Here is a 114,023-nt window from a genome sequence, read left to right on the forward strand (position 1 = left end):
AGTCGGCGCAGGGTCGCTCGAGGACCCAGGTCCAGTCCTTGGTGTCGGGGGTGATGCCCATGCCGGCCATCCAACCAGCGGCGCCGACGGGGACAATGCGGGGAATGGACATCCGCCGTGCACTTCCCGCCGACCTCGACACGGTGGCGGACATCTACGGCCGAGAGGCCCGCGAGGGGCACGCCACCTTCGACGTCGAGCCCCGCCCGGCGACGTGGTGGGAGGAGAAGCTGGCCGCGACGGACGACCACTTCCTCGTCGCCGAGCACCAGGGCCGCGTCGTCGGCTACGCCACCTCCGGCGCCTTCCGGCCCAAGCCCGCCTACCGCCACACCCGCGAGAGCACGGTGTACGTCGCCCCCGGGCACCAGGGCCTCGGCACCGGGCGGGCGCTGTACGACGCGCTGCTGGCGGGGCTCGCCGACGACGGCGTGCACCTCGTCGTCGCTGCCGTGGCGCTGCCCAACCCCGCGAGCCTCGCGCTGCACCGCGCCTGCGGCTTCGAGGAGGTGGGCGTCATGCGGGAGGTGGGCCGCAAGCTCGGCCGGTGGGTCGACCTGGCCTGGCTCCAGAAGGTCCTGGGATGACGCCGTCCGCATAGGGTGCGCCCATGACCACGGCCCGCACCGTCCCGGTGACTACCGAGATGGACGGTGACGAGCTCGACGTCGAGGACGCCTGGCACCTCGCGCGCCGCCACGGCCTGCGGCGGATCATGGTGGAGTCGGCCGTGCGCTTCCGCTACGGCGACGGGTTCACCAACAGCCGCGCGCTCGCCCTCCAGACTTGCCTGGCGGTCGTGCCGTTCCTGCTGGCGGTGATGGGGCTGGCCGCGGACATCGACGACGAGCGCCCCGCGCGGGTGGTCGCAGCCACGGTGAACGCCGTCTCTCCCGCCAGCGGCGGCGACGACGCGGTGGCCCAGGCGCTGGCCTCCGGCTCCGAGGAGGCCGGGGAGCTCGCCCTCGCTCTCGGCCTGTTGCTGGCGGTCGCCTCGATGACGACCGCCATGGCCCAGGTCGAGCGCGGCAGCAACCGCATCTACGGCATCCGGCGCGACCGTCCCGCCCTGCACAAGTACGGTCGCGCGGCCGTCTTCACCGCCCTCCTCGCAGGTCCGGTGGGGCTGGGCTTCCTGTCGATGGTGGCCGGCGGCGCCTTCGGGGACGCCATGGTCGCGGAGTACGGCTGGTCCGACGGGACACGCCTGGCCTGGGAGGTCGGTCGGTGGCCGCTGGGGCTCGTGGCGCTCGTCGTGGCCATCGCGGCGCTCTTCGACCACGCCCCCCGACGCCGCCAGCCGGCGCTGTCGTGGCTCGCCCTGGGCTCGGCGATCACCGTCGTCGGCAGCATGGCGGCGGCGGCCGGGCTCGCGGCGTACGTCAACGTCAGCGGCTCCTTCAGCAGCACGTACGGCCCGCTGGCGGGCGTGTTCGCCCTGCTGGTGTGGAGCCTGCTCTCCTCGATCTCGCTTTTCTTCGGCGTGGCGGTGTGCGCGCAGCTCGAGGCGCTGCGGGCCGGTGAGCCCGAGCCGGCGTACGACGACCCGGGCCGACCGCACAGCCGCGTCGTCGACGACTGACCCGGTGCCGCGTCCGGGGCCCGGTCGTCAGGTGAGGAGCAGCGCGTCCAGCCGGCGGCGTACGACGGCCAGGCCGGCGATGCCCATCGCCACGAGGTAGACCACCGAGATCGCCGACTCCCAGGTCACCACGCCGGTGGTGAGCTCGCGGCACAGCACGACGCCGCGGTAGAGCGGGGTGGCCTCGACGATCCAGCGCAGCGCGCCGTCGCCGAACGCCTCGATCGGGAAGAAGGTGGCCGAGAAGAGGAACAGCGGCATCTGCGCGAGCTGGATCTTGTCGAAGTCCTGCCAGCTCTTCATCCAGGTCGTCACCGCCATGCAGACGGCGGAGAAGGCGAACGCGATGAGCACCGTGGCCGGCAGCGCCAGGACCGCCCACCACGAGTGCGTCAGCCCCATCAGCGCCATCACCACGAGGAACGCCGCGGAGTAGACCGACCCCCGCATCAGGCCCCACGCGATCTCGCCCCGGGCGATGTCACCGGTGGACAGGGGCGTGGCGAGCATCTGGTCGTAGAGCTTCTCGTACTTGAGCTTGAAGAAGACGTTGTAGGTCGAGTCGAGCAGCGCGCCGTTGAATGCCGAGGTCGCCAGCATGGCGGGCGCGACGAACTCCGCGTAGGGGATCGCCTCGCCGTGGAACTCGAAGGTGTCGATGAGCCGGCCGACCCCGATGCCGATGGAGAACAGGTAGAACACGGGCTCGAGGAAGCCGGTGACGAACAGCTTCCACGCGCCCCGGTAGACGACGTAGTTGCGCAGCACCAGCATCCTGGTGGCCGCGGCCGGCGTCAGCGGGGCCGGGATCCTCTGCACGAGCGCCACCTCAGACCTCCAGCCGCTTGTCGAGGTTGCGCACGGCGAGCACCCAGCCGACGACGGTCAGCCCCGCGAGCACGGCGACGTGCAGCAGCGCCAGCGACCAGTCGACCCGGTCCACGCACAGCATCCGCGACAGCGAGACGCCGTGCCACAACGGGGTGAGCCGCGCCAGCCACTCGAGCACCGGGCCGAGGTTCGCGACGGGGAAGAACGCCCCGGAGAAGAGGGTCAGCGGGATGACGCCGAGCCGGAACAGCAGGCCGAAGCCCTCCTCGGACCGCAGGCGGGCGCTGTAGGCGAAGGTGAGGGAGGCGAACGCGGAGCCCACCAGCACCTGGCCGACCCACGCGAGCACCGGTCCCCACCACGTCTCGAAGACGCCGAACGGCGCGAGCACGAGCATGAAGACCGCACACGCCACCGCCACGCGGAACACCACGAACGCCACGAACGCGTTCACCAGGTCGCGCACGGCGAGCGGCGTGGCGAGCTGGGCGTAGAACGTCTTGTGCCACTTGATGGCGCCCATCACGGGGTACGTCGACTCGCTGACCGCGATGGTCATCGCGTGGGAGGCGACGAGGCCGGGCACCACGAAGGCGAGGTAGGAGGTGGCGCCCTCCAGCGTGTCGGGGTCGCCCTCGATGAAGCCGCCGAGCAGCACGCCCATCGCGACGACGTAGAGCAGCGGGGTGAGGAAGCTGCTGACCACTCCCCCGCGCCAGGTGCGCTTCAGGACGGTGAGCCAGTAGTCGTACTGCCGGGCCATGCCCTCCCGCGCCGACAGCGTGCCGGTGGGTCGGGTCGTCCGGGCAGGGCGCGTCGTGGTGGCCATCAGTCCGCCAGGCTCCGGCCGGTGAGGCGCAGGAACACGTCCTCGAGGGTGGAGCGGCGCACGAGCGTGGCCAGCGGGTGCAGCCCACGCTCGAGCACGGCGGTGACGACGTCCTCGCCGTGGTCGCTGTAGACGAGCAGCCGGTCGGGCAGCACCTCGACCCGCTCCCCGAGGTCCTCGACCTTTCCGGCCAGCGCCTCGTGCTCACCGACGCCGAAGCGGAGCTCGGCGACCTCGCGCGTGGAGTGGGCGTCGATGAGCTCGCGCGGTGAGCCCTCGGCGGCGATCAGGCCCTTGTCCATGACGACCAGCCGGTCGCAGAGCTGCTCTGCCTCGTCCATGTAGTGGGTGGTGATGACGAGCGTGACCCCGGCCTGCTTGAGCCGGAAGAGCTGGTCCCACAGCACGTGGCGCGCCTGCGGGTCGAGCCCGGTCGTGGGCTCGTCGAGGAGCAGCACCTCGGGTCGGTTGATGAGGCTGCGGGCGATGGTGAGTCGCCGCTTCATGCCGCCGGAGAGGTCCTCGACCTTGGCCTTGGCCTTGTCGGTGATCTGCGCGAACTCGAGCAGCTCCTGGGCGCGCTCGCGGCAGGTGGCACGGTCGATGCCGAAGTAGCGGCCGTAGATGTAGAGGTTGTCGAAGACGTTGAGCTCGTTGTCGAGGGTGTCCTCCTGGGGGCAGACGCCGAGACGACCGCGGATGGCCGGCCCGTCGGTGGCCGGGTCCATCCCGAGGATCCGCAGCTGGCCGCCGCTGACCGGGCTCACCGAGGCGATCATGCGCATCGTGCTGGACTTCCCCGCGCCGTTGGGTCCGAGGAAGCCGAACGCCTCGCCCCGGCGCACCTCGACGTCGATGCCCTTCACGGCCTCGAAGTCACCGAACGACTTGCGCAGCCCCCGCGCCGAGATCATGGCTTCGCTCACGAGCGCCGACACTAGATCAGTGCGACGGCCTCGGGGAACCGAGTTGGGCGGCCGACAACAATGGAGCTCCCGACTGCGTCCCAGCCTCGAACGCCCCGGTCGGGGTGCTCGTCCACACCCCGACGGATCAGGTCACCCATGTCAGCTCGACGCTCCGCGATCGCCACCGCCCTGGCGCTGCTCGTCCCGGCGGCGGCCCTCGCCGTTCCCCCATCCGGCTCCGCCACCGAGCCGTCCGACCCCGTCGGGGACGTCGCCGTGCTCGTCACGCCGCACCAGCGCATCCGGCTGGAGGCGCTGCCGCAGATCGTCCAGCAGGGGCGGCTGGTCGCCGGTGCGGACGCCGCCCGGTCGGCGGTCGTCGCGACCCTGCGACCCGCGACGCCCGGACGACGGGTGCAGCTCCAGGTCCGCCGAGGCGACTCGTGGCAGGTCGTGGCGACCGGGCGCCAGGACGGCCGCGGCCGCGTGCAGTTCGCCGCCGCCGCGACCACGGACGAGCACCCGTCGACGTACCGCGTGCGCGCCATGGCCTCCGGCAGCCTCCGCCCGCTCAGCAGCCACGCCGTGAGCACGGCGCGCTGGCAGGACCCCACCTGGACCGAGGAGTTCCCCGGCGAGCACCTCGACCCGGTCTGGAACCACCGCGGCCACGACTACGTGCCGACGGCGCGGCGCTCCTGCTCCCGCGGGCACCCCAGCGCCGTCAGCGTGGACGGTGGCGCCGCCCGGCTCAGCGTCGTGATCGACCCCGACGCCACGCGCCGGTGCCGCATCCGCGGCCGCGACCGCGCGCCGGGCACGTACGCCTACCGCCTCAACGGCCACATCGGCACGCAGGGCGCCTTCGCGTTCCGCTACGGGGTCGCCGCGGCGCGCGTGAAGTTCCACGCCCGGCGCGGGCAGCACGGCGCGTTCTGGCTCCAGCCCGTCGAGGGCATGTACCCCGGCGGCGCCGGCAGCGAGATCGACGTCGTCGAGTACTTCGGCGACCACCACCCGCAGGGCGGGCTGGCGACCTTCATGCACCGGTACGACGGACGTCGCCGGGTCTCGTCGGGCGGCTGGATCCCCCGCTCGGCGTCGTACCTCAAGAACCGCCGGGACGGCTGGTCGAAGAACTACCACGTCTTCTCCGTGGAATGGTCGCCGAGGCTGCTGGTCTTCCGCATCGACGGCGTGGAGACCGGGCGCATGCGCGGCGGCGTCTCCGCCGTCCGGCAGTTCCCGATCCTCAGCCTGCTCGCGGCGGACTACGAGGTGCCGAAGATCCGCGAGCGCCACCTGCCGCAGCACATGTACGTCGACTGGGTGCGCGTGTGGGAGACCGGCGGCTGACGCCGACGACCCCGGCGTCTGCGAGCATCACGGCATGGACGTCGAGGTGCTGGGAGCCAGTCGGCTGAGGTTCAACGACGGCACGCCCGTACGGGCGGCGTCGGCGGTCGTCGCCCTTGGAGACGGCCACCTGGTGGTGTCGGACGACGCCACCCACGCGGCATGGTGCCGCGACGGGTCCGTGACCGCCGTACTGCTCCTGCCGCCGGTCGAGGGGCACGAGGTCTTCGACGAGGCGTCGGGGACCAAGGCCCTCAAGCCCGACCTCGAGACCGCGTGCCGCGTCGAGGTCGACGGCGAGCCGGCGGTCCTGGTCATGGGGTCGGGCTCGTCGCCGGCCCGGATGCGGTGGTGCCTGCTCCGCCTCGACGGTGGCCGTCCGACCACCGTGGTGGCCGACGCGAGCGCGCTCTACACCCGCGTGGCGGACGTCCTCGGCGTCGACCTCGACGTGCTCAACCTCGAGGGCGCCTGCGTCGTCGACGGCGCGCTGCGGTGGTTCCACCGCGGCCTGCCGTCCGCGGGACTGCCGTCGGGCAGCGTCGACGTCGACCTCGCCGACGCCGTGGCGCTGGCCGTCGGGCGGGGCGCAGCGGCCGGGGTGCGGGTCGCGCGGCCGAGGCACTACGACCTCGGCTCCGTGCACGGGGTCGGCCTCGCGATCACCGACGTCGTCGCGCTGCCGGACGGCCGGCTGCTCGCCAGCGCCGCCGCCGAGGACAGTCCCGACCCGCGCGACGACGGACCGGTCGTGGCGTCGGCCCTCGCGCGCATCCGCGGCGACCGGGTGCTCGAGGTCGCCGCCATCCCCGAGCTCGACGGCGCCGTGGTGAAGGTCGAGGGCCTGATGCTCCTCGGCGCCGACGACGCGGGCGCCACCCTGCTCGCGGTCACCGACGTGGACGACCCCGACGCCGCCTCGTGGGAGGTGCGGATCCGCGTCTCCCGCTGACCCGGGTGCCCCAGGGGCTGCACCGTGCGCCGCCCCCGGTGGGTGGCGGCCCGGGCGCGCGGTACCGTCGCAGCGTGGTCGAGAAGGGTCCGGTGCTGGTCGACCACCGCGAGCGCAGCAGCGGCATCCCGGACGCGCTCGTCGCCGCAGGTCTCGACGTGCAGCTCACGGACCTGCCGGTGGGCGACTACGTGCTGGGGCACGGGCTGGCGGTGGAGCGCAAGGGCCCCGGCGACCTGAGCGCCTCCATCCGTGACGGCCGCCTGTTCGACCAGGCGGTGCGCCTGCAGTCGACGTTCCCCCAGGCCGTGCTGCTGGTCGAGGGCGAGCCGCGGATGGCCGAGGACGCGTGGCGGGGCGCGGTGTGCCGCCTGCTGGAGGACGGCTTCACCGTGCTGCACAGCCTGGACGTGGAGGACAGCGCGGCCTGGATCGCCCGGCTCGCCAAGCGCGCCCGGCGCGCCGCGCCGACGTCGCGGACGGACGGACCGCGCCGGTCCCCGCGCCACCCCTCCGCACAGGCCGAGGTCATGCTCTCCGCCGTCCCGGGCATCAGCGCGACGATGGCCCGCAGCCTGCTCGCCGCCCACGGCAGCGTCGCCGCCGTCGCCGCGGCCGCTCCCGACGGGCTGCGCAGCCACCCCGGCATCGGGCGGGTGCGGGCGGCGCGCCTCGCCGAGGCACTGCACGGCGCCTACGTGGCGCCCGCCGACCGCGAGCCGGAGCCCGAGCGTCCCGCTCCTGGGACGCGACCGGCGCGCCGCTGGATCCTCAGCAGCCGCGACCGGGACGAGGAGACCCGGTCGTTCGACCGGCGCGCGATCGCGCTGCGCGCCCTGCGGTCCTCCGCCGAGGGGACCCAGCTGGTCGACGGGCTCACCGGCGAGGTGCTCGACGCCGAGGGCGCCGCCGAGCACCTCGCGGAGTGAGGGGGCCGGCGAGCCGCTGCTGCGGTGCCGGCCCGAGGACCGGCGTGCCTCCCTCGGGGCGGGGTCGTTGTCGGACCCCGGTGTCAGACTGCGGAGCATGACTGCCCTCGACCGCTTCAGCGCGCCGACCCGCGCGTGGTTCGAGGCGTCCTTCGCCAGCCCCACTCCGGCGCAGGAGGGGGCGTGGGACGCCATCGCGGCCGGCAGGAACGCGCTCGTCGTCGCGCCCACCGGCAGCGGCAAGACACTGAGCGCCTTCCTCCACGCCATCGACCGGCTGCTCACCACCGAGCGACCCGACGACAGGTCCCGGCGCACCCGTGTCCTCTACATCTCCCCGCTCAAGGCACTCGGCGTCGACGTCGAGCGCAACCTCCGCGCGCCGCTGACCGGCATCCGCAACACCGCGGAGCGGCTCGAGACCTCCGTCCCCGACGTCACGGTCGGCCTGCGGTCGGGCGACACCAGCCCGGCCGACCGTCGCAGGCTCGGCACGGCGCCGCCCGACATCCTCATCACCACTCCCGAGTCGCTCTTCCTGATGCTCACCAGCCAGGCCCGCGAGACCCTGCGCGGCGTCGACACGGTCATCGTCGACGAGGTGCACGCCGTGGCGGGCACCAAGCGCGGCGCCCACCTCGGCCTCAGCCTCGAGCGCCTCGACCACCTGCTCGAGCGGCCCGCGCAGCGCATCGGCCTCAGCGCGACCGTCCGCCCCCTGGAGGAGGTGGCACGATTCCTCGGCGGCACCCAGCCGGTCGAGATCGTCTCGCCGCCCAGCACGAAGGAGTGGGACCTGCGGGTGGTCGTGCCCGTCGAGGACATGACGATGCCCGAGGAGTACGACGAGGGCTCCGGCGACCCGGGCCGTTCCAGCAGCATCTGGCCGCACGTCGAGGAGCACGTCGTCGACCTCGTCGAGCAGCACCGCTCCACGATCGTGTTCGCCAACTCCCGCCGGCTGGCCGAGCGGCTCACCGCCCGCCTCAACGAGATCGCGGCCGAGCGCGCCGAGCGGGCGGCGTCCGAGCCGCCCGTCGGCGACGCGCAGGTCGGGGAGCGTGCCGGCACTCCGCCCGCCCAGGTCATGGCCCAGTCCGGACAGAGCTCGGGCGCCGAGGCGGTCATCGCCAAGGCGCACCACGGCTCGGTCTCCAAGGAGCAGCGGGCGGTCATCGAGGACGACCTCAAGCGGGGTCGGCTGCCGTGCGTGGTGGCCACGAGCAGCCTCGAGCTCGGCATCGACATGGGCTCGGTCGACCTCGTCGTCCAGATCGAGTCGCCGCCCAGCGTCGCGAGTGCCCTGCAGCGGGTCGGCCGCGCCGGGCACCAGGTCGGCGAGACGAGCCGAGGGGTGCTCTTCCCCAAGCACCGCGGCGACCTCGCCCAGACCGCCGTGGCCGTGGACCGCATGCGGTCCGGGGCGATCGAGAAGATGGCCGTCCCGGCCAACCCGCTCGACGTCCTGGCCCAGCAGGTCGTCGCCGCGCTCGCGATGGACGAGTGGCACGTCGACGAGCTGTTCGCGCTGGTCACCCGCGCCGCGTCGTACACCCAGCTCCCCCGCTCCGCCTTCGACGCCACCCTCGACCTGCTGAGCGGGCGCTATCCCAGCGAGGAGTTCGCCGAGCTGCGCCCGCGCATCGTGTGGGACCGGGTGACCGGCCGGCTCACGGGCCGGCCGGGGGCCCAGCGGCTCGCCGTGACCAGCGGCGGCACGATCCCCGACCGCGGTCTCTTCGGCGTCTTCCTCGTCGGCGAGAAGGCCAGCCGGGTCGGCGAGCTCGACGAGGAGATGGTCTACGAGTCGCGCGTCGGCGACGTCTTCGCCCTCGGCGCCACCAGCTGGCGCATCGAGGACATCACGCACGACCGGGTCCTCGTCACGCCCGCGCCCGGCATCCCCGGCCGGCTCCCCTTCTGGAAGGGCGACGCCCTCGGCCGCCCGGCCGAGCTCGGCGCCGCCGTCGGCGCCTTCACCCGCGAGCTGGCCGGCAAGCCGGCAGCGAAGGCGATCGACAGCGTCCGCGAGCAGGGCCTCGACGTCAACGCCGCCACCAACCTGGTGACCTACCTCGGCGAGCAGCGCGAGGCCACGCAGGTCGTCCCCAACGACACGCAGATCGTCGTTGAGCGGTTCCGCGACGAGCTCGGCGACTGGCGCCTGGTCGTCCACTCGCCCTACGGCACGCCCGTGCACGCCCCGTGGGCCCTGGCGATCAACGCCCGGCTGCGCGAGCGCTTCGACGTCGACGGGCAGGCGGTCGCCTCCGACGACGGCATCGTCATCCGGATCCCCGACACCGACGCCGAGCCGCCCACCGGCGAGGTCATCGTCTTCGAGCCGGAGGAGATCGAGCAGCTCGTCACCCAGGAGGTCGGCGGCTCGGCCCTGTTCGCCAGCCGCTTCCGCGAGTGCGCGGCCCGCGCCCTGCTGCTCCCTCGCCGCGACCCCGGCCGGCGCAGCCCGTTGTGGCAGCAGCGCCAGCGCAGCGCGCAGCTGCTCGAGGTCGCGGCGCAGTACCCCGCCTTCCCCATCGTGCTCGAGGCGGTTCGCGAGTGCCTCCAGGACGTCTACGACCTCCCGGCCCTCGTCGCCCTGCTCGGCCGGGTCCAGCGCCGCGAGGTGAGCGTCCTCGACGTCGCGACGACCCAGCCCAGCCCCTTCGCGCGGAGCCTGCTCTTCGGCTACGTCGCCCAGTTCGTCTACGAGGGCGACTCCCCCATCGCCGAGCGCCGCGCCGCCGCGCTGTCGCTCGACCAGGGCCTGCTCGCCGAGCTGCTCGGCCGCGCGGAGCTGCGCGAGCTGCTCGACCCCGAGGTGCTCGCCGAGGTCGAGGCCGAGCTGCAGTGGCTCGCCGACGACCGGCGCGCCCGCGACGCCGAGGCGGTCGCCGACCTGCTGCGGCTGGTGGGTCCGCTGTCGACCGACGAGGTCCGCGCCCGCGCGGTCGCCGGCGCCGACGTGGAGGCGTGGCTGGCCTCCCTGTCCGACGTACGCCGCGTCCTGCAGGTGCGCATGGCCGGCGAGGACCGCTGGACCGCCATCGAGGACATCGGGCGCCTGCGCGACGGGCTCGGCGTCCCCGTCCCGGTCGGCACCCCCGACGCCTTCCTCGAGCTGCCGGAGGACCCGCTCGGGGACCTGGTCTCCCGCTACGCGCGCAGCCACGGACCCTTCACCACTGCGGAGGTCGCGGCGCGGCTCGGGCTCGGCGAGGCCGTCGCCCGCCAGACCCTGCAGCGCCTCGCCCACCGCGGCCGGGTGCTCGACGGCGAGTTCCGGCCGTCCGGCTCGGGCACGGAGTGGTGCGACGCCGAGGTCCTGCGCAAGCTGCGCCGGCGTTCCCTCGCCCGGCTGCGCCAGGAGATCGAGCCCGTCGGCCAGGACGCGGTGGCCCGGTTCCTGCCCGCCTGGCAGCGGGTCGGCGGCTCGCTGCGGGGGCTCGACGGCGTCGTCGCGGCGATCGACCAGCTCGCGGGCTGCCCGGTGCCCGCCAGCGCGCTGGAGCCCCTGGTCCTCGCCGCCCGCGTGCGCGACTACGAGCCCTCGATGCTCGACGAGCTCACCGCCTCCGGGGAGGTGATCTGGGCCGGCCACGCGCCCCTCCCGGGAAGCGACGGCTGGGTGAGCCTCCACCTCGCCGACCAGGCCCACCTGACGCTCCCGGAGGTCGAGGCGGCGGAGCCGACCGGCCTCCAGCGAGCCGTCCTCGACGCCCTCGACCCCGGCGGGGCCTGGTTCTTCCGCCAGCTCGCCGACCGGGTCGGGTCGTCCAGCGACGCCGAGCTCACCACGGCGCTCTGGGAGCTGGTCTGGGCCGGCCACGTCACCAACGACACCCTCAGCCCCCTCCGCGCGCTGGTCCGCAGCGGCACGCCCTCCCACCGCAGCCGTCGTACGCCGCCGCGGATGGGCCGCACCACCCGGGGCCGGATGCCCGCGCGCTCGGGGCCGCCCGAGACCGCGGGGCGCTGGGCACTGCTGCCCGAGCGCGACGGCGACCCGACGAGACGCGCCCACGCGCGGGCCGAGCACCTCCTCGAGCGTCACGGCGTGGTCACCCGCGGCGCCGTCGTGAGCGAGCGCGTGGCCGGCGGCTTCGCCGGGGTCTACAAGGTGCTGAGCGCGTTCGAGGACACCGGGCGCTGCCGCCGCGGCTACTTCATCGAGGGGCTCGGCGCCGCCCAGTTCGGCAGCGCGGGCGCGATCGACCGGCTCCGCACGTTCGCCGAGCCCGAGAGCGCGCGGGGCGGTGCCAAGCCGTCCGTCCTGGCCCTCGCCGCGACCGACCCGGCCAACGTCTTCGGCGCCGCCCTCCCGTGGCCCGACGCCGGCGACGACGAGCGCAGCGGGCACCGGCCCGGACGCAAGGCCGGCGCCCTCGTCGTCCTCGTCGACGGTGCCCTCACGGTCTACGTCGAGCGCGGCGGCCGCACCCTGCTCACGTGGAGCGACGACCAGGAGGTCCTGACCCCCGCCATGGCGGCGCTGGCCGACGCGGCCCGCCGCGGCGCCCTCGGGCGGCTCACCGTCGAGAAGGCGGACGGCCAGGCGCTGATCGGCAGCGGCGGCGAGACCCCCATCCGGCTGGCGCTGACGGCGGCCGGGTTCGTGGCGACGCCCAAGGGACTGAGGCTGCGTGCCTGAGGGCGACACCGTGTACCGCGCGGCGGTCAGGCTCGACCGTGCCCTCAGCGGCCGGGAGCTGACGACCACCGACTTCCGGGTGCCGGCGTTCGCCACCCACGACCTCACCGGCGGCACCGTCGTCGGCACCGTCTCGCGCGGCAAGCACCTGCTCACCCGGATCGACCACGAGCGGCCGTGGAGCCTGCACACCCACCTGAAGATGGAGGGGTCCTGGCACGTCTATCCCGCCGGAGGGCGGTGGCGCCGGCCCGAGGTGCAGGTGCGGGTGGTCCTCGGCGTCGAGGGCGTGACGGCCGTCGGCTTCCAGCTCGGCATCGTCGAGGTGGTCCCGCGCGAGGCCGAGCACGACCTCGTCGGCCACCTCGGCCCGGACCTCCTCGGACCGGACTGGGACGAGGAGCGGGCGCTGGCCAACCTGCGGGCGGAGCCCGCGCGGCCCATCGGCCAGGCCCTGCTCGACCAGCGCAACCTCGCCGGCATCGGCAACATGTACATGGCCGAGCTCTGCTTCACGATGGGCGTCCACCCGGCCACACCGGTCTCCGAGGTCGGCGACCTGACGCGCCTCGTCAGGCGGGGACGCCAGATGCTCGAGGTCAACAAGGAGCGCGCGGTCCAGTCGACGACGGGCAGCCTGCGCGAGCGGGAGCGCATGTGGGTCTACCGCCGCGACCGGTCCCCGTGCCGCCGGTGCGGCACCCCGGTCGCGGTGACGATGCTCGGCGAGCCCGGGCGCGAGCGCGCGGCGTACTGGTGCCCGAGCTGCCAACCCGGGCGCTGACCCGCGTCGGCGAGCGGTCCGCCTCGAGCGGACGACCGCAGCGGTCAGGCGGCCGAGGCGACCACGTCGCCGGCGCGGCGCGCGGCTGCAAGCGGCGTGCGGGCCACGGCCACCTGCTCCAGCGCCGTCTCCTCGAGGGCGACGGCGTCGGCGACGTCACGCAGGACGTCGGACAGCGGCAGGTCCATCGCCTGGCACAGCGACGCCAGCAGCTCCGACGACGCCTCCTTCTGGCCCCGCTCGATCTCGGAGATGTAGCCCAGGCTGACCCGGGCCTCCGCGGAGAGCTCGCGCAGTGTCATCCCGCGCTGCATCCGCGCACCGCGCAGCACGTCGCCGAGCAGTCGCCGGAAGAGCACCATGCGCGAGGTCCTGTCTCTCGAGAAGCGGTTCGAGGAGGTCGTCTGCCCCAACGCTACCGGAGTGCCCCTTCTTCCCGGTCGGATACCTCCACTTCACCCGAGGAGGTGGTGGAGCGCCGCGAGCACCGACCCGCACGTGGCCTGCCGGACGGCGAGGCGGTCCCCGTCGAGGGCGAGCAGCTCGGCGTCGACGCGGGTGGGGCCCGCGACCGCGATCCACACGGTGCCCGGCGGTCGGCCCTCCTGCTCGTCCGGACCGGCGACGCCCGTCGTCGCCAGGCCCCACGTGGCCTCGAGGCGGGTGCGCACGCCCTGTGCCATCGCGACCGCGCACTCGCGCGAGATCACGCCGTGCTCCGCCACGAGCTGCTCCGGGACGTCGAGCACGGACACCTTGACGCGGGTCGCGTAGGACACGACGCCGCCGACGAAGCTGCGCGAGGCACCCGGCACGTCGGTCAGCCGGGACGCCAGGAGCCCGCCGGTCAGCGACTCCGCCGTGGCGAGCGTCTCGCCGCGGCGTGCGAGCGCGTCGAGCACGCGCGCCTCGAGATCCTCCGACCACACGTCGGCGAGACTAGCCGCATGGCACTCCCCATCGAGGACTACGCCCTGATCGGCGACAGCGGGACGGCGGCGCTGGTCGGCCGCGACGGATCCATCGACTGGCTCTGCCTGCCGAGGTTCGACTCGCCGGCGTGCTTCGCCGCCCTCCTCGGCACGGAGGAGCACGGCCGCTGGCTGCTCGCACCCGCCGACGAGGTGGTGGCCACCAGCCGCCGCTATGTCGACGGCACCGCGCTGCTGGAGACGACGTTCACCACCCGGGACGGCGAGGTCGTGCTGCTGGACCTGATGCCGACCGGCGACGGCCGGGCCGACGTCGTGCGCCGCCTCACCTGCACGCGGGGGACGGTGCGGATCCGTCACGACTGGGTGGTGCGCACCGACTACGGCAAGGTGCGGCCGTGGGTCAGCCGCGAGCGCGTCCACGGCAACGACGTCGTGGTCGCCGTCGCTGGACCAGACAAGCTCATCCTGCGCGGGCCGCGCCTGCCGCGCGGGCACCGCGGGCACCACAGCGACGAGTTCGAGCTCGCCGCCGGCGACGAGGTGACGTTCTCCACCACGTGGGTGCGGTCGTGGCGGGAGGTGCCCGAGCCGCTGAGCTTCGACGAGCGGATCGAGGCCACGGCGGCGGAGCAGCAGGGCTGGACCTCCCGCGCGCCGAGCACCCTGCCCTACGCCGACATGGTGCGGCGCAGCTTGATGACCCTGCTCCTGATGACCCACGCCGAGACGGGCGGGATCGTGGCGGCGCCGACGACGTCGCTGCCCGAGGACTTCGGCGGTGCCCGCAACTGGGACTACCGGTTCTGCTGGCTGCGCGACGCGGCCCTCACCCTCGAGTCGCTGCTCGGTGCGGGATACGTCGACGAGGCGCAGCGGTGGCGCGAGTGGCTGCTGCGGGCCGTGGCCGGTGACCCGGCCGACCTGCAGATCATGTACACCGTCGACGGCGGTCGGCACCTCCCCGAGCACGAGCTGGCGCACCTCCCGGGCTACGCGGGGAGCACGCCGGTGCGCATCGGCAACGGTGCGGTCTCGCAGCGCCAGAACGACGTCCTCGGCGAGGTGATGCTGGCGCTCGAGCTGGCCCGGCGCGCGGGACTCGAGGAGACCCGCAACTCGTGGGCCCTGCAGCGGGCGCTCGTGGACGAGCTCGGCGACCACTGGGACGAGCCGGACAACGGCCTGTGGGAGATCCGCGGCCCCCAGCGCCACTTCACCCACTCGCGCGTGATGGTGTGGGTGGCCTTCGACCGCGCGGTCCGCGCGATCGAGGAGCACGGCCTGGACGGCCCGCTCGAGCGCTGGCGCGACCTGCGCGACCGGGTGCGCGAGGAGGTCCTCGACAAGGGCTTCGACGACGAGCGCGGCACCTTCACGCAGCACTACGACACCCGCGAGGTGGACGCGTCGCTGCTGACCATCCCGCTGGTCGGCTTCCTGCCGGGCGACGACCCGCGGGTGCTGGGCACGATCGACGCCGTCGTCGCGGACCTCATGCGCGACGGCCTGCTGCTGCGCTACCGCACGCAGAGCGGGGTCGACGGGCTCCCCGGCGACGAGCACCCGTTCCTGGCGTGCTCCTTCTGGCTCGTCTCGGCGCTGGCCGCGGCCGGGCGACGCGACGAGGCGGCCACACTCATGGACCGGCTGTGCGGCCTTGCGAACGACGTCGGGCTGCTCTCGGAGGAGTACGACGCCGCGCACGGGCGGATGGCCGGGAACTTCCCCCAGGCCTTCAGCCACCTCACGCTCGTGCAGGCGGCCCTCGCCCTGCGGTGAGCAGGTGGAGGGCCGCCGCTGGCTCGCTGGCGTGCGACACGGCGGAGGCCCGGCCATCGCGGACGATGACCGGGCCTCCGGGTGCTGCTGGCCGAGCAGGTTGTGTGGCCGGGGTGGTGCCTGGGGTGGTGCTGCCGAGCTCAGGTCACCTGCGGCGGCGCACCTTGATCTCGACGACCTTGCGCACCCGCTCGAGCGCGTTGGTGCCGTTGAAGGTGACCTTGGCGTTGTAGGTGCGGGCCTTCTTGAACGCCCGCAGCTTCACCTTGGCGACGCCGTCCTCGACCTTCGTGCGGTAGGTCTTGCCCGCCACGCGGACCTTGACCCATCCGTCCACGTCGGCCACGTGGGCAGCCTTGACCTTGATGCGCAGCCGCACCTGGGTCTTGCCGACCTTGGCCTTGCCGGCCCTCGGGAACGCACGCACGCTCATCCGCGGCTGGCCCTTGACCACGGCCCGGGCGATGGTGGTGCCGCTCGGCTGGGCGATGATCCGCAGCTCCTTGCCCGCACGGACGGTGAACGACACGGTGCTCTTGCCGCCCACCACGGCGGTGGTGCCGAAGACCTTGCTCGACCCGTCCCGACGCACCTTGACCAGCTCGAGCTTGGTGTTGGCCGGGATCCCGAGGGAGGTGATGTCGAGCTTCTCGAAGCTGATCTTGGCCTTCTCGCCGGCCACGTAGCTGTTCTTCAGGCCGCTGGCGTAGATCTGGCGCTTCACGGGCGAGGGCGACTTGACCTGGCCGTTGCGGAAGAACGAGTCGATCCAGAGGTCGCGGTCCACGGCGCCGGTGTCGATGGCCTTGCCCTCCTTGAAGGCGCCGAAGTTGTCGCCGCCCTGGGCGAGGAAGCTGAACGTCGACACGGTGTAGGTCTTGGCCGGGTCGACCAGCTGTCCGTCGACGGTGATCGACACGACCCTGTCGCCGACCGGGCGGGAGGCGTCGAGGATCGTCTGCACGTTCCTGGACACGCCGAGGTGCAGGAACGGGTTGCTCGCGGTCGAGGGCTGCCACTGCTGCTCGAAGATCTTCTTGAGCGTCGCGCCGGTCACGTCGACGTAGCTGACGTTGTTGACGAACGGGAGGACCGCGTTGGCCTCCTCGAACGTCACCACGCCGTCGGTGTTCTCGGGGCTGGTGGAGAGGTCGCCCTTGTAGAGCAGGTCCGCCCGCAGCCCACCGGGGTTGGTGATGCCGATGGTGGGCGTCTTCGCCACCGCGGGGATCTTGACGTCACGAAGCGCGTCGGCCACGAGGTTGCCGATGGTCGACTCCGCCTTGCGGTCCTCCTGCACGCCGGGTGCCACCGGGTCGGAGTCGGCCCGGGTGATGTCCGCCGAGATCCTGCCCACGGCGCGGTCGCCCACGACGTTGGCGGCGGCGAGGGCGGCCTTGACGATCGCGTCGACGGCAGCGACGCGCGGCCGCGCGAGGTCGGCCGCGGTGGCCCTCGGGACCAGTGTCGCGGTCACCGCGCTCACGGTGTTGGTGTCGGTGTCGATGGTCATCGACACCTTGCCGAGGCTGGCGCCGTACGCCTCGGTCTGCACGACCGGGCGCGAGCCGTTGTAGGCGTAGGGCTGGTGGCTGTGACCGTTGTAGATCACGTCGACGGCGGCGACGGTGTCCTGCGTCAGGTGGCGGAACACCGCGGACGCCGCCTCCTGCTGCGCCTGGGTCGCAGCCGCCTGCGACTGCGGTCCGCCCTCGTGGTAGTTGGCGACGGTGGCGTCGCAGTCGACGCCGGCCGACTGCAGGCGCGCGACCTCCTGGTTGACGGCGGCGACCGGGTCGGTGAACCGCAGTCCGGCGATGCCTCCGGGCGACACCAGCGACGGCGTCTCCTGGGTCACGGCGCCGATGACGCACACGTTGGCACCGCCGAGGGTGATCTGCGTCGAGGCGGGCAGGACCGGGTTGCCGGCAGCGTCCAGCACGTTGGCGCCGAGGTAGGGGAAGGACGCCTGCGGGTACGCCGTCCCGTCGGGGGCCGTGCCCCCACCGTCGACGACGTGCGACTTGAACCAGGGCCAGCCCTTGTCGAACTCGTGGTTGCCCACCACGCTCACGTCGAGGTCGAGCGCGTTGAGGACGTCGATGGTCGGCTTGTCGTCGTTGAACGCCGACGCGAAGAGCGAGGCTCCGATGTTGTCACCGGCCGAGAGCACCATCGTGCTGGCGTCCCGGTTCTGCTCGATGGTCGTCGCCCACCTGGTGGTGTTGTTGTCGATGCGACCGTGGAAGTCGTTGAAGTTGAGGATCGTGACGGGGACGGCGGCGGCGGTCGCCGGAGCGGCGGTCGCCACGACCGCGAGGGGTGCTGCGAGCAGCCCCGTCAGCGTGGTCGCGAGAGCGAGCTTGCGACCGGTTCGTGATGCTGGCACGAGTGGGCCTTTCTTGGATGGCGGGGTGAATCGGGTCACCTTAACCCGACCCGGAGGGGTCGTTCGGGGCCTCGTCCCGGTACGTCGGGGAGGCGGGAGACGGCCCGGCCAGCCGGTCGGAGGGCCGGGCCGTCTCGTTCGATCCAGGGGATGCGAGGGCGCTCGTTCAGCGCCGCCGCACCGTGATGGTCACGCGGGCCTTGTCGCCCGCCGTCCTTCGGCTCCCGGCGTAGGAGACCGTCGCCTTGTAGGTGCCCGGCTTCGTGAACGCCTTCACCCTGACCGCGGCCTTGCCCGCGCGGAGCGCGGCCCGGTAGGTCTTCTGGCCGATCGTCACGGTGACCTTGCCGCGCGGGGTCACGCCCCTCGCGGACACGGCCACCTTGACCGTGGCTCGCATGCCCGCCACGACCGGCGTGCGCTTCAGCTTCGCCCGGACCTTCGACACCGCCTTCTTGACCTTGACGCGGACCGTGCCGGTCGCCGCCTTGTGGGTGGTGTCGCCCGAGTAGGTGAGCGTCAGCGAGTGGGTGCCGACGGGCAGCGACTTCGGGGGCAGGGTCACGGTGCCCCGACCCGACGCGAGGGTGGCCGTGCCCAGGACGGTCGAGCCCCGCGACACCTTGACGGTGCCGGACGCCGTCGCCGGGGCCACCTCGACCGAGACGGAACCCTTGGAGCCGTACGCGATCCTGCGCGCCGTGCCCGTCACAGAGGTGGCGACCTGCGCGACCGGGGCCGTGAGCCGCAGCCCGAGGATCACCGGGTCGTGGTCGGAGGACCGGTACGGACCGTCGGCGTGGAAGTCGGTCGCGTGGTAGTTCCAGCGGCTGTACTCCAGCGCCAGCGACTCACCGGCGTTGATGTTCCAGATGTCCGTGCCGGTGGACCGCTTGAGCGCGGGACCGTTCACCAGGATGTGGTCGAGGGAGCCGGACAGCCCGGAGAACGAGTACGAGAACTCGCCGTTGTCGAAGTGGCGCTCGACGTTGGTGAACCCGGCGCCGTAGAGGACCCGCAGCGGGTCCTCCATGGTGTAGGAGTTGAAGTCGCCGCCGAGGACGACGGACTGCACCCCGGTCTCCGCCTGCAGGCCGGCGACCCAGTCGCGCAGGGCGGTCGCCTGCAGCACGCGCGAGCCGTTGGACGCGCTCTGGCCGTCACCGGTGTCGGCGTCGCCCGGGTTCGGCCCGGCCGAGCCCTTGGACTTGAAGTGGTTGACGACGAACAGGAACGGCTCGCCGCCGGCGTCGGCCTTGAAGACCTGGCCGAGGGGCTCGCGGGCGTTGTCGAAGGCCTCGCCGGCGTCGCTCAGGGTGCCGAGCGCGCGGGACTGGCCCACGCGGTCGACGCTGGCGGGCTTGTAGATGATGGCGTTGGTGATGACGTCCATCCCGCCGTCGGGCAGCTCGGTCGAGGACGGGTTGGCCGCCCAGGTGCCGGCACCCGCGTCGGCGTTGAGCGCCGCCACGAGGCTGTTGGTGGCCTCGTCGGGCGTCTCCCCGAGCGTCCGGGAGTTCTCGATCTCCATGAGGCCCACGACGTCCGCGTCGAGCTTGTTGATCGCGGACACGATCTTGGACTGCTGGCGCTCGAAGTCCTCGGGGTCCCACGCGCCGCGCTGCTCGCAGCCGCCGTTCACCGTGGCGCCGTCACCGGCCCGGTCCCGGAACGGGGTGCAGCCGCCGTCGCCCACGTTGTCGTCGTCCGCGTCACCCAGGGTCGTGAAGTAGTTGAGCACGTTGAACGAGGCGATCTTGAGGTCGGCGGTGCCGGTCTCGTTGATGAGGGCCTCGTCGGGAGCAGCGGTCCGGGTGTCCTCGAAGGTGGCCGGGCTCTCGGCGTTGTCGGGGCCCGTCACCGTGACCAGCGGCTGGAACCGGTAGGTCGGCGCGCTCGGCGAACCGCCCTGGGTGAAGATCACGTCGTCGACGAACGTCGCCCGGGCGCCGACGCGCACGGGCTCGGTGGTCGAGACGTAGGGCGGCGTCAGGTGGCCGTTCAGCAGGCAGCCGGAAGGCCGCGGGCTGCACTCGGTTGCGTTGCCGGTGAGAAGGAAGTTGGTCGACGCGCCGTCGTCCAGCACGATCGAGCGGGCGGCGTTGTCCGCCTCCACGGCGCTCGCCGCGGCCGGACCGGGCAGCTCGACCTCGGTGCGCTGGATCAGCGGCCTGTCGCCGGCCGCGAGGCCGACCTCACCGAAGTTGTTGGTCGAGAACGTGTTGGTGACGGTGAAGGCGCCCGTGGGGCGGTAGCGCATCCCCTCGAGGGACTCCTTCTCCGCGGCGGAGCGCGGCCACGTCGCGGTGGTCGTCGTGACGACGGGCGGGACGTCCTGGTCCACGACGGTGATGTCGCCGGGCTGCACCTGTACCTGCGTGGCGCCGGCGAACTCGGTCACCCGCCCGCGCACCTCGACGTACGAGCCGGGGGTCGCGGTGACGGTGCCGCTGGCCTGGCGGACGAACAGGCCGTCGGAGGCGGTGTGCGCCGTGAGGTCGATGCCGGCCGCACCGGAGCCGGGGGTCTGGATGTTGAACCCGAAGAACCCGCCCGCGGGGTAGACGGACGTGACGATGCCGCGGGTGGTCACCGTGGTGCCCAGGAGCGGCGAGGTGGCGCCCGTGCCCTGGACCTGGTCGATGGCGACGACGCCGGCCGGGTTCACCGTGATGTCGAAGGTGGTGCTGCCCTGCGCGGCGTCCGCGTCGGTGGCGGTCACCGTCACCTCGAAGACGCCCGGGGTGGTCGGCGTACCGCTGACCTGCCCGGCCTCCGTGCCGCTGCTCGTGATTGAGAGCCCGGCGGGAAGGCCCGTGGCCGTCCACGTGTACGGGGCCTTGCCGCCCGTGGCGGTCACGGTGAAGGGCGTGATCGGCTCGTAGACGGTGACGGACTTGTCCGACACGGTCGCGACGGTGGGGCCGGCGGTGCCGGCCGCGGACTTCGTCGGGGTCGGAGTCGCCGGTGCGGCGAAGTCGGTCCGGTTGTTGTCACCATCGACCGACGTGGTGCGCGAGGTCGACGTGGTCGTCGACAGCGCGGTGCCGGTGTTGTCGGTCTCGGAGGAGGTGGCGGTGCCGTAGCCGACGAAGTCCACCACGTTGGTGACGGTGTGCATGCTCGTCCCGAGCGCCGTCACGGCCGTCGTGCCGTCGGCCAGGATCACCTGGCCGCTGCTGCCCGACATGTTGAGGAACGTCGTGGTGGCCTCGAAGTCGGGCGTCGGCAGCTCGGATCCGCCACACACGGCGCCGCCGGTGCAGCTGGTGCGGCTCGAGGTCTGCACGAGGAAGGTGCTCTTTGCGGGCACGGAGGCGTCGGGAAGCGCGAGGACGCTGACGCTTCCGCCGGCCGCGAAGGAAGCGCTCCGGTACTGAAGGCTCAGCCCGTTGGTCGGCAGCGCCGACGACGTGGGGTTGTAGAGCTCGACGAAGTCGACCTTGTAGGAGGCCGACGTCGAGGTCGACCCACCGCCGCCGTAGACCTCGTTGATGATCAAGCCGCTGCTGGCGGCGTCTGCAGGAGCGATCGCTCCGAGGATGGCCAGGGGCGCCGCAAGAACCCCGGCAGCGGTCGCCGCAGCCGTGAAGCGACGCCCGAATCGTGAAGCTGACACAGGAAGACCTTTCGAAGGGCGGGTGAGCCGGGTCACTGTAACCCCGAGACCGCCCTTCAGGACCCTTCGCAGGGAGGCATTGCCTGAACGCTGCGTGACGACTTCGCGTCAGTGCTGCGTGGACCGCTGGCGGCGCACCTCGCGGACGAACTCCCATCCCGACCACAGCGTCATCGCGACGGCGCCCGCGAGCAGCAGCTGGCTGGCGTAGAAGAGGACCTCGCCGAGCGGTCCGGGCCAGAAGTCGAAGGCGCCCCCGTGAGCGTCGCCGTGGGGCAGCGGCCAGGTCAGGCCCGACAGCGCGATGGCCTGCAGGACGGTCTTGATCTTGCCGCTCCGGGCCGCCGGGATCACGATCTGCTTGAGCACCGACAAGCGCAGCAGCGTGACGCTCCACTCGCGCAGCAGCACCACGACCGTCACCCACCACCAGATGTCGCCCACGACCGACAGGCCGATGAAGGCCATGCCGGTGATCGCCTTGTCGGCGATGGGGTCGGCGATCTTGCCGAAGTCGGTGACCAGCCCGTGCTTGCGGGCGAGGTCGCCGTCGATCTTGTCGGTGATCATCGCGACGGCGAAGAGCGCGAACGCCACCCAGCGCCAGAGCGGGTCGTTGCCGCCGTCGTGCAGCAGGGCCCAGCCGAAGAAGGGCACCATCACGATGCGGAGGGTGGTGAGCAGGTTGGGCACGTTGAAGTTCGACACCGTGCGCGGCTCGGTGCCGGCCTGGTCGTGGGTCATGCGCGCGCTCCGTCCGCTCGGGCGATCAGGTCCACCCCGTCTGTACCCGTGACCACGGCGGTCAACAGGTCGCCCACCCGGGCGTCCTCGGCGCCGGTCACCAGCGTCGTCCCGTCGACCTCCGGACCCTGGTGGGCGGCGCGGCCCTCGACGGCGCCGTCCTCGACGGACTCGACGAGGACGACGACCGCCTCGCCGATGCGCTCCTCGGCCCGCTGGGCATTCAGCTCCTCGACGAGGCCGGTGACGTGCTCGGTGCGGGCGCGGATCTCGTCGTCGTCGAGCTTGAGGTCCTCGGCGAAGCCGGCCGCCTCGGTGCCGTCCTCGTCGGAGTAGCCGAACACGCCGGTCACGTCCATGCGCGCCGCCTCGAGGAAGTCGCACAGCACCTCGAGGTCGTCCTCGGTCTCGCCGGGGAAGCCGACGATCACGTTGGACCGCACGCCGGCCAGCGGCGCGAGCGACCGGATCCGCTCGAGCAGGTCGAGGAAGCTGTCGGGGTCGCCGAAGCGGCGCATCCGGCGCAGCACCGGGGCGCTGGCGTGCTGGAAGGACAGGTCGAAGTAGGGCACCACGCCGGGCGTGGCTGCGATCGCCTCGATGAGGCCGGGCCGGGTCTCGGCCGGCTGCAGGTAGGAGACGCGGACGCGCTCGATGCCGTCGATGCCGGCGAGCTCGGGCAGCATCGTCTCGAGCAGCCGGAGGTCGCCGAGGTCCTTGCCGTAGGACGTGGAGTTCTCGCTGACGAGGAACAGCTCGCGCACGCCCTGCGTGGCCAGCCACTGCGCCTCCTGGAGCACGTCGCTGGGACGGCGGCTCACGAAGGAGCCGCGGAAGCTCGGGATGGCGCAGAACGAGCAGCGGCGGTCGCAGCCGCTGGCCAGCTTGAGCGGCGCCATCGGTCCGGCGTCGAGGCGGCGGCGCACGGCGCGGGGCCCGGTGGCCGGTGCGCCCGCACCGATGTCGCTCACGTCGACGGCGACCGCCTGGTGACCCGGCACCGAGATCGCGGCGGCGCTGCGCTCGACCGGCGAGATCGGCAGCAGGCGGCGCCGGTCGGAGGGCGTGTGCGGGTGGTGGACCTCCCCCGCCACGATCGCGCGCAGCCGGGACGCGATGTCGGGGTAGTCGTCGAAGCCGAGCACCGCGTCGGCCTCGGGCAGCGACTCCGCGAGGTCCTTGCCGTACCGCTCGGCGAGGCACCCGACGGCCACCACGGCCTGCGCCCGGCCACCGTGGCCCGCGGACCTCTTGAGGTCGGCAGCCTCGAGCAGGGTGTCGACCGAGTCCTTCTTGGCGGCCTCGACGAAGCCGCACGTGTTCACCACGACCGTGTCGGCGTCCTCCGGGTCTTCGACGAGGACGAAGCCGCCCGCCTCGAGGCGTCCGGCGAGCTCCTCGGAGTCCACCTCGTTGCGCGCGCAGCCGAGGGTCACGACCGCCACCTGCAGCGGTTCGGCGGGTGCGGCGGGCGGGGTCTCGAGGTCGGTCGTGGTCATCGCACCGTGAGTATGCCGCGTCCGGGCGACGCGACGCGCACCGCCGAGGCGGTGAGGCGGCTCACGTGCACGCCGCGGCGTCCCCGGTCGACGGGTCCATGGAGCTCCTGACGGCCCGCCAGACGTCGTCGCCGCGGTCGTGCCCGCCCAGGCCACGCGTGACGAACGCCGCCCCGTACCCGGCAGCGGGCTCGGTCCAGGCCGAGCACCCGCCCGCGCCGCCCATGCCGATCTCGAGCCGACCGTCCTCCTCGTCGCGCTGGAAGCCGAGCGTCCACACGACGTCGCGGTCGAGGACCAGGTCGTGGCCGGTCGCCGCGGGGCCGAGGTACGCCCGCCACAGCTCGGGCCCCAGGCGCTGCGCCACGAGCCCGTCGGGGCGGGCGACGTCGTCGTAGCAGCGGGCCAGGCCCAGGGCCGAGGCGGCAGGGCGATCGCGGGGAACGACGTGCGCCGGAAGCGGGACGAGTTCAGGACCTGCGGGTCGAGCAGCCCGCGCGGGCGCCCCAGGGCCGGCCCCCAGCGCGGGTCGCGCACGTAGTCGGAGCGCCAGGTCGGCGACACCTCCTCGACCGTGGCGACGCGGTCGAGGTCGTCGTCGGCCACCCGCAGGTGGAGGTCCCAGTCGGCGGCCGCGGCGATGCGGCCGAAGCGCTCGGCCAGCTCCTCACCCGTCGCGCGTCGCAGCACCTCGTCGAGGAGGTGGCCGTAGGTGAGCGCGTGCTCAGCGACACCCGTGCCGGGCTCGTGGACCGGCGTGGCGCGGGCGAGGAGGCCGACCAGCGCCTCGCGGTCGTCGTACGCGACCTCGTCCGCCTCCGGGCCGAAGGCCGGCAGCCCCGCCTGGTGCGACAGCAGGTGCCGGATCGTCGTGCCGGCCTTCCCGGCCGCGCCGTACTCCGGCCACCAGGCCACGACCGGGTCGTCGAGCGCGAACGCCCCCTCCGACACGGCGTCGAGCACCGTGAGGGCGGCGAACGGCTTCGCCACCGAGTAGGTCATCACCAGGGTGTCGGACGACCACGCGCGGCTGCCGTCGGAGGTGCCCGCCGCGTGGTCCACCTCCACGATCCCGTCACGTACGACCGCCACGGCGCAGCCGGGGTCGCGACCCGACGCCACGAGCGCGTCGAGCGCCGCTGCGGGATCGAGGTCCATGGGCGCAACGATGCCACGCGCTCCCGGACCACGGCGGCGGGGAGTCGCGTGCGCACCTGTGCAGCGGACAGGGCGCGGAGGGCCCGCGTCCGCGTCTGTCAGTCGGCGACGAAGGTGCCCTGGCCGGGCACACCCCGCTCCCCCACCGGGCGTGCCTCGCCGCCGGCGAGCGAGACCGTGACGGCGCCGTCGGTGGACTGCACGCGCACCGGTGGCGACGCCTCGAGCTCGCGGGTCTGCCCGGCGGCCAGGTTGCCCTTGAAGACGATCTCCCCCGCCCCGTCGCGCACGACCACCTGCGCGCCGCCGGAGGCCGCGTCGACGACGACCGGCACCGGCTCGGCGGGCGGGGCGTTCCCGCCGCCCTGAGGGCCGCCGGAGCCGTTGAGGACCGGGGTGGCCCCGCGCAGCTCGGGCGGGGTGTCCATCACGAGGCGCGCGATCGACCAGGCCAGCACCAGGGCCATCACGACCGCCACGAGCACCGACCAGTTCGGTCCGCCCCGGGTGCCGCGGATGGAGCCGTGCGCGCCGGTGGCCAGCTCGGCCTCGAAGACCCGACGCGGATTGATCGGGGCGTGGGCGTAGCGCTCGTCGTAGGAGGCCAGCAGCGGCGCCACGTCGATGCCCAGCACGCGGGCCAGCGTCCGCAGGTGGCCACGCGCGTAGAAGTCGCCGCCACAGGGCTCGAAGTCGTCGACCTCGACGGCCTCGATGACGTGCGGGCGGATCCGGGTGCGCTCGGCGAGCTGGTCGACGCTGAGGCCGAGACGGGTGCGGGCGGCAGCGAGCTCGGGGCCGACGACCGGGTCCTCGGCGGGCTCGACCTCGAAGTCGTCGAGCACCAGCGGCTCGACGGGCTCACCGGGCCGGGCGATGGCGCGGACGCGGTCGCCCCACGACTGGGTCTCCTCGACCAGGCTCACCCGGCCGGGACGGCGCAGCTCGCGACCCTCGAGCTCGTCCTGCTCGGCCTCGACCTCGCGGCGGACCTCCGAGCGTCGCGCGGCGCCGGCCTCCCGGAGCGCGGCCGGAGTCGGGCTCGCGACGACCGGCGGGTCGACGTGGGTGACCGCTGCGGAGCCAGCGACCTTCCCGGCAGCCGTGGCGTCCTCGGCCGTCGCGGCCTCCTGGACCACGGCGACCTCCGCTGCTGCGCCGGACTCCTCCTCGCTCGACCGCTCGAGCACCACGATCCGGGTGGCGTCGCGCGCGACCCGGCCGAGCGCGTCGGTGAGGTCGCCGTCGGCACCGGTGACGCGGGTGGTCAGGCCGAGCGGGACGGCGAACGGGGCGCCGTGCAGCAGGCGGGAGACACGCGCGTGCCGCCTCCCGGCGCCCGTCAGCTCCGACTCCACCAGCTCGGGGTTGTGCGGCACGACGGCGAGCCTGCCGTCGCGCAGCAGGCCCTGCCGGGGCGTGTGCTCGACGTGGTGGACGGCCGTCCACGGCAGGCCGCGCCACGTCCGGCCCAGGCGGATCCTGACGCCCTGGGCGTCGGCGACGAGTAAGGGCGTCCGGGCGTCGACGAGGCCGGCAAGCCAGTAGGCGCCGAGCACCCCCATCGCGGCCACGAACGCCCAGTCGAGCGCGGAGCCGGACTGGGCGGCTCGGCCGAGGTACGCGATGGCGACGGCCGAGGCGGTCAGGCCGACTCCCGCCGCGACGCCGGCGTGACGGCGTACCTCCACCGCGTCGGGGGTGAGGGCCAGGCCCTCGTGCCCGTCGGTCCCGGACCGTCCGTTCGGCTCGACCTGCTCGTGCTCGGCGTGCTGGTCGGACTCGTGCACTGCTGCGGCGCCCATCAGGCTCCCCCCTCCAACGTGGCGATCACGGAATCGAGCTCGTCCGGCTTGACCAGGACGTCGCGGGCCTTGGAGCCCTCGCTGGGCCCGACGACCCCGCGGCTCTCCAGGATGTCCATCAGCCGGCCGGCCTTCGCGAAGCCGACACGCAGCTTGCGCTGCAGCATCGACGTCGAGCCGAACTGCGTGGAGACGACGAGCTCGATGGCCTGCACCACGAGCTCCATGTCGTCGCCGATGTCGTCGTCGAGCTCGCGCTTGGACTGCTGCGGCGCGGTGACGTCCTCGACGTAGGTCGGCTCGAGCTGGTCCTTGCAGTGCTTGACGACCCTGGCGATCTCCGCCTCGCTGACCCACGACCCCTGGATGCGGGCGGGCTTCGACGAGCCCATCGGGAGGAACAGGCCGTCACCTTGGCCGACGAGCTTCTCGGCGCCGGGCTGGTCGAGGATGACGCGGCTGTCGGCGAGCGAGGAGGTCGCGAAGGCGAGGCGCGACGGCACGTTGGCCTTGATGAGGCCCGTCACGACGTCGACCGACGGGCGCTGGGTCGCGAGCACCAGGTGGATGCCGGCGGCACGGGCGAGCTGGGTGATGCGCACCACGGCGTCCTCGACGTCGCGCGGCGCGACCATCATCAGGTCGGCGAGCTCGTCGACGATGACCAGGAGGTAGGGGTACGGCGACAGCACGCGCTCGCTGCCGGCCGGCACCTCCACCTTCCCGGCGCGCACCGCCTTGTTGAAGTCGTCGACGTGGCGGAAGCCGAAGTTCGCGAGGTCGTCGTAGCGCATGTCCATCTCGCGCACGACCCACGCGAGCGCCTCGGCCGCCTTCTTGGGGTTGGTGATGATCGGCGTGATCAGGTGCGGGACGCCCTCGTAGGCGTTCAGCTCCACGCGCTTGGGGTCGACCATGATCATCCGCACCTCGTCGGGCGTGGCCCGCATGAGGATCGAGGTGATCATCGAGTTGATGAAGCTCGACTTTCCGGAGCCGGTGGCGCCCGCGACGAGCAGGTGCGGCATCTTCGCGAGGTTGGCGACGACGAAGCCGCCCTCGACGTCCTTGCCGAGCCCCGCCACCATCGGGTGGTGGTCGGACCGGGCGGTGCTCGAGCGGAGCACGTCGCCGAGGGAGACGATCTCCTTGTCGATGTTGGGGATCTCGATGCCGATCGCGGACTTGCCGGGGATCGGGCTGAGGATGCGGACGTCGGCCGAGGCCACGGCGTAGGCGATGTTCTTCGACAGCGCGGTGACCTTCTCGACCTTCACCGCCGGGCCGAGCTCGACCTCGTAGCGGGTGACAGTCGGGCCGCGGGTGTAGCCGGTGACGGCGGCGTCGATCCCGAACTCCTCCATGACCTGCATCAGCCGCTCGACGACCGCGTCGCTGGCCTTGGACCGCGCCTTGTGCGGTGAGCCCGGCTTGAGCGAGGAGTTGTCGGGCAGGGAGTAAGTGATGTCCCCGGACAGCGCGAGCTGCTCCACCCGGGCGGGCAGCGGCGTGTGCGGCGGCGGCTCGAGCGGGCCGGTGTCGTCCTTGCCGGCGCCGGCGGCACCACCCGCAACGGCGCCCGCGGCGACCGCGGGCGTGACCTCGGTCGGTGCCTCGTCGGGGTCGGCGAAGAGGTCGATGCCGTAGTCCTCCGGCTCGCCGTCGACCTCGGCGACGGCCTTCCTCCTCCGTCGCTTCGTGAGCTCGCGGTCCGCGAGGACGGGGCTGTCGTAGGCGGGGTCGCCCATGTCGGGGTCCAGGCCGTCGGGGTCCTGGTCAAGCATGGAGCGACGGCGGGTGCGGACCGGCTTGGTCGCCTCGTCCTCCGGTGCCGTCCCGGCCGGCGTGCGACCCAGGGCCCTGTCGCGCAGCGCCGCGAGGCGTGCGGGGACCTGGTAGACGGGCGTGGCGGTGATGATGAGGATCCCGAAGACCGCCAGCAGGGCCAGCAGCGGCACGACGACGTACGGCGTCTGCATGAGGTCGAGCAGCAAGCTCGCGGTCACGTAGCCGACGGCGCCGCCGGCGCCCTGGAGGTTCGTGGCGTCGCCGAGCACCGGCTGCGGGTTGCCGTTGGCGATGTGGACGATGCCGAGCAGGCCGAGGGCGAAGGCGCTCCAGCCGATGACCTGGCGCCCGGCAGGGCCGTTGCGCTCGGGGTCGCGCAGCGTGCGCCAGCCGGCCCAGACGAGGAACAGCGGGACGAACCAGCCCACCTTGCCGACGGCGCCGGCCGTCACCGAGCGCGCGAAGTCCATGGTGCCGCCGGGCAGCTGCCACCACACGGCTGCCGCGACGACCGTGGCGAGCCCGAAGAGGAACAGGCCCACCCCGTCACGGCGGTGCTCGGGGTCGAGGTCGCGGGCCGACTGGCCGATCGACCGGGCGACCGCGCCCAGCGCGTGCGCGATGCCGAGCCACACGGCGGCCACCCCGCGGCCCAGCGTGCCGAAGCCGCGCGAGACCGGACCGGGGCCGTTGCGCACGGCCCGCGGCGCGGGGCGGCGGGCGGGCGCGCCGGAGCGGCTCCGGCCCTTCGCTGCACCGGAACGTGGGGCGGGGCGCTTGCTGGTACTCCGTGATCGGGTGCTCGAACCCTTGGTCCTGCTGGTGGATCCTGACGTGCTCGAGCTCCGCGACCCCGGCGGGGAAGACGTACGGGTCGCCATGCTGCGACCCTACGGCCACGCCCCACCAGTCACACGGATCACAGGACTGCGTGTCGCCGGAAGAGGCGCAGACGGCCCCGCCCACCCTTGGGGGGTCGATTGGGACGATCCGCCGCTTTCCCCTTCCCAACGCTAGGACGTCCTCCTTATTGTGACCCGGGTCACCCGGGCGTCTCTGGTCCCGGGTGCGTCTCGGATTCGGAGGAAAGAGCGTGAAGCTCCTCAACAGGGGACTTGCACTCGCGGTCGTGGGAGCGGGCCTTGCCGCGCTGCCCACGGTCGGCGTGCAGGCAGCACCGGCCGCACGGGCCGACACGAACGGCGTCGCAGCCATGGCCGACCGGGCCAAGGGTCAGGTCGCCGTCACGCGCGAAGAGTCGAACAAGAAGGTCGGCTTCATCCGCGTCAAGGGCGAGGGCGACCTCTTGCCGAGCGTCGAGGGCGACTCCCTCGGCGCGGCGAGGGACAAGGCCGACGCCTACCTCGACCAGTACGCCGCCAACTTCGGCGCGCGTCCCGGTGAGCTCGTCCGCAGCGGTGTCGCGAAGACCGCGGCCGGCTGGACCATCACCTACACCCAGTCCTACAAGGGCGTCGGCGTGTTCGGCTCGATGCTTCGCGTGCAGGTTGACCACGAGGGCGACCTCACCGCCGTCAACGGGTACGCCGCACCCGACCTGTCGCTGTCGGTCGACCCCCGGATCTCCGCGGCCGACGCTGGCAAGCGAGCCGTCGGCCTGGTCCGCGAGGACCCGCCGGCTCACGACGGGGAGACCGCCGACCTCACCGGCATCGCGCCCAAGACGACCGAGCTGGTCGTCTACCGCATGGGTGCCACCCGCGGCGAGACCGGCGAGGCCGTGCTCGCCTACCAGGTCGAGGTCACGAACGAGAACAACATCCGCGACGCCGTCTTCATCGACGCCCAGACCGGCAAGGCGCTGAACCGCTGGTCCATGGCCGCGCACGCGCTCGACCGTGAGCTCTACGAGGCCACCGGCACCGCGCAGAACCCGGTGCTGACCCGCGTGTGGAAGGAGGGCGACCCGGTCGACGGGCTCAACGTCGACCAGCGGAACCTGGTCTACTCCGCCGGCGAGTCCTACTGGCTCTACCGCAACGCCTTCGGTCGCGACTCCTACGACGGCAACGGCGCGGTCATGCGCACGGTCAACAACGACCCACGCATCAGCTGCCCCAACGCCAACTGGAACGGCGTGACGACCAACTACTGCGACGGCGTCACGTCCGACGACATCGTCTCCCACGAGTGGGGCCACGCCTACACCGAGTACACCTCCGGCCTGATCTACCAGTACCAGTCGGGCGCGCTCAACGAGTCGTACTCCGACGTGTGGGGCGAGACGCTCGACCTGGTCAACGGTCGCGAGGACGAGGACGAGGAGTTCACCACCCGGCGCACGGTCGGTGACTGCGACGCGACGGCCCCGCCGGGCCTCGAGATGGCGATCACCGCCCCGGCCAACCTCGCCGGACCGTGCGTCGCCGTGGCGGCCACGGGCGCCAAGCCCTTCACCACCACCGCGATGACGGCGCAGGTCGTCGTGGCGACCGACGCCGCGAACACGACCGGCCCCACGACCACCGACGGCTGCACCGCGTTCACCAACGCCGCCGCGGTCGCCGGCCGGTGGGCCTACGTCGACCGCGGCACGTGCACGTTCGCGACGAAGGTCGCCAACGCGGAGACCGCCGGCGCGACCGGCATCGTGATCGGCAACAACAACGTCGACCCGCCGGCCGGCTTCACCGGCGACCCCGACCTGTACGGCGTGATGGTCTCGCAGGCCGACGGTGCCCGCTTCAAGAGCACCACCAGCCCGGTGACCGTCTCGGTCCGCGCCGAGGACGTCTCCAGTCGTCCCGACACCACCCGGTGGCTCATGGGCGAGAAGTCCGAGGCCTTCGGCGGCGCGATCCGCGACATGTGGAACCCCACGTGCTACGGCGACCCCGGCAAGGTGACGGACGCCGAGTACAAGTGCGACCCCAACGGCTCTGACGCCGGCGGCGTGCACAGCAACTCGGGTGTGCCCAACCACGCCTACGCCCTGGTCGTCGACGGCGGCACCTACAACGGGCAGGCCGTGACCGGCCTCGGCCTCGACAGGGCCGCCGCCATCTGGTGGCGCGCGCAGACGGCGTACCTCACGCCGCAGTCCAACTTCATCGATGCGGCGAACGCCTTCGAGCAGTCGTGCGTCGACCTGGTCGGACAGCCGATCAACAGGCTCACCACGCAGCCCAACGCCATCCCGGTGGCGGCGACGCCCATCACGGCGGACGACTGCGCCTCGGTCCGGGCCGCGACGGCCGCGACGGAGATGCGGACCGAGCCCGTGAAGTGCAACTTCAAGCCGCTGCTCGGCAAGGACGCCCCCGCCACCTGTGGTGCAGGCTTCACCGAGGACGTGCTGTGGAGCGAAGACTTCGAGGACGGCCTGGCCGGCTGGACCCCGAGCCACGAGGTGGTCTTCACCGGCGGGTTCCACGAGCCGTGGCAGGCCCGCGCGTCGGCCCCGGCCGGCACGGGAGCGTCCCACCCGAGCAAGGTGGCGTACGGACCGGCTCCCGACGCGGGCCAGTGCGTCAACGGCCCGGGTGACTTCTCCAGCCGTGACTCGATCACGGGTCCGGTCGTGGAGCTGCCCGACAGCCTCCGCTCGGCGAAGCTCACCTTCGAGCACTACGTCGCCACGGAGATCGGCTACGACGGTGGCAACGTGAAGATGAGCCTCAACGGCGGCCCGTTCACGGTGGTCCCAGCGTCGGCGTTCATCTACAACGCGCCGAAGACGATCACCGGCCCGTCCACCAACACCAACCCGCTCGCCGGCCAGCCCGGCTTCACGGGCACCGACGGTGGGCAGACCAAGGGCAGCTGGGGCGAGTCGCAGGTCGACCTCGCCGCGGCCGGCGCCGACCCGGGTGACACCGTCCAGCTCCGCTTCGACATCGGTCGCGACGGCTGTGGCGGCAACGAGGGCTGGTACGTCGACAACGTGCGAATCGTCGACTGCAAGCTGGTCACCAGGACGACTGCGGTGCACCGGCCCGAGCCCTCCACGTACGGCACCGCCTCGACCGCCGAGGTCACGGTCGAGCGCGACGGCTCCGCCGGCGACGTGCCCGAGGGCACGGTGACCGTCACCGACGCCAGCGGCACGAAGCTGGGCTCTGCCACCCTCGCGGCCGGCAAGGCCTCGGTCACGCTCCCGGCGAACCTCCCTGTGGGCGCGAACAAGCTGACGGCGACGTACTCCGGCAGCGACAGCCTCGCGACCTCTACGGGGACGTTCACCGCCACCGTGGTCGGGAAGGCCGTGAACCGCTCCCGGACCATCGCGAAGGTCTCACCCGTGCGCCCGCGCTTCGGGAACGACTTCACGGTGATCGGCAAGGTCCGGGCCAAGGGCCTGACCCCGCGCAGCAAGGTCGTCTTCCGCATCGACGGCAAGCGGGTCGGCACGCGGAAGCTCGACGACGGCCGGGCCGTCATGACGGTCCGTCGCAACTACGCGGTCGGCAAGCACACCCTGGTCGTCATCTACCGCGGCTCCGCCACGGTGACGGCGAGCAAGGACAAGTTGACGTTCCGCATCCGTCGGCGCTGACCGGCAGCGACCAGCACCACCACGAGGGCCCCGGCGGAGCGATCCGCCGGGGCCCTCTGGCGTCCCGGGGGCGCTCGCTGTGCCGGGCCGAGGAGCGAGTCGGCGTCAGCCGACCTGATCGCGCACCGAGCGCAGCGGCAGGGTGAACGCGAACGTGCTCCCCCGGCCCAGCTCCGACGTCACCGACAGGGTGCCGCCGTGCGATTCCGCGATCCGCTGCGCGATCGGCAGGCCGAGGCCGGTGCCGGGCACGGAGAGCGCGTTGGGGTTGGTGGAGCGGTGGAACGCCGAGAACACGTGCTGCTGGTCCGCCGCGGAGATCCCCAGCCCGGTGTCGGCGACCTGGACGCAGACCTCGTCGTCCGTCGCCGTCATGGTCACCGACACGCTGCCGTCCTCGGGGGTGTACTTCACCGCGTTGTCGACCATGTTGTCGATGACGCGCGCCAGCTCCTCGGGGTCACCGAACACCACGACGGGGCTCCGTCCGGGCGGGTCGAAGTGCAGGCGCACGCCCGCCTGCTTGGCCCGGATGCTCAGCAGGTCCACGCTCGCCTCGCACAGCTCGGCGAGGTCCACGGCGCGGCGTACGGTCTCGCGCCGGCCCTGGACGCGGGAGTAGTGCAGCAGGTTGGCGACCAGGTTGCTGAGCCGCTGCGCGTTGCGGATGATCGCGTCGATCGAGGTCAGGTCGGGGTGCCGGTCCGCGATGAGCTCGGCATGGCCCAGGATCGCGGTGAGGGGCGTCTTCAGCTCGTGGGAGATCGTGGCGATCAGCTCGCTGCGGTAGCGGGCCAGCTCGCGCAGCTCCTGCACGAGTCGCTGCTCGGTCTCCAGCACCCGCGAGGCCCGCACGGTCTGCGCGAGCAGGCGACCGACCTCCAGGATCGCGTCCGCCTCGGCCGGGGTGACCGGGCGGACGTGGCGGGCGAAGCCCAGCACCAGGTAGCCGACGAGGTCCTCCTGCGAGACGAGCGGGCACACGACGGCGCGGTCGACGCGCATCGCGCGCATGAGCTCCTGCATGCGCGCCGCGCTGCGCGGCAGGTGCGCGGAGTCGCCGTCGTCCACGCCGAGCTCGACGAGGGTGGGGCGCCCCTCCATCTCGAGGAGGTCGTCGCGGATCGCCGGGACGTCGTAGTCCGGGGAGTACGGCCGCGGCGTCGCGATCCCGATCTGGCTGCCCTGCGCGTCGGTGGGGAACGTGCGCACGACCGTCTGGACCGTGCCCATCGCCTCCCTCACCGCGGCCACCGCGGTCTCGAGCGCGTCGGTCAGCGCGTGCCCGGTGGCGGCCCCCGCCACGGTCGTCAGCATCCGGTCCAGCCGCAGCCGGTCGGTCAGCCGCTCGCGCTCGCGGGCGTTCGACAGCGCGACGCCCGCCTGCACCGCGAACATCTCCAGCAGCTCGCGGTCGGCCTCGTCGGGCACCCGGCCGTCGGCGGGCAGGTCGACGGCCATGTTGCCCAGCAGCTCGCCCGACGCGGAGTAGAGCGGTGCGTAGAGCGCGTGCTCGGGGTGCCAGGCGTCGGGGTCCGCGCTCGCCTCCACGTCGGGGATCCAGGCGGCGCGCAGCCGCTCCTCCGACATCCGCCCGGCCGGCACGAAGCGGAGGATGCCCCACTTGTCGGCCTCACGGAACTCGTCGAGGATCTGATCGGCCGGCGTGCGGCGGTGCAGGATCTCCGCGACGACCTCCGGCGGCCCGGCGACGTTGGTCATCACCAGCACGTCGCCGTCGAGGCGCGCGATCGCCGCGACGCCGTAGCCCAGCACGTCGACGACGCCGTGGGCGATCTCCTCCAGGATGTCCTGGGTGTCGGTCGAGGAGTTGACGCGTCGCATCAGCTCGGCCAGGCGGCTCAGCGCGCCGTGGTTCCGCGGCATGCCGACCTCCCCACCGAGCTCTCGGGACCCTGGACTGACCACGGGCGACTGTAGGGCGCTCAGGCCTCGATCACCACGGGGATGATCATCGGGCGGCGCCGGTGCGCACGGTTGACCCAGCGGCCCACCACGCGGCGCACCGTCTGCTGCAGCTGGTGGGAGTCGGTGACTCCGTCCTGCACCGCGGCCGTGATCGCGTCGACGATCGGCTGGCGGATCTCGGCGAACGTCGTCTCGTCCTCGGCGAACCCGCGGGCGTGGATCTCCGGACCCGACACGACCTTCCCGGTCACCGAGTCGACCACCACGATCACCGAGAGGAAGCCCTCCTCGCCGAGGATGCGCCGGTCCTTCATCGAGGACTCGGAGATGTCGCCGATGGTCGAGCCGTCGACGAAGACGTACCCGACCTCCACCTTGCCGGCCACCCTCGCCACGCCGTCGACGAGGTCGACGACCACGCCGTCCTCGGCGAGCACGACGTTCTGCACCCCGGTGGCGCGCGCGAGGTCGGCGTTGGCGCGCATGTGCCGGTACTCGCCGTGGACCGGCATCACGTTGCGCGGCTTGACGATGTTGTAGCAGTAGAGCAGCTCGCCGGCGCTGGCGTGGCCGGAGACGTGGACGAGCGCGTTGCCCTTGTGCACGACGTTCGCGCCCAGGCGCGACAGCCCGTTGATGACCCGGTAGACGGCGTTCTCGTTGCCGGGGATCAGCGAGCTCGCGAGCACGACGGTGTCGCCCTCCTCGAGGTGGACGAAGCTGTGGCTGCGCTGGGCGATGCGGCTCAGCGCCGAGAGCGGCTCGCCCTGCGACCCGGTGGAGATCAGCACCTGCTTCTCGGGGGGCAGGTCGGCGAGGTCCTTGGCGTCGACCATCACGCCCGGCGGCACGGTGAGGTAGCCCAGCTCCTGCGCGATCGCCATGTTGCGGACCATCGAGCGACCGACGTAGCCGACCCTGCGCCCGTGCGCGACCGCGGCGTCGAGCACCTGCTGGACGCGGTGCACGTGGGAGGCGAAGCACGCGACGATGATGCGCTGGTCGCTCTTGGCGAAGACCCGCTCGAGCACCGGGGAGATGTCCTTCTCCGAGGTGGTGAAGCCGGGGACCTCCGCGTTGGTGGAGTCGGTGAGGAACAGGTCCACGCCCTCGTCGCCGAGGCGGGCGAACTCGTTGAGGTCGGTGATGCGCCCGTCGAGCGGGAGCTGGTCCATCTTGAAGTCGCCGGTGTGCAGCACCACCCCGGCACCGGTGCGGATCACGACCGCGAGCGCGTCGGGGATCGAGTGGTTCACCGCGACGAACTCGAGGACGAACGGGCCGAAGGTGATCGTCTGCCCCTCCGCGACCTCGAAGTGCACGGTCTCCTTGAGCCGGTGCTCGCGCAGCTTGGAGCCGAGCAGCGCCAGGGTGAGCTTGGAGCCGACCAGCGGGATGTCGCCGCGCTCGCGCAGCAGGTACGGCGTCGCGCCGATGTGGTCCTCGTGGCCGTGGGTGAGCACCAGCGCCTCGACGGCGTCGAGGCGGTCGCGGATCGGCTCGAAGTCGGGGAGGATCAGGTCCACGCCGGGGTGGTGGTCCTCGGGGAACAGCACGCCGCAGTCGACGAGGAGCAACCGGCCGTCGTACTCGAAGGCGGTCATGTTGCGACCGACCTCGCCGAGCCCGCCGAGCGGGATGACCCGGAGGCCTCCGGCCGGGAGGGGGGCGGGCGCGCTCAGGTCGAGGTGCGGGTGGCTCAAGGGAATCCTCTTCGGGTCGTCGTTCAGATCAGGCCGGCGGCAGCCAGGCCGGTGCGCAGCGCTGCCACCTCGTCGTCGTCGAGCGCGACGAGGGGTCCGCGGACGCGGCGGTTGTCGAGCACCCCGAGCAGCTCGAGGGCTGCCTTGGCGGTGGTCGCTCCGTAGTTGGGGACGCCCATCACGGCGTCGAAGGCCGGCAGCAGCGCGGTGTGGAGCCGCAGCGCCTCGGCGTGGTCGCCGCGCACCCAGGCGTCGATCATCGACGCCAGCTGGTTGCCGGCCGCGTGGGCCACGACGGACACCAGGCCGACGCCGCCGTAGGCGAGGTAGCCCAGCGTGGCGACGTCGTCGCCGGAGTACACGGCGTAGCCGAGGTCGACGAGCTGCGCCGTGCGCGGCAGCAGGCCGCTGGCCTCCTTCACCGACACGACGTGGTCGTAGCGGCGCATCGCCTCGTAGGTCTCGAGCTCGATGAGGGTCGCGGTGCGCCCCGGCACGTCGTAGAGCATCACCGGCAGGTCGGTCGCCTCGACCACCGCGGAGAAGTGGTGGCGGAGGCCGACCTGGCCCGGCTTGTTGTAGTACGGGCTCACCAGCAGGATCCCGTCGACGCCGACCTTCTCGGCCTGGCGGGCCAGCTCGACGGAGTGCGCGGTCGCGTTGGTCCCCACGCCGGCGATGACGGTGGCGCGATCGCCGATCGCGTCGTGCACCGCGCGGAGCAGCTCGCCGTCCTCCGCCACCGACGTGGTGGGGCTCTCCCCCGTCGTGCCGCTGACCACGACGCCGTCGTTGCCGTTGTCGACGAGGTGAGCGGCGATGCGCGCGGTGCCGTCGAGGTCGACGCTGCCGTCCTCGTGGAACGCGGTGGCCATCGCCGTGAGGAGACGACCGAACGGGACGCTGGAGCTCATGCCGGAAGGTTATCGCTCCCTCCGGCGCGAGGTGTCGTCGGCGAGCCTGGCGTCGGCGCGCCTACTGTGGAGCATGGCGTACGACGAGGCGCTCGCGCAGCGCATCCACCACCTGCTCGAGGGCGAGCCGGGGCTCACCTCGCGGAAGATGTTCGGCGGCCTCGGCTTCATGCTGGACGGCCGCATGGCGGTCGCGGCCGGCGGCTCCGGCTCGCTCATGGTCCGCGTGGACCCCTCCGACGGCGCGACGTGGGTCGACGGCGCGGCCGTCGCCCCGATGGAGATGCGCGGCCGGGCCCTCGACGGGTGGCTCCTCGTGTCGCGCGACGCCCTGGCGTCCGACGAGCAGCTGCGCCTGTGGGTCGACCGGGGCGTGGCGTTCGTCCGGGCGCTTCCGCCTCGCTGACCCGGGCTGTCGGACCGTCAGGCGGAGCTGCCGGCGCACCGCTTCGTCACCCGTCGGCGAGGGTGGCGCGGATCACCGGCAGCACGTGGTGCTCCAGCATCGGCGCGAGGTCGTCGGGGTGGTCGCGCAGCGGCGTCCACCGGACCTCGGCGATCTCGGCGGAGGCCACCGGGTCGGCGTCGGACTCCACCCAGAAGACCGTCGAGTGCAGGCTGTGGCCCGGCTCGTTGGCCGCCTCGGAGAGGAACTCCCCGAGCAGCGTCGCGGAGCCGATGTCGAGACCGACCTCCTCGCGGGTCTCCCGCAGGGCGGCGTCCAGCGCGGACTCGCCCGGCTCGAGCTTGCCGCCGACGAGCATGAAGCGTGCCGTGCCCTGCTTGCGCACGGTCAGCACGTGCTGGTCGCGGACGAGCGCCACCGCGGCGACGACGATGTGCTTGTCGGCGGCAGCGTCCACGGACCCGAGCATCTCAGGCCGGCCCCGGACAGCACGCAGCCACCCTGACCGGGGCTTACCCGGCGGGTGGCTGCGTGATGCTGCTCGCTGGCCCGTCAGCCGCCTCTCGGCGAACGGCCGCTCGTAGCGGCTAGGGGTGAGGCCCGGGGGCATGATGCGGACCAGCTGACGGGGTCAACGGGAGGGACCGGCGGTTCATTCCCCGGTGGGCCGCATGATCCGAATCACGTCGTGGGGCCTCCCCGGCGGGCCACCGCTGCGTCATGCGGAGCCGCACCCATACGTACGCGTTCGCATGACGCAGGCGGCGGACGTCATGCGGAGCCGCACCTATACGTACGCGTTCGCATGACGCAGGCGGCGGACGTCATGCGGAGCCGCACCTATACGTACGCGTTCGCATGACGCAGGCGGCAGACGGCGTTCCTCGCGCGCGTCGCGCCGGACGTCCCCTAGCCGAGGAGCGCTACGACCCGAGCGCGCGTCGTACGGCCGCGAGCGCCTCGTCGTCTGGCACCCCGAGGGCGCGCACGGCGGTGACGTACGACGCCGCGGCCTCCCGCAGCGACCGGCCGACCCCGCGCCCGGCGACGAACGTGCCGGCTCGTCCGCGGGTCTCGACGACGCCGGTCGCCTCGAGCTCCTTGTAGGCGCGCGCGACGGTGTTGGCGGCCAGGCCCAGCGAGGAGGCGAGCGCCCGCACGGGCGGCAGCCGGTGGCCGGGGGCGAGGGCACCGGTGTCGACCTGCGCGCGGATCCCGTCCCGCACCTGCTCGAAGGGCGGCACGTCCGAGCCGGGGTCGACGGTGAGGTTCACGCCGCGGGGTCCCTGCGCTGCCACCACACCCGGTCGTACCCGTCGTGGTGCTCGCGCCGCGACTCCTCCCACTCGGCGTGGTCGAACACCGGGTAGAAGGCGTCGCCGTCGGGACGCAGCGGCACCTCGGTGATCACCTGCTCGTCGGCGAACGGCAGGGCGGCGGCGTACACCTCGCCCCCACCGGCGACGGCGACGTCCCCGTCGAGCAGGTCGGCCTGCGCCAGGGCCGCCTCGATGCCGTGCGCGACCAGCACGCCGTCGGCCGACCAGTCGGCGTCGCGGGTCAGCACGACCGTGGTCCGCCCGGGCAGCGGCCGGCCGATCGACTCGTAGGTCGTGCGGCCCATCAGCAGGACGCGGCCCATCGTCAGCGCCTTGAACCCCGCCTGCTCGCCCGGGATCGACCAGGGGATGTCGGGACCGCTGCCGATGACCCCGTTCTCGGCCACCGCCGCGACCATCACGACACGCTTGCCACCGGGTGTCATACGGCGATCGGCGCCTTGATGCCCGGGTGCGGGTCGTAGCCCTCGACCGAGATGTCCTCGAGGTCGAAGGCGTCGATCTCGGTGACGTCCGGGTTGAGCACGAGTCGGGGCAGCGGACGCGGCTCGCGGGCGAGCTGGAGCCGCGCCTGCTCGACATGGTTCAGGTAGAGGTGCGCGTCGCCGATCGAGTGCACGAAGTCGCCGACCTCGAGCCCGGTCACCTGGGCGACCATGTGGGTGAGCAGGGCGTAGGAGGCGATGTTGAACGGCACGCCGAGGAAGGTGTCGGCCGAGCGCTGGTAGAGCTGGCAGGACAGGCGGCCGCGACCGGTGTCCGAGGGGGCGACGTAGAACTGGAACAGCGTGTGGCACGGCGGCAGCGCCATGTCGTCGACGTCGGCGACGTTCCACGCCGAGACGATGTGCCGGCGCGAGTCGGGATTGGTGCGGATGCCCTCGACCAGCCGCGCGACCTGGTCGACGTGCCGGCCGTCCGGCGTCGGCCAGGAGCGCCACTGGTGGCCGTAGACGGGGCCGAGGTCGCCGTTGTCGTCCGCCCACTCGTCCCAGATCGTGATGCCGCGGTCCTGCAGCCACTTTACGTTGGTGTCGCCGCGCAGGAACCACAGCAGCTCGCCGAACACCGACCGGGTGTGCACCTTCTTCGTCGTCACGAGCGGGAAGCCCGCGGACAGGTCGAAGCGCATCTGGTGGCCGAACACGCTCAGGGTCCCGGTGCCGGTGCGGTCGGTCTTCTCCACTCCCTCGTCGAGGATCCGCTGGAGCAGGTCGAGGTAAGCGCGCACAGGGCGACTCTACGACCTCGGGACCCGGGCCAGCGCGACGACGCACGAGACGTCGAAGGCGAAGTCCGGGCCGTCGCGCCAGCGTCCGTCCAGGGCGTCGTACGCCTCCCGCACGCGGCCCTGCACGGACGCCGACTGCGCCCGCCAGACGACGCCGAAGCTGCCGACCGCCGTCAGCCCCGCCCACAGGTCGGCAGGGGCGACGCGCCAGCGCCAGGACGCGGTCGCCGCGTCGGTCACCGCCAGGCCCGCCTCGCTGAGGAGCCCTGCCAGCCCGGCGGCGGAGCGCGCGAAGTCGCGGTCCGCCGGGAGGCGCGGCACCGGCGTGGGCACGGCACCGGCGGCGTCGAGGAGCTCGTTCCACAGCACCGCCTGCGGCGGCGGCGCGCTCCCCCAGATCGTCGCCCGCACGTGGCCGCCGGGCGCGGCCACCCGGGCGAGCTCGCGGGCACCGGCCCGCGGGTCGTCGACGTGGTTGAGCACGAAGCCGGCGGTGACCGCGTCGAAGCCGTCGTCGGCGTACGGCAGGTCGGGCAGCGCTCCGACGGCGACCTCGGAGCCGGGGCCGGTCCGGGCCCGGGCCATGGCCGCCATCTCGGGGTCGGGCTCCACGCCGAGGGCGTCGTGGCCCGCCGCGCGCGCCGACTGCACGAGCGTGCCCGTGCCGCAGCCCACGTCGAGCAGGCGGCTCCCGGGCGGGAGATCGTCGAGCAGCGTCGGGACCGCGCCGGCGCACAGGCCGGCGAAGCTCCGCGCGTAGGCCTGCGCCACGCCTGTCCACACTGCTTCCGCCACGGCTCGCGACCCTACGGCCTCCCCGCGATCCCCATACGACCTCGCGACGGCCCCGCGCGTCGTGTCACCGCAACCGGATCGAGCCGTCGACCTGCGTGATGGTCACCGGCTCCCCACAGGTGAGCTCGGCCGTGCACAGCACCAGTGCGCGGCGTCCCGACTCCGACTGACGCACGGCGTCCTCGGCGGCGGGGCGTCGCGAGGAGTCGAGCAGGTGCGCCCACCCGCCGCCCGGCACCGGCACGCTCTGCACGAGCAGGTCGTCCCGCCCGAGCTCCAGCAGTTCCGGCGGCGCGACCGGGTCGTCCAGCGCCTCGGGGACGGCGTCGACGGCGTGCACGTCGCCGTCGGCGTCGACCCGGACCACCTCCCCCGACCCGAGCCGCACCGCCGCTCCGGTGCCCCACGGTACGAACGCGTCGACGTCCGGCAGCCGCACGACCACCTCCGCGAGGTGCAGCTCGCCCTCGGCGTACCAGGTCACGGGCAGCGGGTTGGCCTCCCGTCGCACCTCGGGCGGGGCGGGCCGTGCGGCCCACCAGGCCCACCCGACGGCGAGCACCGACGCGGCCACCAGGCAGGCCAGCGCGCGGCCGGCGGCGCGCCGACGCCGCGCCGAGCGCAGCCGCGAGGCCCGGTCCAGCCAGTCCTCCGGTCCGTCGCCCGGGCGGCGTGGACGTACGCCGTGCGGCACCGGCTCGCCGGGCCGGGCGTCGAGGCCGGCACGCCCCCGCGCCTCGGCCCAGAGGGTGACGTCCACCTGCTCCTCGCGCACGCGCCGCTCCCACGAGCGGTGGCTGGCCAGCAGCGTCTCCGCGACCGCGAGCCGGGCGTCCTCGGCCGGGACGCCCTCGTCCTCCAGCCCGCCGACGAGGTCGGCCCAGCGCGCGTCGACGTACCGGGTGAAGTCCGAGTCCTCCGCCGCGACCACCTCCCGGGGATGCTTCGGAGCCGGGCGGGTGCCGGATGGTCAGGCGGACAGCGACATCGGCCCGTAGACCTGACGGTCGTGCTCGAAGAGCGTCACCGCTGCGACGCCCTGCTCGGCGAGCTCGGCCCACGTCTCGCCGACCCACGACTCGGCGTCGCCCTGGGTGCCGAAGCGCTGGTCGGAGTGACCCGCGACCTCGACCGGCTGGCCGGCCGCGTCCTCGAGGCGCCACCACCACGGCCGATCGGCGGCCGACGGCTGGCGGAAGGTGGGGGGCTGGCCCGGAAGCACGTCAGGACTCCTTCACCGACGTCTCGACGAACGGCGGCTTGACCAGCTGGAAGATCTCGCGCCGGCCGCGGATGTCGACGCCGACCTGCGCGTCCTCGGCGATCGTCGCCGGGATGAGCGCCAGTCCGATGCCCTTCCGCAGCGTCGGGGAGAAGGTGCCCGAGGTGATGTCGGCCAAAGGCACGTCCTGGGTGAGGGTCACGCTCATGCCGGGACGCGGGATGCCGCGCCCGAGGGCGAGCAGTCCCCGCAGGCGTCGCCTCGGCCCCTCCTCCTTGACCCGCAGCACCGCGTCGCGGCCGAAGAAGGCGTCCTTGCGCCACCCGACGGCCCACGACAGCCCCGCCTCGACCGGGTTGGTGTCGAGGCTGATGTCCTGTCCGTGCAGCGGGTAGCCCATCTCGGTGCGGAGGGTGTCGCGGGCGCCGAGGCCGCAGGGGACGATCCCCCACTCCTCGCCGGCCGCCAGCAGGTCGTCCCAGAGCCGACCCGCTGCCTCGTTGGCGACGACCAGCTCGTAGCCGCGCTCGCCGGTGTAGCCCGTGCGGCACACGACGACGCCGGGGCCGTCGCCGCCTCCCGCCGACGCGAGCGGGGCCTCGACGAACGACATGTACTCGTGCCCGGTCGGCAGGCCCACCCTCGCCAGCACCTCGTCGGACCGAGGGCCCTGCACGGCGAGGACCGCGTAGTCGTCGTGGTGGTCGACGACCTCGACGCCCGCCGGCGCGGCCGCCCCGAGGCGGCGCACGACCTCGCCGGCGTTGGCGGCGTTGGGGACCAGCAGCACGTGCTCGTCGTCGTGCCAGTAGGCGATGAGGTCGTCGACGATGCCGCCCGACTCGTCGAGGCACAGGGTGTACTGCGCCTTGCCCGGGCGGATCTTGGCGAGGTCGTTGGACAGCGTGGCGTTGACGAAGTCGGCCGCGCCGGGACCCGACACCATCGCCTTCCCGAGGTGGCTGACGTCGAAGACCCCGACGCCCTCACGGACCGCGGTGTGCTCCTTGACCACGCCGGTCCGGTACTCCAGCGGCATCGACCAGCCGCCGAACTCCGCGAGCTTCGCCCCGAGGGCCTCGTGTCGGTCGTGGAGGGGCGACTGCTTGAGCGATCCGGCCATGCCGCGAAACCTACCTCAGCGTGCGGCGCGTCAGGGCTCGCCTAACATGCCCGGGTGACCTCGTACTCCCTCCGCAGCGCCAGCCCCGCCAAGACCCGAGCCGACGCCGTCGTCGTCGGGGTCGTCGCCGGCCAGGAGGGGCCGCGGCTGTGCGACGCGGCCGCGGACGTCACGGCCGCCTACGGCCGCAGGCTGCGGCCGTTCCTCTCCACGATGGGCGTGACCGGCAAGGCCGGCGAGGCCGTCAAGGCGCCGACCCGCGACGAGGTCAACGCCCCGCTGCTCGTCTTCGTCGGGCTCGGCGAGGACCCGTCCGACCCGGTCGCCGTACGCCGGGCCGCGGGCGTGGCCGCGCGCGGCGTCGCCAACGCCGCCTCGGTCGCCCTCGCGCTCCCGAGCGACACCCCCGAGCTGGTCGCCGCGGTCGTCGAGGGCCACCGCCTCGGTGGCTACACCTTCACCGCCTACAAGTCGACCAAGCCCGAGGCCGGTGAGCCCAACGACGTCGTCGTGCTGACGCCCCTCGCCCGCCGCGCCGAGGCCGCCGAGGCGCTCGAGCGGGCCCAGGTCCTCGCCGACGCGGTCACCCTCGCTCGCGACTGGGTCAACACCCCTCCCCGGGACTGCACTCCCCCGCTGCTGGCCGAGCTCGTGAGCGCCGCGCACAAGGAGGTGACCAAGGGACGCGGGGCACCCAAGGTCCAGCTCGAGGTCTTCGACCACGAGCAGCTAGCCGACATGGGGTGCGGCGGCATCCTCAGCGTCGGCAACTCCTCCGCTTCGCCGTCGCGGCTCGTCAAGCTGACCTGGGCGCCGAAGGATGCGGTGACACACCTCGCGCTGGTCGGCAAGGGCGTCACCTTCGACTCCGGCGGGCTCACCATCAAGCCGTCCTCGAGCATGCTGAACATGAAGGGCGACATGGCCGGGGCCGCGAACGTCGTCGCGGCGACCCTGGCGATCGCCCGCCTCGGGCTGCCGGTGAAGGTCACGGCGTACGCGCCGATGGCCGAGAACATGGTCTCGGGCACGGCGACGCGTCCCGGCGACGTCATCACGATGCGCAACGGCACCACCGTGGAGATCGCCAACACCGACGCCGAAGGGCGGATGCTGCTCGGCGACGCGCTCGCGCTGGCGGTCGAGGAGGGACCCGACGTCGTCGTCGACATCGCCACCCTCACCGGTCACATGCAGCTCGCGCTGGGCGACAAGGTGGGTGCCGTGATGGGCACCGACGACCAGGTCCCGGCCGTCCTGGCGGCGGGCGTCGCCGCCGGTGAGCAGCACTGGCACATGCCGATCCCGGAGGAGATGGCGGAGCGGATCAGCAGCTCCAAGGTCGCCGACCTGCTCCAGCACGACTGGGTGCGGTGGGGCGGCGGACTGTACGCCTCGGCGTTCCTGCGCGAGTTCACCGGCGGGCTGCCGTGGGCGCACCTCGACATCGCCGGCAAGGAGATCAACACCGGCAGCCCCTACGGCCACGTCCCCGCGGGCGCGACCGGGTTCGGGGTCACCACGCTCGTCGAGTACGCGCGCTCGCTCGCCACCTCAGCCGGCTGATCACCTGCGCAGCACCCAGGCGACCACCTCGGCGCGGCTGGTGAGCCCGAGCTTGGCCAGCACGTGCCGCACGTGGGTCTCCACCGTGCGCTCGGAGAGGTAGAGCCGCTGCGCGATGGCGCGGTTGCTCAGGCCCTCGGCCACCAGACCGGCCACCTCGCGCTCGCGCGGGGTCAGCGGGCCCGCCGTGGGGGGCAGCGCGCCGAGCAGCCGCTCGGCGGTCGCGAGCGGGCCGGGCATGTCGAGCCGCCGGAGCTCGCCCACCGCGGCGGCCAGCAGCTGCCGCACCTCCTCCCGGCTGTCGTCCCCCGGCGAGCCGTCGGGCTCCAGCAGCGCCTGCGCCAGCCCGAGACGGCTCAGCGCCGTGAACGGCCGCGCCCCGATGCGGGCGTTGAGCGCCACGGCGTCGCGGTAGTGCCGCACGGCGAGGTCGGGCCGCCCGGCGACCCGCGCGTAGTCGCCGAGCGACCGCGCGACGGCGCCGTCGCTGAAGACCCCGCCCGAGCCGTCGCCGCTGTACTCGTGGGCGAACGGCAGGAACAGGTCGTAGGCCTCGGCGCACACCTCGGCGTCCTTGAGGATCACCGCGACCGCAGCCACCTGGCCGATGGTGCCGGCCCAGCGGACCCCCACCGGGTACGTCGACGGCAGGTGGCGGAACCGCTCGAACTCGGCGCGCGCGGTGTCGAGGTCCCCCGCGAGCGCGTGGAGCATCGGCCTGGCCACCTGCACCACCGGGAACGGCGGCGCGTGCGCGAGCATCCACTCCCACGCCTGCGGCTCGTCGTCGTACACGCCGCGCACCCGCATCAGCTCGATGCGGAAGGCGTGGTCCATCCCGGCCATGCCGAGGTCGCCGATCTGCTCGGCGACGACGCGGGCGGCGTCGTTCGTCGCCCGGGCGGTCGCGAAGTCCCCGACCAGCGCCTCCCGCACCGCGCGGTAGCGGAGGTGGTGCCAGCGGGCGAGGACGGACCCGTGCCGACGTGCGACCGCCTCGACCTGGGCCAGCTCCTCGTCGACCGCCGCCATGTTGCCCAGCTGGAAGGCGGCGTCCAGTCGCCACAGGTGGCCCCACAGCGCCGCCACCGGCCGCCGGGCGGCAGCGCCGAGCTCCACGGCCCGACGGCCCAGGTCGAGCCGTTCGCGCACCGTGTGCGGGACGCTGATGGTGAGGTGACGGGCCGCGATGCTGTCCAGGATCGCGTCCTGGTCACCGGACCGCTCCGCCTCGGCGAGCGCCTCTTCCGCCAGCGCGCCTGCGCGGGCTCCCTGGTCGGTCTCGGCCGCGCCCACGGCCAGCTGCGCCAGCAGGCGCGCCCGCACGGCGCGGTCGCCGGCGTCCACGCACGCCAGCGCGCGGGTGCCGAGCTCGGTCACCACGCGGTTGGCGCCGGGATCGCCCAGGCCCTGCACCACCAGCGCCGCGCTGGCGAGCAGGTCCGAGCGACCCGCCGCCTCAGCCAGCGCGGCCGCCTCCTGGCAGGTCCGCAGGGCCTCCGGCACACGGTCACCGAGGAACTGCGCCTCGGCGAGGCGCACCAGCACGCCGGCGAGGGCCTCGCCGGACGCGCCCGAGCGCCGTGCCGCCTCGACGGCGAGCGCGGCGAAGCCCACCGCGTCGTCGAAGGCCAGGCACGCGCGTGCCTCGTCGTCGGCCACCTCGGCCCAGCGCGCGCACCGCCGGGCGTCCTCCTGACCGCCGGCCCGGTGCCAGTGGTGGGCGATCGAGCCGGCCGCGGTGCGCGGCGCGGTGATCCCGGTCGTGCTGCCGGAGCCGGGCCCCGTCCCTGTCGTCGCCTCCAGGGCCGCCGCGGCAGCGCGGTGCAGCGTGCGCCGACGCTCCGTCGGCACGCCGGCGTACACCGCGTCGCGCACCAGGGCGTGCTGGAAGCGCAGCTCCCCGGGCGCCGAGTCCTGCAGCAACCCCACGGCGACCAGCTCGTCGAGCAGCGCCCGCACCCGGTCGTCCCGCTCCCCCACCACCTCGGCGAGCACGTCGGGAGCCACCCGCTCCCCCAGGACCGCAGCGGCCTCGGCCACCTCGCGGGCCTCCACGTCGAGCGGGTCGAGCCGGGCGGCGACCACCCGCCGCAGGCGCGGGCGCTGCCCCACCAGCCGGCCGACCTCGTCGTCCTCCACCGGCAGGTCCCGGCGCCCGAGCTCCTCGGCGAGCAGCCGCACCAGGAGCGGGTTCCCCGAGGTGGCCCGCCACAGCGTCGCAGCGCGACGGACCCGCTCGAGGTGGCCGCCGGGCAGGTGCGGCACCCAGGCCGCCACGTCGGCAGCGGTGAGCCCGGCCAGCGCCACCGACACCGCGGCGTCGCTGCGCAGGAGGTCGGGCTCGGCGTCGGCCAGCGGGCCGTGCGCGCCCTCGCGGCTGGTGAGCAACATCGCGACGCGACTGTGGCGCAGCTCGGCGACCAGGTGACGCACCAGGAGGACCGACGTGTGGTCCGCCCAGTGCATGTCCTCGAGCACCAGCAGCAGGCCGTCTGGGCCGGACCTGTCGCGGATGACGTCGGCGACGGCGACGAACAGCTCGAACCGGGCGGCGGGATTCTGGTCGGCGCTGCGCGCCGGCAACAGGCGCGTCGCCTCGGGCCAGTCCCGCATGGCGCGCAGCCACGGCCACAGCGGCGGCGCGCCCGGGTCGTCGACCGCGTACCCGAGCGCGACGCCCATGCGCTCGCCCCGGGCCGCGGCACAGGCCGCCTCGGCCACGACCGTCTTGCCGATGCCCGCCGGTCCGGTCACCAGCAGGAGCCGCCCCTGCCCCGCCCGGGCTTCGGTCAGCGCGCGCCGGACCTGCGCGAGCTCCTCCGACCGCCCGACCACGACGCCCATCAGCCCAGTATCGCGCTGAGACACGGTCCCGGTCAGTCCCGCGGCCGCGCCGGATCAGTGGGGGGATGCGTGCTGGCACTGACGCGACCTGCGGCGCACGGCACGAGGCTTTGGCGAAGGAGTTCCCACACCAGCCCCGACCCACAGGAGGAGTCATGCACGCCGAGATCGTCTACTTCGACGGGCCACGCAGCCCGGAGATCGTGGCCGCCAGCACCCGCGCCGGTCGCGACCGCATCGAGCCGGCACTGGCGGCCGACGAGCGCTTCCGCGAGGAGCACGTCGCCACCCTCGTGCTGCGCCAGCCCCACGGCGCCGAGGCGGTCGTCGTGTGCACCCGCACCGAGGCGGGCCTCGACCTCGTGCGCGAGATCGTGATGAACACCGAGCTGATGCCCGGCGAGGACCCCGCCCTGCTCACCGACCCCGACCGGGTCGAGCGCTACGTCGTGGAGCACATGACCACGACGTCGGCGCCGTTCGAGGCGGTGTCGTCATGATCGCCACCGCCGACACGCTCGCCCTCGCGACCGGGCGGTGGGCCTGCCTGCTGCCGCTGACCGAGGCGCGCTTCGCGGTGCACAACTTCGGGGTCGGCACCGTGCGCGGCCGGATCCCGGTCCGCGAGGCGTCGTTCGAGGTGGACACCGCTGGCGAGCCGGTGCGGCTGCACGCGGCGCTCGACCTGACCGGCATCGACACCGGCAACAGCCGGCGCGACCGCGACCTCCGTTCGCCCCGCCTGCTGGACACGGAGCGGTACCCCGCTCTCGCCTTCGACGGGGGACCGGCGCGCCGCTCCGGTGCGCACACGTGGCAGGTGCCGGGCCGGCTCACCGGCCACGGGGCCCTGGTCGAGCTGGTCCTGGAGGTGACCGCGACCGAGCAGACGCGGGACCGGTGCACCTTCCGCGCCGGCGCCGAGCTCGACCGGCGCCGGCTCGGGGTGACCGCTCCCGCGTTCCTCATCGGGCACCGGGTCCGGGTGGAGATCGACGCCGCGTTCGCCCCACCCGCGCGGACCTCCTCGGGACCAGACCGAGGAGCGTGACGACCCGCGCGCTCGCGGGTCCGTGGACCGGCGGCCCTACAGGCCGCCGGTCTCCTTCTTGCGCCGGTTGTAGTCGCGCATCCGCTGCGGCACGCCGACCACCGCGGCGTCGTACGACGGCACGCGGTGGCGATTGGCGAACTCGTGCGCCCACTTCACGCTCGGCACCCGCCGGCGGGTCCACTCACCGTCGTGCGCGACCAGCAGGATCGTCACGTCGCTGACCGCGGTGCGCGGCTCGACGAAGCCCTCCACGCCCTGCCTGGTGGCGACGAAGCTCTCCAGGTGCCGCAGGTCCTCGCTGTCGGCGGCGCGCACCCGGGTGGAGCCGGTCCGGGCGGCGTCGCGCGCCGGAGCACTCGTGCGCCCCTTGCGGCGGAATCGGTCGAACAGGCCCATGGCGCACATTGTGCCGGGCGCCCGTGCGCGACGCCTGAGTTCGGTCCGACCCGGTGTGGACAGGCTCACGAAGAGTGCAAAGATGGTCGCGCCCAACCAGGGCGTGAGCAGACAGCATGCGGAGGGAAATCTGTGGCGGACGGTGAGTTCGACGTCCTCGTCCTCGGGGCTGGTTCGGGCGGCTACGCCTGCGCCCTGCGAGCGGCCCAGCTGGGGCTGAGCGTCGGTCTGGTCGAGAAGGGCAACCTCGGCGGCACGTGCCTGCACGTGGGGTGCATCCCGACCAAGGCCCTCCTCCACGCCGCCGAGGTCGCCGACTCGGCCCGCGACGCCGCACGGTTCGGCGTGACCGCCACCCTCGACGGCATCGACATGGCCGGCGTGAACTCCTACAAGGACAAGGTCGTCGACCGGCTCTTCAAGGGCCTGACCGGCCTGGTCAAGTCGCGCGGCATCACGGTCATCCAGGGCACGGGCACGCTGACCGGCCCGCGGGAGGTGACCGTCGACGGCACGGCGTACACCGGGCGATCGGTGGTCCTGGCCTCCGGCTCCTACAGCAAGTCGCTGCCCGGCCTCGACGTCGACGGCGAGAAGGTCATCACCTCCGAGCACGCGCTGCGCCTCGACCGCGTCCCGGCGTCGGTGATCGTGCTGGGCGGCGGCGTCATCGGCTGCGAGTTCGCCAGCGTGTGGCGGTCCTTCGGCGCCGAGGTGACCATCGTCGAGGCCCTCCCCCGGCTCGTCGCCGCCGAGGACGAGGCGTCCTCCAAGGCCCTCGAGCGCGCGTTCCGCAAGCGCGGGATCGCCTTCCACACCGGCACCCCGTTCCAGAGCGTGAAGACCACCGACACCGGCGTCGCGGTGACCGTCGAGGGCGGTGACGTGCTCGAGGCCGAGGTGCTGCTCGTGGCGGTCGGCCGCGGTCCGTCCACCGACGGGCTGGGGTACGCCGAGCAGGGCATCGCGATGGAGCGCGGCTTCGTCCTCACCGACGAGCGCTGCCGCACCAATGTCGACGGCGTGTACGCCGTGGGCGACATCGTCCCGGGCCTGCAGCTCGCCCACCGCGGGTTCCAGCAGGGGATCTTCGTCGCGGAGGAGATCGCCGGGCTCGACCCGCGGCCCGTGGACGAGTCGGGCATCCCGCGCGTCACCTACTCCCACCCCGAGATCGCCTCCGTCGGTCTCGACGAGGCCCGGGCGCGGGAGCTGCACGGCGACGCGGTGACGACGGTGACCTACGACCTCGGCGGCAACGGCAAGAGCCAGATCCTGCAGACCCAGGGCTTCGTCAAGCTCGTCGGCCTCGCCGACGGCCCGGTCCTCGGCGTCCACATGGTGGGCGATCGGGTCGGCGAGCTCATCGGCGAGGCGCAGCTGATCTACAACTGGGAGGCGCACGCCGAGGACGTCGCACCGCTCGTGCACGCCCATCCCACCCAGAACGAGGCCCTCGGCGAGGCCCACCTGGCGCTGGCGGGCAAGCCGCTCCACGCGCACTCCTGACCCCTCCGCACCACCGAATCCCCACCCACACGCGAGCGAAGGAACCACATTGGCCTCCGAAGTCACCCTCCCCGCACTCGGCGAGTCCGTCACCGAGGGCACCGTCACCCGCTGGCTCAAGCAGGTCGGTGACACGGTTGCCGTCGACGAGCCGCTGCTGGAGGTCTCCACCGACAAGGTCGACACCGAGATCCCGTCCCCGGTCGCCGGCACGCTGCTGGAGATCAAGGCCAACGAGGACGACACCGTCGAGGTGGGGGCCGTCCTGGCCGTCGTCGGCGAGGAGGGCGAGTCGGCCGGGGACGTCTCCGGCTCCGCCGAGCCCGAGGCGCAGCCCCAGGACGAGCAGGAGTCGGAGAAGAAGGCCGAGCAGGAGGAGCAGGTCGCCGAGGAGACCGGTGACCTGCCCCCGGGCGACGAGACGCCGGAGTCGGAGAAGGCCGACGCCCCGGCGCAGTCCGAGCCGGCCGCCGAGCAGGCCTCCTCCGGTGGCTCCGGTGTGTCCGGCGGCGGGGGTGGCGGCACCCCCGTCACGCTGCCGGCCCTCGGCGAGTCCGTCACCGAGGGCACCGTCACCCGCTGGCTCAAGCAGGTCGGTGACGAGGTCGCCGTCGACGAGCCGCTCCTCGAGGTCTCCACCGACAAGGTCGACACCGAGATCCCCTCCCCGGTCGCCGGCACCCTGCTGGAGATCAAGGCCAACGAGGACGAGACCGTCGAGGTCGGCGCCGAGCTCGCCGTCATCGGCTCCGGCGACGCGGGCGGCCAGCCGCAGTCCGCCGAGGCCCAGCCGAAGGACGAGGAGAACGCCCAGAAGAAGGCCGAGCAGGAGCAGCAGATCGCCGAGGAGAAGGGCGATCTGCCCGCCGGCGACGAGACGCCGGAGTCGGACAAGCAGGACTCCCCCGCCCCCCAGCAGCAGGACCAGCAGCAGGACCAGCAGCAGGGCCAGCAGCAGGGCCAGCAGCAGGGCCAGCAGCAGGAGGTGGAGCCGGAGGCGAAGGGCGAGGCGCCCTACGCGCCCGCCCCGCAGGGCGAGCCCGAGCCGCAGCGCACCGACGCCGCCGCCCAGCCGCCGGCGCCCTCCGCGCCCCCGGCCGGTGGCTCGTCCGAGGGTGGCCGGGACCAGTCGGCGTACGTCACCCCGCTGGTGCGGAAGATGGCCGACCAGCACGGCGTGGACCTCGCCTCGGTGCAGGGCACCGGGGTGGGCGGGCGCATCCGCAAGCAGGACGTCCTCGACGCGGCCGCCGCCCAGCAGCAGTCCCAGCAGCAGTCCCAGCAGCAGGCCCCGGCCGCCGCTGCTGCCGGTGCCCCGCCGGCGGCCGCCGCGCCGTCGTCGGCGTCCCCGTCGCCGCTGCGCGGCACCACCGAGCCGCTGTCGCGACTGCGCAAGGTCATCGCCACGCGGATGACCGAGTCGCTCCACGAGGCCGCCCAGCTGACCCAGGTGACCGAGGTCGACGTCACCGCCATCGCTCGCATGCGGGAGGCCGTCAAGGCCGACTTCCTGGCGCGCGAGGGCGTGAAGCTGACCTACCTGCCGTTCTTCGCCAAGGCGGCCATCGACGCGCTCAAGCTGCACCCGAAGCTCAACGCCGCCATCGACGCGGAGAAGGGCGAGGTGACCTACTACGACCGCGAGAACATCGCGTTCGCCGTGGACACCGAGAAGGGCCTGCTGACGCCGGTCGTCAAGGAGGCGGGCGACCTCTCGATCGCCGGCCTGGCCAAGAAGATCGCCGACGTCGCCGAGCGCACCCGCACCAACAAGATCACGCCCGACGAGCTGTCCGGCGGCACGTTCACGATCACCAACCTCGGCAGCTTCGGGGCGCTCTTCGACACCCCGATCATCAACAAGCCGCAGGTCGCGATCTTGGGCCCGGGCGCGGTGGTCAAGCGTCCCGTCGTGATCGACGACCCCAACCTCGGCGAGACGATCGCGGTGCGCCACATGGTCTACCTGTCGCTGACCTACGACCACCGCTTGGTGGACGGCGCCGACGCCGGCCGCTTCCTGCAGGAGGTCAAGAAGCGCCTGCAGGCGGGTCAGTTCGAGGTCTGAGCCCCGTTCCTCCACAGGACCCCGATCGCCACTGGCGACCGGGGTCCTGTGGCGTCCGCTGCACCACCCGAAAACCCGGAGCGCAACGTCGGTGCCGACGTCTACCGTGGGACCCACCGTGACTGCGACCGAACTCGCCGCGCACCCCTCTGCGGCTCCTGCTGACCCCGCACCCGTCCCTCCCCCGGGGCGGGTCCCCGTCGACTGGCGACGCGTACGCCGTCCGCTGGCCGTGGCGTGCCTGGCCTTGGCGCTCGTCGGTGCGATCGCCTCGTCGCTCGGCAGCGTGGTCGCCGGGCGGCTGGCCGAGACCCCCTCGTCGACCCTCGTGGGCCTGCTCGCGCTGTGCGTGGTGGGCGGCGCCTTCGTCGACACCGCCGCCCGCACGATGTGGGCGGCCGTGATCGACCGTGCCGAGGGCAGGTTGCGCGCCGACCTCATCGACGCCGCCATGGCCCAGCCGCTGTCGGAGCTCTCCGAGCAGGCCGTCGGCGAGGTCCTCGACCGCATCGACGACGACACGTGGGAGGTCGGGCAGCTGATGCGCTGGGGCGTCTGGATGGCGCTGCGGACGCTGCTCTCGGCCGGACCGCTGTGGGTCGTCGCCAGCGTCACCTGGTGGCCGTCGGTGTTCCTGTTCCCGCTGTGCGCGGTGCTCGTGTGGTGGTTCATCCGCCGCCTGCTCCCCCAGATCGCGGAGCGCAAGGTCCTGGAGGAGGCGGCGTGGACCGACCACGCGGCCTCGACCGAGGAGGGCGTCGCGGCGCGCGACGACGTCCGCACCTCGCTCGGCCGGCCCCACGTGCTGCGACGCAACGCCGAGCTGGCTGCGGAGATCCACCGGCGGCTGCGTGCGGTGCTCGCGGTCGAGGTGAGCGTCACCCGCCGCAGCGGCGCCCTGCTGCACGGCGTGCTGGCCGCGACCGGCCTCCTGGGCGTCGCGCTGGTCCTGCACGGCGACCTGTCGACCGCGCGGCTGGTCACGCTCTTCCTCGTCACCACGATGTTCGTGGGCCAGGTCGACATGCTCGCCCGCCACCTCCCCGACCTCCAGGAGGGCATGGGCGCCGTCCTGCGCCTGCGGGGCATGCTGGCCGTCCCGGCCGAGCCGGTAGGCGGCGCCGCGCTCCCGCCGGGACCGCTCGCCGTGGAGCTGCGCGGCCTCGACTTCTCCTACGGCACCGGCACGTTCGCGCTGCGTGACGTCGACCTGACCGTCCCCGCCGGCCACACGTGCGCGCTGGTCGGCCGCACCGGCTCGGGCAAGTCCACCCTCGCCTCGCTCCTCTCGCGCGCCGTGGAGCCGCCGCGCGGCTCGGTGTTCCTCGGCGGCACCGACGTCCGCGACCTCGACCTGCAGCTGCTCCGCGGCGCGGTCGGGGTCGTCACCCAGCGCACCGAGGTCCTCGCCGGCAGCCTCGCCGACAACATCACGCTCTTCGGCGACGCACCGCGCGAGCAGGTGGTCGCCGCCGTGGAGGAGCTCGGGCTCACCGACTGGGTCGCCGGGCTGCCCGACGGGCTCGACACCCTCCTCGGCCCCGGCGGCACGAGCCTGTCCGCCGGCGAGGAGCAGCTCGTCGCCTTCGCGCGGCTGCTCGTGCGCGACGTGCGCGTCGTCGTGCTCGACGAGGCGACCGCCCGCATGGACCCCGTCACCGAGGCGCGGGTGGTCCGCGCCGCCGACCGACTGATCTCCGGACGCACCGGCATCCTCGTCGCGCACCGCCTCTCCACGACCGAGCGCGCCGAGCAGGTGGCCGTGCTGGAGTCGGGCCGGGTCGTGCAGCAGGGCCCGCGCAGCCGGCTCGCCGCCGTCGACGGTCCCTTCCGCGACCTCCTCGAGGCCGCCGCGCACGAGGTCGTCGTCGAGGAGCACCACCACGACGACGCGGCGATCGGCTCGGTGCGCCGGAGCACCACCCCGCCCCCACCGCCGCACGTCGAGCCCCCGCTCGGGCTGCTGCGCCAGGTGTGGCACTGCATCAGGCTCAAGCCGGAGTGGGGGATCCTCGGGGCCGCGCTGTTCCTCGCCGCGTCCGTCACCGGCGCCTACGGCGCGGTCACCGGCTTCGTGTGGGGCCACGTGGTCACCTCGCTGCAGGACGGCGAGGTCTCGCGCCTCCTGCTCGTCGCGCTGGTGGCGTCGCTGATGGTCGGCCCCCTCCTGCTGTCCCAGGCCTTCTGGACCTATCCGCACTGGTGGGTGGAGGTCCGCATGCGGGTGCGTGCCGCCGTCCTGGGAGGCCAGACCGCCCAGCACCGGCTCGTCCGCACCCCGCCCGGTGAGGTCGTCGCCCGAGCCATGGACGCCGACCGCATCGCCCGCTACACCGACCGCTGGGTCGACTTCGTCAACGGCCTCCTGGTCGCGGGCCTGACCGCCCTCATCGCCGGCACGTGGCTGGCCGGCGCGATCCTGCTGGCCGTGATGACGGCCTCCGCGCTGGCCTCGTCGCTCGGCCGGCGCGTCGCCGGCCGGTCGGCGGCCGCGGCGTCCACGGCCCGCGCGGGCTTCGGGCAGGCGCTCGTGTCCACCCTCGAGTCCATCCGCACCGTGAAGCTCGCGGCCGCGACGCCGCACCTGCACCGGCACCTGCGCGAGGTCGACGGCGGGCGGGTCGACGCTGCGGTGCGCGAGCACCGCGTGCAGACCCTGCTCGACGGCGTACCGGTCGTCATGGTCCAGTGCGGCGTCGTCGCGGCCTGGGCCGGCCTGCTGTCGGGCCGCTGGGGGCTGGCCACCGCGCTCCTCGTGGCCAACGCCGTGAGCGGCTTCGACTGGTTCGGGCGCGTGGCCGGCTCAGTGGTCACCGAGGCGCCCGGCACCCGGGCGTGGATGCACGCCACGAGCGCGCTCGCCGGCGGCGGCGACCTCATGGTGCTGCCCGGCGGGATGGACCTCTCCACGGGCACCGCCGACGCGCCGCCCGCCGATGAGCGCGAGCCGCTGCGCACGCTCACCCTCCGCGACGTGTCGGCCGTCCACGACGACGGGACCCTCGGGGTCCAGGACGTCGACCTCGAAGTGCGAGCCGGCGAGCTCGTGCTGCTGCTCGGCCAGGTCGGCTCGGGCAAGTCCAGCCTGCTCGGGGCGCTGGCCGGGCTGGTCAGCAGCACCGGCGACATCCTCTGGAACGGTCGCGTGGTTGACGACCCCCAGGCCACCCTGCGACCGGGGCGTGTCGCCCACGTGGCGCAGGTCCCCCGCGTCCTCTCCGGCACCTTCCGCGACAACGTCGCCCTGGACCACCCGGAGCGCTCGGTCGTGCCCGCGCTCGAGGCGGCCCGGATGGGGCGCGACGTCGCCGAGGCCGGAGGACCCGACTCGCTCGTCGGGCACCGGGGCGTGCGCCTCTCCGGCGGCCAGGTGCAGCGTCTCGCCCTCGCCCGGGCCCTGGCGACCGAGGCCGACGTGCTGCTCGCCGACGACGTGTCCTCCGCGCTCGACGCCGCCACGGAGGTCGAGCTGTGGCGCGCGCTGCGCGAGCGCGGCGCCGCAGTCGTCGGGGCGACCAGCAAGGCGGCCGCCCTCGCCCAGGCCGACCGCGTCGTGGTCCTCGACTCCGGCCGCGTCGTCGACGACGGTCCGTGGCGCGACCTCTCCGCGCGGTGGGGCCACCTGGCCGGCTGACCCCGCGCCCGCTGCCGCCCTGGCCCGACGCTGGCCCGGGTCTCGCCCGGGTCGCCCTCCACAGGCCGCGCGCCGCCCCGCGCCCGGGTTGTGCCCGCATGGTTGGGTGGGGCCATGCGTGTCGTCGTCGCCGGTGCCTCGGGTTTCCTCGGCACCCACCTGTCCGAGCACCTGCGGGTGCACGGGCACGAGGTGACCGCGCTCGTGCGCAGCGAGCCCGCGTCGGCCCACGAGTCGCGGTGGGACCCGGCCACCGGCCGCATCGACGAGGCCGTGATCGCGCGCGCCGACGCGGTCGTCAACCTCGCCGGCGCCACCATCGCCCGCAACCCGCACTCGAAGGCCTGGGCGTCGGAGGTCATGGACTCGCGGGTCTCGACCACGCGGCTCCTCGCCACGACCATCGCCGCCACGGACCGTCCCGCGGCGTTCCTGGCCGGCAACGGCATCGCCTGGTACGGCGACCACGGCCGCGCCCCGGTGACCGAGGACTCGGAGAGTCGCGGCGACGCGTTCCTCACCCGGGTGGCCCGCGAGTGGTCGGCCGCCGCCGAACCGGCCCGCGAGGCCGGGGCGCGGGTCTGCGTGCTCCGCACCGCCCCCGTGATGGACCGCACCTCGCCGCCGCTGAAGCAGCTGCGGCTGCTCTTCCGTGCCGGCGGCGGTGCGCGGCTCGGCTCGGGCGAGCAGCACATGCCGATGATCTCCCTGCGCGACTGGGTCGGCGCGGTCAGCTACCTCATCGAGTCGCGCGACGTGGCGGGGGCGTTCAACCTTTGCTGCCCACGCACCCCCACCAACGCCGACTTCACCCGAGCCCTCGCCGACGCCCTGCACCGCAAGGCGTTCCTCGCCGTACCGGCGGCCGTCATGAAGGTCGCCGCCGGCGAGCTCGCTCCCGAGGTGCTCGGGTCGGTCAACGCCCGCCCGGCCGCGCTGGAGCGCGCCGGCTACGACTTCGAGGACGAGGACGTCCGCGAGGTGCTGGCCGCCGCGCTGTCCTGATCCCGCGCCTCGACCACCACCCACTCCCCCGCCGCCTCGCGCCGCAGCACCACCCGGCGCGTGGACGCCCGGTCGGTGGGCAGCACCACGGGCACGGCTCCGCCCACGGCGGTGCCGCCCACGACGCGATCGGTGACCACCAGCACCAGCCGCCCCGGCGTACGCGCCGCGACCCGGAGGGCGAGCACCTGCGCCGTGAGCCCCTCGACCCGCAGCCCGCGCTCCCGGTAGCGGCGCAGCAGCCGGACGTCCGCCGCCCCCGTGCTCGAGCCCGAGACGTACAGCCGCCTCAACGCCGCCTCGTCGCCCGCGGCCCACGCCGCGGAGCGGCGCGCGTCCCAGGCGGCGAGCACCGCAGCCGGTCCGCGCCGGGCGGTCGACGTACCAGGCTGCGTGTCGTGCCCGCGACCCTCGGTGCGCTCCGGCGGCGCCGCGGTGCGCTGCGGCAGCGCCTCGGTGCGCTCCGACAGCGCCGGTCGGACCAGCGTCACCACGAGGGCCGCCACCACGAGCGCGCACGCGGCCGCGCCCAGCACGGGGAGAAGTCGACGCGGGTCCACCACGCCAGCGTCGCCGATCCGCCGCCGCCTCGCAGGCGTCGTCCACAGCCCCCTCCTCCCGGGAGCCCGGCGGGCGTCATACGAAGCCGTGCGTATAGGTGCGGGTTTGCATGACGTACGCCGCCGCACCCGCCCAGCGTCATACGAAGCCGTGCGTATAGGCGCGGGTCCGCCTGACGTACGCCGCCCCGCCCCGCGGCCGCCCCGCCCAGCGTCATACGAACCCGCACGTATAGGCGCCGGCCCGCATGACGCACGCCGCCGCCCCCGCCGAGCGTCATACGAAGCCGCACGTATAGGCGCCGGCCCGCATGACGCACGCCGCCGCCCCCGCCGAGCGTCATACGAAGCCGCACGTATAGGCGCCGGTCCGCATGACGCACGCAGCCCCGCCCCCGCCTGCGTCATACGAACTCGTAGGTATGGGTGCGGGTCCGCATGACGCACGCAGCCCCGCCCCCGCCTGCGTCATACGAAGCCCCAGGTATGGGTGCGGGTCCGCATGACGTACGCCGCGCCGCCCTGCCGAGCGTCATACGAACCCGCACCCATACGTGCCGGTTCGTATGACGCAGGCAGCCCCCAGCGCGCGAGCGCCCGGCACGCAAGGGCCCCAGCGGGCACCCGCTGCCCGCCGCGACAGCCGACCGACCCACCTCGACGACCGGCGGCGTAGGCTCGCGCCATGACGCTGGACTACCAGGTCGCCGGACTCGGCGACGCCGCCGTCGACTACCTCGCCGCCTGGGACCTCCAGCGGCGCGTGCACGAGGAGGTCGTTGCCGGCGACCGCGGCGACACGGTGCTGCTCCTCGAGCACCCGCCGGTGTTCACGGCCGGCAAGCGCACCGACCCGCACGAGCGGCCCCTCGACCCCGGCGGCGCGGCCGTCATCGACGTCGACCGCGGCGGCAAGATCACCTTCCACGGACCCGGCCAGCTCGTCGGCTACCCGATCGTGGCGCTGCCCGACCACGTGAAGGTCGTCGACTACGTCCGTCGCGTCGAGGAGGCGCTGATCGCCGTGTGCGCCGACCTCGGCGTGACCACCGCCCGCGTGCCGGGCCGCAGCGGCGTGTGGCTGCGCGCCGACGACCGCGGGCCCGAGCGCAAGATCGCCGCCATCGGGATCCGGGTCAGCAGGGGGGTCACGATGCACGGCTTCGCCCTCAACTGCGACGTCGACCTCGGCTGGTACGACCGCTTCGTGCCGTGCGGGATCGCCGACGCGGGGGTCACCTCGCTGTCCGCCGAGCTGGGACGCGACGTCACCGTCGCCGACGTGCTGCCGAGCGTTCGGCGGCACCTGTCGGCGTACCTCTCGTGGCTGCCCTACGACGCCACCCCGGACTACGAGCCGCGCCCCGAACCCGCTCGCGGACCGCGCATCGAGCTCGTCCGACCGTGAGTTGGGGGCGCCGACACGCCGTCGTAGAGTGAGCGGTGTGACGACCGCTCCCGCACCTGAAGGACGCAAGCTCCTCCGACTGGAGATCCGCAACGCGGAGACCCCGATCGAGCGCAAGCCGGAGTGGATCAAGACCCGCGCCAAGATGGGTCCGGAGTACACCTCCCTGCAGAACCTGGTGAAGTCCGAGGGCCTGCACACGGTGTGCCAGGAGGCGGGGTGCCCCAACATCTTCGAGTGCTGGGAGGACCGCGAGGCGACGTTCCTCATCGGCGGCGACCAGTGCACCCGCCGGTGCGACTTCTGCCAGATCGACACCGGCAAGCCGCAGCCGCTCGACCGCGACGAGCCGCGCCGCGTGGCGGAGTCGGTGCAGAAGATGCAGCTCAAGTACGCCACCATCACCGGTGTCGCGCGCGACGACCTGCCCGACGGCGGCGCGTGGCTGTACGCCGAGACGGTGCGCGCCATCCACGAGCTCAACCCGGACACGGGCGTCGAGAACCTGATCCCCGACTTCAACGGCAAGCCGGACCTCCTGCAGGAGGTCTTCGAGTCGCGTCCCGAGGTGCTGGCCCACAACGTCGAGACCGTGCCGCGCATCTTCAAGCGGATCCGCCCGGCGTTCCGCTACGACCGCTCGCTCGACGTCATCACCCAGGCCCGCGACTTCGGGCTGGTGACCAAGTCGAACCTGATCCTCGGCATGGGCGAGACCCGCGAGGAGGTCAGCCAGGCGCTGCGTGACCTGCACGCGGCGGGTTGCGAGCTGATCACCATCACGCAGTACCTCCGCCCCTCGCCGCGGCACCACCCCGTCGAGCGCTGGGTGAAGCCCGAGGAGTTCGTGGAGCTCAAGGCAGAGGCCGACGAGATCGGCTTCGCCGGCGCCCTGTCGGGCCCGCTGGTCCGCTCGTCCTACCGCGCCGGCCGACTGTACGGTCAGGCCATGGACGCGCGCGCCGCCGCCGCCGTCTGATCCCCACCCCCGCCACCTCTAGCCGGACAAGGCCTCACGATGTCGACTCCCGCCTCCACGCCCAGCTCGCGCCGCGGGCAGATCACGCAGACCTACCAGATGGCCAAGCGGAGCGATCCGCGCATCGGCCTGATCGTCCTGGGCGTCTTCGTGGTGGGCGCAGCGCTCGGCTTCGGCCTGATGTGGGTGCTGCCGGGCGACGGTGTCCTCAGCTGGGTCATCTCGGTGGTCGGCGCCCTCCTCATCGGCGCCCTGTGCGCCCTGCTCGTCTTCGGTCGCCGCGCCCAGCGGGCGGCGTACACGCAGATGGAGGGCCAGCCCGCGGCGGCTGCCGGCGCCCTGCAGATGCTGCGCCGCGGGTGGAAGGTCGACCCGGTCGTCGGGTTCACCAAGCAGCAGGACGTGGTGCACCGCGTCGTCGGCCCGCCCGGCATCGTCCTCGTCGGCGAGGGCTCGAGCCCGAACCGCGTCAAGCAGCTGCTCTCCACCGAGCGCCGCAAGCACGAGCGGGTCGCCTACGAGGTGCCGATCCACGAGGTCGTCTGCGGCCGCGGTGAGGGCGAGGTGCCGCTGCCCAAGCTCGTGCGCCACGTCCAGAAGCTCGGCCGCAACGTGAAGCCGGCCGAGATGACCGACATCCTCCAGCGGCTGAAGGCCCTCGACGCGCAGCGCGGCAAGCTGCCGCTGCCGAAGGGGCCGATCCCAACGTCGATGAAGGGCATGCGCTCCCAGCAGCGCGGCCGCTGACCGCTCCCCCGGCCTCCGTCGGCCCGCGCGGCTACAGCGTCACGGTCCGCGTGCCTGCGGCCAGGTCGTGCAGGCCCCGGCCGTCGAAGGTCAGCAGGGGCGGGACGAGCAGCCCGACGAGCGTGGAGCGTACGAGCGCGCGCAGCAGCGTCACCGGCTCCTCGGAGCCGTCGTGGCGCACCACCCGCAGCCGCGTGGCGAGCTTGCCGAAGGAGCCGCCCGCCAGCGCGGTGAACAGCGCCGACTCGAGCACGAACAGCACGAGCGTGCCGAGGCCGTTCGGGTTGCCGGCGAGCACGCCGACGGCGACGAGACCCTCGACGACGGCGAGGCACGTGATCCAGTCGACGCCCAGCGCCAGGATGCGCCGTCCCCAGGTCGCGGTCCGCTCCGGTGTTACAGCCCCTGTCACGACGCCACCCTAGGAGGTGGGTCCCCGATGCCCGGCGGCCGGTCACCCGTAACACGGTCGAAACAAACGGGATACGGTGCAGAAACTGCTTCCCTCTAGCGTGGCGGCACGGTGCAACGAGGCTCCGCTCCCGAACGCTGCAACTCGACGTGCGCTGCGCGCCGTCAAGGAGGAACCCGAATGTTCAACAACTCCGATGAGCTCCTGAGGTTCATCAAGGACGAGGGCGTCGAGATGGTCGACGTCCGCTTCTGCGACCTGCCCGGCGTGATGCAGCACTTCACCGTTCCGGCGAGCGCGTTCGACCAGAGCGTCTTCGACGACGGCCTCGGCTTCGACGGCTCCTCGATCCGCGGCTTCCAGGCCATCAACGAGTCCGACATGTCGCTGTTCCCCGACCCGACGACGGCGTACCTCGATCCCTTCCGCCGGTCCAAGACGCTCAACGTCAACTTCTTCATCCACGACCCGATCACCGGCGAGGCCTACAGCCGCGACCCGCGCAACATCGCGCGCAAGGCGCTGGCCTACCTCGACTCGACCGGCATCGCGGACACCGCGTACTTCGCCCCCGAGGCCGAGTTCTACATCTTCGACAACGTCCGCTACAGCACCGGCGTCAACGAGGGCTACTACCACATCGACTCCGTCGAGGGCTGGTGGAACTCCGGCAAGGACGACGGCGACAACAAGGGCTACAAGACCCGGCTCAAGGGCGGCTACTTCCCCGTCGAGCCCTATGACCACTACAGCGACCTGCGCGCCGACATGGTGAAGAACCTCGAGGCCTGCGGTCTCGAGGTCGAGCGCGCCCACCACGAGGTCGGCACCGCCGGCCAGGCAGAGATCAACTACCGGTTCGACACGCTGCTCAAGGCCGCGGACGACGTGATGAAGTTCAAGTACCTCATCAAGAACACCGCGTGGGAGCAGGGCAAGTCGGTCACCTTCATGCCCAAGCCGATCTTTGGCGACAACGGCTCGGGCATGCACGTGCACCAGTCGCTGTGGAAGGACGGCGAGCCGCTGTTCTTCGACGAGACCGGGTACGCCGGCCTGTCGGACGTCGCGCGCTGGTACATCGGCGGCATCCTGGCGCACGCCCCGTCGCTGCTGGCCTTCACCAACCCGACGGTGAACTCCTACCACCGACTGGTGCCGGGCTTCGAGGCCCCGATCTCGCTGGTCTACTCCTCGCGCAACCGCTCGGCCTCGGTCCGCATCCCGATCACGGGCGCGAACCCGAAGGCCAAGCGTGTCGAGACCCGCTTCCCCGACCCGTCGGCGAACCCCTACCTCGCCTTCAGCGCGCTGATGCTCGCCGGCCTCGACGGCGTCCAGAACAAGACCGAGCCGGCCGCGCCCGTCGACAAGGACATCTACGAGCTGCCGCCGGACGAGATGGCCGACATCGAGCAGGTGCCGACCAGCCTCGGAGCGGTCCTCGACGCGCTCGAGGCGGACCACGAGTACCTCACCGCCGGCGGCGTCTTCACCGACGACCTGATCGAGACCTGGATCCACTTCAAGCGGACGCAGGAGATCGCGCCGGTCCAGCTGCGGCCGCACCCGCACGAGTTCGAGCTGTACTACGACATCTGATCCCGCGTGGCCTCTTGGCCACTAGGGCAGGTGCCTGGAACGGCCCCTGACCTGCGAAGACACCTCTCAACGTCTTCCAGCGTCAGGGGCCGTTCTTCGTTCGCGTGTGGCCCGGTGCGGCCCACAGGCACGCTGTTCCCGGACGGTACGAGGCACGCGATACCGCAGACAACGGCGCAGCTTTCCGCCGCCTGGGAACGTCGCGCACCGCACAGCCGGTCCTACAGTCTAAGCACGCCCAGCCAGCCAGACGTGGTCATGCGTGGAGGTCCAGCGGACGGTCAGGTATCGCACACCCCGGCTCTCGGGGACCTGTTGCCTTTCGAGCATATTGGCGGTGGCTCAATTAACCAGCTCGAGGGGCACTAGAGCATCCAGTTGCGGGTTCACGTGCCGAGACTTGAGCGCGCTGGACGCGTTGTGCCATAGCTCCGGTGCTCACGTGCCGCTGAAGAAGCGCACCTCAGAGATGGCGACCTGATGGGAGTCGTCGGCTGCCGGGAACGTCGCTGTGATCCGGAGCGTCACCACGGATTCTGCGTCGCAGGACAGGCGGACAGTCTGAAACTTCCGGAACTCTGGCTGGAATTCGCCCTCACGCGGCACAGGAAAGTCCTTCAGATTGATGGTGCCGACGTCCTCGGTGCACCCACCAATCTCAGCTTGCTTGATGCGATGGTTTCTTGCGTAGGTATCGCCGTTGCCGACATGGCCGTTCTTAATACACAACAGCTTGATGTCGCCGACCACTCCAGTGAAGGTCCACGAGATGCTCACCTCGAGCTGCTCCCCACTATGCGCCACTGCCCGCCCTGCCCAGGCTGTGGCGGTGTCGTTGTCGAGGGTTCTCGTTGCCACGTGCTGCAGCTCACCCTCACCGGTATACGTCCGAGTGGCGGAGGCGTCGATGTTTTCTCTCGGCACAGCGTTGAACCAACCGGGGTTGGCACAGTCAGGCTGCTCGCCATCCCTCAGGTGATGGACCTTGTAGATCACCATCTCGACGAAATCTGTCACCGAAGTGCCGACTGCAACAGTCCCAACGATTGAGAAGAGGAACGCAATGACGATAAGGCCAAGGTCCTTGAAGGAAGTGGTTGCCAATCGGCGCCAGCGCGAACCGACACTCGACGGAGAGGACGAAGTTCCGTGTTTGACGCGGCTCACCGTCGGACTGTAGGACTGGCCAATGTCTGCGTCACAGCGTGTGGGCACAATCCACTCGAGAGTAGGTATGCGCGACCACCCGCCGGTGGACCTTCCGCCCGATGGCGGGAGCCACAGCCGCACGCTTGGTCGTCCAGCTCCCCGGAAGTCCGCTTACTTGTGGCCAAAGTCGTTGACTGGCACGGCGTGGGCCGACGACCCGCGTCTATCCGCCGCTTGGCCCCGGGTCGGCACGAATGCTGCGCAACCCTAACTGCGGCCGCCGGAGTAAGCGACGCTGTCGAAGACGTCAGCTCTCGATTGCGATAGGCGGAGTGGCGCCGCTGGCCCAGACATGGCGGGCGCGGCATGCACGAGAGCAGCCGCCTCTGTTGACATCTTGCGATGATGTCGGGATAACGCTTGGGAAGATTTTCATCCGTGCGGAGATGGAAGACGGCGTGCAGTTCCCTGGCCGGATTGTTCGGATGGACGGCGTGCACTCCCCCGGGCGGCACTTGTCCGAAGTGGTTCGATCTGGTGGGCCGCGAGACGGAGAACGCAGAGGCTAGACGGTCTTAGATCTGAGCGGCGAAGGCCAGGAAGGTCGTTGGGAGCAGCGCGGCTACTCCGTCACGATCTTCGAGACCTCGGAGAAGGCGGAGGCGGCCGAGTCCGAAACACTCTGACACCAAGGCGTTCTATCGCTCAGGCGCTGTGATGTCGAGCGTCGCAATGGCCGCTCTGGGGCGAGCCGCATGGCACGCGTCAAGCCTGAGACCCCGCGTGACTGCGCCGCCATGGCACCTGCCCTCGCGGCGAGCCGCCGTATACGGTTCGTGCGACCGAGCGGCTCGCGGACGACCGCGGAGGCGACTCGATACGTTGGCCAAGATGGTGAAGCGACTGCACTAGCCGACTCGGGCACCTTGATCAGTTGTCCATCTGTTCCTCAGTCGGGTCATCGTCGAGGCCAGTCGGGGCCGCTGGGGCGTCCGCCGACTTCTTGCGCTTCAGCCGGGAGGCCATGCCGGAGCCCGCCCCCTTCAGTGCGGTGACCACCTGGCGTTCGTCCGGAATGCCGTCCCCGTCACGGTCGACGCGGCGAAAGGAACGGCTACCGGTGGACGCGGCACCTGCGACGGCGCCACCGACGCCCTTGACGGCGCTGAGGGCCCGCGCCTCGTCAGGGATGCCGTCCCCGTCGAGGTCCACTCTGCGAAACACGCGGGTCGATTTGTCCGCTGCGTTGCTCACCCAGGCGCCGGTGGTCTTGGCTGCGTCTTCGAGCGCGGCCAGCGCTCGGGTCGGCTCGTCTTCGTCCTCCGTCTTCACCAAGAACGCATCAGAGAGACGCTCGGGGAACTCGGCAGGCGGCTCAGCAAACGCGGTTCGCGACGCCTCAACCACCTCATTCCCGAAGAGGAAGCGTGTCGCGCCTCCGGCGAGCGCGCCGACGCCGTACTCAATCACGCCCTGCTGCTTGCCGTTGAGAGTCGAGCGGACTGTTTCCAACTGCCCCGTCTGGACCGTCCGAACCAGGTCCTGCGCCGCACCTCCGGGAAGCGTGTCGGCGAGGGTGTTCGCCCAGTGCGACCAGTCGTTTCGGCCGGAAGCGATCGTCTGCCCTATACCAGCCTCTGGCTGGGAGACCGCGGCCAGATCTGTGGCCATGGCGGCGATCTGCTGGGGGCTAACCCGTCCATTCGACAATCCGTAGACAAGCGCGTGCGCCTGTTCCTGGTCGAGAGACATGCTGTGGATCTCGGCGATGGCGAGAGCAAAGACGGCCGTGAGCTCGAACTGCAGCTGCTCGTCACCCGCTGGGAGCAGCTGCACCGCTCGTTCTGCACCGGTCCTCGCAGCGCTCTTCGCGGCTCCCTTGGCGGCCGACTTAGCGGCAGCGGTGGTGGCCTTGGTGGCGACCGTCTTCGCCGCTCCCTTCGCGGCTACCTTGGCCGCGCCTTTGCTGGCCTCCTTGCCGGCTGCCACGCCCGGGATCAGCGCGATGCCGACGTTCGCGGCGATCGTGCCGGCAGTCACGACCCCGCCCGCAACGGTGATCGCCCTGACGTAGTGCCGCTCGAGCAGTGCGATGATCTCGGCCGGCGACGCCTCAGGGTTGCGCTTGCGCAGTCGCATCACGTACCTGCGAGCCATCTTGTGGCGAGCGCTGACCGCCCGCATAATCTCCTGCTCGGCGGCATCCGGCTGCAGCTCCGCCGCCACTGTGACACCCTCGATCTCACTCACACAAGGCATCCTGACACGTAGAACCGACCGCAATCAGTGGATCAAGGCAGCGCGCTATTGGTCTGGTCGTGCGTCGCTCGAGGTCGCCGCGCGAACCTGGACGTGCCAGCCGCCGACGTAAGCGTCAATCCGGCGCATAGCCCCTGCCGGGTCAAGCACGCGCAGTCGTGAATCAGTTGTCTTCCGAGCCGGCGAGTTCCGCCTCTGCTGAAGCGCTGTCAGCGGGTTCTTCGTCTCGTTCGGCAGGGACAACCTCGGCTCCGTCCTGGGAGGAGTAGTCGGTCGATGTCAGCGCCCTGGGAACGCTGTCGTCGAGTTCCGGTGGAGCGACCGTCGTGGCGCGAAGCTTGGGCGGCGCTGCGGACCACGCGCGCAGCGTGCCTAAGACCTCCGCGTAGAACCCGTCCACCGCAGTGAGTACCGAGTCGATGAAGGAGCCCCGTCCACGGCCGCGCTTGGTTCCAAGGGTGCTGGTCGTGGCGAGTCTGAAGGATCGCAGGTCTTTGGTGGGGTCGAGGACGAGGCTGCCGGGATTCTCGCGCACCTTCGACAGCAGTTCTGCGGCTTGGGAGCCGCGGGCGTGCGCGACGAACGCTTCCACCCTGGTGGCGTCCGGTGCGTTCTTCAGCTGTCGAATCAGCCAGTTCACACGAGTCGTCGCCCGACCCTCCCGCGGAGCGTCGACATCGACGTGGCACGTGACCTTCCCTGCTCGAAGGTCGGCCGTGACCACGAGGCGGCCAACCGTATCGGGGATGCGAATGGCCCCAGACAACTCACCGGTCCCGCAGAGGGCCTGGGTCAACGTTTGGGCGCGCACGACGGGATCAGCGGACTCCTTCCGGGAGAGCACTGGGACGACCTCTGTGCCGAGCTGCCGGCCGAGCTGGAGACTCGCGAACCGCAAGAGCGCGTCGAAGCGGGCGACGACTTCTGCAATGCCCTTGCCGGACGTCCGCAACGTCCCAGCCGCGACCTGGTCCCTGACTCCGACCCAGGCCTCGCCCATGTCGTCGAACTCGAGCGCGCCTGACTTACGGTGCTCGAGGTAGCGGATGAGCTCGCCTAAGATCCACGCCTGTTCCGGGTCGGCCACGCCCCGGAACTCCTTCTGCATCACGGCCTCGGCCAGGACCTGCGACCACGACACGTGGTGCAGCGCCACCTTCTTCAGCTTGCGCTTGTCGACCTTCGTGGGGTGTTGGCCGGCGACCGCTGGAATCTCATTTGAGATCGTGATGACGGCGTCAAAGCCGTTCTCTCGCGCGATATCGAGGTAGTTCTCAAGCTGCTCGGCAGCGAGTTGATTGGGTCCTGTCTTCACTTCAACCAAGGCAGTCCAAGACTTGGAGCCACGCGAGACGCGGATAAGTCCGTCTGGGTAGAGCCGCTTCTCGCCGAGAACGAAAGGCACCTCGATGAAGCACTCCAGCGTGCCCGCCGGGGCTCCGAACGGCCGGACGAAACCTCGTCCGAACTCTCTGACGGCTGACAGAACAGCCAGCAGGGCCGACGTCGCCCGGCGCTCCTGCTCCTCCGCGCCGTTGATACCAGAGGTCGGAATGAGCCGTGCCTCGTGCCAAGATTCCTCGGCCATGAACGGTCCCCCATCACGTGGTTGAACTGCCTCACCGCGAGGCTAATTGCTGATCAGTTCAGTGGCACGCTAACGAAAACCCGGCCGTTTCGTCGGGACGCTCGCCTCGAAGTCGGAGCTTGCGAGCGCGTCTTGCGCCGCGCTGTCGGGGACGCTCGCAACGTCGGCTGATACCGAAGGCGATCGCCGTCCCGCCCGGGGAACACACGTCGTTGGGCGATGCCCCAACCCATCGGGCCCGATGCGGGGCGTCACATCGGCGCGTGGTGGCGCGGGCAGGCCGCACGGAACCTGGTGCCTCATCCCGGCTCGACAGGGTTCCCAAGCTTGATGGCCGCCCCGGGCATCGTCCGGCCCTGACAAGGGCGAGGCTGGCGACGAGCTCAGGCTCCCTATGCAGTCGCCACCACGGATGGGCGCTCAGAAGCCGCCGAAGTCGCCGCCGAAGTCAAAACCACCGCCGTCGCCCTGGCCGTCGCCACCGCCGTCGCCACCGCCGTCGCCTCCGCCGTCGCCACCGCTGTCACTCCCATCGGAGCCGCTGCCGAAGTCGCCGAACATCATCCCGCCCATGAACATCCAGGTCATGGGTCCGAAGGCGCCGAAGTAGCCCACGGCGTACGGCTCGTAGGCGCGCCCGCCCTGCCAGTAGGGAACCCGCTGCGCGCCGACCATGACCTTGCGGACGTCCGGTTCGGCGCCGGCGTTGACGCGTTCGACGTCGAGTGCGCACGCGGGCACGTCTCGCTCGACGCCGTCAGGGGGGACGAAGGGGACGTCGGCGACGGAGGGTCCGTGGCGCGGGTCGAAGAAGCACGGCGGCCTTCGGGTGGGGAGCGGCCGCCCCTCGACCCGGGCACGCACGCACGCGATGGCGTAGCGCCCGTCCTCGACGATCGAGGTGACGTGCCGGATGTCTCCCGGCTCGGTGATGGAGTCGCCGGCGGTCTTGGCCGACTCGTAGGCGTCGAGCGCACGCTGGTAGTCGGCGTTGGCGCCGGCGTCCAGGTCGTGACCGCTCATCTCGTAGTCGAGCTCCTGGAGGTCGACACCGAATGCGGTGATGTCCTCGAAGGCCAGCTTCCTCACCGGGGCGAGCTCCTCCTCGCGCCGCTGGACCGCCCGCTCCTTGCTGCGACGTGCGAGGACGACCGCGCCCACGCCCACCACGGCCAGGACCACCAGCAGCAGGATCGCATCCATGACGCGAGCCTACGTCGCCACTCGCAGGCGGTGCCGCGTCGTCCGCGGCCGAGTGGTGAGGACGCCACATGCTCGGTTGTCCGCCGGGGTACCGGCCGGGCCAGCACGTCGACGTACGTGCGGACGGCCGCACCATCGGGAGGATCGCTGATGCTCCTCGCCTCGTCCGCCGATGTCACAGCTCCCGAGAAGGTCGTGCTGAGCTCGGCTCAGCACGACCTGATCGTCTTCAGCATCGTGGTGGCGGGCTTCGCCCTGTTCGCCCACTTCCTCTACAACTGGAACAGCATGGGTGAGGTGAGCTCGCGCTACCGGCCGGCTGTGCTCGCGAGCCTGTGCATCGCTGGGGTTGCGACCCTGTCCTACCTCATGTTGTTCCTGATGGTCGACAGTGGCTACGACTACTCGGCAGGCAGCTACGTGCCGAACCCCGAGGCGCTGTCCAGCATCACGTCTCGCTACATGGACTGGGCCGTCACCGTGCCCCTGCTGATGGCCGAGCTCCTGGCGGTGTGCACGCTGGTCGGCCGCAAGCTCGCCGGCACACGAGCGGTCGTGATGGCGGCGGCGTTCGCGATGATCGTCACCGGCTACCTGGGAGACCAGGTGTTCAAGCAGGGTGAGAGCACCTTCTGGCTGTGGCTGTGGTGGGGCATCAGCATGGCCTGCTTCGTGGTGATCTACGTGGTCCTGGTCCCGGCGGTCGTGACCTCCGTCAGGAGCCTGCCCGAGGATGTGGGACGCGGCCTCAGCCAGGCCGCAACGGTGCTGCTGTCCGTCTTCTTCGTCTACCCGATCGTCTACCTGATCCCGATCTTCTTCGACGGCGGATGGTGGACCACGACCATCCACGTGGCGTTCTCAGCCGCCGACGTCATCGCGAAGGTCGGTTTCGGCATGCTGGTCCACAAGGTCGCCAAGCTCCGGACCGCCGCCGACGTGGCGGCTGGTGACGAGACCCACCCCGAGCCGGTCTGGGTGAACAGTGTCCACCACAGCGACGGCGTCCAGCCGGCTCAGCGGCCGTTCGAGGAATGGCCCCACCGTCGCGGCGACGCCCACCGCGTGGCCGGCGCGCACGGTGCCACGGCACCCTCGTCGACGGGCAACCGCGTCGAGGACACCGCCGACCGCGGTCCTCGGCACTGAGCCGTCCCACGTCCTGGAGCGAGTGCGTCAGGCTCGCGCAGATCAGGTGGTATCCGCTTGCCCGCAGCACGGGGGTTCGCCGGACGATTGCGGAGAAGGCACAGGCGGCCCGTCCAGTGACTCAGTGTTATGCGCCATATGTCCGCATTCCGTCCTACCTCGACACCTCCGCTCAGGCCGCGACGCGCATCGAGCCGCCCCGAGCTGGACTGAGAACGGGTCGACCTGCAACTCCCGGCCTGGTCGGTGCGTCACACATCTCACGGCCCGCAGACGGAGGCCGACCCGTTTGGAGGAGAGCCATGCGACGCATGCCCATCACTGTCTCGTTGATCGCATCGGCGCCGCTCGGCGTCCTGGGCCTGGCCGCTGGTCCCGCGACGGCCGAGACGACCTGTGAGGGGAAGGTGCCCTCGATCGTCGCCGTCCCCGGCACGCCGACCACCGGCACGCCGGGTGACGACGTCATCCTCGGCACGTACGCCCGGGATCAGATCGACGGGGGCGCCGGCAACGACACGATCTGCGGGCTCGGCAACGCCGACACGCTGGTCGGCGGGCCGGGCGACGACCGGCTGTTCGGTGGCCTCGACGACTACTACGTCCCCGACGACGGCTACGCCGGCGACAACCTCGTGCCGGGTCCGGGGAACGACTTCATCGACCTGGGCGACGACCCGGCGTCGGCCACCGTCGACGACGTCGACCGGCTGGCGAGCTACGACAGGGTCGTGTTCGAGGACGCGCCGGGTCCGGTCACTGTAGACCTCTCGGCCGGCACGGCGACCGGCGAGGGCACGGACACGATCGTGGTGCCGACCTACTCCGGCGGGATCGTGGGCTCGCCCTTCGACGACGTGCTGACCGGCACGAACGCACCTGACCGCATCACGGGCGGCGCCGGCGACGACCGCATCCACGCGATGGACGGTGACGACGAGCTCGAGCCCGGGACGGGTGACGACGTCGTGCGCGGCGGTGGCGGCAGCGACGCCATCCTCTCGCCGGACACGGGACGCGACCGGCTCTACGGCGACGGTGGGCAGGACTACGTCGAGGCGCGCGGACGTCGCAGCGCGATCGGCGGCGGTGGGGGCGACGACCGCCTCGCCGCCCACCTCGGCGCCACGGTGCACGGCGGACCGGGCGACGACGAGATCGACGCGGACCTCGTCCGCAGGACGCGGACCGAGGTGGACGGCGGCGACGGGCGACGCGACGTCGTCCGGCTGCGGGCGCCGGAGTCGGAGTTCCCGCGGGGCTCGAGGTACGTCATCGACGTGCCTCGGAAGCGAGTCACGGTCGGCGGCGCCACGCGTGCGCGCTACGAGGGGGTCGAGGACGTCAGGTTCTCCGGGCGTCCCGGCGGCCTGACCTACCTGGGCGGCCCCGGGCGCGACCGCCTGTCGGTGAGCGGTGGCATGCAGGTGACGGCTCACGGGCGCCGGGGGGCCGACATCCTCGTGGGCGGTTCGCGCAACGACCTCCTCGTCGGTGGTCCCGGTCGCGACCAGCTCGTCGGTGGTCCCGGGCGGGACCGGTGCATCGGCGGCGAGCAGCGGCGACAGTGCGAGGTGCGCCGCTGACGCGGATCGGGCGAGGACGAGCGGCTCGACTTCGCCGGCGCAGGCGCCGCGACGGCAGCCGGCGGCGGGCATGTCGATGACCCAGTACCGCCGCTAGTCGGCGCCACGCAGAGTCCCGGATCTGCCGAGGAGCGGGAACACCCAGGGACGCGGATCATCAGGTGTTGGCCCGCCGGGAGCGTCCGCCGCTGGAGGGGTCCACGAGCGTTGTTAACCTGCGCCGGTGGCAGCGGCGAGCGACGAGGGAGCACGCGAGGCGTTCCGTCGTGGCCTGAGGTCGGGCGTTCCCTTCGCGGTGGTCGGCTTCTTCCTGAGCGCCTCCTTCGGTGTGCTGGCCCGACAGGCGGGATTCAGCGTCGTGCAGGCCAGCGTCACCGCGATGATCGTCTTCGCCGGCTCGGCGCAGTTCGCCGCGCTGTCCGTGATCACGGTCGGAGGCGGCATCCCCGCGGCCCTGACCGCAGCGAGCCTGATGAACGCTCGCTTCCTGGCCATGGGCATCGCGCTGGCGCCGTCGTTGCCGGGCGGCCCGATGAAGCGCGCCGCGCAAGGGCAGGCCGTCGTCGACTCCTCGTGGGCGCTCGCCAATCGCGGCGACGGCACCTTCGACCGGTGGCTGCTGTTCGGCACGACGGTCCCGCAGTACCTCACCTGGACGCTCGGCTCCGTCTTCGGCGCGGTCTTCGGCGGCGCTCTCGGTGACACGCACCGGCTCGGCCTCGACGCCATCTACCCCGTGTTCTTCCTCTCGCTCCTGATCGCGGAGCTGCGGGACGCGACCTCCCGCTGGGTGGCCGTCGGCGGCGGCCTCGTCGCACTCGCTCTGGTGCCGATCAGTCCTCCGGGCGTACCCATCCTGGCTGCGAGCACCGTGGCGCTCATCGGCCTGGTGCGGAGGTCGAGGTGACGCTGACCTACACGCAGGTCTGGCTGCTGATCTTCTGCCTTGCCGCGATGACCGCGCTGATCAAGGCGCTGGGACCGGTGCTCCTCGGCGGCCGGGAGCTGCGGCCGTGGTTCTCCCGCGTGACCGTGCTGATGGCGCCGACGCTGCTCAGCGCGCTGGTCGTGACCTCGGTGCTCGCCGCCGGACGCTCCTGGTCGGTGGGCGCCCACACCGTCGGCGTCGCTGTAGCCGCGCTGATGCTCTGGCGGCGCTGTTCACTCGTGCTGTGCGTCGTCGTTGCAGTCCTCGTCACCGCCGGGCTGAGGGCGATCTGAGACTCCAGCATTCGCATCGTTCGACGTGCGCGAACGGAGCAGGGTGGCAGGTGTCCTGCCACTCGTGCCTCGACCGGACTCGGGGGGACTGCTGGGCGATTTCGCTCGGCGTGCTCGGGTGGTTGTCGGCTCACGCTGCGGCTCTCGGTGTCGCCGAGCACAGTCACCTGACCGCGCACGGTATGACCACGCGTCGACACGGCTACGCCGTTCCGCTTGCTGCCGGTGCCGGCGTTCTCCGCAGTCAGCGCCGGCCGTGGTCAGGCGCCACCGTTCGCGCCGCCCTCCGTGCCCGGCGCGTTGAGCCATTGATCTTCGGGCGAGACGCCCTCACCCTCCGAGAGGTCGCACTCCGGGTTCACGCAGTACGCCTTCGCGCCCACCGTCAGCTCAGATTCGACTTCGTCGATGCTGGTGTCGCCCGGCGCAGCGAACTCGAGCGGCTGGCCGCATTCCCGACAGACGGTCGGCGTCTCAGCTCGTTCACTCATGACTCGCACGCTAACGGTTCCGCCAGGCGTCGCCCAGTGGCGAGCCTCGGGCCGCTGTTCCCCGAACGACGGTGAGCTCGGATCGCGCCCGTCCTCCCCCGCATGCGCCCGGCCGAACCTGCGGTCGCCCATGCCGTCCATGTGCGTCGCACCGCCTCCCTTACCGGCGGCTTCCCGGCACGATCAACAGCGCTGCGGGCGGCATTCACCAAGAACTACGGTGACCGGGTGCCCCCAGCCCATGGACGTCGGCTCCCGGGGATCACCGGGGTCGAGGCTGCGCGCTGGGGAGCGCTGGCACTCTGCGTGCGACCGGCCTACATCGTGACCGAGCTCATCGTTGCGGCGGCAACGAAGGGTGGCTACAGCCTACTCTCCGATCCGGTCAGCCGGCTGGGTGAGGTCGGCTGCACGGCGGTCTACTGCTCACCGCGCCATGAGCTGATGAACGGATCGTTCATGGCCTTCGGTGCCTTGCTGGTCGGCGGTGCGGTGCTGCTCTCGCGGGCAGTGGGGCCATGGGTCACAGGGCTGCTCGTGGTCTCCGGGCTGAGCTCGGTCGCGACGGGCCTCGCGCCTCTCGACCAGGACGCCACGCTGCACACGATCTCGGCGGCGCCCCTGTTCGTGGCGCAGCCGATCGCGCTGGTCGTCCTCGGTGCGCGGTTGCGCGATGACCGGCCGCGCCTGGGCGGGGCGCTCCTTGCTGCGGGAGTCGTGACCGCCACGGCGGCGACGGGGTTCGTGCTCTCCGGTGATGGTCCTGCATCGGGTGCCCTCGAACGCCTTGCTCTGTGGCCGGTGCTGGTGGCACTGGCTGGCTTCGCCGGGACGCAACTCCTGCCCGACGGTGGTCCGAGACGCGGTCATCGCAGTGTCAGCCCCAGCAACGAGTCCGCCGGATAGCCGCATCGACCATTCGGGCCGGCCAGTCCACGACCGCGAGGTGGCGCACGTCCACTGTGGAGGTCGCGACGTCGGCAGAGTGGGGTGCCTTCCGTGATGGGGTGCAGACTGCGGCGGGATCCTCTGCGGCAGCACGTCGCTGCCACGATGTCGCTCGATCCGGGCTGGCCGTTCGACCCGTGTTGCTACGGCGTCGAGCCCTCCGTCCGAGAGGGCGGCCCGGTGGACGCTGCGATCAGCACCGGGTGTGCGGACCTGGCTCCGTGACCACCTCGGGGACCGTGACGCGTGGCTGCGTCGACGATGGTCGCGCGGGCGGCCGCTGTGGTCGAGGCGACGTCGAGGCGGCGATGGCGACCGATGCTGTCGACCGACTAGGTGGCGGCGGTGAGCACCCGGTCGATCTCGTCGGCGGCTGAGGCGAGCCCGCGGCTTCGTCGCAGTGCTTCGCCGAGGTCGCCTGCGGCAGCCCGGATGGCGGGATCGATGAGGAGCCACTTGATCATCTGACTGATCTCCTCCGGTCCTGCGTCGCGGTCGAGTGTCGCGCCGGCCCCGGCGGTGCGGATGCTCCTGCCCACGGAGGGTTGGTCGGTCTGCGGGTCGAGAGGGATGACCAGGAGCGGGATGCCGTGCGCCAAGGCCTGCATGGTCGTCCCGTGCCCGCCATGCCCGACGACGAGGGAGACGTGAGGCAGCACCTGCGCGTGAGGCAGGTACTGGTGGATGCGCAGGCCGGCGCGCGGCGGCACCTCGCTGGGGCTGAGCGCGGGCCCGGTCGTGCACACGACGTGGGCCGGAACCTGCTCGAGGGCTGTGAGCACGGCTGACAGCACCCGCGGCGCCGCCGGAAATGCGAAGGTGCTCAGGCTGACCAGTACGCATTGCTCGTCCGGCGTGCTCGCCGACTGCTCGGGCACTGGGATCAGGGGGCCGACCTGACGCAGGTTCGGTTCGGGGGTGCCGGGAACCGGGTCGAGCTCGGGTGCCGTGCCGACCAGCCGCAGCGCCGCACCGTCCAGGGCCGCCCGAGGACGCAAGCCGAGCGTTCGGGTCGCCAGTCCGAGCGGACCCCGGAGGCACTCGCGTCGGTAGTAGCCGTCGTAGAGGTGCTCGAGGACGACGTACGGGACGCCGGACCGGCGAGCTGCGTCCAGGGCGCCGAAGAGCAAGCAGTCGACCACCACCAGGTCGGCCGGTTCTGTGTCGAGCTCGGCGAGGAGGTCCCGGCCGATGCCGCGGTCGGTGAATGCGGCGACGATGTCGAGGGTCGAGTGCTGCTCGAGGGCGTCGAATGGTCGCGTCCGACGGGGAGGGACGAACTCGAGGCCGGCCTTCTCGACCGGGCGGCGCTGCTCGGCATGGCCGAGGACGCGCACGGCGTGACCGCGGGCGACGAGCTCGCGCGCCAGCAGGAGCGCAGGCGGCACGTTGCCGCCGCCGTCCCAGGTGACGAAGAGGATGCGTGCCATCAGGCCTCCACCGGGTCGTCGAGGAGCTCGCCGGTGCGGGCAGCTGCGACACCGGGCCGAGCGTGCGGCGGCTGGGCGTGCAGGACGGCTCGCACCAGCGCCTCCATGCGGTCTGCGGTCGTGGCGCGATCGAGGCCGAGGTCGCGCCGAAGCTGTTTCCAGGTCAGGACGTCGGTCGCGACCGCAAGCAGGTCCAGGACGGCCTCGCGGTCGGACGTCGACTCCACCAAGGAGCCGAGGCACTCGATCACCCACTCTCGGTGCACCTCGCGTCCCCGCTGCACCATGCCGGCCACGCGGGTGTCCGTGCCTTCCTGCGCGAGCATCAGGACCACCGAGTCACCTCGGTGTTCGTAGTGGTCGACCACCACCTCCACCGCGGCACGGACGTCGCCGACTGGCGCTCGCCGCTCCTGCACGACCGTACGGACGCCATGCTCGTGCGCGGCGTCCAGCAACGCCTCACGATTGCCGAAGCGCCGCAGGACCGTCTGCACCGTCACGCCCGCGGCACGGGCGACGTCGTCGAGAGTGATCTGCGACATCAACGTCCTCGACGCCAGCTCGACGACCGCATCGAGGATGCGCACGGCGGTCTGCTCCGCCGACGCACGACGAGCTGTCTGCCGGTACGGCCTATTCATGTGACTAGACGCTAACATCAAATTGCGGGACGCGCACTTCCCTGCTGGAGTGGCTCGGGGGTGTCAACAGCCGAACGGAGGAACCGACGTGCTCGGCGAAGATCGACCACACCAGGTTGCGCCTCGCGACCGACGACCCGGTCGTCTCCCAGAAGTCGGCGTCCTCGGGACGCCAGTCCTCGATCCAACGGCGCCCACGGCGGCGGGCGGGGGTCTGCATGCTCATGCCGAGAGACTCGCCGGGGTGTGTGTCGGGCACCCTCCGGCTGCGGTGCGGAGCCGTCACATTCCCCTCGCGACCTCACAGGCCCGCCTTGCTCCCACTCACGTCGCTCCCCCAGCTCCTCGGAGCGACACCAGCACGCGTCGTACCGCCTCGAGCACGTCCCGTGCCGTCGCCGATCCGGGGCGATGGCGAGTCCTGTCGTTGGCGGCGTCACCGTCATCGGCCCCAACGCCACGGCCGCTACCGGCTCACGTGCGCGCGCACAACCGACCCTGCACTGGCCCCCGCTCGACCCGGACCCCCTCGCCGGAGTCCCCGTGCCGGACCGACCGGTCGGGGTAGAGCCATACCGGTTCTGGGGTGACGTCCCGGCAGTCCTGCGGCACTCTGGGGAGGTGTCCTCGGGGCCCGCCACCATGGTCGGCCGAGAGCGCGAGCTCCGGTTGCTGAGGCATGCGGCCGAGAGCGCCGAAGCGGGCGCGGTTCGCGTCGTCCTGGTCCTCGGCGAAGCGGGTGTCGGGAAGACGCGCCTGGCGCAGGAGCTGGTCGCCTCGCTCGATGAGACGTGGCTGACCTTGACCAGCCACGGCGTGCCGCTCGCGGACACCGAGGTGCCGTTCGGCGGCGCAGCGGAGCTCGTGCGGACGATCACCCGCATGTACGGCGCAGCCGAGGTGCGCCGACGCACCGGCAGGGACGCTCCCCTGCTCGCGCTGCTCGTCCCGTCGGTCGCGGACCCTCCCGCGGACGCGGTGGACCGCGCCGACGTCATCGCGGCGGTGATGCGCCTCGTCGAGGCGCTCGACCGACCGGTGTGCTGGCTCGCCGACGATGCTCAGTGGCTCGATCGTTCCACTCGCGACCTGCTCCTCTACGCCGAGCGCGTCATGAGCGGGGCGCTCCTCGTGGTGACGACCGTCCGCACACCTCCCGATGCCATCGGTGTGCTTCCCCAAGACCTCGCGGAGCTCGGCCGCCGCGCTGAGGTCGTCGAGCTCGGTCCGCTCTCGACGCGGGAGGTGCGTGACCAGATCGCCGGGCTCGCGAGTGGGTTGCCGGCCGAGGCGGTGACGCGCATATGCCAGCTCAGCGACGGCCTTCCCTTCTACGTCGAGCAGCTCGCCACCGAGGGCGGCCGCGTCGCAGGGTCGCTCCGCACGGTGCTGCGCGCCCGGCTCGACCGACTGTCTCCACCGGCGCGCCAACTGCTCGCGGCCGCTGCGGTCGGCGAGGGCCTCCTCGCGCCCTCGCACCTGCGGGCGGTCAGCCGGCTCGGCGCTGCCTTCGACCGAGCCCTGGACGAGGTGCGGACGAACGGCGTGCTCGTGCGGGACCCTCAGGGCGACGGGCTGCGATTCCACCATGCCCTGCTCAAGGACGCCGTCGACCGGGACCTGCTCGGCGAGGACCGCCGTCGTTGGCACCAGGCTTGGGCTTCCCACCTCGACCAGCTCGCGGGGGACGATGGCCAGGACCTGCGAGTGGTGATCGAGCGGGCTCGGCACCACGACGCAGTGGGCGGTGCAGGTGCCTTCGAGGCCGCGATCGCCGCCGCCGAAGCCGCCGAGCTGACCCAGGACGAGCACGCACGTCGGCACTGGTGGCACCGAGCCTTCACCGGCTGGCCGGACGATGCTCCACCGGGGGTGGGCCTGACACGCGACGCCGTGCTGAGCCGGCTCTACGCTGCACTCTGGTCAGTCGGTGACATGGACGTGATCGACGACCTGCTCAACCGGGAGCTCGCGGACGAGGACGAGTGGCTGCGTTCCCTGTGGTTGCGTCTCCTCCTCTGGCGCGAGCGCCGCGCTCAGCAGGCGGAGTTCACCCGGGTCGTGGACCCGTCGGAGTCGGAGAAGGTCCTGGCGCGGCTCCGCTCCTACGAGTCGGACCTGAAGGTCGCTTCGGTGATGGTGCACCTGGCCGACGAGTGGATCCAGGACCTGCCGGACCTGACGGAGGCGATGCTGCTCGAGGTCATCGACCAGCTGGCGCCCATGTGCGACCCCTTGCTGTTGGCTGACGCGTGGGACCTTCTCGCCTGGCTCCAGTGTTGTCGGGGCGACCCCGACGCAGCGGTGCGCGTCTCGGAGGAACACGTGGCCTGGATGGAGCGACACCACCCCGCGGGGGTGCTCGATGCGCGATGCAGGCTCGTCGTCAGCCTCGCCAACGCGGAACGGCCCGACGACGCCCTCGCCCTGCTCGACCGAACCGTGGCCGAGACCCGCCATCCGCATCTTCACCCTCATCTGTGGGTGGTGCAGCACATGCTGCGAGCGGTCATGCACCTGTTGGTCGGCGCCTGGGACGCCATGGCCGAGGATCTCGACCGGGCGAGGGAAGGCGCTTTCGGAGGTGACATCGAATCGTGGTGGAACGCGCTGTCGGGGATCCGCGGCGCCCGCACCGGGGACATCGCGGCCGCGCGCTCATGTCTCGACGCCATCCCGCAAGCACCGCCAGGAACTCCGCCCGGACTGCGCTGGTCTCGCGAAGCCATCCAGCGGACCTTCATCGAGACCGAGATCGCGGCCGCCGAGGGCGACCGTGCGGGAGTGTGTCGCGCTGTGTCGCGGACGATCGCCCTGCAGCATGACGGCGAACCGAGCAACGACCTGTACGAAGCCTTCGTGTCCGGCTTGCGATCAGGTGTCCGCCGCGGTGAATCGGATCCGGAGGCACGCGTACTGGTGGCCCAGGCAGCCACGGTGGTGGACGGCCCAGCACCGGACGCGAACCCCGTGCTCGCGCTGCGACCAGTCGAGATCGCGGAGCACCTGCGACGGGTCGGTGACCGGGACACGGTCGCCGGCTGGTCCGACATCGCCGCGCGATGGAGCCGGTGTCACCGCCCGTACGACGCCGCGCATGCGTACCTGTTCGCCGCCGAGTGCGCGGCGCGTGACGGCGACCGACCGCGCGCTCGTGAGCTCTTCGCCGGCGCCCACGGCATCAGCAAGCAGCTGGGCGCCGACCCGTTGCGCGAACGGATCGAGGCGGCCGCAAGGCGCGCCAGGATCACCGGGTTCGAGACCTCCGTCCCAGCACCCGGTCTGACGGCTCGGGAGACGGAGGTGCTGGGCCTGCTGGTGGACGGGCTCTCGAACGGGGCGATCGCAGAGCAGCTGGTCATGTCGCCGAAGACGGTCAGCGTCCACGTCTCCCACATCATCGCCAAGCTGGGCGTCGCCAACCGAACCGAGGCAGCAGCACGCGCCTTGCGTGACGGGCTGACGACCGGTCGTTGACCGCTCGCGTTGTGGGCTCGACGGACGGGCGGGCGGGGAAGGAACGCCGCACCTCGTCTTGGTGCATCTTCGCCGCGACGAGCATGACGTAGGGATCGCTGAACATCGTGGGGCTCCCGGTGGCAGGTGGTGGTTGGTATGCCTCAGCCTCCGCCTAAGACGCCTGACACCGGATCGGGCAACCGTCGTATCCGGACTCCCCGCGCTGCCTTAGCAACCCCTCCGGGCGACCGGACGGTCACCCTCACCGCACTGGCGTGCCACGTCGGGGCTTCGGGGGCGACGGAGGCGGAAGGGGCGACTTCGCCTGCCTGGGGGATGGCGCGCCGATCGCCGAAGTCGCACGCTCGAAGGTGGCCCTCGCGGCTGACGTGGGGTCCGAGCCCTACGACACCAGGAGACGCGCCATGTCCTCAGCCTCAGCCTCACACCTGCGGCTCGCTGCCGCCGCGCTCGCCGGCATCAGTTCGGTCTGCTTCGCCGCGCCTGCCAGCGCTGACCCACCAGACGGCCTCACCGTTGTCCTCGTCTGCGACGACGGGAACACCTACACCACGATCGCGCGTGCCGGGCAGACCTGGAACGCCCAGCTCGTCACCACCAGCACCTCCGTGTTCCACCTGACTCGATACACCTCCACCTTCGAGGTCACTGCCCCGGACGGCACGGTGGAGGTGTTCGGACCGAGCACCGTGGTGAAGGGCGGCAGCGACCGAGAGCACAAGGACCTGCTCGACTGCACGTACTCCTTCACCGTCGACCTCGGGGAGGGCTACACCGCCTACATCCACGGTCCTGCCACCGGATGGCTCGCACCCGCGAGCTGACGGCCACACCGGAGGCTTCTTGCGAGCGGCGATGCGGCCGGACTGGCACGCCGGTGTCCTCGCCCAGCGGAAACCGAATCGCCTCACGCGCGTGTGGCGCGCGAAGCGCCCGGGGATGAACGGCCGGGGGCTGTGGACCATGAGCGAGCCACCAGGCTCGACTCGGGTCTTCGCGGCCCGCTGAGCACGACCTGTCTAGTCCTGCCCCATCTCGGCATGCCTCGCCGTCCCGACATGGTGCAGAGTGCAGTGAGCGGACACCGGGTCGGGAGCACGTGGCGGGGGTCGACGAGGAGATGGACGAGCTGACGTCGAGCGGTCCTGCCGGGCCGCGACTCCAGGCGGTCGTGGCGCATCCCGACGACGAGACCTTCGGGTGCGGTGGCCTGCTGCTGCATGCCGCGGCGTCCGGGTACACGACGTTCGTCACCTGCGCGACCCGCGGCGAGGCGGGCCGCGACCGCAGCGGACGCTCCGGCGCCGAGCTGGGCGCCGTCCGCGAGGAGGAGCTCCGGTGCGCCGGCGAGCTGCTCGGTGTCGCCGAGGTCGACCTGCTGGGCTTCGCCGACTCCGGCATGGTCGGACCGGCGCCTGCCGGCTCCCTGGTGGGGGCCGAGCTCGCTGATGTCGTCGACGCGATCGCGACCTCGCTGCGCCGGGTGCGTCCCGACGTGGTGGTGACGTTGGACGCCAGCGACGGGCACCGCGACCACGAGCGTGTGCGAGTGGCGACACTGCAGGCCGCCACCGAGGTCGGAGTCGACGTGGTCTACCTCTCGTGCCTGTCGCAGAGCCTCATGCGGCAGTGGGTCGAGCACATGCGTGCTCACGAGCAGGACAGGCAGCATGTGCGTGAGGAGATGCCCGTCCTCGGCAGCCCCGACCACGAGATCAGCACCCTGGTCGACGTGCACATGCACCGAGCGCAGCTCGAGGTCGCGATGGCCGCGCACGCCTCGCAGGACTCGCCCTACGACGGACTGACCGACGACCTGAGGGACGCGTTCCTCGACACCGCCCGTGCCAGGAGGGTCGTGCCGACCTGGGACGGGACGTCGCGTGAGCGCACCCTGTGCAGGGGGGTGCCGAGCACGACCACACCGGCGACGGGCCGGACCCTCGACTCGCTGGCCGTCCTGGCGTCGCGTCGGCATCCGCACGGGACGCAGTGCTGGTGGAACCACTTGCAGGCACGGTGGGACTGCACGAACGCAGCCGACTCCCCCAGCTGACCCCAGCACACCGGTGAGGTGCGGCGGAGACACCGAGCGGACCTGCACGGGCACAGCGAGACCTCCCGTCCCCCTGCTCCGGAGCGACGGGAGGCTCGTGCTTCCCGGCTCAGGCGCCCAGGCCGGTGCGATCGACCTTGCGGTGGAACCGCATCCCGGCGAGACCGCCCAGGATCGCCCCGCCGAGACTGGCGACGACGGCCGCGACCGCGGTGATGATGCCGCCGGTCGCGAGGTCGCCCTCGCTGATGGGCACGCGCGGCAGGCTGTTGAGCTGCGAGAGCACGTTGTACTCGCTGCCCGCGACGGCCACGACGACCGCGACGACGACCGCGATGACGAGCGCCCAGACCCACACCGCGACACCCTGCTTGGCACCGTCGAAACGGGCCATCCGCCCGGCCACGTAGCCACCGGCGTAGTAGGCCACGAACAGGACGACGAGCAACGCGATCGCGCCGACGACGCCGACGGTCTCCGCGCTCCGCGCCGCCTCGCGCTCCGCCTGCTGCGTGCCCGAGAAGGCGCCCAGGCCGACGGCTGTGCCGATCGCGCTGAGCAGCGCCGTGACGAGGATGGCGGTGCCGGCAGCGGTGAGCCAGCCGAAGAAGGCCGAACCCCACTTGATACCGCCGTGCTCCTCCTTCTCGCGCGCCACCACCGTGCGCCGGTCGGGGACGCCGTCAGCGTCGACGTCGCGGGCGGCGGTGCCCGCCGAGCGCTCGTCGTGCCGAGGCTTCTCGTGGCGGGGCTGGTCGGCGCTGGTGCTCACAGGGTGCCGCGACGGTCGTCGACGTCGCCCTCGGACTCGATGTGCTCCTTGCGGACCTCCTCGGTGACGGTCTCCTCCTCCGTGACGGTCTCGGTGCCCAGGCGGACGCGCTCGACCGGCTCGGCCGTCTTGCCGACGACCGGGCGCTCCTCCTGGAGCACGACCTCGTGCTCCTCCTCCGAGATGGCGGGACCGGACAGGGCCTGGTCGCGGTTGTCGCCCGTGATGGGCTCGGTCTCGAGCACCGCCCGCTCCTTCTTCACCGGCACGGTGACGGTCTCCTGCTCGGTGGTGACGTACTTCCGCAGCCGCGCGCGGCCGGCCTCCTGCGTGGTCGTGCCCACGTCGAGGCGCTCCTCGGAGCGGGTCATCGCCTCGTCGGTGTTCGGCCCCGACGTGTCGTGTCCCTCGCCGGTGGACGTGCCGGACGTGCCGGCCGCACCGACGGCGCCGGTCCCGGCGCCGGTGTAGGTGCCGGCGCTGTCCGCGGGCAGCCCACTGTCGCTGGAGCGCTCGGAGTAGGTCATGCCGTAGTGCTCGTAGAGGCGCTGCTCACCGGACTGGTCGAGGTGGCCGCTGTCGACGTCGACGTTGGGCGCGTCCTTGATCTGGTCCTTGGTGAAGGGCACGCGTACGCCGTCGCTGGTCGGCTCCGCCTCGGAGGCAGGGACGAACGACTCGTTCATGCCGAACAGACCGGTGTGACGGTGAAGAACTCGGGACGGTCGGTGTCGTCGTCGAGGAAGACCTGGCCGATCTTGCCGACCTGCTCGTCGTCGCTGGAGTAGAGCGTCTGGCCGATGTAGCGGCCGTAGTCGTCGGTGTTCGTGTCGATGGTCATGTGCGTGCTCCTTCTCGGGGATGGCTGCCGGACGACGCGGGGTGCGTCGGGCTGCGGCTGTGGGGTCGTGCTGGCTGTTCAGTACTGACGCGGCGCGGTGCCCTGCCCGGTGGTGCCGGTGCTGCCGGTGCTGCCAGGACCGCCGAGGTCGGCGTTCTGGTCGTACACGGCGGTGCCACCGGCGCTGCCCTGGCCACCGCTGGAGCCGGTGGGGCCGAGGTCCTGCGCGGCGGACTGGGCCTGCTCCCGCACCGACGGGGCGCTCCCGGCCTGGGCCTTCATCCGGGGGGCCTCACGCTCGGCGGTGGTCAGGTAGCTCTCCCACCGCTGCTGCATGGGGCGGATCAGGCCCCCGCCGACGCCCACGACGATCACGCCGGCCACGGTGGCCAGGATGGCGACGAGCACCGGCGTGGTGACCGTCGTGGCGACGCCCACCTGGTTGAGGGCTGCGATGACCCCGAGGAAGAGGATGAACGCCGAGGCGATGTTGGCGAGCACTCGTCCGTAGGAGAGGCCGCCGATCATGTTCTCCAGCAGTCCCTTGACGGCGGCTGCGATGGACGCGGCGACGACGAGGATGATGATGGCCACGACGAGGCTCGGCAGGAACCGGATGACGTCCTCGATGAGGCGACTGATCGGGTTCGCGCCGAAGACGCCGAAGGCGAGCTGCAGCACGAACAGCAGGAGCGTGTAGTGAATCAGCTTGGCGACGATGTCGCTGGCGTCCATCTTCGAGCTCGACAGCGCACGCTTGACACCGCCGCGCTCGACGGCTCGGTCGAAGCCGGCGCGCTCGAGGATCGCGTTGAGCGCCTTGGCGACGACCTTCGCGATGACGATGCCGATGACGAGGATGACCAGGAACAGGACCAGCTTGGGCACGAACTCGGCGATCGTGCTCAAGCCGTCACGCAGTGCGTCTCTCATGAGTCCTCCGTCCGCGATGGACGGCCGACGCCGCACTCACGGGAGAAGGACGTCGACGACCACCGCTGGTAGTGGTTTACAACGTAAGCCGTACCCACCGGTGGACGGGCCATGCGACCCGAGCGGGGCCTCGGCCCCGACACGGGTTGTCGTGCAACAGCCGACGGTCAGTCGTCGAGGTGCTCGTTCCGGGTGATCGACAAACGGTCGAGAAGCGCTTCGAGAGCCTCCTCGAACTCGACCGCCGACCGGTCCTCCGACAGCGGTTCGCGGAGCTTCGCCACGGTCGGGTATCGGGCTGTGCCCGGTTCGCCGGTCTGGTCGTCGAGGACGTCGAGGGGGCCGACGTCGGCGCCGTGCACGGCGACCTCGAGGAGGAGGTGGCCCAGGAGGAAGCTCGTGTAGGCGCGGTAGGCCTCGATGGCGGCCGCGTCGCTGAACCCCTCCTGGAGCAGGCCGGAGAGGAACGTCTCGACCACCTGCAGGCTGCGCAGGGGCGGGCGCAGCCACGGCGCCTCGGCGGGGCGCGAGGCGACGAGCGGGAACGCCTTGGGGTGGGCGAGCGCCATGCGCCGGACGCCGTGCGCGAGGCGCTGGAGGAAGTCCTGCCAGCCGTCCTGCGGTGCGTCCACGACGACGTCGTCGGCCCGGACGTCGGCGACGAGCGTTTCGACGACGGCGTCGAGGAGGTCCTCCTTGCTGGGGACGTAGCGGTAGAGCGCCATGGCCTCGACGCCGAGCTGCTCACCGAGGCGCCGCATGGTGAGGCCGGGCAGGCCGTTGTCGTCGATGTAGGCCAAGGCGGCGGCGATGACACGCTCGCGGGAGAGCGGCACGCGCGCGGACGGCGGCGGCTCGTCCTCGACCGCGGCGCGGTCCGCGTCCGGGTACTCCCCCGCGCCACCGGGCCCCGCCTGCAGCTCCTCAGGCCCTTCCTCGCTCATCCTGACGCCCCCCTCTGGCAGCCGACCGATCCGGCTTCACGGTAGCGCGGGAGGCGCTCGGCGCTCGGCCCTGGGGCGGACACGCCTCTAGAGGTAGCGGGCGGGACCGTCGGCGCCGTGTCGGCCGGAGGACAGCCAGCGTTCGACCTGGTCCGGGTGGCGTCGGTGCAGCTCGTCGAGGACCTCCTGGCGCAGCTCGACGACGCGGAGCGTCCGTGCGGGCGCGCGGAGGTCGCGCACCATCCAGAACGTCACGCGCCACAGGTGGCACAGCTCGGCCGTGTCCAGGCCCGAGACCTCAGCCACCGTCCCCGCGCCGTCGTCCGGCGCGCGACCCGGCGGCCACCCGGGCTCGGGGATCGTGGCGTTCCCCGTGGACGTGCTGCCCGCGCGGTGGAGCACGTGCGTGCGCGCGAAGTCCCGCGCCGGCGGTGTCGTCACGACGAGGACGGCAGCCGTCAGTGGGACCCACCACGCGGACAGCACCGAGACGACCGCCAGGAGCAGCACGATGGCCGCGCACGCAGCCGCGACGCGGCACCACCGTGCGAGCTCTCGTCGGCGCGCGCACGTGTCGGGCACGTCGGCGGACGGAGGCTGCCCGTCCCCGCCCGTGGTCGCGGAGTGCGTGACCGCGATGCCGGCCATCATCACCGCGAGGAGGACGGGCGCGACGAGGGAGACCGCCCGGCCTGTCCCCCACAGGAAGCTGGCGCCGAAGAAGGCGGGCACGCCGCACAGGGCGACCGACCGCAACCACGGCGACCAGCGATCCCCCGCGCTCCTGCCGGGAGTCGTGCCGGGAGTCATGGTGGGATCGCCTAGCGGCGTTCGCCGAGCAGGGCGCGCGTGAGCTTGGCGAGGACCACGACACCGATGCTCGCGGCGATCGCGGCTGCCAGCGTGGCCGAGCCCTCGCTGGCTTCTCGCCACGTGACGTCGCGATGGCTCAGCAGCGCCTTCGTGCTGTCGAGGGGCGTCTGGTGCGAGGTGTGGTTCGTCATGGGATGCCGTCCTCGGGCCGCGGGCTTACGTCGTAAACCATCTCTCGGTCTGGCCCGCCGATCAAGCGCGGTCAGCGGGGTGCGCACCCCGGCGCGCCCACTGAAGTGACCGACGACACCGCGGGGTAGGAGGCTGCCGGGGCCTGCGCGTGATTCCCGCGCCGACGGGCAGGAGTCCGGTGCCGGCCGTCGCCGGACCTCGAGCGGCGGCGCGACCTGGTCCGGGGATCAGGTCGCGCCGCCGCCCTCTCGGTTGGGCTGCCTCGACCCCTGGGGGGCCCGTGGACCTGCGGGAGGTTCGACCACGGGGGGATCGAGGCGGCTTGCCCCTACAGCGTCCGAGACGGCTGCTCCGGTGCGGCGTGACGCAACGGTCGGGAGCGGTCTAGACCGACGTCCCCGTCATGGCCGGGCCCGCACCCCTGGCTGACCGGCCGCGCTGCCGCGCCGGAGCGGCCTCAGGAGCCGTCGACGGCGAGCATCGTGCGCACCGTCGTCGGCGCCACGGCGCCCAGCTGTGCTATTCGTTCGACCGTCAGCACGTCCCGGGCGTCCCGGGCGAGGCCGGCGATCTTGTCGAGCGCCTCCCTGCGGGCGGTGGTCGCCGCCTCGAGCTGCTGTCCCGCGGCCGAGAGCAGGTCTGTCAGTGTCAGGACGTCGGCGGCACCCGAGTCGCGTTCAGCATCCATGAGAGGTGAGGTTAGCGGGCGACCGACAAGGTTCGTCCAAGGTCGCGTGCTGGTCCGAGCACCCCGGGCGCCTGCGACGCTCGGTGAACCGCGCCCGTTCGCCGCGCCCGAGCGGGCGCTCGGTGTCGCCAGGACTACCGCGCCGGCCGACGTGGGGGGCGGTTCGGTCAGGACTCTGTCGGCTGGGGCTTCGGTGTCGGGGCGTCCGGCTGCTCACCGGGCGCGATCGGGTTCACGGGGCGACGTCGGGCTCGCCGGGAACCGGCGCAGTCCCGGGCTCGAACGGTGCAGTGGTCATGTCCCGGACGTACCCGCCACGCGAGGGACCATGAGCCGTTCCGCGGGCGCCCCGCGTCCCGCGTCCCCACGACTGCCCGACCGCAGCCGGGACCACTCGGGCGTCCCGGCCTCCGGGTCGCTCCGGGCCTGCGGCCCGGCGCCGGCTACTCCAGCTCCAGGGCCTCCACGACGTGCTCGGCGATCGCGAGCGCGGACGTCGCAGCCGGCGACGGTGCGTTGCGCAGCGCGGTGATCCGGCCGACACGGTGGATGCGGAAGTCGTCGACGAGCGTCCCGTCGCGCTCGACGGCCTGGGCGCGTACGCCGGCTCCGCCGCGGACCACGTCCTGTCGCCGGAGGCTCGGGACGTAGGCCTGGGCGCGCTTGACGAACAGGCGGACGCTCAACGACCCAGCGATCTCCGCGGCACCCATCCGCCAGTGGTCCCCCGCGATACGCCGGAAGCCCGGATAGGTGACGGTCTCCCGGAGGTCGGACAGCGAGAAGTCGCGTGTGCGGTAGCCCTCCCGAGCCGTCGCGAGCACGGCGTTGGGCCCGACGTCGACGGAGCCGTCGACCCGGCGGGTGAAGTGGACACCGAGGAACGGGTAGGAGGGGTCGGGCACCGGGTAGATGAGGCCGCGGACGAGGTCGGCTCGTTCGGGCACGAGCTTGAGGTATTCACCGCGGAAGGGCAGGATCGCCGGATCCTGCCCGTCACCCGCAGCCGTGGCCAGCCGGTCCGACTGGAGACCGGCACACAGGAGCACGTGATCGAACTCGAGCACCTCTCCGTCCGCCGTGGTGAGGTGGACGCTCCGGGGCGCCGAGCTCAGGTGCCGGACCTCCGTCGCCAGGCGGATCTCGCCCCCGTCCGCGGCGACGTCGGCCGCCAGCGCCTCGCTGACCGCGACGAAGTCGGTGATGGCCGTGGAGGGTGAGTGGAGCGCGGCGATGCCCTCCACATGGGGCTCGACATCCTTCATCTGCGGCCCGGTCAGACGCCGGAGGCCAGGCACGCCGTTGGCCCGCGCCCTGGTCTCGATGTCATCGAGGAGCAGGACCTCCGCGGCGGTCGACGCGACGACGAGCTTGCCGCAGGCGTCGTACACGACACCCTTCTCCTCGCAGTACGCCCTGAGGAGGCCGACACCGCGCCGGCAGAGCGCAGCCTTGAGCGAACCGGGCTTGTAGTAGATGCCGGCGTGGACGACACCGCTGTTGTGGCCGGTCTGGTGCCGTGCGACCCCGTCCTCCTTGTCCACGACCGTGACGCGGGTGCCGGGAAGGACCTCCTGGATCCGGCGCGCCACGGCGAGGCCGACGATGCCTGCTCCCACCACGCCGACGGACCGCGTCACGGCCGGTCCGTCCCGGCAGGACCCCACCCCGGCTGTCCGCGGAGTCGCCCTCCCCCGTCGGCATGAGGGGCGCGGGGCGATGTCCGGCCTCGCACGGCGGCTACCGACATGGGTCGACCTTTCGGTACGGAGGGCTGGTGCGCCGGCGCACGTGCACCGGGTGCTCGCAGACACCTTGGCCTGCGAGGCGCTCCACGTCCATCGTCAACTTTCACGACATCGGCCCAGGGGACGGCTCGGCTGACCGAGCAGCCCGTCGACGACGTGGACATGCCGGGGCGACCTGCCGCCGGCGTACGCGCGGCGCCGGCATGCGCTGCGATCGGCGTCCGTGCCCGTGGATCAGCTGGGAAAGGGGTTGTCCTCGTGCCGCGGGTCCAGCCGGGGGTAGCCCGCCTTCGGCTCGACGCCCGCCGGCTTCGGCTCCTCCCCGCCCGAGCTCTGCTCGGGCGGAGCGTCGGCCGGCGTCTCGAGCCGCGAGTTGTCCCGCAGGCCGTCGGTGCCGGTCTGTCCCGGCCCGACGTGGCCGACGCGCTCGCTGCTGGAGCCCATGCCGCCTGCCGCGCCCTCGGGACCCGACGAGTTGGGCGTCGAGGCGCGCTCCTCGTCTGCGACGTCGCGATGGTGCTCGGAGCTGGTCATGGGTCGGTCCCTCTCGTTCGTGGCCGCTGGCCTCGCGTACCCCGGCCGCGGTCCGCGCATGTGCTCCAGCGCGGTGACCGTCCCGGGTTGGCCGGGCTGGCATCGTGGCCACATGCACGTCGTCGACCTCGAGCAGGCCGTTCACACCGTAGGGGACCACTGCGGCTCCGTCGAGGGCGTGCCACGCGTGGTGACCAGCGGCAACTTCGCGTCCCCCGTCGCGCTGCTCGGCCCGCTGCTGGCGCAGCTGCCGACGGCGCGGCTCCACGCGCTCAACGCGCAGCCGGACCTGCCGCTCCACGAGGGCGTCGTGCCGGAGACGACGTTCGTCGGACCGGGCTTCCGTCGGCACCCGCGCCTGTCCTACGTGCCCTGCCGCCTCTCCATGGCGCCCCGGCTGTTCCACGGACCGCTCCCCCCGGACGTCGTGGTGGTGCACACCACCGTGCCTCGCGACGGCCGGGTGTCCCTCGGCCTGGAGGTCAACGTGCTGCCCGCCGCGGTCGAGGCCGCCCGGGCGCGGGGCGCGCTCGTCGTGGCCCAGCTGAACCCGCGCATGCCGTGGACCTTCGGCGACGCGGAACTGTCGGTGGACGACGTGGACGTGGGGGTCGAGGTGGACGCCCCGCTCGCCACCCACGTCACCGGCGCGCCCGGCGAGGACGCGCGCCTGATCGGCTCCAGGGTCGCGGCGGAGATCGGCGACGGCGCGACGCTCCAGGCGGGGATCGGCGAGGTGCCCGACGCGACCGTCGCGGGCGTGCTGGAGCGCCGCGGCCTGCGGGTGTGGACGGAGATGTTCAGCGACGGCGTCCTGGCACTGGAGCGCGCGGGGGCGCTGGACCGCGGCACGCCCGTGCGGACGTCGTTCGTCTTCGGCAGCCAGGAGCTCTACGACTGGGTCGACGACAACCCGCGGGTGCGGATGCTCCGCACCGAGACCACCAACTCCCCCGCCGAGATCGCGCGGCAGCCGGCGATGACGTCGATCAACACCGCCCTCCAGGTCGACCTCTTCGACCAGGCCAACGCCTCTCGCATCGGCGCCCGCATCCACAGCGGCTTCGGCGGCCAGACCGACTTCACCGTCGGCGCCAGCCACTCCCCGGGCGGCCGGGCGTTCATGGCGCTGCGCAGCTGGCACCCGAAGGCCGACGTCTCGACCATCGTCCCGCTCGTGGACGAGCCGGTGACCTCCTTCCAGCACGGGGCCGTCGTCACCGAGCAGGGCGTCGCCTGGATGTGGGGCCGCGACGAGCGGCAGCAGGCGCACAACCTGATCGAGCACGCCGCCCACCCGAGCGTCCGGGACGACCTCCGTGAGGAGGCACGGGCCATGGGCCTGGCCTGAGGCGGCCCTCAGCCGGGCTCGGGGAGCCGGCGCGTGCGGGCGATCTCGGCAGCCAGCACGGCGACCTTGCGGTTGGAGGTGGAGGACAGGCGCCGGAGGTAGTCGAACGCCTGGTCCGCGGTCATGTCGTAGCGCTCCATGAGCACTCCCTGGGCCTGCCCGATGATCGTGCGGTTGTGCAGCGCCAGCCCCAGCTGGTCGATCTGCATCTCGGCCGCGATGATCACCGACAGCTGGCCCGCCAGCGCCTGGGCGACGGCGACGTCGTCGGCGTCGAACCGGGACCCCTGCGCGCAGTACAGGCTGAGGGCGCCGTAGGAGTGCTCGTCGGTGTACACGAGCAACGACATCATCGAGTCGACGCCGAGGTCGTGGTGCACCCGCGGCGCCCAGGCCGGCCACCGCCGCTCGGCGGACAGCGCCGGGCTCACGAGCGTGTTCTGGTCACGGCGCACGTCCAGGCACGGGCCCTCGCCCAGCTCGGTCTGCAGCTGGTTCGCGCGGCAGACCAGGTCGTCGCTGCTGGCCCTGGTCACCAACCGGCCCTTCTGGTTCACCGTGAGTCCCGCGTGGTCGCACCGCGCGATGAGCTCGACGGCAGCAGCGACGGCGACCTCGAGGCGCGCGTCCTCGTCGCGAGCGGCGGCCAGCGCCTGTGCCAGCTGGGCGAATCCCCCGAGAAGCTGCCTCGCGTCGTCCACGCGCCCTCCTCCCGTGGTCGCGATGCCCGTCACCGAATGCTAGGCGGCACGGCCCCGGCGGGCCAGCAGGGCTGCGCCGGCCCGGTCAGCGGTCGGACCCGTCCTCGACGCCTGCCTGCAGGAGGCGCTCGGCGACGAGGCGGAGCTTGAGGTTCTCGTTGTTGGAGAGCCGGGTGAGGAAGCCGAAGGCGCGGGCCTCGTCGACCGAGTAGCGCTCCATCACCACGCCGACGGCCTGCCCGATGACCTGGCGGCTCTTGACGGCCTCCTGCAGCTGGTCGATCTGGCGAGCGTAGTCCAGTGCCATCGCCGACTGGTGGGCGAACAGGAGGGACAGCGCACCGAGGTCCTCGAAGGCGCCGACCCGGGACGAGTACAGGTTGAGCGCACCGTTCGACCCGTCGGCGTCGAACAGCCGGATGCCGGCCTGAGCCCGGATGCCGGCCCGCAGGGCGATCGGGGCGTACCGCGGAAAGCGCTCATCGGCGGCCAGGTTGGGCGCGGTGATGTGCACGGTGTCGACCGCGGCCTCGTAGCAAGGCCCCTCCTGCAGCTCGTACTGGGCCGCGTCGACGTCGCACAGCAGCTCGTCTGTCGGGGCCACGGTCTCGAGGCGACCATCCGCGTGCTTGACGGTGAGGCTGCTCCACTGGACGTCCGGGAGGACCTCGACCGCCGCGGCCGTGATGTTGGACAGGGTGGCGTCGAGATCGCCCGGCCGCAGGGCGGCGGCGAGCTGGCGCGAGGCCTCCACGAGGCGATCCTGGTCGGTCACCGCCCCAGCGTAGGCCCTCCCGGCCGGGGGACCTACCTGGACGGCGCGCCGTCCGGCTCGTCCGCCCCCGCGCCGAAGGCACGCCGCAGGTGCCGAGCAGCCTCCTGCTGCGCCTCCTCGGCCTTCGCGAGGACGGCCGCCGCCCCGAAGAACTCGTGCATCACCCCGTCGTAGTGGCGCAGCGTCGTGTCGACGCCGGCCTCCTCGAGCCGGCGCGCCCAGTCCTGGCCCTGGCTGCGCAGCACGTCGCGCTCGGCCGTGATCACCAGGGTCGGCGGCAAGGCCGCCAGGCGCTCGGCAGGCACACCGAGCAGGTCCACCCGCGGGTCGGACGCCGCGTCGGGCCGGCCCTCGAAGGCGTGCATCGCCATCCAGGACAGCAGGGGACGGTTCAGCGGACGCGCGTCGGCGGCGTCCTGCATCGACTCGCCGTGCTGCTCCGGGGTCACGAGCGGGTACACGCACACCTGCGCGACCGGCACCGTCTCGCCGACCTCGGCGAGCTGCAGGCACGTGGCGGCCGCCATGTTGCCGCCGACGGACTCACCGCCGATCGCCACCCGAGTCGGGTCGCCCCCGAACGAGGCGGCGTTCTGGAGCACCCAGCGGTACGCCATCAGCACGTCGTCGTGCGCCGCCGGGAAGGTCGCCTCGGGCGCGCGCCGGTAGTCCGGCGAGACGACGATCGCCCCCGTCTTGTTGGCCAGGCCGCGGCAGGAGGCGTCGTAGGTGTCGAGGTCGAACAGGACCCAGCCGCCGCCGTGGATCCACATCAGCACGGGACGGGGGCCGGTGCCGAAGCTCTCGGGGGTGTAGACCCGCAGGGTCTGCTCGCCACCGGCGGCGTCCGGGATGCGGAGGTCCTCCACGGACGCCACCGGCTCGGGACCCTCCAGGCCGCGCTCGGCCATCACCTTCTTGACCGCGGCGTCGGGGCCGGGCTGCTTGCGGGCCTGGTCGGGCTCGAGGATCTCGAACGGCAGCGGCCCGAAGGACGAGTGGGCGTCCACGATGGCCTGCGCCTCCGGGTCGAGGGTGCCCGACGGGTCCGTGCCCATCTCCTTCTGCTTGCCCGAGAGCATGTCGCGCACGTGGTCCAGCGGCTTGGCGAGCATCCCGGCGATCCTCTCCGCGATGCCCTCGTCGGGTGCGGCGGGGTGGGGGCGCGTCGGGGCCTGGCGCTTCGCCGCCAGGAACTCCTTGCCGAGCTGGGCCATCCGCTCACCGCCGGCCTTCGCGCGGAACTCCGGCAGCTCCTCGTCCTCCTCGTCGTGCACGTGGTGACGCACCACGGAGATCAGCTGGGTGAGGGCGTCCTCGAACTCGTCCTCGCCGGGGTCGGTGCGGCCGAGCACGACCAGGAGCTCCTTGATCTGCTGGTGCTCGTGCTCGGCGTCGTCGTGCTCGTCCTCCATGCCGAGCTCCGGCCAGATCGGGTAGAGCACGGTCTCCTCGGCGAAGGCGTGCAGGGCGAGCTCGAAGCTCACCTGGTCCACCAGCACGCGACGGTTGCCGCGGCCGGCCTCGAGGTGCTGGAACTGGCGCTCGACCACGGCGTGGTCGTCGGCGATCAGGTGGTCGATGTCGCCGGGCTGGGTGGGGTAGGACAGTGCCACAGGAGCCTCCGTGTGATCGGTTGCCTGATGAGTACCCGCTCGGCCACGCCTCATCCCGCCCGGGCGCGCCTCGTCCCGCCCGGGCGTGCCTCGTCCCGCGCGGCGCCCGGGCCGTCGCCGCCGGCCGCAGGCTGCCGCAGGCGGGACGGCGACCCGCCTAGACTGCGCGGGTGGAGATCACGACGGTCGAGCAGCTCGTCGCCATCGTCGGCGAGCCCGGCCAACGGGCCCGGACCAAGGAACGATCCCGGCTGACCGACATCGACCGCGCCTGGTTGAGCGCGTCGCCCTTTTGCGTGCTGGCGACGGCGGACGCGGACGGACGTTGCGACGCCAGCCCCAAGGGCGACCCGGCCGGCAGCCTGGCGCACGTGGTGGACGACCGGACGATCGCGATCGCCGAACGCCCCGGCAACAGGCGCGTGGACGGCTACCGCAACGTCCTCGCCAACCCCTACGTCGGCCTCGACTTCGTGGTCCCGGGCCGCACCGACACCCTGCGCGTGAACGGCCGGGCACGTCTCGTGGACGACGCGCCGTGGTTCGACGACCTGGCCGTGCGCGGACGCAGGCCGATCCTCGCGCTGGTCGTCGACGTCGAGACCGTCTTCTTCCACTGCGGGAAGGCGTTCCTGCGCTCGCAGCTGTGGGACCCCGACACGTGGGCGCCCGAGGCCGTGGTCCCGCGCCGCGCGGTGATCGCGCACGAGCTCGAGCCGGTGGCCGGCCAGACGCTCGAGGACCTCGACGACTACTACCGTCCCGACAACTACGGCAAGAGCCTCTACTGACCCTGCTCGTGGCCCGGTCGGCCCGCGGGGCGTGCTCCCCGCGCAGCTGCCATCGACACGGATGGTCGTCCTGGTGGACCCGGGTCATCGACGACCGGGCGGTCGCGCCCCGCGCGTGGCGACGAGCGCGGCCAGCCCCGTGGTCACCGGGACGGCGGCGACCAGCCCGACCGTCGCGACGGCGCTCCGCACGATCTCCTGCGCGATCACCTGGTCGGTCAGCACGCGACCGAGCGAGTCGTCGGCGGCGACGACCAGGATGAGCAGCGGCAGCGACGACCCGGCGTACGCGAGGATCACGGTGTTGACCACCGAGGCGATGTGCGACCGGCCCACCCGGCTCGCCGAGCGGTAGGCCTGGAGCGCGGTCAGTCGCGGGTTCGCGCGGACCAGCTCCGTGACCGTGACCGACTGGGTCACCGTGACGTCGTCGAGCACACCGAGCGAGCCGATCACGATGCCGGCCAGCAGCAGGCCTTGCGTGTTCACGCCCTGGGCCGCCCCGACGGAGGCGGACAGGTCGTCGGTGACGCCCGTCAGGTGCAGGCCGGCGATGGCCAGGGCCGACAGGACCCCGGTGAGGACGAGGCTGACCAGCGTGCCGAGCACGGCCACGGACGTCTCGGTCGCCAGGCCGTGCGTCAGGTAGAGCACGGTGAGCATGATCGCGGCCGACCCGACGATCGCGACGAGCACCGGTGACTCCCCCGCCAGGATCGCCGGCACCACGAAGAGCAGCAGCACGGCGAACGTGACGGCGAGACCCGCGAGCGCGGTGACCCCGCGCCAGCGCCCGAAGGCGATCAGCGCGAGGACGAAGGCGGCGGCGACCACCCAGAGCCCCGAGGCCCGCTGGTGGTCCACGACGGAGAACGACTCGCCGTCGGGCGTCGTGCTGGCGATGAGCACGACGTCGTCACCGACGGCCACCTCGGGTGCGCCGGTGCCGTTGGGCAGCGGTGCCTCGATCGCGGCGTCGTCCCCCGCGGCGCCGTCGAGCCGCACGACGGCGGTGCCGCACCCGTTCACGTCGTCCGGCAGCTGCTCGGCACAGGTCACGCGTACGACGTCGACGATCGTGCCGCCGACCTCCTGGGCCGACTCCCCGGCGCTCGTGGGCGTGGTCGAGGGCCACAGCAGGACCAGGGCGACCAGGGTGAGCAGACCGAGCGGCGCGACCACCGCCAGGGCGAGACGGCGCGAGCGGCGCGGCGCGGGATCGGCGCGCCGACGGCCCTGTGCCCCCATCGACAGCGCCACCTCATCCATCTCGGGTCGAGCCGGGTCCTCGACGCGCCGGCCGCTGCCGATCGTACCGACCGCGCGACACCGCCCGGAGCCGGGAACGACGGTGCCCCTGCCGCCGGGCAGGGGCACCGTCGCGCGGTCGGATGGCCGGTCAGCCGACAGCCACCGCCATCTCGTTGGGCTCGGCGGACATCGTCGGCGAGGTGGCCGTCACCTCGCCGGTGACGAGGTCGACGGCGTGCACCTGGCGGTTGGCCGGGTCCGCGACGTAGGCGGTGTCACCGTCGACGCTCAGGGCCGGGTGCGGGTTCTGCCAGTCCTCCGGGCCCTCCCACGGCTCGACGACCGGGTAGGAGTCGCCGAGCTCGCCGGTGGCGGGGTCCAGCACGTGGATGGCCCCGTCGGTGCCGAGGAGGTAGGCCATGTCGTCCGGGCCGCGGACGATGCCGCGCCACGTGTACTCGACGCCGTCGGGCAGCGACACCGGCTCGAGCGTCCCGGCCTCGGTGTCGATGAGGGCGACGGAGTCGAGCAGGTAGCCCTCGGCGTCGGGGTCGGTGTTGTAGTCCCCCACGACCAGCGGGCTGGTCTCCGAGACGTAGGCGTTCCCCATGCGGCCGAACTCGTCGGGCGCCTGCAGCTTCTCGAAGGCGCCGTCGCGGTAGAGCAGCGCGCCGTCCTCGCAGCCGAACACGACGGCCTCGCCCGCCGCGGTGCCCTCCCCGTGGATGGCCGGGCACTCCTCGGAGGAGGCCACCTCGGTCCACTCCTCGCCGTCGCGCTGGAGGGCGACGGCGCCGCTGCGGGACTCCTCGTCACCGACGGTCGTGACCAGCGTGCCGTCCTCGAGGACGATGGAGACCCCGTGGTGCGCCTCCGGCGCCTGCCAGGTGGTGGTCTCCGGCAGCTCGCCCGGCGAGTCCGCCAGGGCGTCGGTCTCGAAGACGGTCGTCTGCCCGGTGCCGTCGTCGAAGAGCACCGTCCGGTCGGCGTGGCGTACGACGTGACCGGCGGCGTCGGCCTCGAAGACGCGGTCGGTGAGGTCCGGCGCGACCGCGTCCAGGACCTGGAAGCCGGCACTGGTGGTGAGCAGCAGGTGCTGGCCGTCACCCATGGCGTTCAGCCGGGTGAACTCCTCGGTCGCGAACTCCTCGACGACCTCCAGGCTCTCGCCGTCGAGCACGGCGACGCCGTCCTGGTAGGTGACTGCGAGGCGAGGGCCCTCCGCCGGGGCGCTCTCGCTCGACTGGTCGCTCGGCTCCTCGGCGCTGCTCGCCGCGTCCTCCTCGGACCCGCAGGCCCCCAGCAGGAGGGTGGTGGCAGCGGCCGCCGCGGCCGCCCGCAGTGCGGTGCCGCGGCCTCGGCGCTGGGCCGGTGATCGAAGCATGGTGCTTCCTCTCTGTCGTGGGCTCCTCATCGGAGCCCGTTGGTGATCCGTTCGGTGTTGGCGCGCTGCATGTCGAGGTAGGTCGGCGCGCCACCGTCCTGCTCGGTGAGCGACTCGGTGAAGAGCTCCTCGACCTCGACGTCCACGCCGACCTCGTCGGCGAGCACCTGCACGAGCCGGTCGGGTTGCGAGGACTCCGCGAAGATCGTCCGCACGCCGGACTCCTCGATCGCCGACGCGAGGCCGTCGAGGTCGGAGGCGCTCGGCGAGGCGAGGGTGGTGCCGCCGGGGACGACGGCACCGACGAGCCGGAAGTCGAAGCGCTCGGCCAGGTAGCCGAAGACGTGGTGGTTGGTGACCAGCGCCCGTTGCGGGTCGGGGATCGAGGCGAACGACTCGCTCATCTCCTCGTCGAGCGCCTCGAGGTCCGCCCGGTAGTCGGCGGCCTGCGCCCGGAGGGCCGCCGCGTCGATGCCGTCGATCCCGGCGAGGGCCTGCTCGAGGGCGTCGACGACGTCGATCATCCGCGCGGGGTCGGTCCAAAAGTGCGGGTCCGGGGCGCCGTCACCGGCCCGCTCGGAGTAGGTGAGGACGTCGATGTGCTCCCCGGCGACGAAGGTGTCCACGCCGACGTCCTCGACCCGGTCGAGGTGCTGCTGGAGACCCTCCTCGAGGGCCAGCCCGTTGGACACGACCAGGTCCGCCTCACGCAGCTGCGCGGCCTCCCGCGCGGAGATCTCGAACGAGTGCGGGTCGGCGTTCGGCCGCATCAGCGTGGTGACCCGTGCGGTGTCGCCGACCAGCCGGGACGTGACGTCGCCGAGGATGTTGGTGGTGACCATGACGTGCGGTCCGTCGTCCCCGCCCTCGGCGCAGGCGGCGAGCGTCGCGGCAGCGAGCAGCACGGCCGGGACGACCGCACGACGGTGGAGGCGACGGCGTGCGCTCATCGACCCACCTCCGCGAAGAAGCGGGCGGCGGTCGGGGGGACGAGCTCGCGGGCGACGCGGGCGCCGTCGGCGTAGTCGATCTCGAGCACGCGGCCGCCCTCCGGGTCGTTGAGGTAGGCGCGCTGGTCGTCCACGACGAGCAGCGGCACCGGGTGGCGGGCGCCGGCGGGCGCAGCGACCAGCGGCCGCGTGATGGCCACCTGCTCCCCCGATCCGGCGAGGTACACCCGGACCCGCCCGGCCCGGTCGAGGGCGAGCACGTGGCCCTCCTCGTCGTCGGAGGCGACGACCTGCAGCAGGTCGCCGTCGGTCCGGACGAGGTCCCAGCGCCGCTCCCTCGTGTCGAGCAGCCAGAAGCCGACGCGCCCGGCGAGGGCGGCGACGGTCGGGCGCCCCTCGCGGGCCCGGAAGTCGGTGGCGGGCGGGGCGCTGACACCTCGTGGGTACGGGATGCGCTCGGGCACCCATCGGTCGCCGTCCTCGACGAGGAGGAGGGCACCGTCGGCACAGCCGATCGCCAGCCCGACCGCCGTGCTGATGCTGCCGCGCGCGTCGAGGCACCGCTCGTGCGAGCCGTCGACCGCCGTGCCGTCGGCCGCGACGCGGCGCACGGCCCGTACCCGGCCGGAGCGGTCCGGCACGGTCACCACGGCACCGTCGCCCAGGGGCGCCACCAGTCCCTCGCGCCCGACGAGGTCGAGTCGGAAGCGCTCCTCCAGCCGGCCGGCGTCGAGCGCCGCGTTGTCCAGCAGGACCGCCTCCCCGGACTCCGGGAAGAACATCCCGGTGCTGCCTGCGGTGGACACGCGTCCGTGGGCGACGACCGGCACGCCGCGTCCGGGCACGGCGCCGACGAGCTCGGGCGCGGAGCGGTAGTAGTGGAAGTGGTCGCCGTGGTCCCAGGTCCACATGCCGCTGTCCACGACCTCGACGCCTTCGGACGTCGTGGCGAACACGTAGCGACCGTCGGTCGACGCGGCCACCGGAGGTGCGATCGTCCCGACGACGGTCGCGGTCTCGTCGACGAGGTCGAGGAGACCGACCCCTCCCGCCGCGTCCAGCGTCAGCAGGTGGAGCGGCGGCTCCGCGACCTCCTCCGCCCCGTCGACCGCACCGTGGTCGTCGCCCGAGGAGTCGTCGGAGCCGGGGCCCGACGTCGAGGACGGCTGAGCGCCGGCCGCGTCCCAGCCGACCTCCGGGGAGTCGCTCGGGGAGCACGCGGTGCCCACGAGCAGCACCGCGGCGAGACAGGAGGCGAGGGGACGGCGGTTCACGCGGTTCCTTTCGAGGGCGTCGCGACGGCCGGGGCCGGGCCGACGGGCTGCTGGTGGGAGTGGTCGGCCGAGCGCGCCCGCACGAGGTCGACCACGCCTCGGAGCGCGGCCGAGAGCGCGGCGAGGAGGATGGCGGCGCAGGCGATGGACGCGCCGGCGGCGGTGGCCGCGTGCCACGACACCAGCAGTCCGACGAGGACCGAGAGGCAGCCGAGGGCGGAGGCGAGGGTCATGGTCGTGGGGATCCGGCGGGTCCAGCGGTTCGCCGCGACCACGGGGCCGAGGAGCAGGCCGATGACGAGCAGCGTGCCGACGGCCTGGTAGGAGGCGACGACCGCGACGGTGACGAGCGCGACCAGGGCCACCTGCGCCAGCCCGGGGCGCAGCCCGAGGGTCTGCGCGACGCGCGGATCGAAGGCCGCGACCACGAACGAGCGGTGGAACCCGGCGGCGATGGCGGCGGTCAGGAGCAGCGCCACCAGCAGGACGACGACGTCGGCGTCCTCCATCGCCAGGACGTCGCCGAACAGCAGGGCGGTCGCGTCGGTGGCGAAGCTCCTCGAGTGCGACACGATGATCACGCCGAGCGAGAGCATCCCGACGAACAGCAGCCCGATGGCGGTGTCGTACGACACTCGACCCCGGCGCTGCAGCGCCCCGATCGCGGCGCTCATGGCGGTCGCGCTGACCACCCCGCCGAGCAGGACCGGCGCTCCGACGACCGTGGCCAGGGCGACCCCGGGCAGCATGCCGTGGCCGACCGCCTCGCCGAGGAACGCCATCCCGCGGATGACGACCCAGGTGCCGGCGATGCCGCAGATGACGGACACGAGCGCGCCGCCGAGCAGCGCGCGCAGCATGAACTCGGTGCCGAAGGGTTCGGTGAGAACGGACATCGACGCCACCGTAGACAATATTGAGAATGATTACCAATCGCTATGATGTGCCCATGCCCTCCCCGACGCTCGACGCGATCCGTGCCCACGACCTCTGCTACGCCCACGACGGGCGCGACGTGCTCCATGGCGTCTCGGTGGCGCTGCGGCGTGGCACGGTCACGGCGGTCGCTGGGCCGAACGGCGCCGGGAAGTCGACCCTGGTCGAGCTCCTGGCCGGAGTCCGCCCGCCGCGGCGGGGCGTCGTCCAGCGTGACGGCACGCTCGCGCTCGTCGTGCAGCGCCCGGTCGCCCCCGACACCTTGCCGGTGACGGTGCACGACGTGGTGTCCATGGGCACCTGGGCGCGGCGCCGCGGGTCACACCGCTCCGTCACGCCGGGCGCGGTGGACGACGCGATCGACCGGGTCGGCCTCTCCGGCCTCGAGGAGCGCCCGCTGGCGACCCTGTCCGGCGGGCAGCGACAGCGCGCCCTGCTCGCGCAGGGACTGGTGCAGCAAGCCGACATCCTGCTGCTGGACGAGCCGGCCGCCGGCCTGGACCGCTCCAGCCGCGACCGGACCCGCGAGCTCCTCGCCGAGGAGGCCGCGCGGGGCGCAGCCGTCGCGTGCGTCACCCACGACGACGCGAGCATCCGGGCGGCCGACCGGGTCCTCCGGCTCGACGACGGGCGCCTCGCGTGACCCAGCCATCCGTCCGTCATGCCCAGCCCGGCGACGTGCCGGCCCTGACGGCCATCCGGGCGCACTACGTCCTCCACACGCACTCCACCTTCGACGTCGTTCCGCCGACCGAGGACGAGGTCCGGGCCTGGACCGAGCGCTTCTCCGGGGACACCGCTCACCAGCTCCTGGTGGCCGTGGAGGCGGGTGACGTCATCGGCTACGCCGCCACCCTGCGCTACCGGCCGCGACCGGCGTTCGACGCCACCGTGGAGATGTCGGTCTACCTCGACCCCGAGCGACGCGCCCGCGGAGCGGGATCCGCGCTCTACCGGGAGCTCCTGGCTCGGTCGGCGCGACACGGCACGCGCACCTTCCTCGCCGGCGTCGCCCTGCCGAACGACGCATCGGTCGCCTTCCACCGCAAGCACGGGTTCCGCGAGGTGGGCACGTTCGTCGACTACGCCCGGAAGTGGGACCGCGACATCAGCTCGACATGGTTCCAGCGCGGCGCGCCGGCACCGGACGAGCACGCCTGAGCGGCACCCACCGGCGCTGGTCCCTCCTCCGCCGCCGTCCCGGTAGGTTGGAGGGATGCCGACCGAGACCACCCCCCGCGCCTTCGGCGAGAAGGGTCGCCGGGACACCCGTCAGCGGCGGGCGTTGCGCGAGCACCTCGCTGCGTCCGATTCGTTCAGCAGCGCGCAGCAGCTCTACGACGACCTGCGCGCCTCGGGCGACCGCGTCGGCCTGGCCACGGTCTACCGCACCCTCCAGGCGATGGCCGAGGCGGGCGAGGTGGACACGCTGCGCACCGGCGACGGGGAGGTCCTGTTCCGCAAGTGCGGTCCCCGCCACCACCACCACCTCGTCTGCCGCAGCTGCGGCCTGACCGTGGAGATCGACGGCCCCAGCGTCGAGCGCTGGGCGTCCAAGGCGGCCGACGACAACGGGTTCACCGACGTCACGCACGTGGTCGAGCTGTTCGGGCTCTGCCCGTCCTGCAGCTGACGACTGGCCCCGGCACGAGCTGCCCCGACCGGTCCGGCCCGCGACGGAGAGCATGACGTACGTCGCGCCCGGGCGTAGCCTTGGCGGTGACGGTCGAGCACACGGCCGCCCTTCCTCCGAGCGAAGGGCTGCGCATGTCCGACGTGCGACCCGTCCTCACGTTCACCGTCCGACCTCCGCGCGCGCTGGTGCGCATGGCCGGCGCGCTCGACCTCGACCACCGTGACCACCTCAGCGACGTGCTCACGTGCCTGCGGCTGCGCGGGTGCGTCGTGGTGGAGCTCGACGCGCACCAGGTCGACGTCATCGCCCCCGGCTGCCTCGACGTGCTGCGCGACGAGGCCCGGGCACTGGTCCAGCGGGGCGGGGAGCTGCGTCTCGTCGCGGCCTCGGCGGCCTTCCTCGAGACCGCGCGGCTGGCCGGGTACGACGACGTCCCCGGATTCTCGCCCGGGCCGGCACCGCCGGACGGGGCGCGCCCGCGGGGCGCCTCGGCGTAGGTCGAGCGGGGATCGCACGACGGGCGGCGGGTACTGCCGCGACATGGAGCTCCAGACGATCGATGGCGAGCCGGACCCGCACGCGGCGGAGGTCGCCCAGCACGCAGTGGACGCCACCGCGACGGCGTACACGAGGTCTCCGGACATCGACGTGGAGCAGGAGCTGCTCGCACAGCTGCGCGACCGCGGCCTCGCGCCCAGCGACACCACGCTGCAGGAGCTTGCGACGGCGATCCGCTCCGGCCACCGGGTGCAGGTGGACCGGCGCGACGGCCCCGTCGGCTGAGCCGGCCCGCCGCGGTCGGTGCGTGACCGGCCACGGCCGGGCGCGACCTCAGCTCCGGCTCTTCCGCGTCTCCCGACGGTTCGCCTTCTTGATCGCCTCGACCAGCTCGTCCTTGTTCATGCGCGAGCGGCCGGTGACGTCGAGCTTCCGGGCCAGGTCCATGAGGTGGGCCTTGGTGGCGTTCGCGTCGACCCCCTCCGACGTCTTCCCGCCCTTGCGCGCCGCCGCGCCGGACTTCGCGGCCTGCTTGTCGGAGGGACCCTTCTCGTCCTTGGCCTCCCAGTGGTCGCCCACCTTCTCGAAGGAGTGCTTGAGGGCGGCGAAGGCGGTGCGGTGGGCGCGCTCGCCCTCGCCGTACTCCTCCACGGCCGAGTCGTGTGCCTCGATCCAGGTGCGCTGCGCCTTCTTCGGCGAGCGCTCCAGCGTCGACGGCAGCTCCTGCTTGCCGGGCATGGGTCACCTCCGGTGTGCGATCAACGGGTGAACGGGCGTGCGTCATCAGGTACCCGTTCCGGGCCTGAGTCATCCAGCAGCGACGGGGTACCGAGTCCGGACCACCACTTCCGACAGGAAAGGAACGGCCATGGCCACAGGAGAGACCGGATTCGACGACGTCACCTACGACCTGGTGTCCGTGCAGTACCACTCGCTCAAGGCCGGGCACGACTACGGCCAGTACGTCCGGGACGCCGAGAACGCGGGGCGCGACGACATCGCCCAGTTCTTCCGGGACGTGATGGAGGAGGACACCCGCAGGGCGCACCGCTGCCACGAGCTGCTCCGCGACCTCGGCGGGACGGACAACACCAGCCCCCAGGGCGACACCAGCGGAGGCAGCGACCCCAACGCCTCCTGACCGCACGGAGGCTGCCTCACGCACCGCCGCCCGCCGAGCGGTGCGTGAGGCAGGTTTCGCCGTCCCGGAACCTGTCTCACTCACCGCTCGTCCGCCGAGCGGTGCGTGAGGCAGGTTTCGGCGTACTGGAACCTGCGTCACTCACCGCTCCCCCGTCGAGCGGTGCGTGAGGCAGGTTTCGCCGTCCCGGAACCTGCCTCACTCACCGCTCCCCCGCAGCGCCGGTGCGTGAGGCAGGTTTCGCCGTTCTGAAATCTGTCCCACTCACCGCCGGCGCAGCGGTCTGTCCACGGTTTGTCCATGCTTTTCGTTTTTCGGCTGTTCGCGGCACCCTCCGGGCGTACATGGTTTGTCCACGCTTACATCGAGCGGCGACACGTTCGACCGAACCTGAGGAGAAGCCGTGGCCACCACCGTTGCCCCCCTGCGCACTGCGCAGGCCCCCGCACGATCCGCGCACCCCGTGTCGGCCGAGCGCAGGGAGCGGGCGCGACGTACGGACGTCGTCACTGCCGGGCTGCGCGAGCGCACCACCGCAGCCGAGCGCAGCACCCTGGTCCACGAGCTCATCGAGGCCAACATCGCCATGGCACGCACGATGGCGGCCCGCTACCGCAACCGCGGCATCGACCTCGACGACCTCGAGCAGGTCGCGCTGGTCGGCCTCACCAAGGCCGCGCAGCGCTTCGACGCCGCAGCGGGGCACGACTTCCTGTCGTACGCCGTGCCGACGATCCGCGGCGAGCTGCGCCGCCACTTCCGCGACTCGGGGTGGATGATCCGCGTGCCGCGACGGGTGCAGGAGCTGCAGGTCCGCCTCGGGACGGCGCAGGACGAGCTGCACGCGCAGCTGGGCCGCTCACCCCGGCCCAGCGAGCTGGCGGCCCACCTGGACGTCGAGCTGGACGAAGTGGTGGAGGCCCTGTCGGCCGACGGCTGCTTCCGGCCGACCTCGATCGACAGCCACGCCGGAGAGGGACAGGGGACGCTCGCGGACCTCCTCGGCTGGGACGACCGGGGGATCGCCTCGCTCGAGGCGCGCCTCGTGCTCGACACGGCAATCAGCCGGCTCTCGGAGCGCGAGCGCCGGATCCTGCAGTGGCGCTTCATCGACGAGCGGACCCAGCAGGAGATCGCCGACCGCGTGGGGCTCACCCAGGCGCAGGTGTCCCGGATCCTCACCCGCATCCTGGCGCGGCTGCGCGCCGACCTGACGGAACCGGTCCCCGCAGCCTGACGCCGGTCGGGCCCGCCGCCGTCGGCTCGACGCGATGGTGCCCCGAGACCCGATGGACGATCCCGGTGGCCGCCGGCACCCGCGCCCCGCGCGGCCGGCGGCAACGATCGGCGCTCCTCGCCTCCGCGTGAACCGGCGGAACGTGGGTACGGGTGCGCAGGACGTCTGGCAATCGCGAGTGCCTGACGCCCCAGGCCCGGGCGCTCAAGACACGGGCGTCCGGGCCGCCCCTCGCCCGGCCCCCCGTTCCGCCCTGAGCGGAACCGCTGGAGGGGGACGGGAGACGGCCGCTAGGTTCGGCGCATGGGCGAGATCCTGCGGTTGCCGGCACAGCAGACCCGCCCGGCGGCGCCCGAGCCCCTGTGGCGCGAGCTCGTCGGTCGCGAGCTGCACCGCGAACGGACCCGCCGCGAGGAGCGGCTGGTCGACGTGGCCGAGCGTGCCGGGGTGTCGGTGCAGTACCTCTCCGAGGTCGAGCGCGGTCTCAAGGACCCGTCGTCGGAGATGCTGCAGGCCATCGCCGGGGCTCTCGACCTGGACGTCCGCGAGCTGGCCGGTCGCGCCAGTCGCCCCGACGCGCTCTGCCTCGCCGCCTGACCCACGGGCACCGGCCCACCACGGCACCCGGCCTCGACGGCACCCGGCATCCCGGCGGCGATTCCGCCGCGGCGGCTCAGCCGAGGGCCGACGCCTGCTCGGTGAGGACCGTGTCGACGATGCCGTAGTCCACCGCGGCCTCGCCGGGCAGCACGAGCGTGCGGTCGGTGTCCTGCCGGATCTGCTCGGCCGTCCTGCCGGTGTGCTGCGCGAGCACCTCCTCGAGCAGCAGGCGCACCCGCGCCACCTCCTCGGCCTCGAGGATGAGGTCGGGCACGGTCCCGCGACCCTGGGTCGCCGGCTGGTGCAGCACCACCCGGCCGTGCGGCAGGATCGCCCGCCTCCCGGGGGCTCCGCCCGCGAGCAGCACGGCCGCGGTCCACGCCGCCTGGCCCACGCACACCGTCTCCACCGGCGGCCGGACGAACTGCATGGCGTCGTAGACGGCCAGCATCGCGGTGATCGAGCCGCCGGGCGAGTTGATGTAGAGGCTGATGGGCCGATCGGCGTTCTCGGAGGCGAGGTGCAGCACCTGCGCGATCACCGCGTTGGCCACGCCGTCGTCGATCTCGGTGCCGAGGTAGACGATCCGCTCGGACAGCAGCCGCGAGTACAGGTCGAGGGTGCGCTCGCCCCGCGGCGTCTGCTGGACGACGTACGGGATGGTGTAGCCGCTCATCGCACACCTCCGAGCCCCGCCGGGCGCCGGCGGGCCGGCGTCACGTGGTCGACGGTGCTGATCACCCGGTCGACGAAGCCGTAGGCCTCGGCCTCGCGCGCGCTGAACCAGCGGTCGCGCCGCGAGTCGCGCTCGACGGTCTCCCGGCTCTGGCCGGTGTGCCGGCTGATGAGCCCCAGCACGGTGTCGCGGGTGTGTCGCAGGTCGGCGGCCTGGATCTCGATGTCGACCGCCGTGCCGCCGATGCCCGCGGAGCCCTGGTGGAGCAGGACGCGGGCGTGCGGCAGGGCGTACCTCTTGCCGGGCGTGCCGGCGGACAGCAGGAACTGGCCCGCGCTGGCCGCCATGCCCATGGCGAGGGTGCTGACGTCGTTCGGGATGAGGGTCATGACGTCGTGGATGGCGAGCATCGAGGAGACCGACCCGCCCGGGGAGTTGATCCAGAGGCTGATGTCCGCCTCCGGGTCCTCGGCGGAGAGCAGCAGGAGCTGGTGCATCAGGCGGTTGCCGTTCCCCTCGCCCAGCTCCTCCCCCAGGACGACGATCCGCTGGTGCATCAGGCGCCGGACGAGCTCGTCCTCGATGCGCTCGGACGTGGTGGTGATGGTCATGGCTCCACCCTGGCCCGGCAGCGGCTCCCGCCACAGGAAGATCCGCTCCGGGCGGATCCGCCGCGGGCAGAACGCGCCGGACCGCATGGCGGCGACGGGACCGGGTACGTCGCCGTGTGGAACCCATCCCGGAGACGCTGGAGGCGCTCGACGAGCTGCGGCTCGATCCCGACGACGAGGACCTCGCCGAACGGCTCACCGCGACCGCGGACCGGGCACGCGAGGTGGCCCCCGGCCTGGTCGGGGTGAGCATCGCCGCCCGCGACGCCGGCGTCACCTTCACCCTGGTGGCCACCGACGAGGAGATCGCGACCCTCGACGCCGTGCAGTACGTCGGCAGCGGTCCGTGCGTCGAGGCCATCGACCTCGACCAGGGTGTCTCGACCTCACCCGAGGGCCTGCTCAGCGAGGAGAGGTGGCAGGACTTCGCCCGCGCCAGTGCCGCTGCGGGCGTGCACAGCACCCTGACGCTTCCCGTCGTCCGGGACGACGAGGTGGTCGCGACGGTCAACCTCTACGGCGGGGCGCCGGACACCTTCGAGGACCGGCACGAGGAGCTGGCCGACGTGTTCGCCGCGTGGGCGCCGGGCGCGGTGACCAACGCCGACCTGTCCTTCTCCACGCGCGCCGCCGCCGAGGAGGCGCCCGAGCGGCTCGAGGAGTCGTTGGTCCTCGACCAGGCGACCGGCATCATCGCCGAGCAGCGCGGGATCACACCCGAGGAGGCACGCGAGCAGCTGGAGGACGCGGCGCGCCGAGCGGGGATCCGCGTCTCGGTGCTCGCCCACGTCGTCATCGGGCTGCACCTCGACGACTGAGGGCGCGGGTCGTCACATGGTGACGGCGACGGCCCCGGAGGACGGGCCTCCGGCGCCGGCCGGCGCCGCGATGGCGATGTCGGAGGCCGCCTCGTCGTCCCGTCGCTTGGCCACGAGGGGCAGCTGGCGCGTCCGGACGATCTCGCTGGCGACGTCGACCAGCTTGCGGTTGGCGTTCGACGAGACCCGGCGCAGGTAGTCGAAGGACTGGTCCTCGGTCATGTCCAGGCGCTCCATCAAGATGCCCTGGGCCCGCCCGATCATCGTCCGGTTCTGCAGGGCCATGCCCAGCTGGTCGATCTCCCGACCGGCCGACATGATCACGGAGAGGTGGCCCGCGACCGCCTGTCCGACGGCGAGGTCGTCGGCGTCGAAGCCGTCGACCGAGCGGGCGTACAGGCTCAGCGCGCCGTAGGAGACCCGGTCGGTGTAGACGAGCAACGACATCATCGACCGGACCCCCAGGTCGCGGTGCACGCGCGGAGCCCACTGGGGCCACCGGCGCTCGGTCATCAGGTCGGTGCTGATGAGCGTGTCCTGGTCGCGCAGGACGTCGAGGCACGGTCCCTCGCCGAGCTGGTACTGCAGGTCGTTGGCGCGGCGCACGACGTCGTCGCTGCCGACCTTGGTGACCACCCCGGCCCGGGAGTTGATCGTGATGCCGGCGTGGTCGCAGCGGTTGACCAGCGTGACCGCGCTGTCGACCCCGATCTGCAGCCGGGCCGCCTCGTCCGGCGCGGCGGCCAGCGCCTGCGCAAGCTGGGTGAACCCGCTCACCAGCTCTCGTGCGTCGCCCATGTCCCCTGCTCCTCCACCACGTGTCCGCTCGCGCCTCGCCGGTGTCTCGACAGGGTCGCGGGCCACCCTACCGGTCCGCGCGCGCGGTCCGGCGGTGCGGCGGAGCCGGAGAAGTCAGTCGGGCGGCTCGACCGGCACGCCGGCGTCGCCCGCGAGCACGTCGGAGAGGGCGTCGTGCAGCCGCGACGGGGCAGCGACCCCGGACAGGGGGCAGGGCAGCCGCGCCTCGAGCTCGTCGAGCCGCGCCCGCGCCTGCACGGGACCGGCGGTCGCCGAGCGCCGGACGTCGTCGGCCGTCACAGGCGGGCGAGGAGTCGAGCCACCTCGCGCCTCACGGCGCCGGCGACGGCGACGGCCGAAGCCGCCCGCTGCGGCTCGACGGCCGAGAGCTCGCGACGCAGCTCCGCCGGGGTGGGACGCCGACCGTGGACGCGGATGAAGTGGTGAACGGCGCAGTGCTCGTCGGGAGTCAGGCCGGGGACGATGTGAACGGGTTCTGCTCGGCGCATGACGGCGCCTTCCACGCGGAGATGGCGACGCCGCTGCTCGACGTCGAGCCCCCGGTACCCCGTCCGCGCCGCTTCACGCGCGGACCGCACGCAGCCCCGCCGGACGTGCCGACCGACGGTGCACAGGCCCCCTCGGCGCCGCCGTGCAGGGCACCCGTCGGCAGCGCCACCGCCGCGCTCGGCCGCGCGTCTCACCGTCGCGACGTATCGTCGAAGGGGTGACGCCGACGACGCCGACCACCCTCACCCTCGACGACCGATTCGCGCGGGAGCTCCCCGAGCTCGCGCTGCCGTGGCGGGCGGACGAGGTGCCCGACCCGCGGCTGCTGGTCCTCAACGACTCGCTGGCCGACGACCTCGGCCTCGACCGCGACTGGCTGCGCGGCACGGAGGGCGTCGGACTGCTGACCGGCACCCGGCTGCCCGAGGGGACGACCTCGGTCGCGCAGGCCTACGCCGGCCACCAGTTCGGCGGGTACTCCCCCCGGCTCGGCGACGGGCGCGCCCTGCTGCTCGGCGAGCTCGTCGACCGGTCGGGCAGGCCGCGCGACCTGCACCTCAAGGGCTCCGGCCGGACGCCGTTCTCGCGCGGCGGCGACGGACTGGCGGCCGTGGGCCCCATGCTGCGCGAGTACGTCGTCAGCGAGGCCATGCACGCCCTCGGCATCCCCACCACCCGGTCCCTGGCCGTCGTCGCCACCGGGCGGCAGGTGTACCGGGAGGAGGTCCTGCCCGGCGCCGTGCTGGCGAGGGTCGCCAGCAGCCACCTGCGCGTGGGCAGCTTCCAGTACGCCCGCTCCACCGGGGACACCGACCTGCTCCGCCGGCTCGCCGACCACGCCATCGCCCGGCACCACCCGGCCGCGGCCGAGGCCGACCAGCCCCACCTCGCGCTCTTCGAGGCGGTCGTGGCGGCCCAGGCCTCCCTCGTCGCCTCCTGGATGCTCGTGGGCTTCGTGCACGGCGTGATGAACACCGACAACACGACGATCAGCGGCGAGACCATCGACTACGGTCCGTGTGCCTTCATGGAGGCGTTCGACCCGGCGACGGTCTACAGCTCCATCGACACCGGCGGCCGCTACGCGTACGGCAACCAGCCGCTCGTGGCGGAGTGGAACCTGGCCCGCTTCGCCGAGGCACTGCTGCCGCTCCTCGCCGAGGAGGAGGACGAGGCGGTGGCCCTGGCCAGCGAGTCCCTGGGCGCCTTCCGCACGCAGTACTCCGCCGCCTGGTCGCGGGGCATGCGCGCCAAGCTGGGTCTCCCCGACGGCCTCGCCGACGACGTGGCCGCCGGGATCGTCGGCGACCTGGTCCAGCTGGCGCAGGACAACCACGTCGACCACACGACGTTCTTCCGCCACCTCGGAGCAGCCGCTCGCGGCGACGCCGAGCCGGCACGGGGACTCGTCCTCGACCTGGCCGGGTTCGACGCCTGGGCCGAGCGGTGGCTCGCGGTGGACCCGGCCGCCGAGGTGATGGACCGCGTGAACCCGGTCTACGTGCCGCGCAACCACCTCGTCGAGGAGAGCCTCGCGGCCGCCACCGCCGGCGACCTCGAGCCGCTGGAGCGGCTGCTCGACGTCCTGTCCGCGCCCTACGACGTACGCCCGGGCGCGGAGCGCTACGCCGAGCCCGCCCCCGAGTCCTTCGGTGCCTACACGACGTTCTGCGGCACCTGATCCCTCACCGCCGGCGGATCCGCACCGGCCCTCGCGCCGTGGCGAGGTCCACGACGTCGCCGCCCTGCGTGACGTCGACCTCGCCCCGGTCGACCAGCCGTGCCGCGGCGCGGCGGGCGGGCTCCATCAGCTCCCGCCACGAGTCCGCCTCCGCGACCGCGCGGGCGGCCTCGGACGGGCAGATGGTCGCCCCCGGCGCCCGTCGCGCGAGGAGGTCGAGGATCGCGGCCTCGAGCCGCTGGTCCACGTCGGTGACGTCCCGGTCGGTCACCGGCGTGCCAGCCTGCGTCGCACGCGCCGGACGGGCAGGTCGTCCCACTCCCGCCAGAAGTCGTCCTCGGCTCGCTGCGCCTCCGCGTCCTGGAGGGCGTGGAGGCGGCCGAAGGTGAACCCGTTCTCGCCGTCGAGGTGGGCCCGCACGCCCTGCTCGCGCAGGTACTCCCGGGCGACAGTGGCGTCCTGGTGCCTCCCGAGGGCGCGCTGCACCCGCTTCGCGCCGCGGGCCAGCCGCCGGGCCTTCTTGCCGAGGACGGGGACGGCCACCTCGGCTCCGTAGCGCAGGCGCTTGGCCTTCTTGCGCGCCTCGTGGAGCGACGCGGCCCGGGCGTGCGGCTCCTCGTCCGCGCCCACCTCCGCCACCGCCCGACGCAACCGCTTCGCGTCGCGCCCCACCAGGTCCGGGAGCCGCGACGCCGCCGGCTCGTCCCGATCCGCCACGAACGGAGGCGCCTCGGCGAAGGCGTCGAGCTCGTCGAGCAGGGCGAAGTACCGCTCGTCGTCCAGCGCGGCGACGGCGGCCGCGCGTGCCGTCCTCTCATTCGCCCGCAGGTCCGTCCGGATCCTGGCCGCGACCGGACCCAGAACGAGCTCGGCCGGCTGCTCCGCGACCTGGTCGGCCAGGCGCCTGCCCAGGACCTCCGCGTCGCGGGCCCCGGCCAGGACCTGCCCGAGCCAGCGGAGCTCACCGACGAGGCGGTCCGAGCGGTCGCGCTCGAGCAGCGGCGTGAAGGTCTGGAGCGCCGAGCGGATCCGCCGGGCTGCGACGCGCATCCCGTGGACCGTGTCGGCCTCGTCGGCGCGGAGCCGGCGGTCGTGCTCGTGCAGGTGCGAGGCGAGGTCGAGCAGCCGCCCGACCAGCACCTGCTCGATGGTCGAGTCCCGGTGCACGACGACGCCTCGCGGGGGGTCCGGGGCCAGGTCGGCGAGCGCCCGCCGCAGCGTCGAGGCACCGGGAGACGCCTCCGCGCCGGCGTCGCGCAGGTGCGTCGCCACGAGGTCCAGGAGCGCCGGGCCGTCGTGGGGTCCTCCGGCGGCGAGCCCCACCTGCCACTCCCGCCAGCGCTGCTCCAGCCGGTCACCCACCAGCCGGACCGAGCTGACCTCGTCGTCGCACAGCACCCCGAGGAGGCCACCGGTCTCGTCGCTGATCGGGCGTCGCAGTCGCCGGGTCGTGACGGTCGCGATCGGGACGAGCGGCCGGTTCCGCACCCACGCACGCACGGGGGCCTGGACCGACTTCGGCACGGACTTCGGGACCGAGGCGCTCCTCGCGCCCAGCGGCCAGCGGAGGTCGGTGCGCACGTCGGTCGACACGGGCAGCCTCACGTGCCACCCGGCGTCGTCGCCACCGGTACGCCGGCGCAGCGTCACCCCGCGCCGCGCGAGCGCGAGGTCTGCAGTGTCGAAGTAGACGGCGTCGAGGGCGAGCTCGCTCGCCTGGCCCATCACCAGTCCCGGAGCGGCGCCGGTGAGCGAGGGCAGGATCGCTCCGTCCGGCACCTCGAAGCTCCGCTCGACCTCCTCGGTCCGCTCAGCCGCCATGTCTCCCATGGTGCCCCTGGCGGGGACGCGACGCCCCACCCTCTTGGGTCGGTCGCCCCACCGGTGGCTCAGCCGACGCGGAGCTCGCCCAGCTCGTTCCAGCCGTCCTGGTCGACCTCGGTGCTGACGATGTCCGGGGTCCGGGCCAGGTAGCGCGGCAGCTCCGCCTGCGCGGCCCGGAAGTGGTCGGACCCGACGTGGGCCGCTCCGGCGTCGCCGTCGCGGAACGCCTCGACCAGGACGTACTCGTGCGGGTCGTCGAGGCTGCGCGACCAGTCGAACCACAGGCAGCCCTCCTCCGCACGCGTCGCCTCGGTGAAGGCACGGGAGATCTCCGGCCAGTCGTCGGCGTGCTCGGGCAGCACGGGGAACTTCGCGGTGATGAAGATCAACGTCTCTCCTCGGTGGTGGATGTGCCGGTGTCCGGGTCGGACGGTCCGAGCCTAGGGCCCGGGCGGTCGTCCGACGGGCTGGCTATCGTGGGCCCATGACCGGCCCGGCGCGCCTCGCCCCTCGATGACCCGCACCCGCCGGCTGCTGCTCGTCGTCGACGCCCCGTCGCTGCTGCACCGCAACCACCACGCCCGCTCGCACACCGGCCTGCGGGACCGCTCGGGGCGCCCCATCTGGGCGCTGCACGGGATGCTGCGGCAGATCCTCGAGTCGATCGACTCCTTCGCCCCCGACGCGGTGCTGTTCGGGCTCGACGACCGGACCTCGTCGATCCGTCGCGAGGCCTACCCGGCGTACAAGGCCGGTCGCGCGGAGAAGGACCCGCAGCTCGTCGACCAGCT

Annotated in this window: 104 protein-coding genes and 1 pseudogene (2 of these 105 cut by a window edge); 42 read left to right on the forward strand and 63 right to left on the reverse strand. The window is 72.7% G+C overall.

Going from position 1 to position 114,023, the window contains the following annotated elements:
- On the reverse strand, window positions 1-61 hold the 5' portion of the coding sequence (locus tag J3P38_RS12570; protein ID WP_210503874.1) for a DinB family protein. Its footprint begins 461 nt before the window's first position; the window shows 61 of its 522 coding nt (coding positions 1-61); the start codon lies at window positions 59-61; its stop codon lies beyond the left edge, outside the window.
- 43 nt (window positions 62-104) lie between these two features.
- Here J3P38_RS12570 and J3P38_RS12575 point away from each other — a divergent pair, with 43 nt between their 5' ends.
- A complete protein-coding gene (locus tag J3P38_RS12575; RefSeq protein ID WP_210503875.1) occupies window positions 105-587 on the forward strand; it encodes a GNAT family N-acetyltransferase in 483 nt (160 codons plus the stop codon).
- Between the two features lie 23 nt (window positions 588-610).
- Entirely contained in the window at window positions 611-1,582 is a 972-nt protein-coding gene (locus tag J3P38_RS12580; protein WP_210503876.1) for a YihY/virulence factor BrkB family protein, read from the forward strand.
- Between the two features lie 27 nt (window positions 1,583-1,609).
- Here the strand turns inward: J3P38_RS12580 and J3P38_RS12585 are convergent, their stop codons facing one another.
- Genes J3P38_RS12585 through J3P38_RS12595 form a run of 3 tightly spaced genes read right to left on the reverse strand, consistent with a single transcriptional unit; the run spans window position 1,610 to window position 4,168 of the window.
- The gene (locus J3P38_RS12585) at window positions 1,610-2,401 is read right to left on the reverse strand and encodes an ABC transporter permease (RefSeq protein ID WP_307807895.1); all 792 of its coding nucleotides are present in this window, start codon (window positions 2,399-2,401) and stop codon (window positions 1,610-1,612) included.
- 10 nt (window positions 2,402-2,411) lie between these two features.
- Window positions 2,412-3,242 (reverse strand): ABC transporter permease, encoded by an 831-nt coding sequence (locus J3P38_RS12590; RefSeq protein WP_246851238.1) that lies wholly within the window; start codon window positions 3,240-3,242, stop codon window positions 2,412-2,414.
- On the reverse strand, window positions 3,242-4,168 hold the full coding sequence (locus J3P38_RS12595; RefSeq protein WP_455430099.1) for an ABC transporter ATP-binding protein: 927 nt from the start codon (window positions 4,166-4,168) through the stop codon (window positions 3,242-3,244). Before J3P38_RS12595 ends, J3P38_RS12590 begins: the two co-directional genes overlap by 1 nt.
- A gap of 138 nt (window positions 4,169-4,306) precedes the next feature.
- On the opposite strand from J3P38_RS12595, the gene J3P38_RS12600 reads away from it, so the two are divergent.
- From J3P38_RS12600 to J3P38_RS12620, 5 genes are all read left to right on the forward strand, one after another.
- Entirely contained in the window at window positions 4,307-5,506 is a 1,200-nt protein-coding gene (locus tag J3P38_RS12600) for a family 16 glycosylhydrolase (protein WP_210503877.1), read from the forward strand.
- Between the two features lie 34 nt (window positions 5,507-5,540).
- Window positions 5,541-6,458 carry a DUF6910 family protein gene (locus J3P38_RS12605; RefSeq protein ID WP_210503878.1) on the forward strand — a complete coding sequence of 306 codons (918 nt, stop codon included), beginning with the start codon at window positions 5,541-5,543 and terminating at the stop codon, window positions 6,456-6,458.
- A 74-nt stretch (window positions 6,459-6,532) separates the two neighbouring features.
- Window positions 6,533-7,387, forward strand: coding sequence for an ERCC4 domain-containing protein (locus J3P38_RS12610; protein ID WP_210503879.1), 855 nt, complete (start codon window positions 6,533-6,535; stop codon window positions 7,385-7,387).
- 97 nt (window positions 7,388-7,484) lie between these two features.
- Window positions 7,485-12,038, forward strand: coding sequence for an ATP-dependent helicase (locus J3P38_RS12615; RefSeq protein ID WP_210503880.1), 4,554 nt, complete (start codon window positions 7,485-7,487; stop codon window positions 12,036-12,038).
- Window positions 12,031-12,822 carry an Fpg/Nei family DNA glycosylase gene (locus tag J3P38_RS12620; protein WP_210503881.1) on the forward strand — a complete coding sequence of 264 codons (792 nt, stop codon included), beginning with the start codon at window positions 12,031-12,033 and terminating at the stop codon, window positions 12,820-12,822. The genes J3P38_RS12615 and J3P38_RS12620 overlap by 8 nt, the downstream gene beginning before the upstream one ends.
- 44 nt (window positions 12,823-12,866) lie before the next feature.
- Here the strand turns inward: J3P38_RS12620 and J3P38_RS12625 are convergent, their stop codons facing one another.
- A complete protein-coding gene (locus J3P38_RS12625; protein WP_210441227.1) occupies window positions 12,867-13,184 on the reverse strand; it encodes a helix-turn-helix domain-containing protein in 318 nt (105 codons plus the stop codon).
- Window positions 13,185-13,277: 93 nt separating this feature from the next.
- Window positions 13,278-13,751 carry a CinA family protein gene (locus tag J3P38_RS12630; RefSeq protein ID WP_210503882.1) on the reverse strand — a complete coding sequence of 158 codons (474 nt, stop codon included), beginning with the start codon at window positions 13,749-13,751 and terminating at the stop codon, window positions 13,278-13,280.
- Between the two features lie 18 nt (window positions 13,752-13,769).
- Here J3P38_RS12630 and J3P38_RS12635 point away from each other — a divergent pair, with 18 nt between their 5' ends.
- Window positions 13,770-15,536 (forward strand): glycoside hydrolase family 15 protein, encoded by a 1,767-nt coding sequence (locus J3P38_RS12635; RefSeq protein ID WP_210503883.1) that lies wholly within the window; start codon window positions 13,770-13,772, stop codon window positions 15,534-15,536.
- 145 nt (window positions 15,537-15,681) lie between these two features.
- Here the strand turns inward: J3P38_RS12635 and J3P38_RS18420 are convergent, their stop codons facing one another.
- The 7 genes and pseudogenes from J3P38_RS18420 to J3P38_RS12665 all read right to left on the reverse strand — a co-directional run bounded on the left by J3P38_RS18420 (window position 15,682) and on the right by J3P38_RS12665 (window position 29,419).
- The gene (locus tag J3P38_RS18420) at window positions 15,682-17,925 is read right to left on the reverse strand and encodes a bifunctional metallophosphatase/5'-nucleotidase (RefSeq protein WP_210503884.1); all 2,244 of its coding nucleotides are present in this window, start codon (window positions 17,923-17,925) and stop codon (window positions 15,682-15,684) included.
- A gap of 166 nt (window positions 17,926-18,091) precedes the next feature.
- Complete coding sequence (locus J3P38_RS12645; protein ID WP_210503885.1) at window positions 18,092-21,544, reverse strand: ExeM/NucH family extracellular endonuclease; 3,453 nt, start codon at window positions 21,542-21,544, stop codon at window positions 18,092-18,094.
- A 108-nt stretch (window positions 21,545-21,652) separates the two neighbouring features.
- Window positions 21,653-22,288 carry a CDP-diacylglycerol--glycerol-3-phosphate 3-phosphatidyltransferase gene (gene pgsA / locus J3P38_RS12650; RefSeq protein WP_210503886.1) on the reverse strand — a complete coding sequence of 212 codons (636 nt, stop codon included), beginning with the start codon at window positions 22,286-22,288 and terminating at the stop codon, window positions 21,653-21,655.
- Entirely contained in the window at window positions 22,285-23,739 is a 1,455-nt protein-coding gene (gene rimO / locus J3P38_RS17800; RefSeq protein ID WP_246856178.1) for a 30S ribosomal protein S12 methylthiotransferase RimO, read from the reverse strand. The genes pgsA and rimO overlap by 4 nt, the downstream gene beginning before the upstream one ends.
- 249 nt (window positions 23,740-23,988) lie before the next feature.
- Window positions 23,989-24,945, reverse strand: a pseudogene (locus tag J3P38_RS17805) (serine hydrolase domain-containing protein); the annotation flags it as partial.
- A 98-nt stretch (window positions 24,946-25,043) separates the two neighbouring features.
- Complete coding sequence (locus tag J3P38_RS12660) at window positions 25,044-26,750, reverse strand: helix-turn-helix domain-containing protein (protein ID WP_210503888.1); 1,707 nt, start codon at window positions 26,748-26,750, stop codon at window positions 25,044-25,046.
- Entirely contained in the window at window positions 26,750-29,419 is a 2,670-nt protein-coding gene (locus J3P38_RS12665) for an FtsK/SpoIIIE family DNA translocase (protein WP_210503889.1), read from the reverse strand. Before J3P38_RS12665 ends, J3P38_RS12660 begins: the two co-directional genes overlap by 1 nt.
- Before the next feature lie 212 nt (window positions 29,420-29,631).
- Between J3P38_RS12665 and J3P38_RS17810 the strand changes: the two genes are divergently transcribed.
- Window positions 29,632-33,054: a M4 family metallopeptidase gene (locus J3P38_RS17810; protein ID WP_307807896.1), complete on the forward strand. Its 3,423-nt coding sequence runs from the start codon at window positions 29,632-29,634 to the stop codon at window positions 33,052-33,054.
- 105 nt (window positions 33,055-33,159) lie between these two features.
- Here the strand turns inward: J3P38_RS17810 and J3P38_RS12690 are convergent, their stop codons facing one another.
- The 3 genes from J3P38_RS12690 to dapA are packed head-to-tail and all read right to left on the reverse strand — an operon-like array spanning window position 33,160 to window position 37,600.
- Complete coding sequence (locus J3P38_RS12690) at window positions 33,160-34,941, reverse strand: sensor histidine kinase (protein ID WP_210503890.1); 1,782 nt, start codon at window positions 34,939-34,941, stop codon at window positions 33,160-33,162.
- Window positions 34,942-35,000: 59 nt separating this feature from the next.
- Window positions 35,001-36,686, reverse strand: a complete 1,686-nt coding sequence (locus J3P38_RS12695; RefSeq protein ID WP_210503891.1) for a ribonuclease J — start codon at window positions 36,684-36,686, stop codon at window positions 35,001-35,003.
- 23 nt (window positions 36,687-36,709) lie between these two features.
- Window positions 36,710-37,600 carry a 4-hydroxy-tetrahydrodipicolinate synthase gene (gene dapA, locus J3P38_RS12700; protein WP_210441244.1) on the reverse strand — a complete coding sequence of 297 codons (891 nt, stop codon included), beginning with the start codon at window positions 37,598-37,600 and terminating at the stop codon, window positions 36,710-36,712.
- Between dapA and J3P38_RS12705 the strand changes: the two genes are divergently transcribed.
- Window positions 37,599-38,006: a TfoX/Sxy family protein gene (locus J3P38_RS12705; RefSeq protein ID WP_210503892.1), complete on the forward strand. Its 408-nt coding sequence runs from the start codon at window positions 37,599-37,601 to the stop codon at window positions 38,004-38,006. The genes dapA and J3P38_RS12705 overlap by 2 nt on opposite strands.
- A 46-nt stretch (window positions 38,007-38,052) precedes the next feature.
- Here the strand turns inward: J3P38_RS12705 and J3P38_RS12710 are convergent, their stop codons facing one another.
- The 8 genes from J3P38_RS12710 to gcvT form a co-directional block, all read right to left on the reverse strand.
- Window positions 38,053-38,463: an NUDIX hydrolase gene (locus J3P38_RS12710; protein ID WP_307807897.1), complete on the reverse strand. Its 411-nt coding sequence runs from the start codon at window positions 38,461-38,463 to the stop codon at window positions 38,053-38,055.
- A gap of 466 nt (window positions 38,464-38,929) precedes the next feature.
- On the reverse strand, window positions 38,930-39,280 hold the full coding sequence (locus J3P38_RS18425) for a GntR family transcriptional regulator (RefSeq protein ID WP_210503894.1): 351 nt from the start codon (window positions 39,278-39,280) through the stop codon (window positions 38,930-38,932).
- The gene (locus tag J3P38_RS12720; RefSeq protein ID WP_210503895.1) at window positions 39,277-39,771 is read right to left on the reverse strand and encodes a dihydrofolate reductase; all 495 of its coding nucleotides are present in this window, start codon (window positions 39,769-39,771) and stop codon (window positions 39,277-39,279) included. The genes J3P38_RS18425 and J3P38_RS12720 overlap by 4 nt, the downstream gene beginning before the upstream one ends.
- Window positions 39,768-40,577 carry a thymidylate synthase gene (locus tag J3P38_RS12725; protein WP_210503896.1) on the reverse strand — a complete coding sequence of 270 codons (810 nt, stop codon included), beginning with the start codon at window positions 40,575-40,577 and terminating at the stop codon, window positions 39,768-39,770. The genes J3P38_RS12720 and J3P38_RS12725 overlap by 4 nt, the downstream gene beginning before the upstream one ends.
- Before the next feature lie 9 nt (window positions 40,578-40,586).
- Window positions 40,587-41,372, reverse strand: coding sequence for a class I SAM-dependent methyltransferase (locus J3P38_RS12730; protein ID WP_210503897.1), 786 nt, complete (start codon window positions 41,370-41,372; stop codon window positions 40,587-40,589).
- Between the two features lie 64 nt (window positions 41,373-41,436).
- The gene (locus J3P38_RS12735) at window positions 41,437-42,303 is read right to left on the reverse strand and encodes a hypothetical protein (protein WP_210503898.1); all 867 of its coding nucleotides are present in this window, start codon (window positions 42,301-42,303) and stop codon (window positions 41,437-41,439) included.
- Window positions 42,304-42,342: 39 nt separating this feature from the next.
- Complete coding sequence (locus J3P38_RS12740) at window positions 42,343-42,594, reverse strand: hypothetical protein (RefSeq protein WP_210503899.1); 252 nt, start codon at window positions 42,592-42,594, stop codon at window positions 42,343-42,345.
- A 1-nt stretch (window position 42,595) separates the two neighbouring features.
- The gene (gcvT, locus tag J3P38_RS12745) at window positions 42,596-43,717 is read right to left on the reverse strand and encodes a glycine cleavage system aminomethyltransferase GcvT (protein WP_210503900.1); all 1,122 of its coding nucleotides are present in this window, start codon (window positions 43,715-43,717) and stop codon (window positions 42,596-42,598) included.
- Between the two features lie 54 nt (window positions 43,718-43,771).
- On the opposite strand from gcvT, the gene J3P38_RS12750 reads away from it, so the two are divergent.
- Window positions 43,772-45,283, forward strand: coding sequence for a leucyl aminopeptidase (locus J3P38_RS12750; protein ID WP_210503901.1), 1,512 nt, complete (start codon window positions 43,772-43,774; stop codon window positions 45,281-45,283).
- Here the strand turns inward: J3P38_RS12750 and J3P38_RS18150 are convergent, their stop codons facing one another.
- Entirely contained in the window at window positions 45,284-48,130 is a 2,847-nt protein-coding gene (locus tag J3P38_RS18150; RefSeq protein WP_210503902.1) for an ATP-binding protein, read from the reverse strand. It lies immediately after the preceding gene.
- A gap of 155 nt (window positions 48,131-48,285) precedes the next feature.
- On the opposite strand from J3P38_RS18150, the gene J3P38_RS12760 reads away from it, so the two are divergent.
- A complete protein-coding gene (locus J3P38_RS12760; RefSeq protein ID WP_210503903.1) occupies window positions 48,286-48,630 on the forward strand; it encodes a hypothetical protein in 345 nt (114 codons plus the stop codon).
- Window positions 48,627-49,181 (forward strand): YceI family protein, encoded by a 555-nt coding sequence (locus J3P38_RS12765; RefSeq protein WP_210503904.1) that lies wholly within the window; start codon window positions 48,627-48,629, stop codon window positions 49,179-49,181. Before J3P38_RS12760 ends, J3P38_RS12765 begins: the two co-directional genes overlap by 4 nt.
- Window positions 49,182-49,217: 36 nt before the next feature.
- On the opposite strand, the gene J3P38_RS12770 is transcribed toward J3P38_RS12765, so the two are convergent.
- Window positions 49,218-49,580 carry a hypothetical protein gene (locus tag J3P38_RS12770; RefSeq protein WP_246851239.1) on the reverse strand — a complete coding sequence of 121 codons (363 nt, stop codon included), beginning with the start codon at window positions 49,578-49,580 and terminating at the stop codon, window positions 49,218-49,220.
- A 132-nt stretch (window positions 49,581-49,712) separates the two neighbouring features.
- Here J3P38_RS12770 and lpdA point away from each other — a divergent pair, with 132 nt between their 5' ends.
- The 4 genes from lpdA to J3P38_RS12790 all read left to right on the forward strand — a co-directional run bounded on the left by lpdA (window position 49,713) and on the right by J3P38_RS12790 (window position 57,796).
- A complete protein-coding gene (gene lpdA / locus J3P38_RS12775) occupies window positions 49,713-51,089 on the forward strand; it encodes a dihydrolipoyl dehydrogenase (protein ID WP_210503905.1) in 1,377 nt (458 codons plus the stop codon).
- A 49-nt stretch (window positions 51,090-51,138) separates the two neighbouring features.
- The gene (gene sucB / locus J3P38_RS12780; RefSeq protein WP_210503906.1) at window positions 51,139-53,157 is read left to right on the forward strand and encodes a 2-oxoglutarate dehydrogenase, E2 component, dihydrolipoamide succinyltransferase; all 2,019 of its coding nucleotides are present in this window, start codon (window positions 51,139-51,141) and stop codon (window positions 53,155-53,157) included.
- A 118-nt stretch (window positions 53,158-53,275) separates the two neighbouring features.
- Entirely contained in the window at window positions 53,276-56,791 is a 3,516-nt protein-coding gene (locus tag J3P38_RS12785; protein ID WP_210503907.1) for an ATP-binding cassette domain-containing protein, read from the forward strand.
- A gap of 114 nt (window positions 56,792-56,905) precedes the next feature.
- Entirely contained in the window at window positions 56,906-57,796 is an 891-nt protein-coding gene (locus J3P38_RS12790; protein WP_210503908.1) for a TIGR01777 family oxidoreductase, read from the forward strand.
- Here J3P38_RS12790 and J3P38_RS12795 read toward each other — a convergent pair.
- Entirely contained in the window at window positions 57,742-58,356 is a 615-nt protein-coding gene (locus J3P38_RS12795; protein ID WP_210503909.1) for a hypothetical protein, read from the reverse strand. The genes J3P38_RS12790 and J3P38_RS12795 overlap by 55 nt on opposite strands.
- 685 nt (window positions 58,357-59,041) lie before the next feature.
- Here J3P38_RS12795 and lipB point away from each other — a divergent pair.
- The 3 genes from lipB to J3P38_RS12810 are packed head-to-tail and all read left to right on the forward strand — an operon-like array spanning window position 59,042 to window position 61,490.
- Entirely contained in the window at window positions 59,042-59,764 is a 723-nt protein-coding gene (lipB, locus tag J3P38_RS12800) for a lipoyl(octanoyl) transferase LipB (protein ID WP_210441276.1), read from the forward strand.
- 37 nt (window positions 59,765-59,801) lie between these two features.
- Window positions 59,802-60,743, forward strand: coding sequence for a lipoyl synthase (lipA, locus tag J3P38_RS12805; protein ID WP_210503910.1), 942 nt, complete (start codon window positions 59,802-59,804; stop codon window positions 60,741-60,743).
- Window positions 60,744-60,782: 39 nt separating this feature from the next.
- On the forward strand, window positions 60,783-61,490 hold the full coding sequence (locus J3P38_RS12810; RefSeq protein ID WP_210441281.1) for a DUF4191 domain-containing protein: 708 nt from the start codon (window positions 60,783-60,785) through the stop codon (window positions 61,488-61,490).
- Between the two features lie 31 nt (window positions 61,491-61,521).
- Here the strand turns inward: J3P38_RS12810 and J3P38_RS12815 are convergent, their stop codons facing one another.
- Entirely contained in the window at window positions 61,522-61,902 is a 381-nt protein-coding gene (locus J3P38_RS12815) for an RDD family protein (RefSeq protein ID WP_210503911.1), read from the reverse strand.
- 180 nt (window positions 61,903-62,082) lie between these two features.
- Between J3P38_RS12815 and glnA the strand changes: the two genes are divergently transcribed.
- Complete coding sequence (gene glnA / locus J3P38_RS12820) at window positions 62,083-63,504, forward strand: type I glutamate--ammonia ligase (RefSeq protein WP_210503912.1); 1,422 nt, start codon at window positions 62,083-62,085, stop codon at window positions 63,502-63,504.
- A gap of 438 nt (window positions 63,505-63,942) precedes the next feature.
- Here glnA and J3P38_RS12825 read toward each other — a convergent pair whose 3' ends face one another.
- The 4 genes from J3P38_RS12825 to J3P38_RS12840 form a co-directional block, all read right to left on the reverse strand.
- Window positions 63,943-64,671: an NADase-type glycan-binding domain-containing protein gene (locus J3P38_RS12825; protein ID WP_210503913.1), complete on the reverse strand. Its 729-nt coding sequence runs from the start codon at window positions 64,669-64,671 to the stop codon at window positions 63,943-63,945.
- Between the two features lie 912 nt (window positions 64,672-65,583).
- Window positions 65,584-66,903, reverse strand: coding sequence for a hypothetical protein (locus tag J3P38_RS12830; RefSeq protein ID WP_210503914.1), 1,320 nt, complete (start codon window positions 66,901-66,903; stop codon window positions 65,584-65,586).
- A 172-nt stretch (window positions 66,904-67,075) separates the two neighbouring features.
- Window positions 67,076-68,500 (reverse strand): hypothetical protein, encoded by a 1,425-nt coding sequence (locus J3P38_RS12835; protein ID WP_210503915.1) that lies wholly within the window; start codon window positions 68,498-68,500, stop codon window positions 67,076-67,078.
- A gap of 420 nt (window positions 68,501-68,920) precedes the next feature.
- Window positions 68,921-69,703 (reverse strand): hypothetical protein, encoded by a 783-nt coding sequence (locus J3P38_RS12840; protein WP_210503916.1) that lies wholly within the window; start codon window positions 69,701-69,703, stop codon window positions 68,921-68,923.
- 150 nt (window positions 69,704-69,853) lie between these two features.
- Between J3P38_RS12840 and J3P38_RS12845 the strand changes: the two genes are divergently transcribed.
- The 4 genes from J3P38_RS12845 (at window position 69,854) to J3P38_RS12860 (ending at window position 73,659) form a co-directional block, all read left to right on the forward strand.
- On the forward strand, window positions 69,854-70,852 hold the full coding sequence (locus J3P38_RS12845; protein ID WP_210503917.1) for a bacteriorhodopsin: 999 nt from the start codon (window positions 69,854-69,856) through the stop codon (window positions 70,850-70,852).
- 311 nt (window positions 70,853-71,163) lie between these two features.
- Entirely contained in the window at window positions 71,164-72,438 is a 1,275-nt protein-coding gene (locus tag J3P38_RS12850; protein ID WP_210503918.1) for a calcium-binding protein, read from the forward strand.
- A gap of 223 nt (window positions 72,439-72,661) precedes the next feature.
- Window positions 72,662-73,345 (forward strand): AzlC family ABC transporter permease, encoded by a 684-nt coding sequence (locus tag J3P38_RS12855; protein ID WP_210503919.1) that lies wholly within the window; start codon window positions 72,662-72,664, stop codon window positions 73,343-73,345.
- Window positions 73,342-73,659, forward strand: a complete 318-nt coding sequence (locus J3P38_RS12860) for an AzlD domain-containing protein (RefSeq protein WP_307807898.1) — start codon at window positions 73,342-73,344, stop codon at window positions 73,657-73,659. Before J3P38_RS12855 ends, J3P38_RS12860 begins: the two co-directional genes overlap by 4 nt.
- Before the next feature lie 260 nt (window positions 73,660-73,919).
- On the opposite strand, the gene J3P38_RS12865 is transcribed toward J3P38_RS12860, so the two are convergent.
- Window positions 73,920-74,150 carry a hypothetical protein gene (locus J3P38_RS12865; protein WP_210503920.1) on the reverse strand — a complete coding sequence of 77 codons (231 nt, stop codon included), beginning with the start codon at window positions 74,148-74,150 and terminating at the stop codon, window positions 73,920-73,922.
- Window positions 74,151-74,474: 324 nt separating this feature from the next.
- Between J3P38_RS12865 and J3P38_RS12870 the strand changes: the two genes are divergently transcribed.
- Window positions 74,475-75,056 carry a DUF998 domain-containing protein gene (locus J3P38_RS12870; RefSeq protein ID WP_210503921.1) on the forward strand — a complete coding sequence of 194 codons (582 nt, stop codon included), beginning with the start codon at window positions 74,475-74,477 and terminating at the stop codon, window positions 75,054-75,056.
- Between the two features lie 374 nt (window positions 75,057-75,430).
- On the opposite strand, the gene J3P38_RS12875 is transcribed toward J3P38_RS12870, so the two are convergent.
- The 3 genes from J3P38_RS12875 to J3P38_RS12885 are packed head-to-tail and all read right to left on the reverse strand — an operon-like array spanning window position 75,431 to window position 77,398.
- On the reverse strand, window positions 75,431-76,528 hold the full coding sequence (locus J3P38_RS12875) for a glycosyltransferase (protein ID WP_210503922.1): 1,098 nt from the start codon (window positions 76,526-76,528) through the stop codon (window positions 75,431-75,433).
- Complete coding sequence (locus J3P38_RS12880) at window positions 76,528-77,118, reverse strand: TetR/AcrR family transcriptional regulator (protein ID WP_210503923.1); 591 nt, start codon at window positions 77,116-77,118, stop codon at window positions 76,528-76,530. The genes J3P38_RS12875 and J3P38_RS12880 overlap by 1 nt, the downstream gene beginning before the upstream one ends.
- Window positions 77,119-77,176: 58 nt before the next feature.
- Window positions 77,177-77,398 (reverse strand): hypothetical protein, encoded by a 222-nt coding sequence (locus J3P38_RS12885; protein WP_210504045.1) that lies wholly within the window; start codon window positions 77,396-77,398, stop codon window positions 77,177-77,179.
- 416 nt (window positions 77,399-77,814) lie between these two features.
- Here J3P38_RS12885 and J3P38_RS12890 point away from each other — a divergent pair, with 416 nt between their 5' ends.
- The 3 genes from J3P38_RS12890 to J3P38_RS12900 all read left to right on the forward strand — a co-directional run bounded on the left by J3P38_RS12890 (window position 77,815) and on the right by J3P38_RS12900 (window position 82,708).
- On the forward strand, window positions 77,815-80,649 hold the full coding sequence (locus tag J3P38_RS12890) for a helix-turn-helix transcriptional regulator (protein WP_210503924.1): 2,835 nt from the start codon (window positions 77,815-77,817) through the stop codon (window positions 80,647-80,649).
- Between the two features lie 407 nt (window positions 80,650-81,056).
- The gene (locus tag J3P38_RS12895; RefSeq protein ID WP_210503925.1) at window positions 81,057-81,476 is read left to right on the forward strand and encodes a hypothetical protein; all 420 of its coding nucleotides are present in this window, start codon (window positions 81,057-81,059) and stop codon (window positions 81,474-81,476) included.
- 275 nt (window positions 81,477-81,751) lie between these two features.
- Window positions 81,752-82,708: a PIG-L deacetylase family protein gene (locus tag J3P38_RS12900; protein ID WP_210503926.1), complete on the forward strand. Its 957-nt coding sequence runs from the start codon at window positions 81,752-81,754 to the stop codon at window positions 82,706-82,708.
- Between the two features lie 109 nt (window positions 82,709-82,817).
- Here the strand turns inward: J3P38_RS12900 and J3P38_RS12905 are convergent, their stop codons facing one another.
- From J3P38_RS12905 to J3P38_RS12950, 10 genes are all read right to left on the reverse strand, one after another.
- On the reverse strand, window positions 82,818-83,480 hold the full coding sequence (locus tag J3P38_RS12905) for a hypothetical protein (RefSeq protein WP_210503927.1): 663 nt from the start codon (window positions 83,478-83,480) through the stop codon (window positions 82,818-82,820).
- Window positions 83,477-84,166 carry a YsnF/AvaK domain-containing protein gene (locus J3P38_RS12910; protein ID WP_210503928.1) on the reverse strand — a complete coding sequence of 230 codons (690 nt, stop codon included), beginning with the start codon at window positions 84,164-84,166 and terminating at the stop codon, window positions 83,477-83,479. Before J3P38_RS12910 ends, J3P38_RS12905 begins: the two co-directional genes overlap by 4 nt.
- Window positions 84,163-84,321 (reverse strand): PRC-barrel domain-containing protein, encoded by a 159-nt coding sequence (locus tag J3P38_RS12915; RefSeq protein ID WP_210503929.1) that lies wholly within the window; start codon window positions 84,319-84,321, stop codon window positions 84,163-84,165. Before J3P38_RS12915 ends, J3P38_RS12910 begins: the two co-directional genes overlap by 4 nt.
- 78 nt (window positions 84,322-84,399) lie before the next feature.
- Window positions 84,400-85,254 carry a mechanosensitive ion channel family protein gene (locus J3P38_RS12920; RefSeq protein WP_246856055.1) on the reverse strand — a complete coding sequence of 285 codons (855 nt, stop codon included), beginning with the start codon at window positions 85,252-85,254 and terminating at the stop codon, window positions 84,400-84,402.
- Between the two features lie 167 nt (window positions 85,255-85,421).
- Window positions 85,422-86,198, reverse strand: a complete 777-nt coding sequence (locus J3P38_RS12925) for a TetR/AcrR family transcriptional regulator C-terminal domain-containing protein (RefSeq protein WP_210503930.1) — start codon at window positions 86,196-86,198, stop codon at window positions 85,422-85,424.
- Window positions 86,199-86,285: 87 nt separating this feature from the next.
- Window positions 86,286-87,008, reverse strand: coding sequence for a hypothetical protein (locus J3P38_RS12930; RefSeq protein ID WP_210503931.1), 723 nt, complete (start codon window positions 87,006-87,008; stop codon window positions 86,286-86,288).
- An 11-nt stretch (window positions 87,009-87,019) separates the two neighbouring features.
- The gene (locus J3P38_RS12935) at window positions 87,020-87,202 is read right to left on the reverse strand and encodes a hypothetical protein (RefSeq protein ID WP_210441382.1); all 183 of its coding nucleotides are present in this window, start codon (window positions 87,200-87,202) and stop codon (window positions 87,020-87,022) included.
- 458 nt (window positions 87,203-87,660) lie between these two features.
- Window positions 87,661-87,891: a hypothetical protein gene (locus tag J3P38_RS12940; RefSeq protein WP_210503932.1), complete on the reverse strand. Its 231-nt coding sequence runs from the start codon at window positions 87,889-87,891 to the stop codon at window positions 87,661-87,663.
- Window positions 87,892-88,334: 443 nt separating this feature from the next.
- Window positions 88,335-89,531 carry an L-2-hydroxyglutarate oxidase gene (lhgO, locus tag J3P38_RS12945; RefSeq protein WP_210503933.1) on the reverse strand — a complete coding sequence of 399 codons (1,197 nt, stop codon included), beginning with the start codon at window positions 89,529-89,531 and terminating at the stop codon, window positions 88,335-88,337.
- A 342-nt stretch (window positions 89,532-89,873) separates the two neighbouring features.
- Window positions 89,874-90,173, reverse strand: coding sequence for a hypothetical protein (locus J3P38_RS12950; RefSeq protein ID WP_210503934.1), 300 nt, complete (start codon window positions 90,171-90,173; stop codon window positions 89,874-89,876).
- A 112-nt stretch (window positions 90,174-90,285) separates the two neighbouring features.
- On the opposite strand from J3P38_RS12950, the gene J3P38_RS12955 reads away from it, so the two are divergent.
- Complete coding sequence (locus J3P38_RS12955; protein ID WP_210503935.1) at window positions 90,286-91,524, forward strand: acetyl-CoA hydrolase/transferase family protein; 1,239 nt, start codon at window positions 90,286-90,288, stop codon at window positions 91,522-91,524.
- Window positions 91,525-91,532: 8 nt separating this feature from the next.
- Here J3P38_RS12955 and J3P38_RS12960 read toward each other — a convergent pair whose 3' ends face one another.
- From J3P38_RS12960 to J3P38_RS12970, 3 genes are all read right to left on the reverse strand, one after another.
- A complete protein-coding gene (locus tag J3P38_RS12960; RefSeq protein WP_210503936.1) occupies window positions 91,533-92,225 on the reverse strand; it encodes a GAF and ANTAR domain-containing protein in 693 nt (230 codons plus the stop codon).
- An 85-nt stretch (window positions 92,226-92,310) separates the two neighbouring features.
- Entirely contained in the window at window positions 92,311-93,000 is a 690-nt protein-coding gene (locus J3P38_RS18430) for a GAF and ANTAR domain-containing protein (RefSeq protein ID WP_210503937.1), read from the reverse strand.
- 32 nt (window positions 93,001-93,032) lie between these two features.
- Window positions 93,033-94,616 (reverse strand): alpha/beta hydrolase fold domain-containing protein, encoded by a 1,584-nt coding sequence (locus J3P38_RS12970; RefSeq protein ID WP_210503938.1) that lies wholly within the window; start codon window positions 94,614-94,616, stop codon window positions 93,033-93,035.
- 170 nt (window positions 94,617-94,786) lie between these two features.
- On the opposite strand from J3P38_RS12970, the gene J3P38_RS12975 reads away from it, so the two are divergent.
- Window positions 94,787-95,407, forward strand: coding sequence for a pyridoxamine 5'-phosphate oxidase family protein (locus J3P38_RS12975; RefSeq protein ID WP_210503939.1), 621 nt, complete (start codon window positions 94,787-94,789; stop codon window positions 95,405-95,407).
- 84 nt (window positions 95,408-95,491) lie between these two features.
- On the opposite strand, the gene J3P38_RS12980 is transcribed toward J3P38_RS12975, so the two are convergent.
- From J3P38_RS12980 to aztB, 5 genes are all read right to left on the reverse strand, one after another.
- Window positions 95,492-96,667: a YibE/F family protein gene (locus J3P38_RS12980; protein ID WP_210441400.1), complete on the reverse strand. Its 1,176-nt coding sequence runs from the start codon at window positions 96,665-96,667 to the stop codon at window positions 95,492-95,494.
- A 139-nt stretch (window positions 96,668-96,806) separates the two neighbouring features.
- Window positions 96,807-98,042 carry a zinc metallochaperone AztD gene (gene aztD, locus J3P38_RS12985; protein WP_210503940.1) on the reverse strand — a complete coding sequence of 412 codons (1,236 nt, stop codon included), beginning with the start codon at window positions 98,040-98,042 and terminating at the stop codon, window positions 96,807-96,809.
- A 26-nt stretch (window positions 98,043-98,068) separates the two neighbouring features.
- Entirely contained in the window at window positions 98,069-98,992 is a 924-nt protein-coding gene (gene aztC / locus J3P38_RS12990; RefSeq protein WP_210503941.1) for a zinc ABC transporter substrate-binding protein AztC, read from the reverse strand.
- The gene (locus J3P38_RS12995; RefSeq protein ID WP_210503942.1) at window positions 98,989-100,266 is read right to left on the reverse strand and encodes an ABC transporter; all 1,278 of its coding nucleotides are present in this window, start codon (window positions 100,264-100,266) and stop codon (window positions 98,989-98,991) included. The genes aztC and J3P38_RS12995 overlap by 4 nt, the downstream gene beginning before the upstream one ends.
- On the reverse strand, window positions 100,263-101,162 hold the full coding sequence (aztB, locus tag J3P38_RS13000; RefSeq protein WP_210503943.1) for a zinc ABC transporter permease AztB: 900 nt from the start codon (window positions 101,160-101,162) through the stop codon (window positions 100,263-100,265). The genes J3P38_RS12995 and aztB overlap by 4 nt, the downstream gene beginning before the upstream one ends.
- A gap of 53 nt (window positions 101,163-101,215) precedes the next feature.
- Between aztB and aztA the strand changes: the two genes are divergently transcribed.
- The 5 genes from aztA (at window position 101,216) to J3P38_RS13025 (ending at window position 103,621) form a co-directional block, all read left to right on the forward strand.
- Window positions 101,216-101,845 carry a zinc ABC transporter ATP-binding protein AztA gene (gene aztA, locus J3P38_RS13005; RefSeq protein WP_210503944.1) on the forward strand — a complete coding sequence of 210 codons (630 nt, stop codon included), beginning with the start codon at window positions 101,216-101,218 and terminating at the stop codon, window positions 101,843-101,845.
- Complete coding sequence (locus J3P38_RS13010; protein ID WP_210503945.1) at window positions 101,842-102,363, forward strand: GNAT family N-acetyltransferase; 522 nt, start codon at window positions 101,842-101,844, stop codon at window positions 102,361-102,363. The genes aztA and J3P38_RS13010 overlap by 4 nt, the downstream gene beginning before the upstream one ends.
- A 55-nt stretch (window positions 102,364-102,418) precedes the next feature.
- Window positions 102,419-102,835, forward strand: a complete 417-nt coding sequence (locus tag J3P38_RS13015) for a Fur family transcriptional regulator (protein ID WP_210503946.1) — start codon at window positions 102,419-102,421, stop codon at window positions 102,833-102,835.
- Between the two features lie 134 nt (window positions 102,836-102,969).
- A complete protein-coding gene (locus J3P38_RS13020; RefSeq protein ID WP_210503947.1) occupies window positions 102,970-103,335 on the forward strand; it encodes an STAS domain-containing protein in 366 nt (121 codons plus the stop codon).
- A 43-nt stretch (window positions 103,336-103,378) separates the two neighbouring features.
- Complete coding sequence (locus J3P38_RS13025) at window positions 103,379-103,621, forward strand: hypothetical protein (RefSeq protein ID WP_210503948.1); 243 nt, start codon at window positions 103,379-103,381, stop codon at window positions 103,619-103,621.
- Between the two features lie 48 nt (window positions 103,622-103,669).
- Here the strand turns inward: J3P38_RS13025 and J3P38_RS13030 are convergent, their stop codons facing one another.
- Window positions 103,670-104,074: a ChaB family protein gene (locus tag J3P38_RS13030; RefSeq protein WP_210503949.1), complete on the reverse strand. Its 405-nt coding sequence runs from the start codon at window positions 104,072-104,074 to the stop codon at window positions 103,670-103,672.
- Between the two features lie 130 nt (window positions 104,075-104,204).
- Between J3P38_RS13030 and J3P38_RS13035 the strand changes: the two genes are divergently transcribed.
- The 3 genes from J3P38_RS13035 (at window position 104,205) to J3P38_RS18160 (ending at window position 106,311) form a co-directional block, all read left to right on the forward strand.
- The gene (locus J3P38_RS13035; RefSeq protein ID WP_210441415.1) at window positions 104,205-104,477 is read left to right on the forward strand and encodes a ferritin-like domain-containing protein; all 273 of its coding nucleotides are present in this window, start codon (window positions 104,205-104,207) and stop codon (window positions 104,475-104,477) included.
- Window positions 104,478-104,880: 403 nt separating this feature from the next.
- Window positions 104,881-105,714, forward strand: coding sequence for a SigB/SigF/SigG family RNA polymerase sigma factor (locus tag J3P38_RS13040; RefSeq protein WP_210503950.1), 834 nt, complete (start codon window positions 104,881-104,883; stop codon window positions 105,712-105,714).
- Window positions 105,715-106,017: 303 nt separating this feature from the next.
- A complete protein-coding gene (locus J3P38_RS18160) occupies window positions 106,018-106,311 on the forward strand; it encodes a helix-turn-helix domain-containing protein (protein WP_210503951.1) in 294 nt (97 codons plus the stop codon).
- A 76-nt stretch (window positions 106,312-106,387) separates the two neighbouring features.
- On the opposite strand, the gene J3P38_RS13050 is transcribed toward J3P38_RS18160, so the two are convergent.
- Complete coding sequence (locus J3P38_RS13050; protein ID WP_210503952.1) at window positions 106,388-106,990, reverse strand: ClpP family protease; 603 nt, start codon at window positions 106,988-106,990, stop codon at window positions 106,388-106,390.
- On the reverse strand, window positions 106,987-107,601 hold the full coding sequence (locus tag J3P38_RS13055; RefSeq protein WP_210503953.1) for a ClpP family protease: 615 nt from the start codon (window positions 107,599-107,601) through the stop codon (window positions 106,987-106,989). Before J3P38_RS13055 ends, J3P38_RS13050 begins: the two co-directional genes overlap by 4 nt.
- A 116-nt stretch (window positions 107,602-107,717) precedes the next feature.
- On the opposite strand from J3P38_RS13055, the gene J3P38_RS13060 reads away from it, so the two are divergent.
- Window positions 107,718-108,419, forward strand: coding sequence for a GAF and ANTAR domain-containing protein (locus J3P38_RS13060; RefSeq protein ID WP_210503954.1), 702 nt, complete (start codon window positions 107,718-107,720; stop codon window positions 108,417-108,419).
- Between the two features lie 12 nt (window positions 108,420-108,431).
- Here the strand turns inward: J3P38_RS13060 and J3P38_RS13065 are convergent, their stop codons facing one another.
- The 3 genes from J3P38_RS13065 to J3P38_RS13075 form a co-directional block, all read right to left on the reverse strand.
- The gene (locus J3P38_RS13065; protein ID WP_210503955.1) at window positions 108,432-109,217 is read right to left on the reverse strand and encodes a GAF and ANTAR domain-containing protein; all 786 of its coding nucleotides are present in this window, start codon (window positions 109,215-109,217) and stop codon (window positions 108,432-108,434) included.
- Between the two features lie 114 nt (window positions 109,218-109,331).
- The gene (locus J3P38_RS13070) at window positions 109,332-109,517 is read right to left on the reverse strand and encodes a hypothetical protein (RefSeq protein ID WP_210503956.1); all 186 of its coding nucleotides are present in this window, start codon (window positions 109,515-109,517) and stop codon (window positions 109,332-109,334) included.
- Window positions 109,514-109,726, reverse strand: a complete 213-nt coding sequence (locus tag J3P38_RS13075; RefSeq protein ID WP_210503957.1) for a hypothetical protein — start codon at window positions 109,724-109,726, stop codon at window positions 109,514-109,516. The genes J3P38_RS13070 and J3P38_RS13075 overlap by 4 nt, the downstream gene beginning before the upstream one ends.
- 218 nt (window positions 109,727-109,944) lie before the next feature.
- Between J3P38_RS13075 and J3P38_RS13080 the strand changes: the two genes are divergently transcribed.
- A complete protein-coding gene (locus J3P38_RS13080) occupies window positions 109,945-111,408 on the forward strand; it encodes a protein adenylyltransferase SelO (protein ID WP_210503958.1) in 1,464 nt (487 codons plus the stop codon).
- A gap of 4 nt (window positions 111,409-111,412) precedes the next feature.
- Here J3P38_RS13080 and J3P38_RS13085 read toward each other — a convergent pair whose 3' ends face one another.
- The 3 genes from J3P38_RS13085 to J3P38_RS13095 form a co-directional block, all read right to left on the reverse strand.
- A complete protein-coding gene (locus J3P38_RS13085) occupies window positions 111,413-111,679 on the reverse strand; it encodes a DUF3253 domain-containing protein (RefSeq protein WP_307807899.1) in 267 nt (88 codons plus the stop codon).
- Window positions 111,676-113,229 (reverse strand): CYTH and CHAD domain-containing protein, encoded by a 1,554-nt coding sequence (locus J3P38_RS13090; protein WP_210503959.1) that lies wholly within the window; start codon window positions 113,227-113,229, stop codon window positions 111,676-111,678. The genes J3P38_RS13085 and J3P38_RS13090 overlap by 4 nt, the downstream gene beginning before the upstream one ends.
- A gap of 68 nt (window positions 113,230-113,297) precedes the next feature.
- Window positions 113,298-113,621, reverse strand: coding sequence for a putative quinol monooxygenase (locus J3P38_RS13095; RefSeq protein ID WP_210441428.1), 324 nt, complete (start codon window positions 113,619-113,621; stop codon window positions 113,298-113,300).
- A 124-nt stretch (window positions 113,622-113,745) separates the two neighbouring features.
- On the opposite strand from J3P38_RS13095, the gene J3P38_RS13100 reads away from it, so the two are divergent.
- Window positions 113,746-114,023, forward strand: partial view of a 5'-3' exonuclease gene (locus J3P38_RS13100; RefSeq protein ID WP_210441429.1) — the 5' end (the start) only. The gene runs 706 nt beyond the window's last position; 278 of the gene's 984 nt are visible here — the first part of the coding sequence; its start codon is at window positions 113,746-113,748; the stop codon falls past the right edge of the window.

The organism is Nocardioides xinjiangensis (assembly GCF_017916455.1).
Classification (GTDB): domain Bacteria; phylum Actinomycetota; class Actinomycetes; order Propionibacteriales; family Nocardioidaceae; genus Nocardioides; species Nocardioides xinjiangensis.

What these genes read in the sequence shown, in the direction of transcription:
- J3P38_RS12575 (WP_210503875.1), top strand. Translation starts at nt 105, where the DNA reads ATGGACATCCGCCGTGCACTTCCCGCCGACCTCGACACGGTGGCGGAC.
- J3P38_RS12580 (WP_210503876.1), top strand. Translation starts at nt 611, where the DNA reads ATGACCACGGCCCGCACCGTCCCGGTGACTACCGAGATGGACGGTGAC.
- J3P38_RS12590 (WP_246851238.1), bottom strand. Translation starts at nt 3,242, where the DNA reads ATGGCCACCACGACGCGCCCTGCCCGGACGACCCGACCCACCGGCACG.
- J3P38_RS12600 (WP_210503877.1), top strand. Translation starts at nt 4,307, where the DNA reads ATGTCAGCTCGACGCTCCGCGATCGCCACCGCCCTGGCGCTGCTCGTC.
- J3P38_RS12605 (WP_210503878.1), top strand. Translation starts at nt 5,541, where the DNA reads ATGGACGTCGAGGTGCTGGGAGCCAGTCGGCTGAGGTTCAACGACGGC.
- J3P38_RS12615 (WP_210503880.1), top strand. Translation starts at nt 7,485, where the DNA reads ATGACTGCCCTCGACCGCTTCAGCGCGCCGACCCGCGCGTGGTTCGAG.
- J3P38_RS12625 (WP_210441227.1), bottom strand. Translation starts at nt 13,184, where the DNA reads ATGGTGCTCTTCCGGCGACTGCTCGGCGACGTGCTGCGCGGTGCGCGG.
- J3P38_RS12635 (WP_210503883.1), top strand. Translation starts at nt 13,770, where the DNA reads ATGGCACTCCCCATCGAGGACTACGCCCTGATCGGCGACAGCGGGACG.
- pgsA (WP_210503886.1), bottom strand. Translation starts at nt 22,288, where the DNA reads ATGACCCACGACCAGGCCGGCACCGAGCCGCGCACGGTGTCGAACTTC.
- J3P38_RS12660 (WP_210503888.1), bottom strand. Translation starts at nt 26,750, where the DNA reads ATGGGCGCCGCAGCAGTGCACGAGTCCGACCAGCACGCCGAGCACGAG.
- J3P38_RS12665 (WP_210503889.1), bottom strand. Translation starts at nt 29,419, where the DNA reads ATGGCGACCCGTACGTCTTCCCCGCCGGGGTCGCGGAGCTCGAGCACG.
- J3P38_RS12690 (WP_210503890.1), bottom strand. Translation starts at nt 34,941, where the DNA reads ATGCCGCGGAACCACGGCGCGCTGAGCCGCCTGGCCGAGCTGATGCGA.
- J3P38_RS12705 (WP_210503892.1), top strand. Translation starts at nt 37,599, where the DNA reads ATGCCGGAAGGTTATCGCTCCCTCCGGCGCGAGGTGTCGTCGGCGAGC.
- dapA (WP_210441244.1), bottom strand. Translation starts at nt 37,600, where the DNA reads ATGAGCTCCAGCGTCCCGTTCGGTCGTCTCCTCACGGCGATGGCCACC.
- J3P38_RS12720 (WP_210503895.1), bottom strand. Translation starts at nt 39,771, where the DNA reads ATGACACCCGGTGGCAAGCGTGTCGTGATGGTCGCGGCGGTGGCCGAG.
- gcvT (WP_210503900.1), bottom strand. Translation starts at nt 43,717, where the DNA reads ATGGCCGGATCGCTCAAGCAGTCGCCCCTCCACGACCGACACGAGGCC.
- J3P38_RS18150 (WP_210503902.1), bottom strand. Translation starts at nt 48,130, where the DNA reads ATGGGCGTCGTGGTCGGGCGGTCGGAGGAGCTCGCGCAGGTCCGGCGC.
- J3P38_RS12760 (WP_210503903.1), top strand. Translation starts at nt 48,286, where the DNA reads ATGCACGCCGAGATCGTCTACTTCGACGGGCCACGCAGCCCGGAGATC.
- J3P38_RS12765 (WP_210503904.1), top strand. Translation starts at nt 48,627, where the DNA reads ATGATCGCCACCGCCGACACGCTCGCCCTCGCGACCGGGCGGTGGGCC.
- J3P38_RS12770 (WP_246851239.1), bottom strand. Translation starts at nt 49,580, where the DNA reads ATGGGCCTGTTCGACCGATTCCGCCGCAAGGGGCGCACGAGTGCTCCG.
- J3P38_RS12790 (WP_210503908.1), top strand. Translation starts at nt 56,906, where the DNA reads ATGCGTGTCGTCGTCGCCGGTGCCTCGGGTTTCCTCGGCACCCACCTG.
- lipB (WP_210441276.1), top strand. Translation starts at nt 59,042, where the DNA reads ATGACGCTGGACTACCAGGTCGCCGGACTCGGCGACGCCGCCGTCGAC.
- J3P38_RS12810 (WP_210441281.1), top strand. Translation starts at nt 60,783, where the DNA reads ATGTCGACTCCCGCCTCCACGCCCAGCTCGCGCCGCGGGCAGATCACG.
- glnA (WP_210503912.1), top strand. Translation starts at nt 62,083, where the DNA reads ATGTTCAACAACTCCGATGAGCTCCTGAGGTTCATCAAGGACGAGGGC.
- J3P38_RS12835 (WP_210503915.1), bottom strand. Translation starts at nt 68,500, where the DNA reads ATGGCCGAGGAATCTTGGCACGAGGCACGGCTCATTCCGACCTCTGGT.
- J3P38_RS12840 (WP_210503916.1), bottom strand. Translation starts at nt 69,703, where the DNA reads ATGGATGCGATCCTGCTGCTGGTGGTCCTGGCCGTGGTGGGCGTGGGC.
- J3P38_RS12845 (WP_210503917.1), top strand. Translation starts at nt 69,854, where the DNA reads ATGCTCCTCGCCTCGTCCGCCGATGTCACAGCTCCCGAGAAGGTCGTG.
- J3P38_RS12850 (WP_210503918.1), top strand. Translation starts at nt 71,164, where the DNA reads ATGCCCATCACTGTCTCGTTGATCGCATCGGCGCCGCTCGGCGTCCTG.
- J3P38_RS12865 (WP_210503920.1), bottom strand. Translation starts at nt 74,150, where the DNA reads ATGAGTGAACGAGCTGAGACGCCGACCGTCTGTCGGGAATGCGGCCAG.
- J3P38_RS12875 (WP_210503922.1), bottom strand. Translation starts at nt 76,528, where the DNA reads ATGGCACGCATCCTCTTCGTCACCTGGGACGGCGGCGGCAACGTGCCG.
- J3P38_RS12885 (WP_210504045.1), bottom strand. Translation starts at nt 77,398, where the DNA reads ATGAGCATGCAGACCCCCGCCCGCCGCCGTGGGCGCCGTTGGATCGAG.
- J3P38_RS12890 (WP_210503924.1), top strand. Translation starts at nt 77,815, where the DNA reads ATGGTCGGCCGAGAGCGCGAGCTCCGGTTGCTGAGGCATGCGGCCGAG.
- J3P38_RS12895 (WP_210503925.1), top strand. Translation starts at nt 81,057, where the DNA reads ATGTCCTCAGCCTCAGCCTCACACCTGCGGCTCGCTGCCGCCGCGCTC.
- J3P38_RS12910 (WP_210503928.1), bottom strand. Translation starts at nt 84,166, where the DNA reads ATGAACGAGTCGTTCGTCCCTGCCTCCGAGGCGGAGCCGACCAGCGAC.
- J3P38_RS12915 (WP_210503929.1), bottom strand. Translation starts at nt 84,321, where the DNA reads ATGACCATCGACACGAACACCGACGACTACGGCCGCTACATCGGCCAG.
- J3P38_RS12920 (WP_246856055.1), bottom strand. Translation starts at nt 85,254, where the DNA reads ATGAGAGACGCACTGCGTGACGGCTTGAGCACGATCGCCGAGTTCGTG.
- J3P38_RS12925 (WP_210503930.1), bottom strand. Translation starts at nt 86,198, where the DNA reads ATGAGCGAGGAAGGGCCTGAGGAGCTGCAGGCGGGGCCCGGTGGCGCG.
- J3P38_RS12930 (WP_210503931.1), bottom strand. Translation starts at nt 87,008, where the DNA reads ATGACTCCCGGCACGACTCCCGGCAGGAGCGCGGGGGATCGCTGGTCG.
- J3P38_RS12935 (WP_210441382.1), bottom strand. Translation starts at nt 87,202, where the DNA reads ATGACGAACCACACCTCGCACCAGACGCCCCTCGACAGCACGAAGGCG.
- J3P38_RS12940 (WP_210503932.1), bottom strand. Translation starts at nt 87,891, where the DNA reads ATGGATGCTGAACGCGACTCGGGTGCCGCCGACGTCCTGACACTGACA.
- J3P38_RS12950 (WP_210503934.1), bottom strand. Translation starts at nt 90,173, where the DNA reads ATGACCAGCTCCGAGCACCATCGCGACGTCGCAGACGAGGAGCGCGCC.
- J3P38_RS12955 (WP_210503935.1), top strand. Translation starts at nt 90,286, where the DNA reads ATGCACGTCGTCGACCTCGAGCAGGCCGTTCACACCGTAGGGGACCAC.
- aztD (WP_210503940.1), bottom strand. Translation starts at nt 98,042, where the DNA reads ATGCTTCGATCACCGGCCCAGCGCCGAGGCCGCGGCACCGCACTGCGG.
- aztC (WP_210503941.1), bottom strand. Translation starts at nt 98,992, where the DNA reads ATGAGCGCACGCCGTCGCCTCCACCGTCGTGCGGTCGTCCCGGCCGTG.
- aztB (WP_210503943.1), bottom strand. Translation starts at nt 101,162, where the DNA reads ATGTCCGTTCTCACCGAACCCTTCGGCACCGAGTTCATGCTGCGCGCG.
- aztA (WP_210503944.1), top strand. Translation starts at nt 101,216, where the DNA reads ATGCCCTCCCCGACGCTCGACGCGATCCGTGCCCACGACCTCTGCTAC.
- J3P38_RS13015 (WP_210503946.1), top strand. Translation starts at nt 102,419, where the DNA reads ATGCCGACCGAGACCACCCCCCGCGCCTTCGGCGAGAAGGGTCGCCGG.
- J3P38_RS13020 (WP_210503947.1), top strand. Translation starts at nt 102,970, where the DNA reads ATGTCCGACGTGCGACCCGTCCTCACGTTCACCGTCCGACCTCCGCGC.
- J3P38_RS13025 (WP_210503948.1), top strand. Translation starts at nt 103,379, where the DNA reads ATGGAGCTCCAGACGATCGATGGCGAGCCGGACCCGCACGCGGCGGAG.
- J3P38_RS13030 (WP_210503949.1), bottom strand. Translation starts at nt 104,074, where the DNA reads ATGCCCGGCAAGCAGGAGCTGCCGTCGACGCTGGAGCGCTCGCCGAAG.
- J3P38_RS13035 (WP_210441415.1), top strand. Translation starts at nt 104,205, where the DNA reads ATGGCCACAGGAGAGACCGGATTCGACGACGTCACCTACGACCTGGTG.
- J3P38_RS18160 (WP_210503951.1), top strand. Translation starts at nt 106,018, where the DNA reads ATGGGCGAGATCCTGCGGTTGCCGGCACAGCAGACCCGCCCGGCGGCG.
- J3P38_RS13050 (WP_210503952.1), bottom strand. Translation starts at nt 106,990, where the DNA reads ATGAGCGGCTACACCATCCCGTACGTCGTCCAGCAGACGCCGCGGGGC.
- J3P38_RS13055 (WP_210503953.1), bottom strand. Translation starts at nt 107,601, where the DNA reads ATGACCATCACCACCACGTCCGAGCGCATCGAGGACGAGCTCGTCCGG.
- J3P38_RS13065 (WP_210503955.1), bottom strand. Translation starts at nt 109,217, where the DNA reads ATGGGCGACGCACGAGAGCTGGTGAGCGGGTTCACCCAGCTTGCGCAG.
- J3P38_RS13075 (WP_210503957.1), bottom strand. Translation starts at nt 109,726, where the DNA reads ATGCGCCGAGCAGAACCCGTTCACATCGTCCCCGGCCTGACTCCCGAC.
- J3P38_RS13090 (WP_210503959.1), bottom strand. Translation starts at nt 113,229, where the DNA reads ATGGCGGCTGAGCGGACCGAGGAGGTCGAGCGGAGCTTCGAGGTGCCG.